The sequence below is a fragment of the Pseudomonas sp. R37(2017) genome (genome assembly GCF_002113375.1).
GTDB lineage: Bacteria > Pseudomonadota > Gammaproteobacteria > Pseudomonadales > Pseudomonadaceae > Aquipseudomonas.
Genome location: NZ_NEHO01000005.1, coordinates 57,672 through 170,149, shown reverse-complemented (window position 1 = coordinate 170,149; position 112,478 = coordinate 57,672). Strand labels below are relative to the sequence as shown.

The window sequence follows — 112,478 nt, the reverse complement described above, 5'->3', positions numbered from 1 at the left end:
TTCGCTGCGCGCAAGACCTTCGGATCGCTGTGGGGCATGACGATCACCTGGCCACCCGCGGCTTTCACTTGCTCGACCTGTTCCGGCGTCAACACAGTGCCGGCACCGATCAGGCAATCGGCAGGCAAGGTTTTGCGCAGGATGCGGATACTTTCGTACGGCTCAGGGGAATTGAGCGGCACTTCAATAACGCGAAATCCGGCGGCGTACAGGACTTCGCCAATGGCGGCGGCTTCCTGTGGACGCAGGCCGCGCAGGATCGCGATCAGGCCGTTTTGTGCCAGCGCTTGTTTGAGCATGTCAGGTCTCCGGGCAGGTTTAACGGGGTGCGGCGGCCGTGACCAGGCCGGCGGCGAGCGCCAGTTGCCACAATCCGCGTTCGGTGGCCTGTTCGGCCAGGGTTACCCGGGCAAAACCGCAGGCATCAAGCGCGCGGCTGTAGCGGGCACAGAGTTGGGTGTTACCAATGAGGATGATCGACGGCAGGTGCACACTGTTGCGTCGACGTCGCTGGACACTGGCCAGGGCCGCCAACTCGTGGCCGATCAACAGGCCGGACAGGTAGTCCGCCTGAGCGGTAGCGCTCAATTCGCCAGTCAACCCCAGGCTTCGGGCGCTGAACATGGTCGACAGCGGACCGGTTTCCCCGTCCGCCGACAACGCGACCTGTACACCGCGATCAAACGCGTTGCCATCGAAGGCTCCGCCACGCTGTTGAGTGCGCCCGAGAATGCTGCGCTCGCTGAGCACGGCGAACACTTCGCCGGTCATGAACGTATCGAAATGCACGATGCAGCCGTCGGCCACCTCCACCCATTTCGAATGGCTGCCCGGCAGGCCGATCAGCAGATCAGCGCCCGCGTCGCCCGTCAGGTTCTGCAGCACGCCGAGCACCTGGGTTTCTTCGCCGCGCATGACGTTCGGCAAACGCGAACGCTCGATAACGCCGGGAACAATGTGCACATCGACGCCGCGCAAGCTACGCACGGTTTGCAAGGACGTACCGAGTGTGGCGACGTTGGCCGGCGTGTCGCGGTAGGCGGCTTCGCTCCAACCCTGGGCGCTGCCGACCATGCCACAGGCAATCACCGGCAAATGCGGCTGGGCATCGAGCCAGTCACCGCAAGCCTCATCGAAGGCCAGTTCGAAACCATCGGCGCATTCCCGGCCGGCAATGATTCGCGGTGTTTTCGGCAACTGCATGATCCCCGACGACAGCGAACGCTGTTCGAGTACTTGCCCGCCTTCAGCCAGTTTGTACGCACGTAAAGAGGTTGTTCCCCAGTCGAGCGCGATCAATTGCGCCTGCATCGCTTCACCTGTTTTGGTTTTTGGCAGTGAGTGAGCGGGACTATAAACCTGAGGCGGGTTAAATCTCAATATATAAATATCAATCCCATATTATGAGACAAAGCAAAAAAAAGCAGCCCGAAGGCTGCGATCATTGAAGTGGCTCAGTTGCCCGCTGCGAAGTCCCGCAGCACCGCGCCATCCATCCGATAGCGAACCCACTCCTCCTGTGGCTGCGCCCCCAGGGATTTGTAGAAATCGATGGCTGGCGTATTCCACTCCAGCACGCTCCATTCGAAACGCCCGCAATCATTGGCACAGGCGATTTTCGCCAAATGCCGCAACAGGGTTTTGCCCGCACCACCGCCGCGCTGCTCCGGGGTGATGTACAGGTCTTCGAGGTACAGGCAATTGCTGCCCAGCCAGGTGGAATAGCTGAAGAAAAACACTGCGAAACCGATGGCCGCACCGTCACGCAGGCAGATCAGGCCATGGGCGGTGGCGCCTTCACTGAACAGGCTGCGCTCGATGTCGGCAACGCTGGCGATGACTTCATGGCGGGCACGTTCGTAGTCGGCCAGTTCAGTGATGAACGCGAGGATTTGCGGTGCGTCACTGGGGGTCGCCGGGCGGATTTCGATCGTCATGGACGTGCCTTGTCAAAAGTGGAAAACGCCATACTAAGTCGGCGCGGTAATTGTGGCGAGGGGGCTTGCCCCCGTTGGGTTGCGCAGCAACCCCAACAAAACGCCGCAGTATCTCAGGTGTAACGCAATCACTGAGAAGGGGCCTGCTTCGCAGGCCAACGGGGGCAAGCCCCCTCGCCACAAAAGAGTCCTCTGCCAGATCTTTACTCCGCCCCGCAGTAACCCTGGAATCGATAACCTCGGACCTAACATTCGCGCACTGCATGGTTAGATAGCGACGCTGCTCATTCACCCGGTCAAGGAACCGCGTCATGTCTACCGCAACACCCCCTGTTTCAAGCAAGTTGTTCGGCCTGTTTTGCCTCGCCAGTTACCTGTTGTCGTTGTCCTATGGCTCGACTTTTCTGCTGTCGCTGTTGATCAGCTCGCGCGGCGGCAACGAGCACGACGCCGGCAGCGTGATTTCGGCGGCGATGCTCAGCACCTTTGCGGCAGTGATTGTGTCCGGTCATTTGTCCGACTTGCTCGGTGCCGCCCGATCGGTGGCGCTGTTCGGTGTTTTGCTGGTAGCGGCCAGCCTGGGTTTCGCCCTGACGCCGGGCTTCGGTCATCTGCTGTTGTTTTTCGGTCTGCTGCTGGGCCTGGGCTGGGGTGTGTTCTACACCCTGGGACCGATCATCGTGGCGAGCCTGGTGACACCTGCGCAACGCGCCAAATACTTCGCCCTGCTGTCGGGCAGCATGATGACCGGGATCGGCAGCGGTCCGTTGCTCGGTCGCGCGGCGAGCGCCCTCGGTTATCCGGTGACCGCCGCGTTTTACCTGGCGGCGCTGGCCAGCCTGATCGGTGTGCTGCTGTTCTGGCGCCTGGATCGGCAGTTGAAACAGGCCAACACCCAATCGACCAGCGTTTCGCGGATTTCCTGGCGTACGGCAGGCCAGGTACTGTCGTCCCGGGCCGTTTTTCCGATCATCATGGTCGGTCTCGGCGGCTGCGTGTTCGGCGGTCTGTCGAGCTTTCAAACCAGTTACGCGGCGGCGCGCGCGCTCGACTATTCGTTGTTCTTCCTCGGTTTCATGAGCGCGGCCATCAGTGGGCGCATGTTGATCGCCGGTTTCGTGGTCAAACGCGACCCGTTTCGCGCTGCCTGCCTGCTCTCGGGCTTGATGCTGGCATCGATCGTGATGTTCGGCTTTGTCGTCGACAGCAGCCTCAGCTACGTGCTCGCGGCGGTGATGCTCGGGATCGGTTATGGCCTGACCTACTCGGTGATCAACGGCCTGGCCGCCAATGAAGCGCCACAAGGAACCACCGCGCAATCCTTGCTGCTGTTCAGCCTGTCGTATTTCATCGGCGTGTTCGGCTTCCCGCTGTTGGCAGGGAAAATCATCGTCGAGCAAGGCATGACCACGCTATTGCTCACCGTGCTGACGGTTGCCTCGCTCAATTGGCTGATCACCGTGGGCCGGTTGATCTGGCGTCGGGTAACCACGGCCAAGGCGCTACAGCAGGCCTGAGCCGTTCGTCGCCGACACTGCACCCATCCGGATCGAGGGCGGACTAATCAGGTAAGGACTCTACTCGCTGGAGACACCGCCATGATCCTGTCCAGGTTGACCGTCCTCGTCTTCACTGCCCTGCTGTGCTCTGCCTCGTTCGCCGGAGCGAAAAGCTCGAGCACCGGCCCGACCAACCCGGTGGAAAAACCCCGAGCCCCCGCCATTCAGAGTGCCCCGGGCATGAATACCGATGGCACAACGATCGACCATAACCTCCCGCCTGCCACCGGCACCGACCCGCGAACCCAGGGCAATGACAGCGGGCGTCAGGGCGGAACGAATTTGCCGGACAAAAAAACACCCGGCAGTGGTGGCCTCGGTTCAAGCACCACCGAGGACGAGGAAAGCAACATGAGCCAGTAATGACACCAGGAGAAATCCCATGCCTCGTGGAAGCAAAGCCAAATACACCGCCGAGCAAAAGCGCAAGGCGCAACACATCGAAGAGAGTTACGAAAACAGAGGGGTCTCAAAGGATGAAGCCGAAGCCCGCGCCTGGGCGACAGTGAACAAACAGTCCGGTGGCGGCGAGCGGGCCGGTGGGTCGGGACGCAAAAAAACCGCTAGCGCCAAATCCTCGGACCGCAAGGAATCGGCACGTCGGGCGGTAGCCACGCGCAAGGGACATTCACGTGGAAGCACAGCATCCAGAGCTGCCCAGACGGTTGACAGTTTGAGGAAGGAAGCTCGGGCCAAAGGCATTTCGGGAAGATCGAAGATGCGCAAGCAGGAGCTGATCGAGGCATTGCGCAAGGCGGGTTAGAACCATTTTTCGTGCTGAGGCTCCCACTGGCGAGCGCATTCCTCTGCACAACCCGGTCAACTGTGAGAGCAAACTCGCTCCCACAGGGTCATGGCATCAGGGCTCAAGGCCGATGGGGAAGAACTCGCCGCCGCTCCATACGCCCAGCCAGCGCTGGCCGTCGATCTCGCGACTCACCGCCAGTTCCACCAATTGATAGAAAACATTGCGGTGAATCAACGCTTCGAGGTTGCTGCGCACATGCACATAGGGGGACGGCTCCTGCGTGTCGGCATCGATCATTACGCGCATTGGATGCTCGGCACCGGCCTCGGTAATTTCATCGACGTTGGTGGTAAAGCGCAACACCTGCGCCTCGCCCTCGCCTTCCACGTCCACCGCAATCGCCACGAACGGTGCATCGTCGACCTTGATACCGACCTTTTCCACCGGTGTGATCAGGAAATAATCATCGCCATCGCGGCGGATGATGGTGGAGAACAGCTTGACCATCGGCTTGCGCCCGATCGGCGTACCCAGGTAATACCAGGTGCCATCGCGGGCGATGCGCATATCGATGTCGCCGCAGAAATCGGGATTCCACAGGTGCACCGGCGGCAAGCCTTTGGTCTTGGGGATTTGCCCCAGCAGGTCGTTGGCTTTTTGCGGGCCACTCATGGCGTTCTCCTTGGCTTTACTGGTCGCTGAGTCCCAGCAGGCTGCGCGCGTACTGCTCCAGCGGCGGGCCCATCAGGTCTTCGGGTTTTTTATCGTGGAACGTCAGTAAACCGCCACGACTCTTGATGGTCGCAGTATCGATCAAATACTGGGTACTGGTCTCGATCAACATGATCTGAATCATACCGCTATCGATGCCGAGACGATCCAGGGCTTCCTGATCCAGCCACTCGTCCGAGTTGCCGATACGGTCGTCAGACTTGGCGAATCGGGTGTAGAGCAGATAGTGCGCACCAGCGGCACGGGCTTCGCCCATGGCCTGGTCGAGGCCTTCCGGCGTACGGGCACGACGGACCATCGGGAAGTATTCGACGAAACCATCGAACGCGACTTCGGCAATCACATTGGGCCGCGGGTAAACGGTGCTGCCCGGCGGCATGAAAGCGCCTTGGGCGATGTAGACGAAGGAGTCCGGCTGAATGCGCAGGTTGTTTACGCGTTGGCTGTCGCTGTGGTCGAGCAGCCCCGCATCGCTCATATGGTAACGAGTCCCTTCGGCCATATCGCTGACGTTCATGCAGCCGCCAAGCGCCAAAACGGCCAGCAGCAAAACCAGGCTACGCATCCTATCCTCCAGAGGCCGGTGTCGGAAAACCGGCGAATGGCCGTAGGATGCAGCTTTTGCGCCAGCTCATGAACATTGCTGACTGATCTATCGCCATAGCGAGCAGGCTCGCTCCCACAAGGATTCATGCAATACCTGTGGGAGCGACGGTGCGGCGATCCGACCTGCTCGCGATGACGGACGATCAGCCGCCAATAATCTTCATGACAGTCGCACCGCCGGAGAACGCCACTTCCTGCTTGTCTCCCAAGGCTTTCACCAAGAGTCCCTGCAAGGCCGGCAAAGCCTGATGACGCGGCTTGTCCAACAGGTCGCCGATGTAATGGCGATTGCTCGATGACAGGCAGCCATGCAGCCACCCGGTGGAAGATAAACGCAAGCGTGAACAGGTCCGGCAGAACGGCACGCTCTCGTTGGCGATCACACCGAAATACCCCTGGCCTGGGATTTCATAGCGCACGGCTGTCGCATCGACCGGGGCATCGGCCTGCAGGTATTCGTAGCGCTCGCCGATCAGGCTCAGCAGCTGCTGGAGGCTGACGAACTGTTGCAGAAACGCATTGGAGTCATTAGCCAGGTGGCCCATGCGCATCAGTTCGATGAAGCGCAGTTCATAACCTCGCTCAAGACAGTAGTCGAGCAGCGGCATCACTTGATCGAGGTTCTGCCCGCGCAACGGCACCATATTGACCTTGATCTTCATGCCGGCCGCACTGGCCTCGTTCATGCCGTCGAGCACGGTGGCCAGGTCACCACCACGGGCAATGCCGCGGAACGCACTGGCGTCGAGGGTATCGAGGGAAACGTTGAGGCGCCGAATGCCCGCGTTCACCAGAAGTGGCAATTTCTTCGCCAACAACTGGCCATTGGTGGTCAGGCTGATGTCTTGCAGGCCCATCTGCCCGACCGCTGTCATGAAGGCTTCGAGTTTCGGACTGACCAGCGGCTCGCCGCCGGTAATGCGCAGGCGCTCGATCCCCGCCGCTTCAATCAGATAAGCCACACCGCGCGCCATGGCTTCAGCCGACAATTCATCCTGCGCAGCCACCAGCCGCTTGCCGTTGGGCACGCAGTAGGTACAAGCGTAATTGCAGGCGGAGGTCAGACTGATTCGCAAGTTGCGAAAACGCCTGCCTTGACGGTCAACGATCATGGTTACTCCGGCGGAAAAATATCGGGCCGCTAAAACTTGACTTAGAAATCAAGTTTTAGCAAGTCCTCTACCTGAGTATATTCCTGCGGCACTGCGCCAAATAGCGAAATCATGGCGCAATAAGGCAACTGAATGGCTCAGCTGCTGGGCGTGTCGGTGTCGCGCTTGCGCTTGTTACCCATGCGCACGCCGATGTCCATCAGGAACTGGAAGAAACCTTCCTGATCTTCCAGCACATTGCTCCAGAACGGCGAGTGATACAGCGCCACAGCACCGTGCACCAACGCCCAGGACGCGCAGTAATGGAAGTAAGGTGGCACGTCTTCAAGCTTGCCTTCGCTGATACGTCCCTTGATCAACAGGGTCAGGCGTTCGAAGTTCGAGGCGCGGATCTTGTGCAGCTCCTCGACCATCTCCGGCACCTGGTTGCCCTTGACCACTTTCTCTTCGAGGCGGTCGAACAGGCGATAGCGTTGAGGATCGCGCATGCGGAATTCGAAGTACGCCCGGGACAGGGCTTCCTTGTCCTTGTCGACATCGGCCGAATGCAGCAGTTCGTTCAAATCGCGCTCGTAATCGAGCATCAGGCGCAGATAGATTTCCGCCTTGGATTTGAAGTGTTTGTAGATCGTGCCTTTGCCGATACCCACGGCATCAGCAATCATCTCGACGGTGACACTGTCCTCACCTTGTTCGAGGAACAGCTTGAGCGCGGTATCGAGAATTTCCTGCTCGCGGCGACGAAACTCACGGACCTTACGAGGTTCTTTATGCATAAGAAAAGGTCTGTCGGGGTCAAAATTCGAAGCCGCGTATTATGCCTAACTTACGCAAAAATGCACGGATCATCCGACCATATCTGTGCTTTCTGGTCATTCCGCGTACGTTTACAGCTTGATGAGAACTCTTCCGAAGCGCAGGTATTCCAAATTTGTTTAAAAACCCGGCCCCTCAAACTGGACTAGGCGCAATCCTGATCAATACTTGAACTGTCGGCGGGGCATCTCCCCCAAGTGTCACGCCGATATTGGTACCAACGGACCGCGTGCCATTGTTTTACTCCTAATGGTCTTAACCCGGATTCACCCCCCAGAACCCGGGTTTTTTTTGCCTGCGATTTAACCTTTTACATGTGCCAGCGGGAACAGCCGCTGGAAATTCGCCGTGGTTTGCTCGGCAAACCGGTCGTAAGGCTCACCACGCAACATTGCCAGAAATTCCGCAACTTCACGCACGTACTGCGGCAGGTTTGGTTTGCCGCGATAGGGAATCGGCGCCAGGTACGGCGAGTCGGTTTCTACCAGCAAACGATCGGCAGGCACTTTGCTGGCCACGTCGCGCAACGCATCGGCATTGCGGAAAGTGACAATCCCGGACAGGGAAATGTAATAGCCCATGTCCAGCGCAGCCTTCGCCATTTCCCAGTCTTCGGTAAAGCAATGCAATACGCCCGCCTGGGGCAACGCCGCCTCACGCAACAAATCCAGAGTATCGGCGCGGGCGCCACGGGTGTGGATGATCACCGGTTTACCGGTCTGCTGCGCCGCTTGCAGGTGCAGACGGAAGGACTCCTGCTGCAACTGCGCCGCTTCCGGCTCGTAGTGGTAATCGAGGCCGGTTTCGCCGATGGCGACCACACGCGGATGATTGAGCTCCCGGAGCAGCCAGTCCAGTGCCGGAGCGGCACCCGGCTGCACATCCAGAGGATGCACGCCCACTGAACAGTCGACGTCGTCATAACGCTCGGCCAGGGCTTTTACGTCGGCTGCGTTGTCCGCGCTGACGCCAATACACAGAAAGTGCCCTACCCCGCGTTGCCGGGCTGCATCAAGGGCGGCATCCAGGGAGCCGCCGTGGGCGGCCAGGTCGAGGCGATCAAGGTGGCAATGGGAATCTACGAGCATAAAGGGCTGCAACTTACATCGAATGGGTGGGACGGTCGGGTGTTCCGATACTCAGAGTCTAGGTGCAGACCGTCATCTTTGAGCTGGCAATGACGCCCATTGCACCAGCAATGCTTCCAGCAACAAGGCCGGATTGAGGTTGGCCTTGCTCAAGACCTTCTGGCGCTGGGCGAGTATCCAGTCCTGAATATCGAGGACTTTGCCCTGGGCGCTTTTCTGCGCCAGATATTGCACGACCTTGCGCATGTCGGTCAGACCGAGGCCGGCTTCATCCTGGGTCAACTGATAGCGCAGGATCAGGCTCGACCAATCACAGAACCAATCGAACAGACGCAGCATCGGAATGTTTTTCCACTCTTCGGCCAGTTGCGTCGGCGACTGTTGTTGCTTGAGCAGTTTTTTCACGCCTTCCACCACTTGCATGCGCTGTTCACGCACGCCCTGGGCCTGAAGATTGACCGCCGCCAGTGGCGAACCGGCAGCCAGCGTCAGCAGTTCGACGCGCTCTTCTTCGGAGCACTCCGGCAACGCCCGGGCCAGCCACATCAAGCTCATGGCCTCGCCCGGCAGCGGACAGGCCTGCTGCACGCAGCGACTCTTGATGGTTGGCAACAAGCGGCTCGGCTGGTGGCTGACCAACAACAGAACGGTATCGCCGGACGGCTCTTCGAGACTTTTGAGCAACGCGTTGGCGGCATTGATGTTCATCGACTCGACCGGCTCGATCAGCACCACTTTGCGCCCGCCCAACTGCGCGGTCTGCACCACGAAACCGACCAGGTCGCGAACCTGATCGACCTTGATTGCCTTGTCGGCTTCTTCCGGTTCCAGGATGTAGTTATCCGGGTGGCTGCCAGCCTTGAGCAACAGGCAGGATTTACATTCGCCGCAGGCCTCCAGCGCGTTCGGGCGCTGGCACAGCAGGCTGGCCATCAGGCGCTCGGCCAGTGCGCGCTTGCCGATCCCGGCCGGGCCGTGCAGCAGATAGGCGTGTGCATGCTGGGCACGACCAGCCAGTTGCTGCCAGAGGCTTTCCTGCCACGGATAGGCCTCAGCCACGGCTCAACTCCAGCAGGCGCGGCAGCAAGGTATCCAGCGATTGCTGGACCTGTGCCAAAGGTTGCGCAGCATCGACCAGCACATAACGCGACGGATCCGCCTCGGCCCGCTTGAGGAAGGCATTGCGTACGGCTTCGAAAAATGTCCGGCCTTCGAGTTCGAAGCGGTCCAGACGACCGCGAGCGCTGGCGCGGGCCAGGCCCACCTCGACAGGCAGATCGAAAATCAGCGTCAGGTCCGGGCGCAGATCGCCCTGGACGAAGGTTTCCAGGGTCGCGATACGCTCCAGCGACAAACCGCGACCGCCACCCTGATAGGCGTATGTCGAATCGGTAAAACGATCGCACAAGACCACGGCACCACGAGCCAGCGCCGGGCGAATCACCTCGGCCAAGTGCTGGGCACGCGCCGCGAACACCAGCAGCAACTCGGTATCCGGGTTCATGACTTCGTCGACCGGGGCCAGCAGCACTTCACGGATGCGCTCGGCCAACGGCGTGCCACCCGGCTCGCGGGTCAGCACTACCTCGATGCCGGCGGCGCGCAAGCGCTCGGCCAGGTATTCGCGATTGGTGCTCTTGCCGGCGCCTTCCGGGCCTTCCAGAGTAATAAACAAGCCAGTCACAGGCAGTCCTTAATCAGAGTCATTGCGAGCTTTTCGCGGCGTTGGCATCGGGTTCCGGCGTTTCACCGGCTGGCGCAGGATCTTGCGTCGGCACCTGTGGCAACGCCTCGGGAGCCGTGTTCGGTGAAGCGGCCGGGATGGGTGCCAGCTCCTGCGCAGCCTTGGCCTCCTGCGTACCGTTTTGTTCAGTCGGGGTCGACGATGTCTCCGGCATGGCAGCGGGTGCCGGGCTGGAGCGGTAATCGGCGCGACGCTTGAGCTGGAACTCCTTCACGGCATTGTTGTGGGCATCCAGGTCGTCGGAGAACACGTGAGTGCCATCGCCCCGCGCCACGAAATAAAGGCTGCTGCCCTCCACCGGATTGAGTGCCGCATGAATGGCTTCGCGACCGACCATGGAAATCGGCGTCGGCGGCAGGCCCGCATTCATATAGGTGTTATAGGGCGTCGATTCCTTGAGGTGAGCCCGGGTCAGCTTGCCGCTGTAGCGGTCGCCAAGGCCGTAGATCACCGTCGGGTCGGTCTGCAGCAGCATGCCCATCGCCATGCGTCGTACGAACACACCGGCAATCTGCCCGCGCTCCTGCGGTACGCCGGTTTCCTTTTCCACCAGCGAAGCCATGATCAGCGCCTGGTAAGGCCCGGTGTACGGTACGTCGGAAGAACGCTGTTCCCACTCCTTGGCGAGGACTTCGTCGAGGCGGTCGTAAGCGGTTTTCAACAGCTCGATATCGGACATGCCGCGCACGTAACGATAGGTGTCAGGGAAGAAGCGCCCTTCCGGAAAAACCCCGGCGTGGCCGAGCTTGTCCATGACCTGGCTGTCGCTCAATCCGTCGAGGCTTTGGTCAAGCTTTTCTTCCCTGGCCAGCGCTGCGCGGACCTGACGGAAGTTCCAGCCTTCGACCAGGGTCAGGCTGTACTGGACCATTTCCCCGCGTTTCCACAGATCGATCAGGCCTTCGACCGTCATGCCCGGTTGCAGGCGATATTCGCCGCTGTGCAGGGGTTGTTTGGCGAGATTGAAGCGCCAATACACCCGCAGCCAGAATGCGTCCTTGATGACGCCATTGGCTTCGAGTCGATAGAAGGTGCGGGTCGGCGTGGTGCCCTTGGGCACATCCAGCAGTTGTTCCTGGGCGATGTTCAACGGCTGTACCAGCGCCGAATGAATTTTCCAGGCTGAAGCACCCAACAGCAGCCCCGCCAGAACCACTCCGGTTTCCAGCAGCAGCAAGAGTTTACGTCTCACGTTTCAAGCATCCAGTAGCACACGGGCAATGGTTTGGAGTTTACGGGTGAGCGGCCCAACCGGCCAGTGAAGAGCAGCATAGGCGCGCACCGGCCAGATACCATACACGCTGTTGCAGACAAAGACTTCGTCAGCCCATTGCAGCTGTTCGAGGGGGATATCGGCGATTTGCACGGGAATTCCCAGTGACTCGGCCTGAAACAATATTTCGGCGCGCATGACGCCTGCCACGCCGCAGCGCTTGAGATCGGCGGTGATGAGTACACCCTCACGCACCAGGAACAAATTGCTGAACACGCCTTCGATCACGCGCCCGGCCTGATCGAGCATCAACCCTTCGGCATGCTCGGTGTCCTGCCATTCGGCACGGGCGAGGACTTGTTCAAGACGATTCAGGTGCTTGAGGCCGGCAAGCAATGGCTGCCTGGACAATCGCGTGGTGCAGGGAAACAAACGAACGCCCTGCTCGCCATGCACGGCAGGGTAAGCCGCGGGTGGATTGCCTTGCAGAATGCGTCGGGCCTGGGCCGAAGGATCTGGAGCATAACCGCGCAGACCGTCGCCGCGAGTGAGAATGAGCTTGAGCACGCCCTCACCCAGTGCCGCGGCATAGGCCAGCAGTTCACTGCGGATCAATTCCTGATCAGCGGCTAGCGCCAGACGCGAACAGCCATCCGCCAGGCGCGACAGATGCCGATCCAGCAATACCGGCTGCCCGTTGCGTACGGCGATGGTCTCGAACAGACCATCGCCATAAGCCAGGCCGCGATCCTTCAGCGACAAAGCGTCAGCCGGTTGACCGTCGACCCAGCTGTCCATCAGCCTGCGAACCGGCGGAACACCAGCGAGCCGTTGGTGCCGCCAAAACCGAAGGAATTGGAAACGACTACATCGATATCCATGTTGCGCGCGGTGTGCGGCACGAAATCGAGATCGCAGCCTTCGTCCGGCTCGTCGAGGTTGATGGTCGGCGGCGCCACCTGGCTGTTGATGGCCAGCACGCTGAAGATCGCCTCCACCGCGCCCGCTGCACCCAACAGGTGACCGGTCATGGACTTGGTGGAACTGACGGCCAGCTTGTAGGCGTGATCGCCGAACACCGACTTGATCGCATTGACTTCAGCGAGATCGCCGGCGGGAGTCGAAGTGCCGTGGGCATTGATGTACTGCACTTGATTGCCATTGATCCTGGCGTCGCGTAGCGCATTGGTGATGCAGCGGGCAGCGCCGGCACCATCGGCTGGCGGCGACGTCATGTGGTAAGCGTCACCGCTGGTGCCGAAGCCGATCAGCTCGGCATAGATGGTCGCTCCACGAGCCTTGGCGTGCTCCAGTTCTTCGAGAACCAGCGCACCGGCACCGTTGGACAATACGAAGCCATCACGACCCTTGTCCCATGGACGGCTGGCGCGGGTTGGTTCGTCGTTGCGGGTCGACAGCGCGCGGGAGGCACCGAAGCCGCCCATGCCCAGGCCGCACGCAGCCATCTCGGCGCCACCGGCGATCATCACGTCGGCTTCGTCGTACATGATGTTGCGGGCCGCCATGCCAATGCAGTGAGTACCGGTGGTACAGGCCGTGGCAATGGCGTAGTTAGGCCCCTGTGCACCGAGGTGGATGGACAGGAATCCGGAAATCATATTGATGATCGAGCCTGGCACGAAGAACGGAGAGATCCGTCGTGGACCGGTCTCATGCAGCGTGCGGGCGGTGTCTTCGATATTGGTCAGACCGCCAATACCCGAGCCCATGGCCACGCCGATACGCTCACGGTTGGCGTCGGTGACTTCCAGACCGGAATTGCGTACCGCCTGAAAACCTGCGGCCAGACCATATTGAATGAACAGGTCGAGCTTGCGGGCTTCCTTGACCGACAGGTATTCCTCGACATTGAAGTCCTTTACCGAGCCGCCAAAACGGGTGGAATAGGCAGAAAGGTCGGTGTGTTCGATCAGACCAATGCCACTGCGGCCAGCCAGAATGCCCTGCCAGCTGCTCGGCACATCCGTGCCCAGTGGCGACAACATACCCATACCGGTGACTACGACGCGTCTACGCGACACAGCACTCTCCTTTTTTCAAATGACGACTTTGCATCAGGCCTAAAGAAAAAACCGCACGCCACGATGGCAGTGCGGTTTTTCCATGACAGCGAGCAACGATTACAAACTATTAGCCCTGGTGGCTGATAACGTAGTCGATTGCAGCTTGTACAGTAGTGATCTTCTCAGCTTCTTCGTCAGGGATTTCGGTCTCGAATTCCTCTTCCAGAGCCATCACCAGCTCAACGGTGTCAAGGGAGTCGGCACCCAGGTCTTCAACGAAGGAAGCGGTGTTGGTCACTTCTTCTTCTTTAACGCCCAGTTGCTCGGCAACGATTTTCTTGACGCGCTCTTCGATGGTGCTCATACCTTGTTTTCACTCCTAATGGACAAATTCAGGCAGCTGGCCAGTGGGTAAGTGTATAGAAAGGCTTTTCAGCTTTTCAACTGAAAGCTTCACTCCTCGAACCCGACGACCCTCTGCCTATAAATAGATTGCAGCTTTATAACGGATTTTAGACAGCTCGTATGACATTTTTTTGAAGCAATCCGTCACATTTGAATTACATGTACATCCCGCCGTTCACCGGGATTGTAGCTCCGGTAACGTAAGCCGCTCCGTCCGACGCAAGAAAAGCGACCACGGACGCGATCTCTTGAGCTTGCCCCAGACGACCCAGCGGAATCTGCGTCTGCAAGGCTTCACGCTGTGCCTCGGGCAGTTCACGGGTCATATCGGTGTCGATGAACCCTGGGGTCACCGAGTTTACCGTAATCGAACGCGAACCGACTTCACGCGCCAGCGCTCGACTGAAACCTTCCAGACCGGCCTTGGCGGCGGCATAGTTTACTTGGCCTGCGTTGCCCATGGCACCCACAACCGAGCCAATACTGATAATTCGCCCCCAACGGGCCTTGGTCATGCCACGCAGAACACCCTTCGACAGGCGATATAGACTGTTCAGGTTGGTATCGACAACGTCATACCACTCGTCGTCTTTCATGCGCATCATCAGGTTATCGCGGGTGATACCGGCGTTATTGACCAGAATCGCCGGCGCACCGAACTGCTCCTGAATGCTCGCCAGGACTGCCGTCACGGACTCGTCGCTGGTGACATTGAGTTCCAGGCCAGTGCCCTGGATACCGTTTTCCTTCAGGGTGGCGGCAATGCGCTCGGCACCCGAGGCGGAGGTCGCCGTACCAACAACGATGGCGCCCTGACGACCCAGCTCCAGGGCGATGGCTTGGCCGATGCCACGGCTCGCACCGGTGACCAGTGCAACTTTACCTTGCAGACTCATGCAAGCTTCTCCTGATTCAGGCCGACGCTGCGCGGGCGGCAGCGAAAGCGTCTGGGGTATTGAGGTTGGAAGTCGATACGCCTTCGGCGCAGCGTTTGTTCAGACCGGCCAGCACTTTGCCCGGGCCACACTCGACCAGGTTGGTCGCGCCCTTGGCGGCCAATGTCTGTACGGATTCGACCCAGCGTACTGGCTTGTACAGCTGCTCGAGCAGATCGCGCTTGAGGGTTTCCAGATCAGCCGGCACTTGGGCGCTGACGTTCTGTACTACTGGAATCTGCGGTGCCTGCCAGTCGATCGCGGCGACCGACTCGGCGAAACGCTCGGCAGCAGGACGCATCAGCTCGCAATGGGATGGCACGCTGACCGGCAGCGGCATGGCGCGCTTGGCGCCACGCGCCTTGCAGCCTTCGATGGCGCGTTCTACCGCAGCCTTGGCACCGGCGATAACCACCTGGCCCGGCGAGTTGAAGTTGACGGCGCTGACCACTTCGCCTTGCGCCGCTTCGGCACAGGCAGCCACCACGTCGGCGTCGTCCAGGCCCAGGATCGCGGCCATGGCGCCCTGCCCGGCCGGTACGGCCTCTTGCATCAACTTGCCGCGGGTTTCGACCAGCTTCACCGCGTCGCCCAGGCTCAGACTGCCTGCCGCGACCAGCGCGCTGTATTCACCCAGGCTGTGACCGGCAACATAAGCCGGGCGCTCGCCGCCTTGCGCCAACCACAGGCGCCACAGGGCGATCGAGGCGGTCAGAATGGCCGGCTGGGTTTTATCGGTTTGATTGAGTTGCTCTTCCGGCCCTTGCTGGGTCAGTGCCCACAGGTCGTAACCCAGTGCATCGGAAGCTTCTTTGAATGTTTCAAGGACAACCGGATGTTGCGCGCCCAGCTCGGCCAACATGCCGAGGGACTGCGAACCCTGTCCTGGAAAGACGAATGCGAGGGAAGCAGACATGTAACAAGCCCCTAATGATCTTGTCGTCGGAGAATTGGCGCCCTATCTGGAGGACGCAAGAAACTGACAGTTGGATGGCCCATCGAACCAAGCGGTCACATTTAAGCATTGTCCGACGAAAACACCTAAAGCAACAAATCCTCCAGACGGCCGTGTATGCGTTCGGGCAGGTTTTCCTGGATCTCGATCAAGGCACGGGAAATTGCACTCTGAAAGCCCTGGACCCCAGCAGAACCGTGACTTTTCACGACAATTCCCTGCAAACCGAGGAAGCTGGCACCGTTATGCCGCGCAGGCGCCAGATCCGCCTTCAAACGCTTCATCAACGGCAAGGCCAATGCCCCCACCATGCGTGACGACAGGCTTTGCTTGAACAACGTTTCGATGCGCCCGGCAATCATGGTCGCCAGCCCCTCGCTCGACTTGAGCAGGATGTTGCCGACAAAGCCGTCACAGACCACCACATCGGCTTCACCACGGTACAAACCGTCACCCTCGACAAAACCGATGTAGTTGATACCACGAGCGCCCTGCAGCAAGGTGGCAGCCAGCTTGACCTGTTGATTGCCCTTTATGTCTTCGGTGCCGATATTCAGCAACGCTACCCGCGGGCGCACTATGCCGAGGGTTTCTGCGGCAACCGACCCCATGACCGCAAACTGCAGCAGGTGCTCGGCACTGCAATCGACATTGGCCCCCAGGTCGAGCAATTGGCAGTAACCCTTTTGTGTCGGAATCGCCGCCACCATGGCCGGACGATCAATGCCCGGCAGAGTCTTGAGCACGAACCGCGACAACGCCATCAGCGCGCCGGTATTGCCGGCACTGACACAGGCCTGGACCTTGCCGTCACGCAACAACTCAAGCGCCACGCGCATCGACGAGTCAGGCTTGCCACGCAAGGCCTGGGCGGGCTTTTCGTCCATGGCGATGACTTCGCTCGCCGGAGCAATCGACAGGCGCGCGCGATCCACAGCCGAATGGCCAGCGATCAATTCTTCAAGTAGGGAGGGTTGACCAACGAGGGTCAGGTACAGCGAGGGCGTAGCAGACAGGCAAGCGAGGCTGGCCTGGACAATGCTGCGGGGACCGAAGTCCCCGCCCATTGCGTCAATCGCGATGACTTGAGCGGACAAGTGATTACTCGTCAGCGCCCTTGTCGATCACTTTACGACCACGGTATACGCCTTCTGGCGATACGTGGTGACGCAGGTGAACTTCACCAGTGGTTTTTTCTACAGACAGGGTGCTAGCCTCGAGAGCGTCGTGCGAACGGCGCATGTCACGGGCAGAGCGGGATTTTTTGTTCTGCTGAACAGCCATAATTGATTAACTCCTAAACGTTTGGGTCACGCTTTAACTGCGCCAATACACTGAACGGGTTGGACCGCGTTACCTCGTCCTCGCTCGGCTCGGGCTCATCTGCTCCCGCCGGCTGCTGGCATTCTTCCGGATGATGAGCAGGCACAATGGGCAAGGCGAGCAGAAGCTCCTCCTCGATCAGTGACTGCAGATCCAAAGGATCTTCGCCCAGTTCCAGCACGTCATAACCTTTCGGCAACGACTGGGTATTCGCACCCTCCTTCACCACAGCGTAACTGCATTCGCTATGGATCGGCAGGGTGACCAGCTCAAGACAACGCTGGCAAACCATTTTGACTTCAGTGTCGATAAAGCTGTGGATAACCACAGATTTACGTTCATCTCGTTCAAAAACGAATTTAGCCTGCACCGTACCGACATTGTCGGAAAGCGGGTCGCAGAGTCTCTCCAAATCGGCCAGCAGCATTTCACCTTGAAGGGTGGTGCCACGATCAGCCAATTTGCGCGGGTCAACGTGAGGTGGAATCGGGTCATTCAACATAGGCGCAGCATTATAGGGATGCACCCGCCCATGTCAAAGGAAATTCAGCCCTGTGCGTCACTTGGAAGCCTCGCTAGAATTCGCACCTGCCTTATGGAGACGCGCATGCTGCCTTTATTACTCGCTTCCGGCTCGGCCTATCGCCGGGAATTGCTCGCCCGCCTGCAGTTGCCTTTTACGTGCAGCTCGCCGGATATCGACGAAAGCCATCGTCCGGACGAGTCCGCCATCGAACTGGTCAAGCGCCTCGCCGAAGAGAAAGCCCGCGCCCTGGCCGACAACCATACCGCTCATCTGATAATCGGTTCCGATCAGGTCGCCGTGCTGGGAGAGCGGATTATCGGCAAACCCCACACCTTCGAAAAAGCCCGTGAACAACTGCTGGCCGCCAGTGGCGCCAGCGTGACATTCCTCACCGGCCTGGCCTTGCTCAACACCCGGAGCGGGCACTGCCAGGTCGACTGCGTGCCGTTCACCGTCCACATGCGCCCACTCGATGCCCCTCGCATCGAACGCTACCTGCATGCAGAGCAACCCTACGACTGCGCAGGCAGCTTCAAGGCCGAAGGCCTGGGGGTCAGCCTGTTTCGCAGCACCGAGGGGCCTGACGCCACCAGCCTGATCGGCTTGCCACTGATTCGCCTGATCGACATGTTGCTGGCCGAAGGCGTGCAAATACCCTGAACCGCAATACCAAAAAACCGGCCACTCGGGCCGGTTTTCCAGTATCACTTCAGAATCAGCGCAGTGACGGACCGTTAAAACCCATCCACATCGCCAAATGCTCGGCCACGCTGGCACCGAGCTTTTTCGAGAAGCGGTCGAATGGCGACTCCTGAACAGTAAAGTCCACGAGCTCTTTCTCACCAATCACATCACGAGCCACATAACTGGCACTGCCCAACCCATCGATCAACCCCAGCGACAGCGCCTGCTCGCCGGACCAGACCAGGCCGGAAAACAGCTCCGGATGCTCCTTGTCCTTCAGACGATCACCCCGCCCCTGCTTGACGCTATTGATGAACTGCTTGTGCGTGGTATCCAGCACACCCTGCCAGAAGGCGGTTTCCTCAGGCTTCTGCGGCTGGAACGGATCGAGGAACGACTTGTGCTCGCCAGACGTGTACGTACGGCGCTCGACCCCCAGCTTCTCCATGGTGCCGACAAACCCATAACCGGCCGCCGTCACACCAATGGAGCCGACCAGACTCGCCTTGTCGGCATAGATCTGATCCGCCGCACTGGCGATGTAGTAAGCACCGGAAGCCCCCAGATCGGAAATGACCGCATACAGCCTGGTATCCGGGTGCAGACCGCGCAGGCGACGGATCTCGTCATAGACGTAACCCGATTGCACCGGACTGCCTCCCGGGCTATTGATACGCAGGATGACACCCTTGACCTTTTCGTCCTCGAAAGCCGCGCGCAGACTGCCAACGATATTGTCCGCGCTGGCCGGTTCCTTGTCGGCAATCATGCCCGTCACATCGATCAGCGCCGTGTAATGGGCGCTGCGGGTAGCGGCTTTTTCCATATCCATCAGCGGCGAAAACAGGACAATGGCGCCGAACAGATAGACAAAAACCAGAAGCTTGAAGAATATTCCCCAGCGACGGGACCGCCGCTGTTCCTGCACGCTGGCCAGCAGCGTCTTTTCCAGCAGCTTCCAGCTTTTGTCGTCACCGCTCTCTGCGCTCGCCTTGGCGGGCGCCTTCCATTCGTCGGTCATGTCATCCACCCAAAAAACAACCGGTTAAGCCTGCTGACTCAGCCAGGCATGCAATTCTGAAAAGCGGTCGATAGCCAGTCGCGGCTCATACATTTTCAACGCATCGATCGATTGAGCACCATAGCTGACAGCCACCGAGCCCATGCCGGCGTTGCGCGCCATCTGCAAATCGAAGGACGAATCACCGACCATCAACGCCTGCTCCGGCCGGACCTCGCAATGAGCGAGAATCTGCTCGAGCATCAACGGATGAGGCTTGCTGGCGGTCTCGTCGGCAGCACGGGTGATATCGAAATAATCCTCCCAGCCATGGGATTTCAACACCCGATCCAGCCCGCGACGGGCCTTGCCGGTCGCCACAGCCAGATGATAGCCCTCGGCACGAAATGCCTCGAGCGACTCGACCACCCCCTCGAACAGCGGCGAGGGCACAGCCTCCGACGCAATGTAGTGTTCAGCATAGTGCTCGCGGAACGCAATCAACTCGGCGTCACCAATCTCCGGGTACAGAGTGCGGATCGCTTCCGGCAAGCCCAGACCGATGATGCCCTTGACGGCAAAATCGTCGCACTGCTCAAAACCGGACCGCCGCGAGGCAACATGCATCGCCTCGACAATCCGGCCTATGGAGTCGGCCAGCGTGCCGTCCCAATCGAAGATCAACAGCTTGTAATCAGATGGGCGCACTCAATCGCTCCACGGTTTTGGCCCACATTTCGTCCACCGGGGCCTGCAACTTCAACTCACTGCCATCGGGCAGCGGCACGGTCAGCATGTAGGCGTGCAGGAACAGGCGCTTGCCGCCCAGGTCGCGGATTTCCTTGCTGAAACCTTCGTCGCCATACTTGGTGTCGCCTGCGATGCAATGCCCTGCGTGCAAGGTATGGACGCGGATCTGGTGAGTCCGACCGGTAATCGGCTTGGCTTCTACCATGGTGGCAAAGTCGCCGAAGCGGCGCAGGACCTTGAACACGGTCACGGACTCCTTCCCCTCCTCCTCGTCGACCTCGACCATGCGCTCACCGGAGCGCAGATTGCTCTTGCCCAGAGACGCACGGACTTGCTTGATCGAGCTCGCCCAGTTACCGCGGACCAGCGCCATATAACGCTTGTCGACGCCATCACCGCGCAACGCGGTGTGCAAGTGGCGCAACATGCTGCGCTTCTTGGCAATCATCAACAGGCCGGACGTATCACGATCGAGGCGGTGAACCAGTTCGAGCTCTTTGCAATCGGGGCGCAACTGACGAAAGGCTTCGATCACGCCGAAGTTCAGGCCGCTACCGCCGTGAACGGCAATGCCGCAAGGCTTGTTGATCACGATCAGCGCCTTGTCTTCAAAGACAATCGAGGCTTCAAGCCGCTGCAGCAGGCCCTGTGCCAGCGGCACCGGTTCGTCGCGCTCAGGCACGCGTACCGGCGGCACGCGCACGATATCGCCCGCCTGCAACTTGTACTCAGGCTTGATCCGCCCCTTGTTCACGCGCACTTCGCCCTTGCGCAAAATGCGGTAAATCAAGGTCTTGGGCACGCCTTTGAGTCGGGCGAGAAGGAAATTATCAATACGTTGGCCGGCATATTCCGGCGAGACCTCAAGCATTTGCACGCCTGGAGTCGGGGGGGTAGTCGTCGTCATGCCGCGGATGATAACAATTTTTTATGGAATTGAAGCACTTAATCATTGCTGCTATAGTCGCGAACGCCGCCAAAAGCGGCCTGGACAGCGGACCAACGGTCAAAAACCGACCCTGACCAACGCAATTCACCAGGACGCGAGGCCGTCCTACGGGGCTTTCGCTACGTAACGGTGGAGTTTGCAGGTGTAACGAGCGCAGGTGACATGAGGCCTGAATCACGCCACAAAGCAGAGTGCTCCACTCGTTTTGCGAGCCATATTCACGGCCAGTTCACAAAGTGCAGTCAGCTGCGAATGACCCCGAGCGAAAGCATCGGAAACAACGCCTAAATTAGCCATGATGCGTGACCTCCCCTTTCGGAGCTCACGGTAAATGCCAACCCGCTGCGGATTCTGCGCGCGGCAGCACCCGAATTATCAGGGATACGTGTAGGGTGGAGATGCACAACCGCCGGACTGTGTAGCAACAGGCTTTCTCAAGACGCTTCATCTCGTCCACAGCCGCTGGTTGATTCCTCCTCCTGACTGAGTGCTTAAGTAGCCACAGCAAGCAGGACGCGTACGTCGCGATGAAGGCCCACATTGGCCGGACTTCGCTGGACACGGGAAATGGCCAGCCACTCCCGACGCACCTGACACCGACCGTGAGAAGTCGTGTGTGCCGAACGCCGTTTCCGGCAGCCCGGAAACCGACGGTACTACATGAAAAGAATGCTGATTAACGCAACTCAACCCGAAGAGTTGCGTGTTGCACTGGTAGATGGCCAGCGCCTCTACGACCTGGACATCGAGTCCGGTGCACGCGAGCAGAAGAAGGCCAACATTTATAAAGGCCGGATTACTCGCATCGAACCAAGCCTTGAGGCAGCCTTTGTCGATTTCGGCTCCGAGCGCCATGGCTTCCTGCCCCTGAAGGAAATCTCCCGCGAATACTTCAAGAAAGCCCCCGAAGGTCGCGTCAACATCAAGGAAGTCCTGAGCGAAGGCCAGGAAGTCATCGTTCAGGTGGAAAAAGAAGAACGTGGCAACAAGGGCGCCGCCCTGACCACCTTCATCAGCCTGGCCGGTCGTTATCTGGTACTGATGCCCAACAACCCGCGTGCCGGCGGTATCTCCCGTCGCATCGAAGGCGAAGAGCGCAACGAACTGCGTGAAGCCCTGAACGGCCTGGTTGCCCCGGCCGACATGGGTCTGATCGTGCGCACCGCCGGCCTTGGCCGCAGCAGCGAAGAAATGCAGTGGGACCTCGACTACCTGCTGCAACTGTGGACCGCCATCAAGGAAGCTTCGCTGGACCGCGCCGCGCCGTTCCTGATCTACCAGGAAAGCAACGTGATCATCCGCGCGATCCGCGACTACCTGCGCCAGGACATCGGTGAAGTGCTGATCGACAGCGTCGAAGCCCAGGACGAAGCCCTGACCTTCATCCGCCAGGTGATGCCGCAGTACGCCAGCAAGATCAAGCTGTACGAAGACAGCGTTCCGCTGTTCAACCGCTTCCAGATCGAAAGCCAGATCGAAACCGCGTTCCAGCGTGTGGTCGAACTGCCTTCCGGCGGTTCCATCGTGATCGATCCGACCGAAGCCCTGGTGTCCATCGACATCAACTCGGCACGCGCCACCAAAGGCAGCGACATCGAAGAAACCGCGCTGCAAACCAACCTTGAAGCCGCCGAAGAAATCGCCCGTCAGTTGCGCCTGCGCGACATCGGCGGCCTGATCGTCATCGACTTCATCGACATGACCCCGGCCAAGAACCAGCGCGCCGTGGAAGAGAAAGTCCGCGAATGCCTGGAAGCCGACCGCGCTCGCGTGCAAGTCGGTCGCATCTCGCGCTTCGGCCTGCTGGAAATGTCCCGTCAGCGCCTGCGTCCTTCCCTGGGCGAAAGCAGCGGCATCGTCTGCCCGCGTTGCAACGGCACCGGCATCATCCGTGACGTTGAATCGCTGTCCCTGGCGATCCTGCGCCTGATCGAAGAAGAAGCCCTGAAAGACCGCACCGCCGAAGTTCGCGCACAGGTGCCGATCCCGGTGGCTGCGTTCCTGCTCAACGAAAAGCGCAATTCGATCACCAAGATCGAACTGCGCACCCGCGCCCGCATCGTCATCCTGCCGAACGATCACCTCGAGACACCGCACTTCGAAGTGCAGCGCCTGCGTGACGACAGCCCGGAAGCGGCCACCAACCAGTCCAGCTACGAAATCGCCGCTGCCGCTGCCGAAGTGGAAGACCTCCAGCCAGCCGCTGCGACCCGCACCCTGGTTCGCCAGGAAGCGGCGGTCAAGACGGCGCCGGCCCGCGCCAACGCTCCGGTTCCGACCGAAGTTGCCGCGCCAGCCCCGGCTCCGGCTGCCGTACCGGAGCCAAGCCTGTTCAAAGGCCTGGTGAAGTCGCTGGTGAGCCTGTTCGCCACCAAGGAAGAGCCTGTTGCGCCGGTTGTGGTTGAAAAACCAGTCGCCGAGCGCCCGGCCCGCAACGAAGAGCGCCGCAACGGTCGTCAGCAAAGCCGCAACCGTAACGGTCGTCGCGATGAAGAGCGCAAGCCACGGGAAGAGCGTGCACCGCGTGAAGAACGCGCACCACGTGAACCGCGTGAAGAGCGTCAGCCTCGCGAAGTCCGGGAGCCACGCGAATCCCGTGAAGAAACTCCGGCAGTAGCCCGCGAAGAACGCGCACCACGCGCGCCTCGTGAAGAACGTGCACCGCGCGCTCCGCGTGAAGATCGCAAGCCACGTGGCGAGCGCGAAGAACGCGTTCGCGAACTGCGCGAGCCTCTGGATGCCGCTCCGGCCGCCGCGGCTACCGCTGAAGAGCGTCCAGCTCGTCCGCCACGTGAAGAACGCGCTCCACGCCCACCGCGTGAAGAACGTCAGCCACGCGCCGAGCAGGCTGCCGCAGCCGCGACTGAAGAAGAACCGACCTCCACCGAAGAGCAACTGCCGGAAGACGGTCAGGAAAGCGCCGAAGGCGATCGCCCGCGCCGCCGCTCCCGTGGCCAGCGTCGTCGCAGCAACCGTCGCGAGCGTCAGCGTGACGCCAACGGCAACGTGATCGAAGGTTCGGAAGAGTCCGAGTCCGGCGCAAACGCCGAAGCGCCAAGCGCTGCCGATCTGGCCGCCGGCCTGGCTGTCACCGCAGCCGTTGCCGGCAGCGTGATCAGCGCTCCGGCTGAAGCGCAAGCCAACGTGCAAGCCGAACGCGCCACTGCCGCGACCCTGGAAACCGCTCCAGTCGAAGCACCAGCCGTGGAAGCGACCACACCGATCGAAATCACTGCAGCGCCGGAAATCGAAGTAGCACCAGCGCCAGTCGCACAGCCCGCCGTTGAAGCGGCCGCGGAACCAGCTCCAGTGGTTGAGGCGCCTGCGGTGGTTGCAGAAGCGGTTGTTGAAGCCGTGACTGAAACCGTGCGTGAGGTCCGCGAGGAGCAAACCGCTTTCAACTGGGTGGCCGAGCCAGCTGTCGCTGAAGCAGCTGCACCTGCCGCTGAAGCCATGGTTTCCGAGCCGGTGGTCGCCGCTGCGGAACCGGCTCCAGCGCCGGTGGTTGAAGCGCCAGTCGTTGAAGCCCCGGTCGTTGCCGAAGCGCCTGCTCCAGTCGTCGAGGCCGCTCCTGTCAGCGCCCTGACGCCAAGTGGCCGTGCACCTAACGACCCACGCGAAGTGCGTCGTCGCAAGCGTGAAGCCGAGCGTCTGCAGAAGGAAGCCGAACTGGCTGCCGCTGCCACGCCTGCTGAAGCGGTTGTCGCTGCCGAACCTGCACAGGTTGCCGCTGAAGTGGTTGAGGCAGCTCCTGCCCCAGCCGCTGAAGTGGCTGCCGAGCCGGTTGAGTCGGTGATCCACGAAGCGCCGCGCTCCGTTCAGGAAGCGGTAGAGCAAGCCCAGGAAAAAGAACACGAGCCTAAACCTCTCGTCTGATTCCGACGGCTGACAAAAAGCCCCGCCTGGTGATCCAGGCGGGGCTTTTTCATGCCTCAAGGCTTCACGCCCTGTAGGAGCGAGCATGCTCGCGATGGTGGACGCTACACCGCGGGGCATCAGGTTCCCCGCGTTTTCGTTGACCTCCATCGCGAGCATGCTCGCTCCTACAGGGATTCCAGGCGGATCTGAGGAACTAGGCTGGTTTGAAGACCAACGCCTGCGGCACATCCACATCCCACAACACACCGGGATCATCCACGGGCACTTCCACCACCCGCCCCTGGGCAAACAGTGGCTTGGCGCCACGATCCCCCGATAGCGCCATCAACCCCGCCGCGAAGCCCCTTCCAAACCCGACCGGATGCCCGTACTCACCACCCTGCACGGGCACGCTGATCACGTCCTTTCCAATACCGGCCAACACTTGCTCGATACTGGACGGCAGGATGAACGGCATATCACCCAGCACCATCAGCCAGCCATCGAGCTGCTTGCAGGCAGCGACTCCAGCGGCAATGCTGTCGCCCATTCCCGTTGACTCGATCAGCACTGCCTCGCAACCATAGGCCTGAGCCATGCGAACAACCTGCGGGCGATCAGGGGTCGTCACCACTACGCGCTTGCCCGCTACGACCGGCAGATTCACCAGCGTGTGCTCAATGACGGACCGAACCGCACCATCACGTCCGATACAATCAGCGAGCAATTTATCCTTGTCTGTGCCCGCCACTTGACGAAACCGGCTGCCCTGCCCCGCCGCCAGGACAATGACGCCGATGGATCCGCTCATACCTTCTCCTGCAAGTTTCTTTTCTGTTTCAGTTCGACGCCGTTTTTGACCGCCACGATTTCCGCCATGAGCGACAAGGCAATTTCCGCAGGATTATGACTGCCGATGTGCAAACCGATGGGACCATGCAAGCGCTCAATCGCCGGTTGCGACAACCCCAGTTGAGCCAGGTTTTCCCGGCGCTTGCGGCTGTTGACCCGCGACCCCAGCGCCCCACGTAAAAAGCCCTGGAGTCGAGGGCGGTGAGCAGCGCCATGTCGTCCAGGCGCGGATCATGGGTCAGGGCGACAATGGCCGTGCGTTCATCCGTCTGGATATTCAACACAGCCTCGTCCGGCATGCCCGAAACGAATCGTCCGTGCTGCTCCTCCCAGCCGTAGACGAATTCGCTGCGCGGATCGCAAATCAGCACCTCGAAGTCCAGCAATCGGGCCATTTCCGCCACATAACGTGACAGCTGCCCCGCACCAATCAGCAGCAAGCGCCAGCGTGGGCCATAGATCGCACGCAAGGTCTGGCCGTCAAACGTCAACACATCAGCGTTGCCGGCCGGTTGCAAAAGCACTTCACCGGTGACCAGGTTCAGTTTACGGGCAACGATTTCATGGGACTCGCAACGGGCGAGCAATTGCTCGACCCAATCCCCATCGTCGATACGCTCCTCGGTCAAGCGCAAGGTGCCGCCGCAGGGCAAGCCGAAACGTGCGGCCTCCTCGCGAGTCACGCCGTAAGTGATCAATTGCACCGGTGGCCCATCAAGCGCAAGGCGACCGTCGCGAAGCCGGGCGATCAAGTCATCCTCGACACACCCGCCCGAGACCGAACCAATCACCATGCCGTCTTCACGCAACGCCAGCATGGCGCCGGGTGCCCGGGGCGCGGTGCCCCAGGTTTCGACTACGCTGTACAACACCACTCGCTGACCGGCGCGATGCCATTGCAGCACACTGCGCAGGACGTTCAGATCGGCGCTGTCCATCAGGCTCCGGCCTTCTGCCAGCCCGATAGCTGATAACGAACCGGCAGGTTGCGGATGCGCTTGCCGGTCGCGGCAAAGATCGCATTGCACAGGGCCGGCGCAATCGGTGGCACGCCCGGCTCCCCCACGCCACCCAATGGCACGTCGCCCGGCGGTGTCACCAGATGCACAGCCACCTCTCTTGGCGCCAGGGACATGCGCGCCACTTCGTACATGTGGAAGTTGTCCTGCTGGACCTTGCCGTCCTTGAAGCTGATTTCCCCCAGCACCGCATTACCCAGGCCCATGACGCAGGCACCTTCGAACTGTGCACGAATCCGCTCGGGATTGATCTGCGGTCCGCAATCGACGGCGATGTCGGCCTTGTGCACCACCAGCGTGCCATCGTCTTTGACTTCCACCTCGATCACCGCCGCCACATAGGTCACGAAGCTGTAATGCACCGCCAGGCCCAGGCCGCGCCCCTTGGGCAACTCACGCCCCCAACCCGCGGCTTTGGCGGCGGTCTCCAGTACCGTGCGCAAGCGCGCAGTGTCGATCGGATAACGCTCGGGGGATTCGCCGTAGTTCCACTCGTCACTCAAGGTACGCGGATCGATCTGGCGATCCGGGCCGAGCAATCGGATCTGGTACTTCAGCGGATCCTCCCCGGCCTTGTGCGCCAGTTCATCGATAAAGCTCTGGATCGCGAAGCCGTGGGGAATGTTCGACACCGAGCGATACCACCCGACCCGGGTATGCACCGTTGCCTCGGGGTTTTCCAGGCGAATGTTGGGGATCGCATAGGCCATGTTGGTGAACCCCATGCCCAGTTCGAACGCTGCCTCATGGTTCATGCCCGGCGCAAACAACGCGGTAATGCTCGGCGCCACCGTACGGTGCAACCAGCCGGATGGCAGGCCATCCTTGCTCAGGCTGGCCTTGAGGTATTCGGCCGACACGGTATGGAAGTAGGAACAGTGGATGTCGTCCTCGCGGGTCCATTGCACCCGCACCGCCTTGCCGGGGAACTCCTTGGCGAGGATCGCCGCTTCGATGATGAAGTCAGGCTTGGACTTGCGCCCGAACCCACCGCCCAGCAGGGTCACGTTGAAGGTGACCTTGTCGATCGGCAGGCCCAGGCGTTCACCGATCCGTTCCCGGGTGACTTGCGGCGCCTGGCTTGGCCCCCAGGCTTCGCACGCACCGTCCTTGAATCGCGCAATGGCGACCATCGGTTCCATCGGTGACTGTGACAAATGTGGCAAGTAGTAGGAGGCTTCCAGTGTGCTGGCGGCGCTGGCCATCGCTTCGTCGATATTGCCGGTATTGCGCACCACTTTGCCGGGCTTGAGCGAGGCCGCTTCCAGCTCCTTGCGATAGGCGATCGAGTCGTAGCTGGCGTTGGGGCCGTCGTCCCACTCGATTTTCAGCGCCTCGCGGCCCTTGATCGCCGCCCAGGTATTGCTCGCCACCACGGCGATACCGCCGAGCGGTTGAAACTCCGAAGGCAAGGGCCGGCTTTCGATCTGCACCACCTTGACCACGCCAGGGACTTTCATCGCCGCGCTGCCATCGAAGCTTTTGACCTTGCCGCCATACACCACGGGCCGAGCAATGGTCGCGTACAGCATGCCGTCGAAATGCACGTCGGCGCCGTACACCGCACGACCGTTGACGATGTCTTCACCATCGATGGCCCTGCTGCCCTCCTTGCCGATGTAGCGAAACTCCGAAGGCTGCTTGAGCCGCAGGCTGTCGCGCGCCGGTACGGCCAAAGCGCTGGCAGCGGCGGCGAGCGCAGCATAATCCAGTTCGCGGCCGGACGGTTTATGAATGACTTTATGCAGTTGCGCATGGCATTCGCCGACCGACACTTTCCATTGGTCAGCGGCGGCTTGCTCCAGCATGGCTCGCGCAGCGGCCCCGCACCGGCGCATCGGTTCGTACCAATGGCGCATGCTGCGCGAGCCGTCGGTGTCCTGGTTGCCGAAGCGTGCTTCGTCGCCCGGGGCCTGTTGTACCTTGACCCGCGCCCAGTCGGCTTCCAGCTCATCGGCCACCACCATGGTCAGGCTGGTGCGCACGCCCTGGCCCATCTCCGAGCGGTTACAGATCACGGTCACCGTGCCGTCGGCGGCGATGCTCACATAGACCTTCGGATCGTCGACCCAGCCGTGGGGCATGCCGTCAGCGCCAAACTTTTTCTCTTTGTCCTCGGCAAAGGCGTCTTGCCAGCCCCAGCTCGCCGCCAGCACCAACGCACTGGTAGCACCAACCCCTTTGAGGAAGCCTCGACGACTGAGATGACTCAGGTTGCTCAGGGCGAAATCATTCGGTAACCGGCTCATGCCTTGGCCTCCTTCAGGTGAGTGGAGGCCTGGCGGATCGCAGTCTTGATGCGGTTGTAGGTGCCGCAGCGGCAAATGTTACCGACCATCGCCTCTTCGATCTGCTCATCGCTCGGGTTCGGATGGGACTTGAGCAGCGCCGTCGCCGACATGATTTGCCCGCCCTGACAGAAACCGCATTGAGCGACCGCCGTGTCGAGCCAGGCTTGCTGCACGACTTTGCCGATCGGATCGGCATGCAGGTTGTCGATGGTGCTGACATTCTGCCCGACGACTGAACCGATGGGCGTGATGCAACTGCGTGCCGGAGCCCCTTCGATATGAATGGTGCAGGCCCCGCACAGGCCCATGCCGCAGCCGAATTTGGTGCCGTTGTAACCGGCCACGTCGCGGATCGCCCACAGCAGCGGCATGTCCTCGGTGACGTCGAGTTGATGGTCTTGACCATTGAGCTTCAGGGTAATCATGGGCACGCCCGAATATTTCTTGAGTTATGGGGTCGAGCAATCTGCCGCTGGATCTCGGTGGGTCCCACGCAGATCGACTCAGGCTAATGGGCTCTCTTATGCAGACGCAAGCGTCTGCACCGGGCCTTTGGTGGAGCAAGAGTGTGCATCGTTAGCTGACTGAGTTAACCGAGCATTAACAAAAAAGCCCTGCTGAGACAGGGCTTTTTAGCTGCAAGCCATAAGCTGCAAGCTTCAAGTAGAAGCAAAACAGCTGAAAGCCTGAATTCAAGGATTGTAGCTTGCCGCTTGCCGCTTGCCGCTTGCCGCTTGCCGCTTGAAGCTTGAAGCTTGAAGCTTGAAGCTTGAAGCTTGAAGCTTGAAGCTTGAAGCTTGAAGCTTGAAGCTTGAAGCTTGAAGCTTGAAGCTTGAAGCTTGAAGCTTGAAGCTTGAAGCTTGAAGCTGCTCCTCTAATACCTGTTCGGCTCCATTTCCAGCTCGACGTGGAAACGTTCGAAAATGTCTTTCTGGATGCGCTGCGCCAGATCGAGCAATTGCAATCCGCTTGCGCTCCCGTAATTGACCAGCACCAGCGCCTGCAATTTATGCACGCCAGCGTCGGCCTCACGGAAACCCTTCCACCCTGCCCGCTCGATCAACCAGCCGGCAGCCAGCTTCATCTGCCCGTCGGGTTGCGCATAGGCCACCAGGTCCGGGTATTCGCCCTTGAGCCGTTCAGCCAGTGCCGCTGACACCAGGGGGTTCTTGAAAAAACTGCCGGCATTTCCCAGCACCGCGGGGTCTGGCAGTTTTTCGTTGCGGATGCTGCAAATGGCCTGGCTGACATCGCTGGCGGTCGGATGCTCGATGCCTTGTTCGGTCAGGCGCTGGCGCACCGGACCGTATTCCAGATGCAAATGCGCGGAGCGATCGAGGACGAAGCGCACACGCAGGATCAACCAGCGTCCCGGTTCCTGCTTGAACAGACTGTCGCGGTAAGCGAAGTTGCACGCTTGCAGGGTGAAGTCGCGCAGTTCGCCACTCTGGCGATCGAGGGCGGTGAGGCCGGCGAATACATCCTTGATCTCAACCCCATAGGCACCGATGTTCTGCATCGGTGCCGCACCGACGGTGCCGGGAATCAGGCTGAGGTTTTCCAGACCGGACAATCCCAGCGCCAGCGTGTGTTGCACGAACGGGTGCCAGGGCTCGCCCGCCTCCGCTTCGATCACCACTTTGTTGCCGTCATCGCTCAACACGCGAATCCCGCGCGTGGCCATGCGCAGCACCAGCGCATCGATATCTGCCGTCAGCAGCAGGTTGCTGCCTCCGCCGATCACCAGCACAGGGACCTTGTGCTGCAGCCCATAGGCCAGCGCTTCTCGCACATCGGCGTCGCTATGGGCCTCGGCAAACAGCCGGGCCTGGACATCCACGCCAAAGCTGTTGAACGGCTTGAGCGAAACCTGCGATCGAACCTGCAAACTCATAACCGCCCCTTCAATTCGATCACCAGCAAATCACTGGCGTGCTCGATCAGGTCCAGCACCTGCTCGAAGCCTTGTTCGCCGTCGTAGTACGGATCCGGCACTTCATCGACCGGCGAATGGTAGCGATGCAGGAACAGGTCGAGTTCGGCCTTGCCCTTGGCCGGCTGCAAGGCCTTGAGGTTGCGCAGGTTGCTGTTGTCCATCGCCAGGATCAGGTCATAGGTGGCGAAATCGGCACGGCTGACTTGTTGCGCGCGCTGGGCGGACAAGTCATAACCGCGCAGCTTCGCCGCGGCCTGACTGCGCTTGTCCGGCGCCTTGCCGACATGCCAGTCACCGGTGCCGGCGGAGGCGACTTCGACCTGGTCGGCCAGCCCCGCCTCACGCAACTTGTGTCGCAGTACGCCTTCGGCCGTGGGAGAGCGGCAGATGTTGCCCAGGCAGACAAACAGAACCCGCATCACGCCTCCAGCAGGCGACGAACGCGCTCAAGGTCTTCAGCGGTATCGACACCGGCTGGCGGCGCGATCAGTGCGTCGGCGACGTGAATCCGCACGCCGTGCCACAGGGCACGCAGCTGTTCCAGGCACTCGGTGTTTTCCAGCCAGCAGGGACCCCAGCTGACGAAATCCTGCAGGAAACCGGCGCGGTAGGCATAGATGCCGATATGACGGCGATACGGCACGCCTTCGGGCAACTGCTCGGGGTTCACGGCGAATGCATCCCGCGCCCAGGGCAAGGTGGCGCGACTGAACGTCAGCGCCAGGCCATTGAGGTCACTGACGACCTTGACCACGTTGGGATTGAACAGGGTGTCCGCGTCTTCGATCGGCTCGGCCAGGGTGGCCATGCGTGCTTCGGTATGGGCGGCCAGGTTGGCGGCGACCTGATCGATCACGCTCGGCGGGATCAGCGGCTCGTCGCCCTGGACATTGACCACTATGGCATCGGGCGCCAGGCCCAGCTGCATCGCGACTTCGGCCAGGCGATCGGTGCCGGAGTTGTGATCTTCACGGGTCAGCACCACTTCGGCACCAAAGCCTTTGCAAGCCTCGACGATGCGCGCATCGTCGGTGGCCACGACCACCCGCTCGGCGCTGCTTTTGCTTGCCTGTTCCCAGACGTGCTGGATCATCGGCTTGCCGGCGATCAGCAGCAGTGGCTTGCCCGGCAGACGGGTGGAGGCATAGCGCGATGGAATGACAACGGTAAAGGCTGTGGTCATTTATCCAGGCGCTCGTCGGTGGTCAGGGTGCGCGCTTCGGATTCGAGCATCACCGGGATGCCGTCGCGAATCGGGTAGGCCAGGCCTGCACCCTTGCTGATCAGCTCGGTCTTGTCTGCGCTGAGCTTGAGCGGGCCTTTGCAGACCGGGCAAGCGAGGATATCGAGCAATTTGGTGTCCATGAGCATTCCCTGGAAAAAACGGAGTTAAGGCAACAAACGAGCCGGCAGCAGGCGCATCAGCTGTGTGTCGAACCAGGCCACGAAGGCCGTCGACGGCACGGCATCGACCGCCAGGTACCACCAGTCGGCGGCGGCAAAGGCACGGCATTTCACCGCGTCCTTTTCCGTCATTACCAACGGCAATGACGGTGTGAAATTCAAAGCCTCCACGCTGTATTCGGCGTGGTCGGCAAACGCATGAGGAACCGGTTGCCAGTGTAGCGTTTCGAGGGTCTTGAAGAAACGTTGCGGGTTGCCGATGCCGGCCACCGCGTGCACAGACTGGCCTGCGTCAAAGTAGTCGAGGGGACGTCGTTCGCCGCTGCGCAGGTTGACCAGCGCGGTGGGTTGCAATTGAAAGGCAAATCCATCATCGCGGTCGTCTACGGCACCGTTGTAGAGCACCGCATCGACGCTTTGCAGGCGCTCGACCGGTTCACGCAATGGCCCGGCCGGCAGGCAACGGCGGTTGCCCAGGCCTCGGGCGGCGTCAATCAGCACCAGCTCCAGGTCACGGGCCAGGCGGTAGTGCTGCATGCCGTCGTCGGACAGGATCAGGTCCAGCGGCTCACTGGCCAGCAGGGCTTTGACGGCGTTGCTGCGATTGGGGTCGATCATCAACGGCACGCCCGTGCGCTGGACGAGCAGCAACGGCTCATCGCCGGCAACGTCGGCGCTTTGCTCGGCCTCGACCCGCCACGGCAAATGCGGCGGTTTGGCGCCGTAGCCGCGACTGACCACGCCGACCCGCAGACCGCTGCGCTTGCAGTGCTCGATCATCCATAGAATCAGCGGCGTCTTGCCGGTGCCGCCCACGGTGATGTTGCCGACCACGATCAGCGGCACCGGCGGCTGATAGATCTCGCCCTCACCCGCCAGAAAGCGCTTGCGCTTGTTCATGACCACTCGCCGGTACAACCATTCCAGTGGCTGTAACAGCTTCAGGGCTGGATGACCGTCATACCACGCGGCGAGCAATCGATCGGACATGGTCATCAGGGCGCGGGAGGCGCCGCCTCGACAGTGGTCATGCGCAAGTGACTGAAACCTAGTTTGCCGGCCGCATCCATGGCAGTCACCACGGACTGATGCTGGGTCTTGCCGTCCGCGCTGATGGACAACGGCCGGTTGGTGTCGCCGTTGGCTTCTTTTTGCAGCGCATCCATCAACGAGGCCAGGTCACTCTTCGCCAGGATCTGGTTGTTCACCGAGAACACGCCGTCGGCGCTGATGGTGATGTCCAGAGGCTTGCCTTGATCGTCGGCGGGCGTGCCGCTGACCGCTTCCGGCAGATCGACGCGCAGCTGGGTTTCACGGGTGAAGGTGGTGGTCACGACGAAAAACAGCAGCAGGATGAACACCACATCGATCAACGACGCGAGGTTGATGTCCACTGTTTCCCGTGGCTTGCGACGGAATTTCACGCTTTGCTCCCGGACAGGTCCACATCGCGGTCGCCCTGCACCACCTCGACCAGTTTGATCGCTTCCTGCTCCATGCCCACCACCAGTTCATCGATCCGGCGTAGCAGGAAGCGATGGAAGAACACCGCGGGGATACCCACCATCAGGCCTGCAGCCGTGGTGATCAGAGCCTTGGAAATACCACCGGCCAGTACCGAGGCGTTGGTGGTCATGCCCGAGCCTGTGAATGCGCTGAAAATGTCGATCATGCCCAGCACCGTACCCAGCAGGCCCAGCAATGGCGCCATGGCGGCGATGGTGCCCAGGGTGCTGATGTAGCGCTCGAGCTCATGGATGACCCGCTGGGCGGCCTCTTCGATGCACTCCTTCATGATCTCGCGACCATGCTTGGAGTTGGCCAGGCCGGCCGCCAGGATCTCGCCCAAAGGCGAGTCGGCGCGCAGTTCCTTGAGTTTGTCCTTATTGAGCTGTTTGTCCTTGATCCAGACCCAGACCTGCCCGAGCAAGTGCTCCGGGGTCACGCGGCTGGCGCGCAGCGTCCAGATACGCTCGGCGACGATGGCCATGGCCACGATGGAACTCAGAATGATCGGCAGCATCATCCAGCCGCCGGATTTGACCAATTCCCACACAGTGACAGTCCCCTCGAAAAAGTGCGCCACTCTAACATAGGGGGTGCAAGCACCGAAGACCGTGATGTCGCATCCGGTCGGCGTTCAACAACGCCCGCTTATTGCTCCAGTGGCGGCGGATCGCGCCAGAAACGCCGCTCCTGGCGCATTGACCACGGCGACTCGAAGCGCCCCAGTTGCAGACGAATGGCACCCTGTTCGACGCTGTCGTAGATCGCCATTCCACGTTTTTGATAACGCGCGATGACCGTTGGATGCGGGTGGCCAAACGAATTGCCCTGGCCGCGGGAGATCAGCGCGCCTTTGGGTTGCAGGACATCCAGCAGGGCGTTGGACGAAGAAGTGCGACTGCCGTGGTGCGGCGCCTGCAGCCAATCGGTGGGCAAGGCCAACGGACTGTCCAGCAAGGCTTTCTCGGCGGCGGCATCGATGTCGCCGCTCAACAGCAACCGTTCGCCATTGGCCTCGATCAGCAAGACACAGGAGTTCTGGTTGCTGTCTTCGGCCAACGGCCAGTGCCAAAGCTGGAAATCGACGTCATCCCAGGTCCATTGTCGACCGCTTTCACACCGCTCGGCCCTTAACGCCACAGGCAAGTCCGACGGCTCACCACTGACCACCCGGTTCACCGGCAAACCCTTGGCAACCGCCCTGGCACCACCGGCGTGATCGGCATGGGCATGGCTGATCAGCATCAGGTCGAGGCCCTTCACCCCCAGTTTGCGCAACGCCGGCAGCACCACCCGCTCCCCTTGGTCGAGTTCACCGAAACGTGGTCCGGCGTCATACAGCATCGCGTGATGACGGGTACGCACGACGATCGCCAGGCCCTGACCGACATCCAGCTGCCAGACTTCAGCCATGCCTTCCTGCACCATCGGCCGTGGCGCGAAAACCAGCATCAACAGCATGGGCCACCCCAGCGGGCGCATCGGTACGCCTCGCGGCAGCAATAGCAGAACAGCGCCAATGGCACCGATTACCCAGGCCCATAGCGGAACGGCCGTGGGCACCCACGCGGGAACCTCAGCGGAGACGAGTCCCAGTCCCCTGAACCACCCATCAATCAAGCCCCCCGCCAGCCACAGCAATTTCTCCCCCACATAGGGCACCGGCAGCAACAGCGTCCCGAGCAATGCCGGTGGCAGCACCACCAGACTGATCCAGGGCACTGCGAACAGATTGGCCAGCGGCCCGCTGAGACTGATTGGCAACCCCAGTGCCAGTAACAACGGGCACAACCCGATTGCAATCAGCCACTGGGCACGGGTCCAGGTTTGCCACCAACGCCACGGCCCCAAGCGACCGCCAAAGGTCAATATCAAGACGGCCACGGCAGCGAACGACAGCCAGAAACCAGGCTGAAGACTCGCCAGGGGCTCCAGCAGCAAAATGCCATTGAGTGCCAACAACAGTGGCCACCACATGCCGAGATGACGAAACCGTAGACGCCACAACAACACCAGACCAATCATCAGGCAGGCCCGTCGCACCGGCACCCCGAACCCGGCCAGCATCCCGTAACCGAGCGCAGCGGCGAATGCCAGGCCACATGCCCAATGCAACCATGGCAAACGCTTCGGCCATAACCCGATACGGGCCAGGCCGGCGATCAGCAGATAGACAACGCCCGCCAGCAATCCGATGTGCTGCCCGGAAATCACCAACAGATGCACCGTGCCGGTGTCCTGCAATACCTGCCAATCTTCACGACTCAACCCGGCGCCGTCCCCGAGTACCAATGCCGTCAATGCGCCGTTTCGCCCTTGGGCATCCACCGTAAACAAACGCTGGCGGATTCCATCGCGCCAGGCCCACTGGGCAGGCGCAAGGCGTTCGCCCTGCTTGACCGTCCCGGTTGCCCCGATGCGTTGTGCCAGCAACCAGGCCTGGTAATCGAACGCCTGCGGATTGAGCAGCCCGACCGGGCGCTTCAGCTTGACTGCCAGGTGCCAGCGTTCGCCACTGTTCACAGGCGGCCCGCCGTACCAGGCCAGGCGCATTTGCCGCGGCAGCCGGGTACGCCGGGACTGGATGTCGGTCAATTCGAAACGCACCGCACCGTCGTCATGCCGGGGCAAGCCAGTGACCCGCCCCTCGATCCAGCGGGTTTCCCCATCCAGCGTCGGCGGCAAGCGGTCATCCAGCGCCCACTGCGCATTCGCGCAAGCCCAACTCAATCCGAACAAGTAAAACGCCACCGGAAAAGTCCTGAACGGCAGCAACATCAGACCCACCACCGGCATCGCCAGCCACAACCAGACCGGCGGTAATGCCGGTAAAAAACGCAAGGTCAGCAGACCCAGCGCCAACGCCATCATCCCTGTGCGCATAAGTCCGTCCTAGAGGGTTCCCTCCAAGGCTTAGTCCGCTCGTCCCGTGGGCGCTGTTATCAATTGTCACAAAGTCTGAATGGGCAGTTCATGGAATCCAGACATACTTGCCGCCCTGACCGACCGAGAAGCCTTATGCCCCGGCGCTTATTCAAACGTTACATGCCAGACCCGATGAGCATCAGGGAACACAAGTCCTTACGCTTTCTCGGCACGCTGCTGCATGACCCGAACCTGTGGCACCTCAACCGCCACTCCGTTGCCCGTGCCATGGCGGTAGGTCTGTTTGCCGCGTTCCTGCCTATTCCAATGCAGATGCTGTTGGCGGCAGTCCTGGCCATTATCGTGCGCGGCAATATGCCGATCGCCGTGAGCCTGGTCTGGCTGACCAATCCGATCACCATGCCTGCGGTGTTCTTTTGCACCTACCAGACCGGCGCCTGGCTGATGGACGTCCCCGCCCGGACGCTGCCGGACTCGCTGACCTGGGAATGGGTCATGGGTGAAATCTCGACCTTGTGGCAACCGTTTCTGTTGGGCTCGGTCGTGACGGGACTGGCGCTCGGTGCCCTGGCCTATTTCCTGGTGATGACCTATTGGCGCTGGTGGGTGGCCAGGCAATGGAAGCGGCGCAAGCAGAGTCGGATGTGAGAATGCAAAACGGCCTCCACCTGGGAGGCCGTTTTTTTGTGGTGTCTGAACCAAAGCTATCGCGAGCGTGCTCGCTCCTACAGGGATCTGCTTTGCGACTAGATCATCGCGATACAAACGACTCGGTCGTCTTCAAGTACGCATCCCGCGCCCACTCACCAACAACCGCGCACAGCCAAAGTAGAGCACCACAGTCGCCACCAGCATGAACGTAATCGCAATACTGATGCGGATATCCGACACCCCGAGGATGCCGTAGCGGAATGCGTTGACCATGTGCAGCACCGGGTTGGCCAGGGACACGGTCTGCCAGAACGGCGGCAGCAGCGAGATCGAATAGAACACCCCGCCCAGGTAGGTCAGTGGCGTCAGCACGAAAGTCGGGATGATCGAAATGTCATCGAAGTTGCGTGCAAACACGGCGTTGATGAAACCCAGCAGCGAAAAGATCGTCGCGGTCAGTACCACTACCAGTAGGGTCACGCCCAGGTGATGCACCTGCAAATGGGTGAAGAACAGCGACAGCAAGGTCACGATGATCCCCACCATCAGCCCGCGCAGCACGCCGCCCAGGGCGTAGCCGATCAGGATGGTGTGCGGCGACAACGGCGAGACCATCAATTCCTCAATGGAGCGCTGGAACTTGCTGCCGAAGAAACTCGACACCACGTTGCCGTAGGAGTTGGTGATCACCGACATCATGATCAGCCCCGGCACGATGTACTCCATGTAAGTGAAGCCACCCATGTCGCCGATTTGCCGACCGATCAGGTTACCGAAGATCACGAAGTACAGGACCATGGTGATGGCCGGCGGCAGCAAGGTCTGCGGCCAGATCCGGGTGAAACGCCGGACTTCACGGTAAACGATGGTGTTGAGGGCAACGAGGTTGGGGCGCAGCTCGGAACTCATACCGCCACCTTCGACAGATTTTTCTCCACCAGGGACACGAACAACTCCTCGAGGCGATTGGTTTTGTTACGCAGGCTCAGCACTTCGATGTTCTGCTGCGCCAACTGGGTGAACAGCGCGGTGATCCCCATGGACTTGTCCACCTGGACCTCCAGGGTGTGGCTGTCGATCAATCTGGACGGGTAGCCGAGCAATTGCGGCGCGGCTGGCAGGTCGCCCTTGAGGTCCAGCAAAAAGGTTTCGACATGCAGCTGGCTGAGCAACTGCCGCATGCTGGTGTTCTCGACGATGGTGCCGTGATCGATGATGCCGATGTTGCGGCACAACTGCTCAGCCTCTTCCAGGTAGTGGGTGGTGAGGATGATGGTGATGCCTTTCTGGTTCAGCTCGGTGAGGAAACTCCACATCGAGCGACGCAGTTCGATGTCCACCCCGGCCGTCGGTTCGTCGAGGATCAGCAGGCGCGGTTGATGGACCAGCGCGCGGGCGATCATCAGGCGCCGCTTCATGCCGCCGGACAGCGAACGCGACGGCACGTCCTTCTTGTCCCACAGGCCGAGCTGGGTCAGGTACTGCTCGGCGCGCTCCTTGGCGATTTTCGCCGGGATGCCGTAGTAGCCGGCCTGGGTCACGACGATGTCGAAGGTCTTTTCGAACTGGTTGAAGTTGAATTCCTGAGGCACCACGCCGATGGAGCGTTTGAGCTGCGCAGGATTGCTGTCCAGGTCGTGACCGAAGATATTCACCGTGCCGCTGGTCTTGTTCACCAGGGTCGAGAGAATGCCGATGGTCGTGGATTTGCCGGCGCCGTTGGGGCCGAGCAAGGCGAAAAAGTCACCTTCGGCGACATCCAGATCGATACCGCTCAGGGCCTGGAAACCGTTGCCGTAGGTTTTGGTTAGCTGCCGGATGGACAGAGCGGAACTCATATCTGATTTACGCACCAAGAAGGGAAGAAAGGGGTAAGTATGGGCGACGGCGAACAAAACAACCGCAGCGAACTGGCACAATGGTGCTTGTCGCCGCCGCACAAGTACAGTCAAGCGTGTCGATAGTGAGTATTAAGTCAACGCGGTCATGACCGCCTTTTGATACGCCGGACGCTGTTTCAACCGTGCATACCAGGCCTGCAGGTTCGGTAGTGGCTCACGCTCGATCGGCATCTCGAACCAGGCATAAATGAAACTGCCCAGGGGAATATCGCCCATGCCGATCTCGTCTCCGGACAGGTAGGGCTTGTTCGCCAACGCCTGATCGGCCATCGCCAGCAGCGTGTGGCATTCCTTGATCGCCGCGTTGATGGCGGCCCAGTCCTGCTGGTCTGCCGGGGTGCGCAGCACGCCCCAGAACACGGTGCGAAACGGTCCGGCAAAACTCGAGGTGGCCCAGTCCATCCACTTGTCGGCGGTGGCACGGGCTTGCAGATCCGCCGGATACCAGGCCGTATCGGCGGCATGACGGGCCATCAGGTAACGCACGATGGCGTTGGATTCCCACAATACGAAGCCATCGTCTTCGATCACCGGGACCCGACCGTTGGGGTTCATCGCGCGGTATTCGGGCGTATCGACGACACCAAAGGCGCCACCGGCATCGATGGCCTCATAGGCCAGCCCCAATTCTTCGGCGGCCCACAAAGGTTTTCTGACATTCGACGAGTTTTTCCGACCCCAGATCTTCAGCATGACCGCCTCTTTTTCGATAAGTGGGCAGGCAGCATACGCCGGATCAGGCGCGACTCAAATCGCTCTGCATGTCACCCAGCAGCGGTTGCTGTTGCTCACCGAAAAGATGTGGGTAGCATTTTTCCAGGTGTTCAAAAAAGAACGCCTCAGGTACGTCGGCGAACTGGCCGTGATCGACGAGGTACTCCATCAGCTTCGCGCCATCGCGGTTGAAGGGATGAAAAACACTGTCGTTTTTCCCGTCGAACTCCAGCGGCGCCACATTGAACAGGTCGCAGAGTTTGCGGTTGAACGCAGGTGTCGCCTTGACCCAGCGATCCTGCAAATAGAGCTCGGTGTAGCCATGCATGGCGAACATGTCGCTCTTGAGCAATTCAAGCAGCCGTGGCGTCGACAAATGATTGCGCACATCCGCCAGGCCGATTCGCGCGGGAATCCCGCAATGCCGCGCTGCGCCTGCCAGCAACGTGGCCTTGGGCACGCAGTAACTCTCCCCGCTCGCCAGCGCATGACTGCCGCGCAGGGTCTGCGGATCGCGGCTGAATGTGTACGGGTTGTAGCGTACCGCTTCACGCACGGCGTAATAGAGACTGATCGCCTGCTCGAGCGGATCGCGACTGGCGCCACGGTGTTTTTCGGCGAACTCCACCACGGACGGATGGTCACTATCGATGAAGCGGCCCGGACTCAGATACTCGTGCATGAGAACAATCTCCTGGGAAAGCCCCGAGTCTAGCGAGAGCTTCAGCACAGGAATAACGACGTTTCGGCCAAACATGGCCGCTTTGCCGCTCGCTCAATCAATGCTTTACCCAAGACTCCAATCACATCGCTCCAACCAGCCTGTTTTACGGATGCCGTCTAAGCTCTGAGGGCTGGTTTCGCCCTGGTTTCACGGAGGAATGAATATGCTGCTGTTGTGGATACTGGTTCTGCTGGTCGGGATTGCCTGTTTGGCCCACCGTCGCATCGACCCGCTGCCCGCCTTGGTCATCGTGGCCGTCTATGTCGTGGCAATGGGCGCTTTCAGCCGAGCGCCGGGCTGGTTGCTGCTGGTTTGCTGGGTGTTGATCGCCGCCGTCGCCGCGCCCTTGCTGCTGCCCGACCTGCGCCGCAAATTGTTCAGCGCCCCCCTGTTCAACTGGTTCCAGAAAACCCTGCCGCCCATGTCGCAAACCGAACGCGACGCCATTGACGCCGGCACCGTGTGGTGGGACGGCGAACTGTTCAGCGGTCGTCCGGACTGGAACAAACTGCTGTCCTATCCCAAGGCGCAACTGAACGAAGAGGAACAGGCGTTCATCGACGGGCCGACCGAAACGCTCTGCGCCATGGTCAATGAATGGCAGCTCGGTCAAACCATGGACCTGCCGCCCGAAGTCTGGACGTTCATCAAGGACAACGGCTTTTTCGCCCTGATCATTCCCAAGGAGTTTGGCGGCAAGGGCTTTTCCGCCTATGCCCACTCCCAGGTAGCGATGAAACTGGCGAGCCACAGCGGCGACCTCGCCTCCACCGTGATGGTCCCCAACTCCCTCGGCCCGGCCGAACTGTTGCTGCATTACGGCACAGACGAACAACGCCATCATTACCTGCCACGCCTGGCCCGCGGCGACGACATCCCGTGCTTTGCCCTGACCGGCCCGTTGGCCGGTTCCGACGCCGGCGGCATGCCGGACTCCGGGGTGATCTGCAAAGGTCAATGGGAAGGCCAGGAAGTCCTCGGTCTGCGCCTGAACTGGGAAAAGCGCTACATCACCCTCGGCCCGGTGGCCACCCTCCTCGGCCTGGCCTTCAAGGCCTACGACCCGGATCACCTGCTGGGCGACAAGGAAGACCTGGGTATCAGCCTGGCGCTGATTCCGACCGACGCCGCCGGTGTCGAGATCGGCCGCCGCCACCTGCCGTTGGGTGCCGCCTTCATGAATGGCCCGAACTCGGGCAAGGATGTGTTCGTCCCGCTGGAGTTCCTCATCGGTGGCCAGGAAATGCTCGGCAAAGGCTGGATGATGCTGATGAACTGCCTGTCGGTCGGGCGGTCGATTTCCCTGCCGGCGGTGGGCACCGGCATGGCCAAGTTCACCAGCCTGGTGACAGGCCAATACGCTCAGGTTCGCGAACAGTTCAACGTGCCGATTGGCGCTTTCGAGGGTATTCAGGAAGCCATGGCCCGCATTGGCGGCAACACCTGGATGATGGACGCCGCCCGCATGCTGACCGCCAATGCAGTCGATCTGGGCGAAAAGCCGTCGGTGCTGTCGGCGATTCTCAAGTACCACCTGACCGAGCGCGGCCGCGACTGCATCAGCGATGCCATGGATGTGCACGGCGGCAAGGCAATCATCATGGGGCCGAACAATTACCTCGGCCGCAAATGGAACGGCGCGCCGATTTTCATCACGGTGGAAGGCGCGAACATACTCTCGCGCAACCTGATGATCTTCGGCCAGGGCGCGATCCGCTGCCATCCCTTCGTGCTCAAGGAAATGGCCCTGGCCGGCCGTGAAGACAAGGATCAGGCGCTCAGGGAGTTCGACGGCCTGCTGCTCAAGCACATCGGTTTTGCCGTGGGCAACGCCGCCAGTACGCTGGTACTCAACCTCGGATTCGGGCACCTGGAACACACCCCGGGGGATAAACTCAGCCAGGGCTACTTCCGCGCCCTCAATCGCCAGGCCGCTGCTTTCGCCCTGCTCGCCGACTTCAGCATGATGTTGCTGGGCGGCGCACTGAAACGCCGCGAACGCCTGTCCGCACGACTGGGCGACGTACTGAGCAACCTTTACCTGGCCTCGGCCGCACTCAAGCGCTACAACGATCTCGACTCACCGCAGTACATGACACCACTGCTGGCCTGGGCCATGGAGGAAAGCCTGGGCCAGGCGGAACGGGCCATGGATGAGTTGCTCGACAACTTCCCGAACAAGGTCGTGGGCTGCCTGTTGCGGGTGATCGTGTTCCCGTTCGGTCGCCGACACAAAGGGCCGTCGGACAGACTCGGTGCCGAAGTCGCTGCGTTGATTGGCCGGGCCAAGGGCGACCCGGCCCTGGAGGAGTTGCTCCAGGGCTGCTATCGCCCACAAGCGAGCGACGATCCGGTCGGTGCGCTGCAACACGCCTGCAATCTGTTGGGTGCCGCACAGCCGCTGCAGAAAAAGCTGCAGGTGGCACTCAAGAGTGGCCAGGTCAAACCAGTGGCCGGCGAGTCGCTGATCGATACCGCACTCGAGGCCGGCGTATTGCAGCCGATGGAAGCCCAGACCCTGCGTGAAGCCGAAGCGGCCCGGCGCAAGGTGATCGATGTCGATGACTTTGACCAAGCGGCTTTGGCACTGGCCGAGGGAAAAGTCCGCTGATCCCTTCAAACATGTAAAAACGGGCGCGGGCGCTTTATACTCCCGCGCCCGTTTTGCTCTTGAGGACTTATCTGGTGTCCAACATCGTTGCCGATCATCTCGTTTTACTCGACCACCTGCGCAGCATCCTGGTCGCCGTAGGTGAGGCCGAGCAGGTTCCCGACGAAAGTCATGCCTTGTTCCTTGAGCGCTTCGACGAACTGCTTGCGTTACTGCCTGTCGATCCGATCGAAAGCCAGTACCTGGGCCAGGACATCCTGTGCCAGGTCATCACTCGCTATCCGCAGATCGCTCACCTGGTTCCGCGCGACCTGCTGTGGTATTTCGCCGGTGACTGCCTGCATTACATGCCCGATGATGAAATCGACCTGTACCAGGCCCTGGAAGAACGCCGCTACGAAGCCGAACAGAACGACGAACCTTTCGACTGGAACCAGGAAAAGCAATTGCTGTCGCTGTCGAACCAGGACAGCAAGCACTGATCAGCGACCGGCATGCCCTCGCATGCTTTCCCCTGTAGGAGCGGGTGCCCGCTTGCGGCATGCTCGCGATGGACGACAACGTTAACGCGTATTGTCTGAATGAACGCGTTGTCTGGTCGTTTTTCGCGAGCATGCTCGCTCCTACAGGGCTCCAGGAACATTCCCAAGACTTTTTTTGCGTTCAGAACAAGCCGTCACTCTCCGGCAGTTCATACTCCGATGGCGACCAGCCCGGACCATTCGACTTGCCTGGCTTGCCCAGCGTCGGCTCCTTTTCCAGACACTCCACCAGGTAATCGATCAGCACCCTCAGTTTGGGAGGCAGGTACCGGGTTGGCGAATGCAGCAACCAGGCGCCTCCGTGATAGGACGCGAGAAAGGTCCAGTCCGGCAGCACCTGCACCATCAGCCCTTTCTCCAGGGCATGGCGCGCCGTGAAATACGGCAGGCTGCCAATTCCGATGTGCTGCAGCACCGCGCCATAACGTACGCCGGTGTGATTGGCGGCATATCGACCGCGCACACCGACGGTGACCGATTGGCTGCCTTTCTTGAATTTCCAGCGCGCATCGCTCGGGTTTTCGCCCAGGTAAATGCAACTGTGGTTGAGCAGGTCGTGGGGGTGCGTTGGCGTACCGTGCTCGGCCAGGTACTGCGGTGTCGCGCAGAGCATATGATCGATGGTCAGCAACCGCCGCCCCACCAGTCCCGCCGGTGGCCGATCAGTGATGCGAATCGCCAGGTCGACGTGGTCGTCAATCAAGTCGACCTGACGGTCCTCAAGCATCAGCTCCACATCCACCTTGGGATAACGGCGCAAAAACTCCGGCATATGCGGGTGAATCACGATCCGGCCCACCGCTTTCGGCACGCTGATGCGCACCAGCCCCTCGGCTTCATCCGTGAACTGACCACTGATTTCCATCACTGAGCGGGCGGCATTGACCATTTCCTGACAGCGCTTGAACACCTCTTCGCCACCGTCACTCAGGCGCAGCTTGCGCGTGGTTCGTTGCAGCAATCGGGTCGCGAGTGCCTTCTCCAGACGCGAAATGCTTCGACTGACCGCTGAGGGCGAAGAACCCAACTGACGAGCCGCCTCGGAGAAACTGCCGGTCTCGACAACCTTGACGAAAATCGCCATTTCACCGAGCAGCGGCAATGGAAGATTTATGCTCACAGCGCAACAGTCCTTTGATGTTTGCCCGGATTATCACGCATTTACCGGCTTTCTATAATAAAAACAGATAATCAATACGAGCCTGGTATATGACGCTGCGCCTTTTTTTCCATAGTGATGAGCTCAAGGCCAACGTGGAAGTCCTGGAATGCACCCCGCACGAAAACGAATTTGCCGTGGTCCTGCGCGCGACCCTGTTCCACCCTCAGGGTGGCGGACAGCCTTCTGACACAGGCTGGATCGGCGAAAGCCAGGTGCTGCGCGTGATACAGGATCACGAGCGGATCATTCATTTTGTCGACCGACCGGTAAAAACCGGGATGACGCCAATCCGCATCGACGAGCAGCGCCGGTTGTACAACACACGTATGCACACGGCCGGGCATTTGATCGGGCACTTTGTACAAAACATGGGCTGGATGCCGATCAAGGCGCATCACTGGCCTGGTGAAGGCCGCGTGCAATTCAAGCCGGGCAGTTGTGCGCAAGATGTTCAGGCCGGGACAATCGAGCATGGCATCGGACAGTGGATCGACCACGACCTGCCGCGCCTGACTTCATTGCGCGAAGGTGTCCGGGAAATCGGCTTCGGAGAACTACCCGCCTACGGTTGTGGCGGCACCCATGTACGCAGCTTGAAGGATCTGGGCGCGGTCAGCATCGCCTCCCTGTCGCAGAAAAAAGGCACGCTGTCCGTCCACTATCACGTGGACTGAGCACAGGGCGTTCTCGGGAATGCCTGAATTCATCGATGCAAGAAGGCCCGCCCAGTCAGACTGGCGGGCCTTTTTTGCTTCAGCAACACACTCCGTCAACATCAGGGGGACCACACGGCGCGGCGACCCAGCCCCCCTGCCACCAGTCTTTGCTGCAATAGTTTCCTCTGTCTCATGGCACTTTGGCTTGATTGAACTAACGTCTAACAATAAGAAGTCATAACGGCTCGAATTTCCACGTTAGCTTCAGTGATCAGAGAGCGGATTGGCAAAAGGAGTTACCTCACGATGATCCTGGCAGGCGTTTTGCGGCGCTGTACCTTCATTGCCGAACATTTCCCGGGGGCGCCAGGTCGGCGAACAGGGCAGTTCATGGCCGCGAGTATCGCTCTGGCAGGCAGTCCGGATATCCAGATCACTAAAAACCGTTTTTTGCGAAGGTCGCTCGCGGTCCAACCGGATCGGCGAACTGTGCCCGCTCGTGTGTAGCAAGCAAGGAATAACGCCAAGACCATGGACAAGTGGTCTGGCGCATTGGGGGGGGATAGCCCAATCCCCGTGAAGTGATCCGAGAAAACTCAGTCTGCCGAAGATTGGCCTATTCAGTGAGGATGTACTTAATGAGCCTTCGTCCCGTGCCCGCTTTCAAGCGAATTTTCCATGGCCTGCTCTGGATGGGCCTCAGCGTGGATGCGGCGCAGGCCGCACCGGCCAATTGCTCGCAACTGGATAATTGGCCGACAACGTACGAGGTCGGTCAGGGGCTGCAGAATGAATTGCGCAGCCCCGTTCCGGTCACACAGCTGGCGGTGGGTGACCCGAAAGTTGCCGACGTGCAACCCAGCGGCAGCAGCGCTTTCATACTCACGGGCATTGCGCCGGGGACCACCAGCCTGATGGTCTGGACCGCCTGTTCGAAAACCCCGCGCCAAAGCATGGTGTTCGTCAAGGGTAAAGCCACGTCGGCGCTGACCAGCGCGCCGGCTGTGCCTTCCGACGACCTGATGCTGCCGAGCCAGGTACAGACCGATGTCCGCTTCGTTGAAGTCAGCCGGACCAAGCTCAAGGAAGCCTCCGCCTCGATTTTTGGCGTCCGGGGCAACTGGATATTCGGCTCGCCGAGAACCTTTCCCACCATCAACGGCATAGTCACCCCGTCGATTCCGGTGCGAAACGACCAGTTCAACCTCTCGTTCGCTACCGGCAGCACCCTGGTGGCGATCAACGCGCTGGAAGGCAGCGGTTTCGCCTACACCCTGGCGCGACCAAGCCTGGTAGCGCTCAGCGGGCAGAGTGCGAGCTTCCTGGCCGGCGGTGAAGTACCGATTCCTGTGCCCAGTTCAGGCAGCGATAACGTGTCCATCGAGTACAAGGAGTTCGGTATCCGCCTGACGCTGACGCCGACCATCGTCGGGAAAAACCGTATCGCACTGAAGGTGGCGCCGGAAGTCAGTGAACTGGATTTCACCAACGCAGTGAGCATCGCCGGCACAGTGGTCCCGGCCCTGACCGTGCGCCGTACCGATACCAGCATTTCCCTGGCCGACGGCGAAAGCTTCGTCATCAGCGGCCTGATCAGTACCCACAACGACTCCCAGGTGAACAAGTTTCCGGGGCTGGGCGATATCCCGATTCTGGGCGCGTTTTTCCGTGACAACACCATCAATCGCGAAGAACGCGAACTGCTGATGATCGTCACCCCGCATCTGGTCCAGCCGCTGGCGGCCAATGCACAACTACCGTCAATGCCTGGTGAACAGCTGCGCAATTACGACCCGAACTTCTACCGCATGTTCTTCCTGGAAAATGGCGACTTCGACAGTCGCAGCGGGCTCTCGCAATGAACCGAAGACTGAACAGGATTGACCTCGCCCTCACTTGTAACGCTGACTCCGGACGCTTGCCGGGTCAGCCTCTTTGCCGTTGGCCAGGTGCTCAACCTGTTGTAGCCAGGGGACATTCAATGAAAGCAGTCATTGCAATTGCGGCGACATTGATGCTCGCAGGTTGTGCCAGCAATGGCATGCCTTCGAAACCGGGCAGCTGCGCCAAACCCGGTTCGGACCAAGAACTGACCCTTAACCTGGCCGACACCATGGCCAACGAAGGCCGCTTGTATGCCAGCCTGGCGAATCTGGAAGGGTTGCCCGATGACCTGGTCCAGGTTCGCCTGCGCAAGGCTCGGGTGCTGCGCTTGATGGGGCGTAACACAGAGGCGGAGCCGTTGTATCAAAGCTTGCTCGGCACCTGCCTGGCGGCTGAAGGGGAACATGGCCTGGGCCAATTGGCCGCTGCCAGAAATGATAATGCCACCGCCATCACTCACCTTGAGCGTGCGGTGCGGATGGCCCCCACCGACGAAAAGATGCGTAATGACCTTGGGGTCGTCTACCTCAATCAACGACGGATCCCCGAAGCACGCATTGAGTTCATGACCGCCATGGAACTCAAGCAGGGAAACTCTCTGGCGGCACTGAATATGGTGACGCTGCTGATCTATCAGGATAACTGGAAGGCGGCTGCCGAACTCGTGACCCGTGCCGACTTGAGCCCCCAGCAAGTCGTAGAGGCGCAAACCCGCGCGGAAAAACTCAAGGCCTCCGCCAGAAAAGTCGCGGCCTCCGAGGGGAATCGCAAGACTGAGGTAGCCGATGCCTCTGCCAGTGCGAACAAGTAGAACGTACGAGGAGTCGAGATGAAAACCAAACGGCTGTTGATCCTGTGCATGGCTAGCCTGTCCACCACTGCCTGGGCCATTGGGCCAGGGCCCTCCTCGCCGTATCAGCAAGGCACCGAACAGTGGTTGCAGTTGCAGATTCGCGGCGTGGTTGCCTCCCCTCACCTGCAAACCGCTTCGGCCACCGAACGTGACCTGGCCATGCAGCGCTGGCTGAACAGCTTCAACTACCCGATTCCGGAGTTTTATGACCAGGATCAAGCGGGAGATCTGAGCGTCAGCGGCGACAACTGAGGCATATCGATGGATGATCAGCCTCTGGCCTGGACCAGAGTAGCCTGGCTGCAAAGCCGGGCTTTTTGTCGTGTGCAGCAAAAGCGATGGCATCTACGCACTATCCATCCGTGGACGGATTACCTCGAAGCAGATGTGTAGCTAATTGGCAGGACAGTGCTGGTCAGGCTCGGATGGCAAGGCTGTCGCACTCGACAGCCTCAAGCCGTTTGACCTCATCCGAAGGCTCTCAACACCCCGATCAGGGCTGGACCGATGGCAACCAGAAAGAAGCTCGGCCACAGGCAAAAGATCAGCGGAAATATGAGTTTGGTACCGATTTTCGCCCCTGCCTCTTCGGCGGCCTGGGTGCGCCGGTCGCGGAACTCATCGGCATAGATACGCAGGGTGTCGGCCACGCTGGTACCGAAGCGGATGCTCTGCGCCAACAGGCTGACCAACCCTTGCACGTCATCCAGACCGGTGCGCACAGCCAGTTGCTTGAGTGCCTCGGTACTGGTGATGCCCGCGCGGATTTGCGCATTGACCTGGGCCAGTTCCTCAGCCAGTTCAACGTGGCTGACCGACATCTCCTCGGCCACGCGTTCGATGGTCGTGGGCAGGGCCAGACCCGATTCCACGCAGACGACCATCAGATCCAGCGCATCCGGAAACGCGACACGCAGCCGGTTTTGCCGCGCCTCCTTACGCTTGCTGACATACAGTGCCGGCAGCAGCCAGCCGATACCGAATGCCATGACCACCACCAACAGGCCGATCATCAATGTGACCTTGGGGATCAACGGCAACAGCAACAACGCAAGGCCGGCCAATGACAGCGGCAACATCAGGCGCACCGCCCAGTACATCTGCACCGCCGAGGAGGAACGGTAACCGGCATGCATCAACAAGGTGCGGGTTGCGGACGTATTGGTCGTCTCGGTAGAAGCAAAGCGCTGGCCGACCCGCTCCAGCAGCAATTGCAGGTTACCCGGAGCCTCCTGCTCGACCGAATTGCCTGAATGACCACGCTTGATCAACGCCAGGCGACGTTGCACCGGGTCCTGGAGGCCAAACATCAGCAACATCACAGCGACGACCGCAAACACCGTACTCAAACCGATCACGCTGATGAACAATATGCGCGCCAGTTCTTCGCTCCCCGTAACCCGACTGAACAACCCCAGTAGAAAGTCCATGAACCTGTACCTCCCGGTAGCGAATACCGCTTAAACCTGAATCCGGATGATTTTTCTGATCCAGAAAATCCCGATCAGCATGGCGACAAAAGCTCCGATGATCAGCTTGTGGCCCGTGGGATCATTGACCAGCACAGGAAGGTAACTGGGGCTTGTAACGATGATCGCGATCGCCAGTACGAAAGGAATCGCCACCAGCACCCAGGCCGACATACGCCCCTCCGCCGACAAGGTCTTGACCTTGCGCTGGAAGCGGAAGCGTCCACGGATCAGCCGACTCAGGCGCTCCAGCACTTCCGTCAGGTTGCCGCCGGTCTCGCGATGGATGAGGATCGAGGTCACCAGCATCATCACCGTCATGCTCGGCATGCGCTCCAGCAGGCCGAGCATGGCCCGGCGTACATCGTTGCCATAGTTGATATCGGCGAAGGTCAGGCCGAACTCATGAGCGACCGCCCCCTGGTGCTCCTCGGCGACCAGGCGCAGGGTCTCGTTGAACGGGTGCCCCGCACGCAGGGCCCGGCACATGGCATCCAGCGCATCTGGCAAACCTTCCTCGAACTGGGCAAAACGCTTGTTGCGATCACGCAGGATTTTCAGGACCGGGATCCAGGCCACCACAAAAGCCACCGCCAGCGCCATCCACCAGATCGCCGAAACCATCAGGACCAGGGTGCCAGCCGCAACGCCCAGAGCCAGCCCGAGCAATATCACCCGATAAGCACGGTACTCATGGCCGGACTGCTCGATCAGCTGTGTCAGGTTCCCCATGAAAGGCAACTGCTCGAGCATCGCCTCCAGTGGCGACAAGCGCGTCAGGTACTTCTGCCTCAGTACCGTTTGCATGTTGGGTAGATGGTTGGCTTTCTCCAGTACATGCAGGCGGCTGCGGATGAGCTTGCGCATCTTCCCGGCCTCGCCGAATACCGGCACCGCCACGCCCTGGGACAGAAGAAAGACGGCAATGAACACCATGCCGAGGAACATCAGAATGAATTCACCAGGAATATTTTTCATGGCTGCCGTGCCTCCATCCACTCAGGCCTGAACATCGTCAGCGGCAACTCGATGCCGCGCTTGGCCAGCACATCACGGAATGCGGGGATCATGCCGCTGGGCCGATAATCACCCAGCACTTCGCCGTTTTCGCCCACGCCGTGGCGCGCGAAGGAGAAGATTTCGGTCATGGTGATGATCTCGCCTTCCATACCGTTGATTTCCTGCACGCTGACCAGGCGGCGCTTGCCGTCCTCCTGGCGTTCCAACTGGATCACCACATCGATGGCCGAAGCGATCTGCTGACGCATGGCCTTGATCGGGAAGGTCGCCCCGGTCATCGATACCATGTTCTCGACCCGCCCCAACGCATCGCGCGGGGTGTTGGCGTGGATAGTGGTCAGCGAGCCGTCGTGGCCGGTGTTCATCGCCGTCAGCATGTCCAGCGCCTCGACGCCGCGCACCTCGCCGATCACGATGCGGTCCGGACGCATCCGCAGGCTGTTGCGCACCAGTTCCCGCTGACTCACCTCGCCACGCCCCTCGATGTTCGAAGGCCGGGTTTCCAGACGCACCACGTGGGGCTGCTGCAGTTGCAGTTCGGCCGAGTCCTCGATGGTGACAATGCGCTCGTTTTGCGGAATGAAACTGGACAGGACATTGAGCATGGTGGTCTTGCCGCTGCCGGTACCGCCGGAAATCAGCACGTTCATGCGCCCGCGGACAATGGCCTTGAGCAGCAGGGCAATGGCCGGGGTCAACGTCCCCACCTGGATCAGGCTCTCGGTATTGAGCAGGTCCACGGCAAAGCGCCGGATCGACATGCTCGGGCCGTCGATGGCCAGCGGCGGGATAATCGCGTTGACCCGCGAACCGTCCTTGAGCCGGGCATCCACCAGCGGCGAGGACTCATCGATACGCCGCCCCAGGCTGGAGACGATGCGGTCGATGATGTTGAGCAAATGCTGATCATCGCGAAAGCGCACATCGGTGCGTTGCAGTTTGCCAAAGCGTTCGACATAGACCGAGGCAGAGCCGTTGACCAGAATGTCGGACACGCTGTGATCCGCCAGCAACGGCTCCAGCGGGCCAAGGCCGAGCACCTCGTCGGTGATCTGCTTGATGATCAACTGGCGGCTGGAAGTACTCACCGGTGCCGAATGCTCATCGAGCAGGCGCTGGCAGATTTCACGGATCTGCCGTGTGGCCTCCGCCTGCTCAAGGGCGTCCAGCAAGGACAGGTCCATGACCTTGAGCAACTGCTGGTAGATCCTTTCTCGCCACTCGGCCTCCACCGGGGTGACCTGGCTTCTGGTTTCGTAAACAACATCCGGGGTTGCACGCTCCCACGCCATTATTTCCTCCGCCGGATCCGGCAGGTCGTCACCCGACTGGCCAGCCTGCGATGAAGCGGCTTTACCGGACTGTTTGCGCAAGCGGTTACGAAAGTCGCTGATCATGGGTCACCCCCCGAAAAAACGGTTGAAGGCACGTTTGAACACGCCTTTTTTTCCAGCCATCTGGTTGCCGAGCAGGTCATCGGCCACGTTGCGCAGGGCAATGGTGATCGCCGCCTTCGGCGCATGCAGGCCCAACGGCACGCCGGTGTTCTGGCTCTGGCTGACCAGGTTGAAGTCGTTGGGCAATTTCGCCAGGTTCGTGCAGCGCAGCGCCTCACCGATATCCTTGAGGTTGACCGCTGCCGCCTTGTCATAGCGGTTGACCACTATCTGCAATTGATCCCCGCGCACGCCCAGGTCTTCGCGAAGAACCCGCACCAGGGAGCTGGCATCGCGCAGATGGCTGACGCTCTGCTGCACCACCACGTACACCCGATCCGCCTGTTCCAGCACAGAGCCGGTGAGGTGGTCGATTTGCCGTGGCAGATCGATCACTACCCAGTCATAGCTGGCGCGAGCCAACTGCAACAAGGTGTCAAGTTGCTCGGCTTGGGCATCCTGCGGCAGACACAGCTCACCGGCCCGGCCACCCAGTACATGCAAGGTCGGGCTGAAGTGGCTGCAAAAACCCCGCAGCGCAACACTGTCCATGCCGTCGATCTGATGCAACACCTCAAGATGGCTGTGGGTTTGCGCCACATCCAGGTAGTGCGTCACGCTGCCGAATTGCAGGTCCATGTCCAGCAACAGGGTACTGCCCCCTCTCGTGCTGAGCTGCTGAGCCAGGTTGCAGGCCAGCATGGTGCCGCCGGAACCGCCCTTGGAGCTGGTCACGGCGATCAATTTTCCTTCTGTACCACTGCCGGTCCGAACCTCCATGACCAGCCGATTCAAGGCGGTCACCAGTTCTGTCTCGGCGACGGGCTCCGGCAGCACGTCACGGGCGCCGGCCTGCATCGCCAGGCGCATGCCTTCCTGTTCGCTCAGCAGCCCGCAGACCAGCATCGGCGGACGCTCATGGGCCGGGCGCTGCAACAGTGCCGCCAGCTCCTCGCGCCACAGGTGGCTGACACGCAACAGCAACAGATCGGGCATCCGGTCCAGGCCATAGAGCGGGTCGACATGCCCATTGCTCACCAGGCGGGTGCTCACCTCCAGGCTGGGCATGCGTTGGCAGACGCTCTGCAGGTCGCGCAACGACGTGGCATCACGGCTGCTGATCAGTAACCTGAGCCCCGCTTTTCCGGTCGAAGCAGAGAGTGGAGTGTCCTTGGTATTCAGCATGGCGTGATCTCCCCGGAATCGGAATGACGCCCGAGGCTTTCACGTGGCAACGTTGCCCTGAATGCAGGCAAGGTAATGGGCACACCGAACCCGGGAATGAACAGATTGAAAACGAAATTTTGCAGACTCAGCTGGACATAGCGAATGGCACGGAAGCCATTGGCCCCACTCGTATCGGCAGGGTTTGCCACCACAGCACCGTTTGCGTCCAGATAGCTCAGCGTCAGGTTGGTGGTGGCCAGATTGCCGATCAGCTGGCTCGTACCCGCATCGCTCGCGGCATTGAAGATCGCCCGCCGCAGCACCACCGGATCGCTGATATTGCACACCGCCGCCAGGCGCGTACCACGGCGTACGGCTTCATCCAGTGCATTGACCGTAAAATACAGGCGGCCCATTTCCACAACGCCGAATAACAGTGTGAACACCAGCAGGCCTATGATGGCGAACTCCACCGTATAGGTGCCGCGCATGTGTTTTCTGTTCATCACAGTGCCCTCATCACGGTAGTGGCAACCAGCGGAATGCTCAGTGCAATCGAGTTGCCTACAAAACCGGGAAGCGATCCGGTGCAATTGCCGCCGCCAATCACAGGGCAAAACGTGTAGGTGATGGTGACCCGAACATGGTCGGAGCCCACGGCGGCAACGACCACATTGCCAGTCGTCAACCCTGACACCACCGCAGTCCCGGTGTTGGCAGGCACGCCATACACCGCAACGTTTTTCGTCTGGGTCAGTAACGTACTGCTCAGGGAAACCGTGCCAAGCGTCGAGTTCCATGCCTGACCGGCGACAAAACGGTCGGCATCGCGACTGGCCTGTAGCAGGATGTTGTACTGATAGAGCATGCGGCCGAACTCACCGAAGGCCAACATCAGCAACAGCAACACCGGCAGGACCAGGGTGAACTCCACCATGGCCAGGCCTTGCTGGCGCTGCCGACTTTTAAATCCATGAAGTCTCATGACGCCCCCCTACGAGTCAGTGCTCGGAGTACCGCTGCCGTTGAGATAGGTTTTGTACAGTTGGATGATCTGTGGACCGGAATCGGTTGACGGCGAGGGACCGGCCACGTTGTCGCCTTCGCACTCGCGCACAAACTGGCCAAAAATCTGCGCTTGCGTACCGCCGCCATTCATGGGCTGCACCACGAAATAGCAGCCAAAGCCCAGGACAGGGATCGTGGTTGAACCGCCCTGTTTGCCGGTGCAGTTGCCAACGACGATTTTCAGCATCCGACGCTCGAAGACCCCCCCGCTCTGACAACCACTGCCGGACCCCGCCACACAGGCGGCAACGCTTGCCTTCCAGTCGTTGTAGTCGAGTATCGCGTTACTGCCCGCTGTGAGATTGCCATTGCTCGAGGTGACGGGTTGTCCGTTGTAGAGCGTCTGCGCCGGGGTGACCGAGTCGTTGTAAGTGATCGCGGGACTGCTCGACGACGTCACCATGTCTGGCGGATAGGCCGAGGCACTGACCGGACCGTTGTAGATGCCGAAGCGCGTATTCAGGCCTTGGGACGCAGGGCCGACCGTGTTGCCGGGTGAGGTCTGGACAGTCTCCCCCACATTGCGGCAGACCGTGCCACCACCGGCCAGGTCCTCTCTGACCGAACTGCCGCCCGAGCCGAAATCGAGCAATTGAAAGTTGCCAGGGCCGATGGCGGACGAATTGTTGGCCGCTGACTTCAACACCTGCAAATCACCAAACTGGAAGCCCCAGAACATGCCTGCGGCCGGGTTGTATTGTGTCGAGTCGCCACAGACCATCAACGGCGCGACATCACATGGGTTGGTGGGGCTGGGACCCGCGGTGGCGATCGCTGCCACGGCCTTGGTTCCCAGGCCGCCAGTGCCGAAGACCTGGGCGAAATTCCAGAAAAATCCGGTCAGGCCAAAGCTCGGTACCGACACCCGAACGTACTTGGCATTCGCCGGCCCGGGATAGGAGAACGGGCCATAGACGCTGCTTGACAGCTCCACCGCTGCAAATGCAGCGGCGTTGCCCCCCATAGCCGTGGCCAGTTCGTTGTTGCCCGTGGCATTGGCATTCTGTACCAGCGTATTCAGCGCGGCGGTCTTCGTAGTGCTGGCACTGTTGCTGGCACCCGCCACCTGACTCAGGGTCTTGGCGCCACTCAGGGCGGCGGCATCCACCGCATTCTGCAGGCGCGTTTTGTTCAGCATCAGATGCCCGCCGTCCAGAGCCAGCGCGGCCATCATGCCCATCACCGCCAACGCGATCACCATCAAAACACTTACCGATCCTTCCTGGCGCGTTGGCGTCGCAGTGAACGGCCGCTGAATACGAAGATTCATCATCAAGCCCTCGATTGGCGATACTGATCCAGACCGGCTCTGCCAATACCCTTGTGCCTTGTCAGCGAATGTTGACTACTTTGGCTTCGATCCCGCGGATAACGGTGATACCCCCGCCCCCGCCATTGCTGCGCTGTACCACGGGTTTTGGCGTCTCGGTGGTGGCCATGGCCATGGCCGGAGCCGGGGCAGCAGGCGCAACGGCCGGGCTTTTCTTCTCGAGGTTCAGTGGATTACGCAGCGCCAGTTGCAACTTGCCTTCCGTCTGCGCCGTGACCAGGGCTTCCGCTTCAGCGGCCGACATCTCCAGGGTCACTGCGCGCACCACGACCGGTTGGGTCTTGTCGGTACCTGCGGTCTGATCCACTGCCAACACCCGCAAGTTCTCGAGGATGGTCCTGGACGTGGCGTTGTTACTGCCGGCATTCGTGGTTTTGGTCGCCAATACATCGACCCGGTTTCCTGGCAACAGGAAGCCGCCCACGCCCACCACATCGTCCACCCGTACAGATATGGCGCGTTTGTCCGGATCGATCAGAGAGGCCAGGGTACTGCCCCCCAGGTGGTCGCTCAGACGCGCACCACGCACGATGTCGCCCCGCAGAATGTCGAACGTTGCGATCTTGCCCACGGCTTTATCGCTGGAATCGAAGGCATCGTCCGGGATCGTATCCATGGGCATGCGCACGGTCGTGACCTGCTGGGCCTCGACCATTTGCCCGAATGGAATCTCGACCGTGGCGACCACCACGTTGCGCAGGTGGTCATCCGGGCTGGCATTGAGCCGCGCGCTCAGCCAGGAATCAGCCATCCATGCCGCCCCCAGGCCCATGGCCAGGGAAACGCCTATCAGGGTAAGCGTGCGAGAGCTCATGTCTGTATCTCCGTATCAAAGAAAGTTGAGCTGGACGAAGTAGTTGTGCCAGGCCCATTCCAACTCTTTCGGTGACAGTGGTCCGGAACCGCCTATGTAACGCTGGCGATCGAGTGCCATGTTCAGGAGATCACGGGGATGGCAAGGCACCAGAGGCATGCCTTCACTTGCATAAAGCCTTTGCAGCACATAACGCACCAGCAGCGGGTCGTAATGAATACCCAGACGCTCGCATTCCTGACGCCAGATCTTTTGGTACTCCTCGGGCTTCAGGTAACCGAATTGCAACTTGTAGCCAATCCGGCGAAGGAAGGCCTCATCGGCCAGTTCCAGGGGATTGAGGTTGGTGGAAAACACCAGAATCAGATCGAACGGCAGCTCACAATGCCGACCGCCACCCAGGTTGAGAAAATCGCGTTTCTCTTCCATCGGGACGATCCAGCGATTGAACAGCTCGGCGGGAGCCATGCGCTGGCGCCCCATGTCGTCGATGATGAACAGGCCATTGCTGGCCTTGAGTTGCAAGGCGGCCTGGTATTGACGGGTGAAGGGGTCATAGCGAACGTCCAACTGCTCCATGGTCAACTCGCCGCCCGTGATGACGATCGGGCGTTTGCAGCGCAGCAGTCGACGGTCGATGCCTTCGTTGAGCATCAGAGTGTTCTGTTGAACGTTATCATCGAGCCGCTGATGCACCTGCGGGTCATAGATCTCGATCACCGACTCGTTGATGACGATGGCATGCGGGACCCAGATGGCCTCGGCGAACAGGCGGATCAGCCGAGTGCTGACATAAGTCTTGCCAGTACCCGCGGGGCCATAAATCATGATGGCGCGCCCGGAGTTCATCGCCACGCCCAACTGATCGAGCATCTCCTCCGTGAGCACTACGCCAGAAAGGGCATTGTGCATATCGTTGGCGTTGATGCGGCCGTGGTGAATGGTCTGAAGCTTGATCAGGGAGCGGTAGGTGCTCACCGGGAAGGGTGCCGGACCGATATAGCCACTGCGCGACAGGGCATCGCGGGCGGCACTGCGACCACGTTCGGTCAGGCCGTAACGCAGCATCTGCCCGCCCGTTTGACTCACCTGGCCCAGCACTTCGACACGGCCATCCTTGCGCAGAAACGCCAGGACTTCTTCAAGTACCGCGCCGGTCAGCGCCAGGCGCTCCACCAGCCGCGTCATGTCCAGCACACCGGCGTCGTGCAAATGCTTGCACACCAACTCGCCGAGAAAACTGTCGGTCAGACCGGTTTCACGGATTGTGCACGGCTGAGGCGCCAGTCGTTGCACCGCATCCCGTTCATTGGGGTAGGCATCAGTATCAACCATGAGGTGCATGACTAATCTCCCAACCCACTGGCAACGAGTTGCCAATAGATGCTGCCCAGCGTGCCGAGCAAGATTGCAATCGAATAAGGAAAAGGCTTGCCGGCTACTTCATCCGAAGTTGGCGCCAAATAAGCCTGCGCCCTAAGAATCAGCCAATAACGCCCCAGGGTCTGAAACAATTGACCGCGATACAGCACGATCAAAAAACCGCATATTCCGCCGGCCATCAAACTGAACATTGCAGCCCACAAGGCGAAATGGAAGGGTAGAAAACTGCCGACCATGGCCATCAACTTGACGTCGCCGGCGGCCATGCCACCGAAGGCGTACATGGGCAGGAACAGCGCAAAACAGATCAGAATGCCCAACAGGCTGTCACCCAAGCCACTGATGCCACCCGAATACATTTGAGCACCCAGTCCCAGGGCAAGGCCCAACAGGACCAGCATGTTGGGAATTCGGTGGCGACGCAGATCGCTCACCACCGCGACGCCCAGAAGTCCTAGCAGTACAACTGTCGATACCAGCAATTCCATGGACATGGCGCGTCTCCCCGACCGGGATTATCGTTAGCAGGCAGAACCTTTGACCGCCGTGCACAGCGCTGTGATCTTGGTGTTCACCTCGGTGCCCAGAGTTACAAACATGGCGGCAACAGCTACCGTTATTAGCCCACCGGCAACGGCGTACTCCACAATGGTCAGGCCATCTTCATCTTTGATGAACTTGCTTATCGAAGCTTTGATAGTTTGCAGAGTCATTTTGGTGTACCTCACATCAGCGGCCATTCGGCTCAGTAAGTACATTGGCGGGGACAGCGCGAAGTCCATTGAGTTACCCGGTCTATCAGCGAAACAGTAGAAACCGGTTGTTCCATGGGTATCGCCGCGCCCCGCCTCCGTGAGTTGCCATCATCAGCAGGCAGAACCTTTGACCGCAGTGCACAGCGCTGTGATCTTGGTGTTCACGTTGGTACCCAAAGTTACAAACATTGCGGCAACAGCCACCGTAATCAGCCCACCGGCCACCGCGTACTCCACAATGGTCAGGCCGTCTTCGTCTTTGACGAATTTCACTACCGAAGCCTTGATTGTTTGCATGATCATTTTGCCCACCTCACTCGAATGTTGTTTTTTCTGAGGCAGTACTTTCTGCGCTGCCTGAGTGCAACACTAGTCAGGGACAAGGCATGGGCGTTAGGAGGATTTTGCACATCGCTAGGATTTTTTTGCTGGGGGGCCAAATACGGCGCCATGGCCTTTGCAAAAGTGCGCAAGGGGGCGAAACAAGGCATTGAAACGCAAAGGCAATTGTCACTGATTCACAAGCGACAGGCGGCTCTACCCAGTTTTTTCGAAGAGACACTGGCAAACAATCGGCCAGGCTGCGTTCCAGAAAACCAATAGAGCAAATGGAACTAAAAAGCGTCTTTTTTATTATGATTAAATCAGCAAGTTGATGGCATATTGGCAATACTGGCGAAGAGAGTCACAAAGACCCCCCGAGTAATGACATGACGTTAATGACATGACGTTCAATTTAACCAAAAGGCCATCACTCCTGTGGTTCGATCTGACTCATGATCGGTCCACGAAAGAACTCATCGCGCAGTTCGACGACGCCTGCGACTGCAGCCTGGCGAAAAACTCCGTGCTGCCCATCCGTGAGCATGCAGACATGATCTGCATCCACTTTGATCGCCCCGACACTCAGGGCTTGCGGCTATTGCTGGAGATCAAACGCACCACCCCTGCCATCCCGATCACCATGTTCACCGTGCAGCATTCGGAGGAGCTGGCTGTATGGGCCATGCGTTCCAGCGTCTGGGAATACATGGTGCTCCCACTCTCGCCCGCCGAGAAGAAGCGTTACCTGGGAGTGGTGGTTCAGCTCTGCGAGGTGCGCCGAAATGCCAACGGCCAGGGCAAGTCTTCGCAGATCGACCACTCCCCGAGCCTGCCGGACAGCATCCGGTTGACCTCGGGCCACCAAAAACACCAGGCGCTGAACAGCATCATGCTGTACATCGAGCAGAACTTTCGATACAGCATCGATCAGAGTGATCTGGCCAAGCGCTGCGGCATGACGACATTTCGCTTCAGCCGCCTGTTCAAGGAAGCCAATGGACTCGGCTTCACGGATTACATCTTGAACAAGCGCATGAACTACGCCAAAGACCTGCTCGACAACAGCCAGATGCCTATTACCAGCATCGGCTATGAAGTCGGCTTCAAGGATCCTTCCTACTTCGCTCGTGCCTTCAGGCAGTTCGCCAACTGCACGCCCAGCGAGTACCGCCTGGCACGCCAACTCAGAGCGGCTGCAGCCATGCAATTCGAGCAGGATGAAGAAACCTCTGAAGCGCTCGAAAGCCTGGTACAAAGCCTCAGCGGTTGATCCGGTTTTTTCGCGCAAACGAAAACGCCGCTCAATGAGCGGCGTTTTCGTTAAACATGGAGCGGGAAACGAGACTCGAACTCGCGACCCCGACCTTGGCAAGGTCGTGCTCTACCAACTGAGCTATTCCCGCAAATGGCGTCCCCTAGGGGACTCGAACCCCTGTTACCGCCGTGAAAGGGCGGTGTCCTAGGCCACTAGACGAAGGGGACAAAAAAACGCCGCTCAACAAGCGGCGTTTTCTTTGAAAATGGAGCGGGAAACGAGACTCGAACTCGCGACCCCGACCTTGGCAAGGTCGTGCTCTACCAACTGAGCTATTCCCGCAATGGCGTCCCCTAGGGGACTCGAACCCCTGTTACCGCCGTGAAAGGGCGGTGTCCTAGGCCACTAGACGAAGGGGACACGCTACCCGGAACACATGGTGTGTGTTTCGGTGCCCAGATCCGCATCCGTAGACTTGGTTCTGGTTTCACTCAGCCCTGCCCGAAAGCAACGCTGTTTAAAATTGGAGCGGGAAACGAGACTCGAACTCGCGACCCCGACCTTGGCAAGGTCGTGCTCTACCAACTGAGCTATTCCCGCATTGGCGTCCCCTAGGGGACTCGAACCCCTGTTACCGCCGTGAAAGGGCGGTGTCCTAGGCCACTAGACGAAGGGGACACGCTACAACATTCACTCCCTGCTTCGTTTCGCTGTGTGCTTTACGCTGCAAGTGGCGCGCATTCTATGGATGGATTGAGAGGTCGTCAACCCCCAGATATAAATTTATTTAAATCAATGACTTCGCCCTGCTTTTGGGCACCATTGCGGCTTTTCCGCTGCCCGGCGTTTGACGCCTATATTCTGGCACCCGCCAAGACGTTATAGTCCACCCAATGATGGCAATCTGTATATCGCGTGCCACCATTTATAGAAGCGGGGCTGCGGCCGATATAAGCGCAGGCATGTCCGATCCAACCCGTCATGCGGGCCCAGGCGCTCAAACACCGAGCAACCAAACTCGCATGCGTACCCTAAAAAGAGGTCTTAACGGTGACGCCACTCATGATCACCCTGCTCGTCGTAGCCGGGATCGCGCTGTTGATCGCCATTGGCTACATGAACCATGTGGTGGAAAACAACAAGCTGGAAAAGGCCCGTACCAAGATTGAGCTCAACGATCGCCTGCGACGCTGCGGCGAAATCACCGAGACTTTCCCTGGCCAACTGATGACCCCGGCACTCAAGCTGCTGTTGGCCCGCCTTGAACTGAACGTCTGCCAGCGCCTGCTCAATCTGGAAAAATCCAGCGCCAACCTGAAGGCGCGGATCGCAGAGCTGGAAGCGCTTGTCGGCCAGGGTGAATCCATCCCGGTCAACAATCCGCCTGCACCGATCCAGACCGAAGCCAAGGCCAAGGATGTGCGCTTCCTGCTCGAAGCCCTGCATGGCCAAATCACCCGTGCGGCACAGGACGGCTTCCTGCCCCCCAGCGAGGCCAAACGCTGGATCCGCGAAGTGCGCCACATCCTGGTGCTGCTGCACATCGAGTTCTTCAACAACCTCGGCCAGCATTCCCTGCAACAGAACCAGCCCGGGCAGGCTCGCCTGGCGTTCGAGCGCGGCGTGCAATATCTGCGCAAACAACAGGAGCCACAGGTCTACGCCGAGCAATTGGAATACCTGGAAAAACTCCTGGCCCGCGCCAATGACCAGGTCATGGATCGCATTGCGCCAGTCGAAGGCGAGGTCAACCAGTTGACCGAAGGCCTCAAAGACGTCGAGGCCGACGCGGACTGGAAAAAGAAAGTGATCTACGACTGATCAGCAATAAGACCTGTAGGAGCGAGCATGCTCGCGATGGTCGTCAACGATGACACCGGCAACCTGACACTCCACGGTGTCAGGTCTTCCATCGCGAGCTTGCTCGCTCCTACAGGTACATTCATAGCCTGAAATGACCGACCATGCCCTTCAGTTCAACCCCCAGTTGCGCCAACTGGATACTGGACGCGGCGTTGCCCTGCATCGCCAGCGATGACTGATCGGCACTGGCGCGAATACTGGTGACACTGCGGTTGATTTCTTCGGCCACCGAGCTCTGTTCCTCGGCCGCCGCGGCGATCTGCTGGTTCATCTGCTGGATCAACGATACCGCCGCCGCAATGCTGCCCAGCGCACTCTCGGTCTGCAAGGCATCGCTGACCGCCAGCTTCACCAACTTGCCACTGCTCTGGATCTGCTGCACTGACGACTGCGCAGCCGTGCGCAATGCACTGACCAGACGCTCGATCTCCTCGGTCGATTGCTGGGTTCGCTTGGCCAGCGCGCGCACTTCATCGGCCACCACGGCAAAGCCCCTGCCCTGTTCGCCGGCCCGCGCGGCCTCGATCGCCGCGTTCAATGCCAGCAGGTTGGTCTGCTCCGCCACGCTTTTGATCACACTCAAAACCGTGCCGATGTTCTGGATCTCCGCACTCAGGCTTTCAATGCTCGAACTGGCGGAAGTGGCCGAATCCGCCAACTGTTCGATCCGCGCCATGCTCTGGCGTACCACCTGCTGACCGCTTTCAACCTTGCCGTCAGCCGTTTGCGCAGCCAGGGCGGCTTCTTCTGCATTACGCGCGACGTCATGCACCGTGGCCGTCATCTGGTTCATTGCAGTGGCGACTTGTTCGGTTTCCTCCTTCTGCGTGCTGACCTCGAGATTGGTCTGTTCAGTCACCGCCGACAGCGACTGCGCGGAAGTGGCCAACTGTTCGATTCCCGACTGCAAGCCGCTGACGATATGGCAGAGCCCCGCACCCATTTGCTGCATTGCCTGCATCAACTGGCCGATTTCGTCGCGGCGAGTCACTTCAACGGTCGCACTCAAATCCCCTGAGGCAATCTGCTGCGCCACCCCAATCACACTGCGCAGTGGCGCCACGATCAAGCGGGTGATGAACCACGCGGCCACCAGCCCGACCAGCAAAGCCAGAGCGGAAGAGCCGATGATCAGCAGCGAGTTCTTTTTCAGTTCAGCCTGCATGGCCTGGTCTTGCGCGACATAAGCCTGATCCACCCGCTCTACCACTTGGGCGGCGCGTTGGTGCAACTGTTGATAGACGGTTTTTTCCTGTTCCAGCAGGCCGGTGTACTCGGCGAGTTTGTCGCTGAAGCTGGCGATATGACCCGCCACCTCATTGAGGACGGTCTGGTAACCCTCATCCTTGACCGTGGTCTTGAGTTGCTCGGCCTGGGCCAACGCCTGGCTGGCCTGTTCGATCTTGCCTTGCCCGGCGCTGTCGTCGCCTTTGCGGCTTTGATCCAGGCGCATGCGTGCTTCATTCATGGCTTGCAGCATCAAGCGTGAAACCTGGCTGACCTGACTGGCCTGCTCGATGAATTGCGCACCGTCCTTGCCTTCGGAGTCCTTCAGCGTATAGGCACCGTCGTCGGCGAGCCCCGACTGCAGTACATCAAGATTATTGGCCACGCTGGACACCGACCAACTGGCCATTTCCAGCGCCAGGTCCTTGGCCTGGGTGAGCGAGACAAACTCGTCGAAGGCCTTGCGATAGGCGCCCAGAGACTGTTCGACATCATTCATCACCGGCACGTTGGCGGCAGACTCGACCTTGAGCTGGCCAGCAAGCGTAATCAAACCATCGACGCCTTCGTGCAGGGCGTCGACGGTTTTGGGATTGCCGTGCAGGGCGTACTCCTGCTCCAGCAGCCGCACCTTGAGCAAACCGCTATTGAGCGAAGACATTTGCTTGAGGCCGTCGAAGCGCTGACTGATGGTTTGCAGGGACCACACGCCAATGCCCGCTACCAGCGCTGTCAACAACAGCACCAGGACAAACCCGATACCCAGTTTTTTCGCCATACCGAGGTTGGCAAAACGTCCTTGCACGGCCGAAATCATTGCACTTAGTCCCCTGCCAAAGTCTGTAGGCGCAGATTCGCAACGGGCCAGTGGCAACACAAGGCTCTGGCGCCGGAATAATGGCAAAAAGCTACGCAAGCGTCGCTTTCAGAACGCTTGAGGTCGATCCCGGGCAGTGGCTTGAAAGAACGCACGGGCACGCGGGTCACAGGCATAGGCCACGTTGATACGCTGCCAGTCACTGGCCTCGCCCGAAGCGTTGAAGGCGATCTTCGAAGACAGCAGCACCCCCAGACGCCGTGCCTGGGTCCGCACCTGATCGAAGTCGGACATTCGTGATCGCGCCCAGATGAACAGGCCTCCCGAAGGCTTGCCGAAAACTTCCCATTCGGCATCCTCGAGCATTTGCAACACCACCAGCCGGTCGGTGCTCAAGCGTTGGCGCTGACGTTGCACCAGCTTGCCATAGGCACCATTAGCCAACAGGCACACCAGCACTGACTCGCCAAATCGACAGGCGCCCATGCCAGTGATCATCTTGGTCTCGGCCAGACGCGTGATAATTGCAGAATCGGCCACCACGAAACCGACCCGCAAGGAACTGCTGAGGGTCTTGGAATAGCTGCCCACGTAGATCACCTTGCCGTCCAGCGCAGCCAGTCGCGTACCGGAACCGCTGCGCAGATCCGCATAAACGTCGTCTTCGATCACCTGCACGCCAAAGGTTGTGGCCAGTTGCAACACGCGGCGCGCCACCACCGGCGCAAGGCTGCTGCCGGTCGGGTTGTGACAGTAGCTATTGATGAACAGCCCTTGAGGCCGGTGTTTGACCAGCACCGATTCGAGCACTTCAACGTCCGGCCCGCGCGGTGTTCGCGGCACCTCGACCATGTGGATGCCGTGTAGCCTGAGCAGATCGAACAGCACCGGATAGCCGGGACTCTCCACGACCACACAGTCACCGGCCTTGAACAGTGTCCGCACAATCAAGTCCAGCCCCTGACTGGCACCTGCCGTGGTCATGATCCGGTTATCCTGCGCCTGGATATCCAGCTGCCTGAGACGCTTGAGTATCTGTTGGCGCAAGGCTGGCAAACCCAGCGGCGTACTGTAGTTGAACAGGCTGGCCGTATCGGTACGACTGACTTGCCCAATCGCGTAAATCAGATCGTCGGTCTCGCGCCAGCTTTCAGGCAACCCGCCACAGCCCAGCCTCAACTCGCCCGACCAGGGCCCGTGCTCGGACTCGGCCCCCTCGAACCAGGCAGGCTCGTGCCTTGCGCTCGCAACCAATACCGGAGCGGCAACCGTATAGCCGGCTCCATGACCTGATACCAGCACCCCCTGCGTCACCAGGCGTTCGCAGGCCTGAACGACGCTTGACTGACTGAGCAAATTGATCCGCGCAATCTGTCGCACCGAAGGCAGGCGCGTACCGGGCAGTACCCCGTTGGAACGGAGCCAGCAGGACAGCGCGTCAACAATTTGCTGCACGACGGGCACAAGCGCCTGTCGATCGATTCTCAACTCCATGAGCAAGCAAACTCCTGTTGATTTTGCGAGAAGCAGTTAATCACAGGAGCATTCGCAGGCATGTGCGACAACGCCGCCAAAACCCTTTGTTCCAATCATTTGAAACACATTGCCCGATCCGCTGACGGAACCAGAAAACAATGGGAGCGAGCCTGCTCCGGGCGGTGTTCCGACGAAAGCGGTGTGTCAGCCGATATCAACGTCGACTGATACGTCCTCTTCGCGAGCAGGCTCGCACACAGGTTGTAACTATTGCTTCAGTAACGATGCGCAGCTTCAGAACGCTGTTACACCACCGTCCACGGCCAATGAGTGCCCCGTGGTGAACGCCGCGCCATCGCTGCACAGATACAGCACCGCGCTGGCGATCTCTTCGACCTTGCCGATGCGACCGACCGGATGCATGGCGTTGGCGAACTCGCCTTTTTTCGGATCGGCCTCATAAGCGCGACGGAACATATCGGTGTCGATCACCGCCGGACATACGGCGTTGACCCTGATTTTTTTCTTCGCGTACTCGATGGCCGCCGATTTGGTCAGGCCGATCACCGCATGTTTGGAGGCTGCATAGATGCTCATTTTCGGCGCCGCCCCAAGGCCGGCCACCGATGCCGTATTGACGATCGCACCGCCCCCTTGCGCCAGCAGCAACGGCAACTGGTATTTCATGCACAGCCAGACGCCTTTGACGTTGACGCCCATGATCGCGTCGAATTCGTCGACGGTTCCTTCGGCCAGCTTGCCTTTCTCGATTTCGATGCCGGCGTTGTTGAAGGCATAGTCAAGACGACCGTAGGCGTTGATCACCTCATCCATCAGGTTTTTCACATCGTTTTCCAGGGTAACGTTGCAACGCACGAAGGTCGCTTCGCCACCGGCCGTACGAATCAGCGCCACCGTGCCCTCGCCGCCCGCCGTGTCCATATCGGCCACTACGACCTTAAGGCCTTCGGCGGCGAATGCCTGGGCGGTCGCACGGCCAATGCCAGCCGCCCCGCCTGTCACCACAACCACCTGGCCGGAAAACGTCATGCTCATTGTTATGTCCTCGAAGAGAAGAAAGCGGGGAATCGCGTAGGGCCAGTCTAGCCATGGAGGTCTTGAACACGGCAGCACTATCAGGACTCCGGTTGAGCCCCCATGAGTTGCAGTGATGGAACCGCCGTACCAACTATCACTGCACTGGATCAACGTGCATTCGCCGCATCAGCCGAACTTGCGGCATCGTCGCTGACGGGCTATCAACAAAGCTTCATTCATCTTGAGTGCCTGCCATGACCTCCCAGACCAATCGCCAATTCCTGCTCGCCAAACGCCCGGTGGGCGCGGCGACCCGTGAGACATTCACCTATCAGGAAGTACCGGTCGGCGAGCCCGCGGCGGGTCAGATCCTGGTCGAAAACCAATACCTGTCCCTGGACCCGGCCATGCGTGGCTGGATGAACGAGGGCAAGTCCTACATCCCACCGGTCGGACTCGGCGAAGTCATGCGCGCCTTGGGTGTGGGCAAAGTCATTGCCTCGAACAATCCGGGGTTCGCCGTGGGCGATTACGTCAACGGCGCCCTGGGCGTGCAGGACTTTTTCCTCGGTGAGCCGCGAGGTTTCTACAAGGTTGATCCGAAACTGGCCCCCCTTCCGCGTTATTTGTCGGCACTGGGCATGACCGGAATGACGGCGTACTTCGCCCTGCTCGACGTCGGCGCTCCGAAGGCCGGTGACACCGTGGTGCTGTCGGGCGCGGCAGGGGCCGTGGGCAGCATCGCCGGGCAAATTGCCAGGATCAAGGGATGCCGTGTCGTCGGCATCGCCGGCGGTGCGGACAAGTGCAAGTTCCTGATCGACGAACTGGGTTTCGATGGTGCGATCGACTACAAGAGCGAAGACGTCCTCGCCGGTCTCAAGCGCGAGTGCCCGAAAGGCGTCGACGTATACTTCGATAACGTCGGCGGCGACATTCTCGACGCGGTGTTGAGCCGCCTGAACATGAAGGCGCGGGTGGTGATTTGCGGCGCCATCAGCCAGTACAACAACAAGGAAGCAGTCAAGGGACCGGCCAACTACCTGTCGCTACTGGTCAACCGCGCGCGCATGGAAGGTTTTGTGGTGATGGACTACGCCGCCCAATACGCCAGCGCCGCCCAGGAAATGGCCGGCTGGATGGCCAAGGGGCAGCTCAAGAGCAAGGAAGACATCGTCGAAGGACTGGAGACTTTCCCGGAGACGCTGATGAAATTGTTCAGCGGCGAGAATTTCGGGAAGTTGGTGTTGAAGGTTTAAGCCGGTATTTGAAGTCACCCCAAAACCAATGTGGGAGCGAGCCTGCTCGCGAAGAGGGAGAGTCAGCCGACATCAATGTTGACTGACATTCCGTATTCGCGAGCAGGCTCGCTCCCACAATGGGTTCTGCGGTGTCAGATCAGGCGAGTTCGGCCACTACCGAGGCCAGTGCCTTGGCCGGATCCGCGGCCTGGCTGATCGGACGGCCGATCACCAGGTAGTCTGAGCCGGCCTCCAGCGCCTGGCGTGGAGTGAGGATGCGGCGCTGATCGTCCTGTGCGCTGCCCGCCGGACGAATCCCCGGAGTCACCAGTTGCAGCGACGGATGCGCCGATTTCAGCGCCTGGGCTTCCAGGGCCGAGCACACCAGGCCGTCCATCCTGGCTTTTTCCGCCAGGGCGGCCAAGCGCAGCACCTGCTCTTGCGGCTCGATGTCCAGCCCGATACCTGCCAGATCTTCACGCTCCATGCTGGTCAACACGGTCACGCCGATCAGCAGCGGTTTCGGGCCAGTACGCTGATCCAGCACTTCACGGCACGCTGCCATCATGCGCAGGCCACCGGAGCAATGCACGTTGACCATCCACACGCCCATTTCCGCAGCGGCCTTCACGGCCATCGCGGTGGTGTTCGGAATGTCGTGGAACTTGAGGTCCAGGAACACTTCGAAACCCTTGTCGCGCAGGGTGCCGACGATTTCCGAGGCGCAACTGGTGAACAGCTCCTTGCCGACTTTGACCCGGCACAGCTTCGGGTCCAACTGATCGGCCAGCTTCAGTGCGGCGTCACGGGTAGGGAAATCCAGGGCGACGATGATAGGAGTCTGGCAGGCGGACATGAGTGAGCTCTCAGGCAAGTCGAAATCGGCGCGCATTGTAGCGGAACCAGCGCCGCTGCGGGACCCGATGATCGGTAAATCGTCGCGACGGCTCCGGCAAGACTAGCCCTCGGGGCGATTGTGTCGAGTTCGAACCACACACGACAGGCTCGCGATGAAGCCCCGCGCCGCAACAAAAAGCCCACTGTCCTTCAGCGGGCCAGGGCGCCTGGCGCATCAGGGCCGGCGATCTTCGCCCCGCGCCTGAGTCCTGCTCCAGTCGATCAACAGGCTGTAGGCCACGGCCAGCAATGTCGGACCAATGAACAGGCCGATAAAGCCAAAGGCGATCAGGCCGCCAAACACCCCAAGCAGCACAATGACCAACGGCAGGTTACCGCCACGACTGATCAGGTACGGCTTGAGCACGTTGTCGACTCCGCTGATGACGAATGTGCCCCAGATCCCGAGGAATATGGCCATCCCGTACTCGCCTTTCCAGGCCAGCCACGCAGTCGCAGGAACCCATGCCAGCGGCGGGCCCATCGGGATCAGGCTGAGCATGAACGTCACGATGCCAAGCACCAATGCACCCGGCACGCCGGCAATCAGGAACCCGATCAGCGCAAGGAGCGCCTGGGCCGCCGCGGTGCCGATCACACCGTTCACTACCCGCTGTACCGTGCCCGCCACCAGCTCAATGTAATAGCCGGCCCGTTGACCGATCAGCCGTTCCAGCAACGTGTGGACAAACGCCGCCAGGCGCGGTCCGTCACGATAGAAAAAGAACACGAAGACGATGCTCAGGGTCAGCTCGAGGATACCGCCGCCGATCTGTGCGCTGCGCGCCAGCAACCAGTTACCCACCTGCCCCAGATAAGGCTTGAGCGACACCATCATCGCCGCGCCCTGCTCATCGATGCTGTTCCAGATCCCGACCAGCCGCTCGCCCACAAAGGGAATCGAACCCAGCCACACCGGTGCTTCGGGAAGCCCCTCGACCTGCGCATCCTTGATGAATGCCGTGGCATCGCGAACATGGTCGGCGAGATTGAAACCCAGCCACACCAGCGGCGCCGCTACCAGCACCATCCAGCCCAGCGTCAGCAATGCCGCCGCCAGAGATTCGCGGCCATTGAGGGAACGGGTCAGCAGGCGCATCAGTGGCCAACTGGCAAATGCCAGGACCGCGCCCCAGAACATCGCCGACCAGAACGGCGCCATCACCCAGAAGCTCGCACCAAACAGCACCACGAGCAGGATCTGCACCAACAGGCGATCGTTATTGATCATCAAAAGTCTCGAAAAAGTCAGTCAGCAAAAGAGTAGGCGAACACCGCAAACACGCTCGCCCGCTACAGCTATCGTAAAAGCTCGATGTGCAGGCCAGAGCCCTCGACACTGCCGGTTTCCATCCGCGCGGCGCGTACGCCCTGGCCAATCAGGGCCTGACGCCAGGCTTCGGCGTTGGCTCCGGAAATACTGACCCGCAAAGTGGTGTCCAGATTCAGTCCGCGAGAAACAAGGCGTAGCCAGGTCTCGTCAGGCGCACTGTCGAGCGTGGAAAAATCGAGCTCGCCGGTGCTCTTGAGTTCACGCAGCAAGGTCGCGGAGGTGGGCAACAACTCGCCCAGCGGTGCCGAGGCCTCGAACTGCTCGACATGCAGGTAGGCTTTGCGATTGCCGCGGGTGATGCTGTACAGCGCGACGAGTGTGTTATCCCGTGGCGCCGCAAGTCGCAGCAGCAAGTAGGCTTGTTGATCGTCGGCACCATACAGCTTGGCGTTGCCGAAGACTTGATTGGCCCAGAGGCTGCTCTCGCCGCAATCGCGCGCCTGGCACCAGAAGAGCAGCCCGGCGTCCTGCTTTTGCAGAGCTTCGCGGGCAGCGGTAAACGCCTCGATGGAGGAATGCTCAGGTGGCAACTCGTAGGTCACCGATGTGACGTTGCCGCGGGCATTGACCTGACCGTCGAAACGCAACTGACCACTGATCTTGCGAATCGAGCCCAAGGGGTAGATCCGCTCCAGCTCGGCGGCAGGGCGATAGTCGACAATCTGGGCATCGACCATGCGCGGCACTATCGGGAGGTCCTGACTGCCCGGAACATCGGCGGCGAACAACAAGGGACTGAAACTGCACAGCACCAGCAAACTGAGTGATCGCATGGACAGGCTCATCGGATCAGCATGGCCTGGGCGCCCTTGATGACACTGGCTTCATCGGCACGTTGCGGTACCTGCAGGCCACGCTGCACTGCCGGCCGGGCTTCCAGGGTGGCCATCCAGCGTTGCAACGCCGTCAAGCCCTCCACCGAGACGCCCGACCACTCGTAACCACGCACCCACGGAAAGGTGGCGATATCGGCAATGCTGTACTCGTCGGCGAGAAATTCCACGCTTTGCAAACGCGTGTCGAGCACTTCGTAGAGGCGACGGGTTTCATGCTGATAGCGGTCGATGGCGCCCTGGAGCTTTTCCGGAAAGTAGCGGAAGAACACGTTGGCCTGCCCCTGCATCGGGCCGATGCCTCCCATCTGGAACATCAGCCACTGCAATACCACCGAACGCCCCTTCGGGTCACGAGGCATCAGTTTACCGGTCTGTTCAGCGAGGTAAATCAGGATGGCGCCGGATTCGAACACGGCGAAATCGCCGTTGGCGCGGTCGACAATCGCCGGAATCCGGCCATTGGGGTTGATCTTGAGGAAGTCCGCGGACTTCTGCTCCTTTTTGTCGAAACTCAAGGCATGCACCCTGTAGGGCAGGCCGAGCTCCTCGAGCACGATAGAGACCTTGTGGCCATTCGGGGTCGCAGCGGTGTAGAGATCTATCATGGTTGTCTCCCTTTTCAACCCGCCAAGCCTCGACAGTTGCCCGGCGCAAGTCAAGGAATGGCGAAGAACCGATTGAAACAGTCTGCGACAAGATCGGCACCGGCCTCGTTGTTCAGGTGCAAATGGTGACCGCCTGGCAGTTGTTCCCGGCTAAAGGGTAGACGCTCCAGCAACTCCGGGTGTTTGGCGAGCATGCCGTCGGCGGCAACCACCAGCGTTGCAGGACATTTGACCCGCTGGACGAAGGCCATGGCCTGTTCAGTGGTAAGACGCAGCGGCGATGGCAGCGTGAGGCGATTGTCGGTGCGCCAGGTGTAACCGCCCGGTACCGGCATCAGACCACGCTGCGCCAGCAGTTCAGCGGCCTCGCGGCTGACCGCCACCAGGCCCTTCATGCGCGCTTCGATGGCACGGTCGAGGGTGTCATAGACCGGTTTGCGCTTTTCCCGCAGATCCAGTTGCGCCTGCAGGGCCATGCCCATGCGCTCGGCAGCGTTTTCACCTTTGTCCGTAGGAGGAATGATGCCGTCGATCAACGCCAGGTGGGTGACCCGCTCGGGCAGCGACCCGGCGATGATCAGCGAAGCGATGGCACCCATTGAATGCCCCATCAGCGCAAATCTGCGCAATCCAAGCTGTTCGGCAACCTGCAGCACATCGTGGGCGTAGTCCCACATGGCGTAACCGGCTCCCGGCGGGCGATGCCCGGAATGACCATGACCGGCCATGTCCAGCGCGATGATGCGCAGACCTTTGAGTTTGGGTGCCAGACGGGCAAAGCTGTTGGCGTTGTCCAACCAGCCATGCAGGGCAATGACCGGCAAGCCCTCTTCGGGACCGAACAGGTGCGCCGCCAGCTCGATGTGCGGCAGGCTCAGGCGGACCTCTTCGACGACGTGGCTCATGCGCAATCCTGTTGTCGACGACCGTCCCAGCGATGGAACAGGCCCTTGAGCATTTCAGCGGTATCCAGGGGACGCTCGAGCGGAAACATGTGGCCGCCGGGCATGGTCAACGACTCCCCCAATGGCAGGCGATCGACCGAACTGGCGTGATGGCGCATCACCACACGGCTGCTGTGCCCGCGAACCACTGCCAGCGGCACCTGCAACTGCCGGGTGCTGCCCGGACTGGTATGCGGCACGCCGCGATAGATGCTGATTTCCGTGGCCGGGTCGAATCGCAGGCGAAGCTTGTCGTCGACCTGATGCAAGCCATGTTGCAGGTAGGCATCGAAGCACTCCGGGTCGAAGCCGCGGAACAGGGTTTTGCCGGCGAAATATTTCCGCGCGCTGTCCAGGTCGGCGAACTCTTCACGGCGGCCCAGGGTACGCCCGGCCGGGGTCAAGCGGTCGATGAAACCGAAACGCTTGGCCGCGCGGATGACCCAGCGATCGGTTCGGGTCAGCACTGGCGAGTCGAGCATCACCACCCCGCGATACAACTCGGGGCAACGCAAGGCCGCATGCAGGTGCAACACGCCACCGAAGGAGTGACCGACGCCCCACACGGGCTCGGCCTGTTGTTGCAGGTGATGGATCAGTTCATCCACCAGGTTGTACCAGTTGTCGTCCGCCGGGAAACGCGGGTCGTGGGCGTGCTGCTCCAGATGCGTCACCTGAAACTCGGGTGCCAGCGCCGCAAATAACTTGCCGTAGGTCCCCGAAGGAAAACCATTGGCGTGGGCGAAAAAGATCTGTTGCGACATACCTGCAAATCCATGAGCGAGAACAGGTGTTGATTGTCCGCAAGACCACGTCCTCCAGCAATGACCGTAACTGACAGGAACAGTGACAGTCCGGTCAAAGCAATGGCCTGATTTCAGCGCGTGGGCGGGTTCTCCCCCAACGGTACCACCGCCATGGTCAGCCGCGACACGCAACTGGCCTTGCCCTCATCACTGGTCAGGCGAATGTCCCAGACATGGGTCGTACGGCCGATGTGGATCGGCTTGGCCACCGCCGTCACCCGCCCGCTTCGCAGGCCACGCAAATGGTTGGCGTTGATTTCCAGGCCCACGCAATAGAATTTGCTGGAATCGATGCACAGGAAGCTGGCCATGGAGCCGACCGACTCGGCCAGCACCACCGAGGCGCCGCCATGCAGCAAGCCGTAAGGCTGATGGGTGCGATGGTCGATGACCATGCTGGCAGTCAGGGATTCGTCGTCGACAGCTTCGAATCGGATGTCCAGCAGTTCGCCGATGGTGTTTTTCTGGAATGCGTTCAACTGTTCGATGTTTGGGGTGGTGCGCCACAGGCTCATCGCAGAGTTTCCTTGTTGGTATTGTTCGTGGATCAATCCTGCCACAGCACCGCTTCGCTGCGCTCGCTCCATTCTTCAAAGCGCTCACCGTAAGCGGCTTCGATCACGTTGCGCTTGATCTTCAGGGTCGGGGTGAGAAAGCCGTTTTCCACGGCCCAACTGTCCTTGACCACCACCAGCCCCCTCAGTCGTTCATGCTTGTCGAGGGCGCCATTGACCTCCTCCAGCAGTTTTTCCAGGCTCGAATGCAAACCGGCGCGCGCGGCCCCACCGGCATCCTGCTGGCCGACCGCCGACAACACGCACAACCCCAGTGGTGCACTCAAGCCATCGCCCACCACGCAGACCTGCTCGATGCGCGAATGCACGGCCAGACGATTTTCGATCGGTGCCGGCGCCACGTACTTGCCTTTGCTGGTCTTGAAGATTTCCTTCAGGCGACCGGTCAGGCGCAGATTGCCCTCGGCGTCCTCCTCGCCCTTGTCGCCAGTGCGCAGGAAGCCGTCCTCGGTAATGGTGTCGGCGGTTTTTTCCGGCTCCTTGAAATAGCCGAGCATGGTCGCGCCACTGCGCACCATGACCTCCCCTGTCTCGGCGATCCGCACTTCGACTTCCGGGCACGGCTTGCCGATCCAGCCCGGTTTGTTCTGGCCCGGCATACCGATGTGGGAATAGCCGCAGCTCTCTGTCATGCCGTAGACCTCCAGCACGTCCAGGCCCAGTTTGCGGTACCACAGCAACAGGCTCTGCGGCACCGGTGCAGCGCCGGACAGCGCAATGCGCAACGCATCCAGCCCCAAGCCGACAAGGACCTTATGCCCGACCCGTTTGCCGATGATCGGCAAGCCCAGCAGGAAGTCGAGACGTTTTGCCGGGATCTTGCTGTACACGCCCATCTGGAACCTGGTCCAGATGCGCGGCACGCCAAACAGAGCGGTCGGGCGCGCACGCTGCAAATCAGTCAGGAACGTATCGAGGCTCTCGGCGAAAAACACCGTTTGGCCGGTATAGATCGACGCCAGTTCGACGAACATCCGCTCGGCAACGTGGCAAAGCGGCAAATAGGACAGCAGTCGGTCCGACTCGTTGAGTCCGAACAACGCAGTGCCACGCGTGGTGGCGAACCCCAGGTTGCCGAAGCTGTGCATCACGCCTTTGGGCATGCCGGTGGTGCCGGAAGTGTAAATGATGGTTGCCAGTTGATCGGCGGCGGGTTTGGGATCGTCCTGGATCGGCGAGCTGTGTTGCAGGTCGGCCCAACTGAAATCGAACGTCCCCGGCGGATGCAGGGGCAGACTGATGGTCGGCAGTTCGGGGCTGACGCCGCGGGACATGCCAGGCCAGTCGTCGAGCTTGCCGATGAACGCCAGCGCCGCTTCCGAGTGTTCAAGCACCTGAGAAACCGACTCGGCGGTGAGGTTGGGGTACAACGGCACCGACACATGCCCGGCCATCCAGATCGCCAGGTCGGCAATGATCCAGTGGGCACAGTTCTTCGAGATCAGGGCGATATGGCTGCCCTGTGGCAGCTCCCGCGCTCGCAACCAATTGGCCGCACAACGGGCCTGATGACCAACGTCCGCCCAGGTCAAGGTCTCGACCTGACCGCCTCCGACAGGCTGGACCAGAAAGCGCTGGCGGGGATGGCGGGCCTCACGCTCGTAGAAAACGTCCAGTGGCAAACGAAAAGCAGCAGACATGACTCGCTCCTGTTTTTTTTGGTCTGGAGCAAGCGTAGTCAACCAAGCAAGTGCTTGGTTGACTATTTCATACAAAACTTCTCATACCTGTGGGAGCGAGCCTGCTCGCGATGGCGGACGAACATTCAACATGGGTGTCGGCTGACTTGGCGCTATCGCGAGCAGGCTCCCACAGTGTTCGGTGCCACCTTCAGATCAAGCAGTGTCTTTTGAAAAGGCTGGCTAAGGGTGCTTGATGCTGTCGAGCGTCATCGAACCGACCAGCAGTTCCTCGCCCTTGAGTTCGGCCAGGCCGGCGGTGCTGAGTCTCTCCGGGGGATATCCTGCGCCATGTTGCAGGTAGCTCAGCAAGTTACCCACCAGCGGGTTGTGACTGACCAGCAACACGTTGCTTACCGCGACCATCTGTTCGGCCACCTTGTCCGGCTCGGTGTCCGGTGTCAGCCACTCGACGGTGCGGATTTCCGGTTCGAAACCCAATGCCTCTCGTACCAGTTGCGCTGTTTGCTGCGCTCGCAGGTAGGGACTGGCGTAAATGCCGATCAGCTGCTGCCCCACCAGCTCTGCGGCGATTTTCAACACTTCCATGCGACCGTTTTCCGTCAGTTCCCGCTCCGAATCGTGGGGACGAGAGCCGTGTGGTACAGCTTCACCATGGCGCAACACCCAGAGTTTCATAGCTTGGGTTCCTCATCTCGGGCCGGGTGCGGTGCCGGCGCCACGACATGCGGCGCTTCACCGTCCGGCGTACGCGGCGTCGGCCAGTCGGCGAACGGCCAGGGCTTCTGGTCGCTGTGAAAGCTGCCGAAACGACCGATCTGCGCCAGAAACTGGCTCAGGCTGTCGCCGAAATTCATCAGGCTGGCGCTCGGGGCGCCATAGAACAAACGATAGATCAACTGCACCAGCACGACGGCGCCTAGGATGAACTGCGCCACTTGCCACACCAGCACGAAGACGACCATCCACAACGCGCGCAGCAGGATGGACTCGTATTTGTCTTCTACTTTTGGATCGTTCATGTACAACTCCCTGCTTTTCTGGCAAGCGTGATTAGTTGAAACCGCTGGTGGAAATAAAGTCGACGTCGGTTTTCGGCTCGCCACGCATCAGCAGACCAATGACCTGCTCCAGCGTGCGGCCTTCGAAGAGGATCGCATGCAACCCGGCGACCAGCGGCATGTAAACGCCAACCTCCTGGGCCTTGGCCTTGAGCACTTTAAGGGTGTTGACCCCCTCGGCGACTTCGCCCAGGCGCGTGACGGCCTCGTCCAGGCTCAGGCCCTGCCCGAGAGCGAATCCGACCTGATAGTTGCGGCTCTTGGGTGACGAACAGGTCACGATCAGATCGCCCACGCCCGCCAGCCCCAGGAAGGTCATCGGGTTGGCGCCCTGATTCACCGCAAAGCGGGTCATTTCCGCCAATGCCCGGGTGATCAGCATGCTCTTGGTATTTTCCCCCATGCCCATTGCCACCGCCATGCCGGCGATGATCGCGTAGACGTTTTTCAACGCCCCGCCCAACTCCACGCCGAAACGATCGGCGCTGGCGTACACACGAAAGGTACGGCCATGCAGCGCGGCCTGAACCTGCTGGCACAATTCTTCGTCTTCACTGGCGACCACCGTGGCGGTCAGTGCGTGTTCGGCGATCTCACGGGCCAGGTTGGGGCCGGACAGGACGCCGATGCGCGCTTGCGGCGCGATCTCTTCGAGAATCTCGCTCATCAGCTTGAACGTGTGGGCTTCGATGCCTTTGGTCAGGCTCACCAGCATTTTGCCGGTCAAGCGTTCGGCGTGCGGCACCAGCACCGAACGCAGCGCGCTGGAAGGCAATGCGACAAAACACAGGTCACAGGCATCCAGTGTGGCTTGCAGGTCGGTGACCGCCGTGACGCCAGGCAGAATCTTGATGCCTTTGAGGTAGCGCGGGTTTTCGCGATTGACCCGAATGGCCTCGGCCTGTTCGGGGTCACGCATCCACTGCAGGACCTGATGCCCATTCTCGGCCAGCAGATTAGCCACGGCGGTTCCAAAACTTCCGCCTCCCAGGACCGCAATCGGGTGCTGTTCAGTCATATGCAATCCGTTAATCCATACCAGTGGCGATTTCAGCATTATACGGGGCAGTCCATCGGCGGACAGCCCCGACATCAAATACAGCTACCTGTAGGAACAAGACCAATAAAGCCGAGGAAAATGCAGGCATCGTGAATGGAAAAGTCACTCGGCTCGGTTAACATGCGCGCCATCAATCACTGACTGGGATGTGTTGTGTCTCCGGGTGTTCCTTCACCGCATTCTCCGCTGGTACTGGCGCTGGTTTTCAGCTCGCCATTGCTGGCCGACGACCTGTTCCTGGACAGCGAACCGCTGCCGCAAGTGCTCACGGCCACACGCCTGAAGCAGTCACCGGCGGCAGTGCCGGGAAGCATGACCGTGATCGACAGCGCCCTGATCCACGCCAGCGGTGCCCGCGACATCAGCGAACTGCTGCGCCTGGTACCGGGGATGATGGTCGGCAACATCAGCGGCAACCAGGCGGCGGTGAACTATCACGGCACCAACGCGACTGAAGCGCGACGCATGCAAGTGCTGATCGACGGGCGTTCGGTGTATCGCGCCGGCCTGGCCACCGTCGACTGGAGCGATATTCCGGTGGCCATGGAAGACATCGAGCGCATCGAGGTCTTTCGCGGGCCGAATACCGTCAGCTATGGCGCCAACGCCCTGATGGCCGTGGTCAACGTCATCACCCGGCGGCCAGCCGACAGTCACGGCACGCGCATCAAGGTCACCCGGGGCCAACGTGGCATCGACGACTTTTATGCCAGCCAGGGTGTGGGCTGGGAGGATGGAGACATGCGCCTGTCCCTGTCCGGCCAGCAAGACGACGGCTTCGACAGCAACCGCACCGGTGCCGATTACCACGACAGCCGCCGTCTCGATCGATTCAACCTGGCCGTCAGCCAGAGCCTCGACGAACGGCAAAGCCTCGATTGGCAATTGAACGCCAAGGACGGCACCAACCAGCGGCCCTATACCTACCGACCGGTGTTCCCGGGCATTACCCGCGCGGGCGACGACTCCGACGTCACCGCCAAGGACTACGCCGGCTCGTTGCGCTGGAACCTTGACATCAATCCCGAGCACAGCCTCTATATCCAGGGTTCGGCACAACACTGGGATCGCCAGCAAACCTGGCGCGCCTGCGACGCGGAAGTGTCGTTCAGCCCGCAACTGACCGAACTCTGGCAATTGAATCCCAACTACACCGAACGCCTGGCCCGCAACATCACACGCTTCGTCGACCGTGGCGCACCGGCCGGCACACCCGTCGAGCAGGCGCTGGCCAACCAGGTACTCGATCAATGGCGCAATGGCGCGAGCCAGACCGTTTGCGGTGACATCGACCAGAGCACCCGGGAGTCGCGCTACGACCTCGAACTGCAGGACACTCTGAGCCTTGCCGACAACCTGAGACTGGTCAGCGGGATGAACCTTCGTTACGACCGGGCGGATTCCGAGACTTACTTCAACGGCACCCTCGATGACACCATCTGGCGGGTGTTCGGCCAGTTCGAGTGGCGCGCCAGCGAACACTGGCTGCTGCAGGGCGGTGCCATGTTCGAGGACACCCGGTTGATTGGCAGTTCGCTGACACCGCGCATGGCAGTGAACTACCTGATCAACCCGCGCCACGGCTTGCGCGCGGTGTACTCCGAGGCCATCCGTTCCCCGGACATGTTCGAGAACAACGTCAACTGGAGTTATCAGGTCACCAACCTCAAGCCCGGTGCCTTTGGCCAGTCCAGCGCCCGTTATTTCGTCAAGACCCGTGGCCCAGGCGACCTCGATCAAGAGCGCATGCGCTCCCGGGAGCTGGGCTACAACGGCTACTTCCCCGACCCGGGACTGGCGCTCGACGTGAAGCTGTTCCACGACGAAATCACCGGCATGATCAGCGAACCGCTGCGCAACAATCAGTACATCGCAAGCAACGCCAACAAAGCGCGCTTTTCGGGCGCCGAAACCCAGCTCGACTGGCATCTCGGCAGCCTCGATCGCCTGCGCTTGACCTATGCCTACGTCGATGTCGACGCCAGCAACCCGCTGGATGCCAGGCAGACTGCACGCAACAGCGGCTCCGCCGGATGGCTGCGGGATTGGGGACAAGGCTGGAACAGTGCGCTTTTCTACTATGGCGATGACGCGCTCAACGGCTACCGCTTCGAACGGGTCGATGCGCGCATCGCCAAACGTATTATCTTGGGCAAGGCCAGCCTGGAATTGGCCGGGGTGCTCCAGCAGCGCCTGGACAATCAGCCGGACACCTTCATCGACAACAATTATGACCAGAGCCACGTGATGTATTTCAGCGCGGAGCTGGAACTTTAAGATGCCGTCTCGTCCGGCCTGCAGAATGCCGCCCCTGGGCCGGCTGCTGGCCGTGCTTTGTCTGTTGTTTACCAGCATGCTTGGCAGCCGGACCGGCAACGCGGCCGAGATATTGCTCACGGGAGCCGAAGACAGCCCTGGCGTGAGAGCATTTACCCAAGCCCTGGGCAAGTTGCGACCAAATGACAACGTGCGATTCCAGGCACTGGCCAGTTTGCCGATACCGGACAAGCTGCCGGAAAATATCCGTTTGATTCTCCTCGACCTGCCCAGCCTTGACTGGCGCCTGCAGGACGCCCAGGGCCCGGCGACACTGGTGCTGCGCATCAGCCGCCTGCAAGCCCGGCAACGCTTGAACAACTCATTGCCGGCGCGCCTTTGCCTGCTATGGAGCGATCCACCGCCGGACCGCCAGCTGCGCTTGACCCGCACGCTTTTGCCACAAGCCAAACGCATCGGCGTGCTCTACGACACCCACAGCGAATTCCTGCTGAATGAGCTGCGTCAGGCCGCCCTCCCCCTGGGGCTTGAGGTGGTCACCCAGCGCTGGGAAAACATTCACGACAGTCGCCCGTTACAGGCCCTGCTGAAAAGCAGCGACGTGTTGCTGGGCCTGGACGACACCGACCTGTACAACCCGCAAACCGTCAAGAACCTGCTGCTGAGCAGCTACTCACGTCAAATGGCACTGATCGGCCCCAACGCGAGCTTCGTCAAGGCCGGGAGCCTGGCCAGCACCTACAGCGACCAGAGCGACTGGCTGGCAGTCCTCGATGCATTGCTCGACCGGCCACCGGCCACCTGGCCGCGCTCGCAGTATCCCCATCGATTCAAGGTTGCGAGCAATCCGCAAGTGGCGCGTTCCCTGGGCATCGAACAGATCAACGAAGCGTCTGTCGCCACATTGCTGGCTGAAGGAGAACGCCGCCCATGAACCTGCGCCGTCGCTGGGACATCAACACCCGCACCCAACTCATCAGCCTCGGCCCTGCCCTGCTGCTGACCTTGTTGCTGATCAGCTTCTTCACGTTCGTGCGCATCCAGGATCTGCGTCAGGAAATCACTCACACCGGCCAATTGATCGCCAATCAACTGGCCCCCGCCACCGAATACGGGGTGATATCGGGCAACAGCGAAGTACTCGAAACCTTGCTCAAGGCGACGCTGGCCACGCCCAACGTGAGTTTTCTGGAAATCCAGGACAGCGCCAACCGGGTACTGGTGTACGTCGAACAACCCAACGAACACCAAAATCGCGCACAACAACTCGAAGTGTTCCAGGCTCCCATACGGCTCCAGCGAATCGCGTTGCACAATGACTTTTTCCAAAGCAGCAAAACCGCCACGGCGCCGCCCACCGAGGACTACCTCGGCCGGGTGATCGTCGGGCTGTCCGACGACTCCTTCAGCCGGCGTCAACAGGAGATCGTGCTCAAGGCCGCCATTCTGGCGTTGTTTGCCCTGCTGTTTACCTTCATCGTGGCCCGGCGTCTGGCGGGCAGCCTGTCGCAACCGATCCGCGATATCGGCAATGCCGTCAAGGCGCTCCAGGCCGGCGACTACAAAACACCGCTGCCCATTGTCGATGACACCGAGCTGGGGGCGCTGTCGCAACACATCAACAACCTCGCCAGCGGCCTCGAGCAGGCCAGCCGCGAACAGCATCAGGCCATGGCACAGTTGATCCAGACCCGCGAAGAGGCGGAAAAGGCCAACAACGCCAAATCCGAGTTCCTCGCCATGATGAGCCATGAACTGCGCACTCCGATGAATGGCGTACTGGGCATGCTGCAGTTGCTGGAAACCACCGACATGACCGAGGAGCAGGTGGAGTACGCAGCGCTGGCCTCGGAATCCACCGAGCACCTGCTCAAGGTCATCAACGATATTCTCGACTTCTCGCGGATCGAACGTTCGGAGCTGGAACTGGAACACATTGCGTTCAATCTCGCCGACCTGATCGGCAGTTGCGCCCAGTCGTTCCAGCACAGTGCCGCGCAACGCGGCCTCGACCTGCAACAAATGATCCCCGACGACATGCGCGGCTTGCAGGTCAAGGGCGACCCGACGCGGATCCGGCAGATACTGGTCAACCTGGTTGGCAACGCGCTGAAGTTCACCGAGCAGGGCCGCGTCACCATAGAGGCGCAGTGGCAGTCGCTGGACCACGAGTTGCTCTGGTTCACCTGCAGCGTGCGCGACAGCGGCATTGGCATCCCGGCGCACAGCCTGGAATTGATGTTCAACGCTTTCCAGCAGGCCGACAGCTCCATTTCAAGGCGCTACGGCGGCACCGGGCTGGGCCTGCCCATTGCCCGCACCCTCGCCGAACGCATGGGGGGCACCTTGCGCGCGCAGAGCGAGGAAGGCCGCGGTTCGGTGTTCACCCTGGAAATTCCCCTGGCGCTGCACCAGCAGGCGCAGCCGCTGCTGCCCCCACGTGCGAAAACCGGCAACAGCGACGGCGAAGGACGCAATGTGCTGTTGGTCGAAGACAATCCGGTCAACCAGACGGTGATCGAAGCCATGTTGCGCAGCCTGGGCTTCCAGGTCAGTGTCGCCGCCGACGGCGCGCAGGCGGTACGCAGCGCCGAGAGCCTGATTTTCGAAGCGATCCTGATGGATTGCCGCTTGCCGGTCATCGATGGCTATGAGGCCACCCGACAAATCCGCAACCTGCCCGGATGCAGCGACCTGCCAATCATCGCCCTGACCGCCAACGCCTTGCAGGGCGACCGCGAGGCCTGTCTGTCGGCGGGGATGAACGATTACCTGGCCAAGCCGTTCAAACGCAATGATCTGCAGCAAATTCTGCAACGATGGGTGCAGTAGTACAGGCCTTTCGACCATCTGTGACTGGCGTGAAAGGCGAAAGTGCGGCAGTCTTAGGCACCTCGACAGGCCCGAAAAGGGGCTTGAATAATAATTTCAGTGCACAAGTGTACATTCATGTCCTTGGTGCTGTGACTTTCACTACAACGCAATAGTCTATGAGTAGGCTGCCGATTCGAGGCATGAACGCTTCGATCGGCCGGGAAGATTTGCCCCACCTGCCGCATGGGACTATTGAGGAGCTCGCATGACCAAACAAAACGCCTTTACCCGGGAAGACCTGCTGCGCTGCAGTCGCGGTGAGCTGTTCGGCCCAGGTAACGCGCAACTGCCCGCCCCGAACATGCTGATGGTTGATCGCATCACCCTGATCAGCGAAGAAGGTGGCAAGTACGGCAAAGGTGAATTGGTCGCCGAGCTGGATATCAATCCGGACCTGTGGTTCTTCGCCTGCCACTTCGAAGGCGATCCGGTGATGCCAGGCTGCCTGGGCCTCGACGCCATGTGGCAACTGGTCGGCTTCTTCCTGGGCTGGCAAGGCCTGCCGGGCCGTGGCCGTGCGCTGGGTTCGGGCGAAGTGAAATTCTTCGGCCAGGTCCTGCCGACCGCCAGCAAAGTCACCTATAACATTCATATCAAGCGCGTCCTCAAGGGCAAGCTGAACCTGGCCATCGCCGACGGTTCGGTCACTGTCGACGGTCGCGAAATCTACACCGCCGAAGGCCTCCGGGTCGGCGTGTTCACCTCCACTGACAACTTCTAAGGGTTATCCGCATGCGCCGCGTCGTTATCACTGGTCTGGGCATCGTTTCTTGCCTGGGCAATGACAAAGAGACCGTCTCCGCTAACCTGCGTGCAAGCCGCCCTGGCATCCGGTTCAACCCGGAATATGCCGAAATGGGTCTGCGTAGCCAGGTTTCCGGCTCCATCGACCTCAACCTTGAAGAACTGATCGATCGCAAGATTTATCGCTTCGTCGGCCACGCGGCGGCTTACGCCTACCTGGCCATGAAGGACGCCATCACCGACTCCGGCCTGACCGAAGAGCAAGTGTCCAACCCGCGTACCGGCCTGATCGCCGGTTCCGGTGGTGCCTCCACCCTGAACCAGATGGAAGCGCTGGACATCCTGCGCGAGAAAGGCGTCAAGCGTGTCGGCCCATACCGTGTGACGCGGACCATGAGCAGCACCGTTTCCGCTTGCCTGGCCACCCCGTTCAAGATCAAGGGCCTGAACTACTCCATCGCTTCTGCCTGCGCCACCAGTGCCCACTGCATCGGTACAGCCATGGAACAGATCCAGATGGGCAAGCAGGACATCGTGTTCGCCGGCGGCGGTGAAGAAGAACACTGGAGCCAGTCGTTCCTGTTCGACGCCATGGGCGCCCTGTCCAGCAAGCGCAACGACACCCCGGAACAAGCTTCCCGTGCCTACGACGCTGACCGCGACGGCTTCGTCATCGCTGGCGGTGGCGGTATGGTCGTGGTTGAAGAGCTGGAACACGCTCTGGCCCGTGGCGCGAAGATCTACGCAGAAATCGTTGGCTACGGCGCCACTTCCGACGGCTACGACATGGTTGCCCCGAGCGGCGAAGGCGCGATCCGCTGCATGCAGCAGGCGTTGTCCACCGTCGACACTCCGATCGACTACCTGAACACCCACGGCACTTCGACTCCGGTCGGCGACGTCGCGGAAATGAAAGGCGTGCGCGAAGTGTTTGGCGACAAGGCCCCGGCCATCAGCTCCACCAAGAGCCTGTCGGGTCACTCCCTGGGCGCCGCCGGCGTTCACGAAGCGATCTACTGCATGCTGATGATGGAAGGCAACTTCATTGCCGGCTCCGCCAACATCGACGAACTGGACCCTGAAGTGGCCGATCTGCCGGTGCTGACCAAGACTCAGGAAAACGCCAAGATCGATACCGTGATGAGCAACAGCTTCGGTTTCGGTGGCACCAACGCCACGCTGGTGCTGAAGCGCTGGGCAGGCAAGTAACTCTTCCTCGCTGAGCCGCACATGAAAACGCCCCGACTGGTTCGGGGCGTTTTTTTGCCTGTGCCCCCCCCTGCTCGCGATGGTCGTCAACGATGACATGGGCAGCCTGACTCCCCACGGTGTTCTTGAGTCCATCGCGAGCGTGCTCGCTCCTACAGGGGGAACAAACGAACATGAAGCTTTTGTCATGCAACCCATCGCTCTGCGACCGAATGTCGCGGATTCAGCGGGCTGCAGCACTGTTGCGAATTTCGCAATGAATCTTTACCGGTTTCGCGCGTTTACTTAGCCGGCTAACAAATCCTATAACTGAGTCCTGCACACGCCTTGCTGCAGATAACAGAAATTGGAGCCAGCAGATGACTGTAAAAGTAACTGAACGCGACGATTCACATAAATCCCACGAGGGTGTAGCCGCCGGTATCCGGATCTGGGACGTGCATCAACAAGACCTGCTGGTCGGGATGTTCCACTCCGAGACCGAAGCCCACAAATACAAGGCCGAACTGGAAACACTGGAGCAGCAACGGGAATCGCGCTCTGTATAACCGCCGCATTGAAAACGACAAACCCCGCCATGAGCGGGGTTTGTCGTTATCGCAGATGCTGACGGCTTACCACATCAGATCATCTGGAATCTGGTAGGCCGCGTACGGATCGTCCTCGGCGCTGACCTCTTCGGTCTTCACGTTCATCTGCACGATACGCTGTGGATCGCGCTCCTGAATCTTCAGCGCCGCTTCGCGCGGAATGACTTCGTAGCCGCCAGCGTGATGGACAATGGCCAGAGAACCGTTGCTGAGCTTGTTGCGCATCAAGGTGTTGACCGAGAGACGCTTGACCTTCTTGTCGTCGACGAAGTTGTAGTAGTCCTCGGTCGTCAACTTCGGCAGGCGCGTGGCTTCGATCAACTGCTTGATCTGTGCGACACGAGCCTTCGCCTCGGCTTTCTCCTGCTGTTGGCGGTTCAGCTCCTGATCGCGCTTGACCTTCTCGGCCTTGGCTTCCTGAGCCGCGCGCTGCTGGGAGTCATCCAGCTCGATCTGGCCTTTGTGGGCCAGGCGTTGTTGTTTCTGCTTGTCTTTGCTGACCTGCTTGGCCTGCTTCTGGTTGACCAACCCTGCTTTGAGCAACTGGTCGCGAAGGGAAATGCTCATGGTGCTTATTACTCACTTGGGCCACTGCTCAACCGCAGCTGGGCAAATTCTTTTCCTGACGTTTGGCTTCGCCCCACAAGGCGTCCAACTCTTCGAGGGTGCAATCTTCCATGGGACGATGGGTGTCGCGCAATGCCTGTTCGATAAAACGGAAACGTCGTTCGAACTTGCCGTTGGCGCCACGCAGTGCGGTTTCCGGATCAACCTTGAGATGCCGCGCCAGATTGACCACGGAAAACAGCAAGTCGCCGATCTCATCGGCCACAGCTTCGGGATCGTTTTCCGACATGGCCTCGAGCACTTCATCCAGCTCTTCACGGACTTTATCCAGTACCGGCAAGGCGTCCGGCCAGTCGAAACCAACCTGCCCTGCGCGCTTCTGCAATTTTGCCGAGCGGGACAGCGACGGCAGTGCCGTCGGAACATCATCGAGCAATGACAGCTGTTCGGGGGCAGCGGATTTCTCCGCGCGCTCCTCGGCCTTGATCTCTTCCCAACGCTGCTTGACCTGCTCTTCACTCAGGCGCGGTACATCCAGCGGTGCGTACAGATCTCCGGTGGGGAACACATGGGGATGGCGGCGGATCAACTTGCGGGTGATGCTGTCGACCACGCCGGCGAACTCGAAGCGCCCCTCTTCCCGGGCCAATTGGCTGTAATAAACCACCTGGAACAGCAGGTCGCCCAGTTCACCCTGCACGTGATCGAAGTCACCGCGCTCGATGGCATCGGCGACTTCATAGGCTTCCTCAAGGGTATGCGGGACAATGGTGGCCCAGGTTTGCTTGATGTCCCACGGGCAACCGTACTGCGGGTCGCGCAGACGGTTCATCAGGTGCAACAGGTCTTCAAGGCTGTATGTCATTACTTATGTCTCACCACAAAACCCTGTGGGAGCGGGCTTGCTCGCGAATGCGGTAGACCAGGCAACATCGATGTCGACTGACACGCCCTCTTCGCGAGCATGCTCGCTCCTACAGTAAAAGCTCGCTCCCGTCACGGCGTACGGTTACGCCGTGTTTCGATGATGTTCGGCAACTGGGAAATCCGCCCCAGCAAACGTCCCAATGCATCCAGCCCCGGAATCTCGATGGTCAGGGACATCAACGCGGTGTTGTCCTCCTTGTTCGAGCGGGTGTTGACCGCCAGCACGTTGATCCGCTCGTTGAGCAGCACTTGCGAGACGTCACGCAGCAAACCGGAACGGTCGTAGGCGCGGATGACGATGTCCACCGGATAGGTGAGCACCGGCACCGGCCCCCAACTGACCTGGATGATTCGTTCAGGCTCGCGTCCGGCCAGTTGCAGCACCGAAGCGCAGTCCTGGCGGTGAATGCTCACGCCACGGCCCTGGGTGATGTAACCGACGATGGCATCGCCCGGCAATGGCTGGCAGCAGCCGGCCATCTGGGTCATCAGGTTGCCAACGCCCTGGATCTGGATATCGCCGCGCTTGCCCGGTTTGTAGCCGGTGGCTTTGCGCGGAATCAGTTCCAGCTGTTCGTTGCCGCGCTCCGGCTCGACCAGTTGCTGCGCCAGGTTGACCAGTTGCGCCAGGCGCAAATCGCCGGCACCGAGGGCGGCGAACAGGTCTTCGGCGGTTTTCATATTGGCCTTGTCGGCCAGTTTGTCGAAGTCCACCGCCGGCAGGCCGAGGCGATTGAGTTCGCGCTCCAGCAGCGTTTTACCGGCCGCGACGTTCTGGTCACGAGCCTGCAACTTGAACCAGTGGACGATCTTCGCCCGGGCCCGCGACGTGGTGACGTAACCCAGGTTCGGGTTCAGCCAGTCGCGACTCGGGGTGCCATGCTTGCTGGTGATGATCTCGACCTGCTCACCGGTTTGCAGGCTGTAGTTGAGCGGCACGATGCGCCCGTTGATCTTGGCGCCACGGCAGTTGTGACCGATTTCGGTATGTACGCGGTAGGCGAAGTCCAGCGGCGTCGCGCCCTTCGGCAAGTCGATGGCGTGACCGTCCGGGGTGAAGATGTACACCCGGTCCGGCTCGATATCGACCCGCAACTGTTCCGCCAGGCCACCGATGTCGCCCAGTTCCTCGTGCCACTCGAGGACCTGACGCAGCCAGGAGATTTTCTCTTCGTAGTGATTGGAACCGGACTTGACGTCGGTGCCCTTGTAGCGCCAGTGCGCGCACACGCCGAGTTCGGCTTCTTCGTGCATCGCGTGGGTACGGATCTGCACTTCCAGCACCTTGCCCTCGGGCCCGATCACGGCGGTGTGCAGCGAGCGGTAGCCGTTTTCCTTGGGGTTGGCGATGTAGTCGTCGAACTCTTTCGGGATGTGCCGCCACAGGGTGTGGACAATGCCGAGCGCGGTGTAGCAGTCGCGCATTTCCGGCACCAGCACGCGAACGGCGCGCACGTCATAGATCTGGCTGAATGCCAGGCCCTTGCGCTGCATTTTGCGCCAGATCGAATAGATGTGCTTGGCCCGGCCGCTGATGTCGGCATCGACACCAGTGGCCTGCAATTCGTTTTTCAGCTGGCTCATCACGTCGCTGATGAACCGCTCGCGATCCAGTCGCCGCTCGTGGAGCAACTTGGCGATCTGCTTGTACTGGTCGGGTTCGAGGTAACGGAAGGACAGGTCTTCCAGTTCCCACTTGATGTGACCGATACCCAGGCGATGGGCCAGTGGCGCGTAGATGTCGAAGACTTCACGGGCGACGCGGTTGCGTTTTTCGTCGTCGGCGGTCTTCACCGCACGGATCGCACACGTGCGTTCGGCCAACTTGATCAAGGCGACACGCACGTCGTCGACCATGGCCACCAGCATCTTGCGCAGGTTTTCCACCTGGCCCTGGGTGCCCATCACCATGGATTTACGCGGGCTCAGGCTGTCGCTGATCGCGGCCATGCGTTGCACGCCGTCGATTAGCTTGGCCACCACCGGACCGAAGCGCTGGCTGATCGCCGGCAACTTGATCTGGCCTTCGCGCACGCCTCGATACAGGATCGCTGCGACCAGTGAATCCTGATCGAGCTTGAGGTCGGCGAGAATCTCGGCGATCTCAAGGCCGGTACGGAACGTGGAGTTTCCTTCCGACCATAGGTTCTGTGCCGCATTGGCTTGTTGCTCAGCCTCGCGAGCGTACTCGCAGGCCTCTTTCAAGGCTTCGCGATCCAGTGCCGGATCGACACTCACCGCGTGATCGAGCCAAGCCTCGAGATTGATACTGCCGTCGGTATTGATCGGCTGGTGTGCTCTCACCTGTACCATCTTGCTTACCTTCCCTACGACGCAGACTCAATGCGTCAAATCACTGACCTTCGTTGCCCGTGCGCCCACGTCGGGCTGGTTGCGTGAATGCACGGGCGGGCCAGTCGGACCAGACGAGCATCCTAGCTCGCTTCAAATAACGCCATGGCCTCGACATGTGCCGTTTGAGGAAACATATCGAGAATCCCGGCACGTTTTAACCGGTAGCCCTGCTTGATCAATTCGACTGTGTCGCGCGCCAGGGTTGCCGGATTGCATGACACATACACCAACCGTTCGGCGCCCAGGGTCCTGAGCTTGCGCACAACCTCGAAAGCACCGTCTCGCGGTGGGTCCAAGAGTACCGCACAAAAGCCTTCAGCGGCCCATTCAGCGGCCGTCAAAGGCTGGGATAAATCGGCCTGAAAAAACTTCGCGTTATGCAGATTGTTGCTGACAGCATTCGCCGCTGCCCGATCGACCATCACCTGCACGCCTTCGACCGCCACCACTTCGCGAGCCGCCTTGGCCAATGGCAAGGCAAAGTTGCCCAGGCCACAGAACAGATCGAGTACGCGCTCATCCGCCGCCGGCTTCAACCAGTCCAGCGCCTGGGCGACCATCGCTTCATTGACGCCAGCGTTGACCTGGATGAAATCCCCAGGTCGGTAAGCCAGTTCCAGATCCCACTGCTCAAGACGATAACCCAGCGACTGGTCAGCCTCGACCGGTTGCGGCTCGCCGTCGCCATGCAGCCACAATTGGGCTTCGTGGAACGCGCAGAAATCCTTGAGGATCGTCAGATCAGCGTCGGACAACGGCGCCATGTGTCGCAGCAACACCGCCAGCGTCGAGCCGCTGAACAACTCCACATGCCCCAGTGCCTGGGGTTTGCTCAAGCGTCGCAGCATCTGCGGCAAGCCGGCCATGATCGGCTGCAAGGGCTGTACCAGGACCGGGCAATCATCAATGCCAACGATGTCCTGGCTGCCGGCGGCACGGAAACCGACTTCAAGTTTTTTCGCCTTCATGTCCCAGCGCACCGCCACACGGGCACGACGCCGGTATGCGAACTCGGGGCCGCTCAAAGGCGCCGCCCACTCTTCGGGCTCGACACCCGCTACCTTCGACAACTGCTCGGCGAGCATGCGCTGTTTCAGTGCGAGTTGTTCGTCATGAGGCAGATGCTGCACGCTGCAACCGCCGCAACGGCCGGCATGGGCGCACGGTGCGGGGCGGCGCAATTCACTGGCCTTGAACACCCGCTCGGTGCGTGCCTCGACCACTTTGCCGTGGGCACCGAGTACGCGTGCTTCAATCTCTTCACCGGCCAATGCACCGATGACGAACCAGGTCCGACCTTCGAAAAACGCGATGCCGCGACCGTCATTGGCCAGGCGCTCGATGGTCAGGCGCTGCTTTTTGCCGGTCGGAATTTGCGGGGCCTTGCTGCCGCCGGTGGGCTGGAAGCGCAGGCCTCTTTCATGTTTGGCCATCAGTTGGGCGCGTCGAAAATGCCGGTCGACAAGTAACGGTCGCCACGGTCGCAGATGATCGCGACGATCACCGCGTTTTCAACTTCTTTGGACAGACGCAGCATTGCCGCCACGGCACCGCCCGAGGACACGCCACAGAAAATGCCCTCTTCACGGGCCAGACGACGGGTCACGTCCTCGGCTTCGCTTTGGGCCATGTCGACGATCCGGTCCACGCGATCAGCCTGGTAGATCTTCGGCAGGTATTCCTGAGGCCAGCGGCGGATACCCGGGATAGCCGAACCTTCCATCGGTTGCAGGCCGATGATCTGCACGTTGTCGTTCTGCTCTTTCAAATAGCGCGACACGCCCATGATGGTGCCGGTGGTGCCCATGGAGCTGACGAAATGGGTGATGGTGCCCTGGGTCTGGCGCCAGATTTCCGGGCCAGTGGTCGTGTAATGCGCCTCAGGGTTGTCGCCATTGGCGAACTGATCCAGCACCTTGCCGCGGCCTTCGGCTTCCATCCTCTGCGCGAGATCACGGGCGCCTTCCATGCCTTGTTCCTGGCTGACCAGGATCAGCTCGGCTCCATAGGCGGTCATGGCGGCCTTACGCTCGGCGCTGGAATTGTCCGGCATGATCAGGATCATCTTGTAACCCTTGATCGCGGCAGCCATGGCCAGGGCGATCCCGGTGTTGCCCGAGGTCGCTTCGATCAGCGTATCGCCGGCATGAATCTGCCCGCGCAGTTCGGCGCGGGTGATCATCGACAGCGCCGGACGGTCCTTGACCGAACCCGCCGGGTTGTTCCCTTCGAGCTTGAGCAAAAGGGTGTTGCTGGTGGCGCCGGGCAGGCGCTGCAAACGGACCAGCGGAGTGTTGCCGACGCAATCGGCGATGGTTGGGTACTGCAAGGTCATGGCGTATTCGCAATCCAGACTGCGGGGTCGCCTATCATACCGGCAAACCGAGTCAGACCATATCACGCAAAGTGTGGTGCTTATGGTTTATGGGAATAAGCGGCAAACTTCGAGCTGCAAGCGGCAAGAGGAGGTGCCTTTCGGAACATGAAAAACAGGGGAGTGTTGTGGGGGCAGTGAGGGCCTCTTCGCGGGCAAGCCCGCTCCACAGGGTATCGGGTGATCATGTGTTTTGCGGCTGGAACACGGTCGGTGTGGGAGCGGGCTTGCCCGCGAAGGCGTCGGCACTGGCGCCATTATCATCGGCTAGCAGACGCATGTTCAGGCTCAATCCACTTTCGCTATTCTGGGCCCAAAGCTGCCCTCCCTGACGTTGCACCGCATTCCTGGCAATACTCAATCCCAACCCAAAACCTCCATCCCCCGGTCGCGAACCGTCGAGGCGGGTAAATGGCAGGAAGATCCGCTCCAGATCGGCTTCAGCCACGCCGCCGCCCTGATCCTCCAGCCACAGACGCCAATAGTCACCGTCACGTTGCCCGGCAAGCCGGACAATGCCACCGCTGGGGGAATGACGAATCGCATTACGCAGCATATTTTCCAGCGCTTGAGCCAGGGTATTGAGATGACCGCGAACCCAGCAGGTTGCATCCACCGTGCATTGCAACTGAGTATCGGGCCAGCCACTTTCATAGCAGGCATTCTCCGTGAGCATCTCCCACAGGGCCTGGATCTGGATCGCTTCGTCCGGCAATCGGGTGCGCTCGGTGTCCAGCCATGCCAGTTGCAGCGTGTCCTCTACCAGACGCTGCATGCCATCGACTTCGCGGCCGATGCGTTCGCGCAAGTGCTCCAGGCATTGCTCGCTTTCGCTGGCTACCCTCAAGCGACTCAAGGGCGTACGCAGCTCGTGGGACAAGTCGCGCAGCAGTTGCTGCTGCAGGGCCACGGTGCTTTGCAGGCGCTCGGACATGTGGTCGAACGCACGGCCCAATTCCCCCAACTCATCCGATCGATTGGTGGTTCGGGTCGACAGCCGTACGTTCAGTTGATCGGCACGCCAGGCATTGGCCTGCGCGCGCAAGTGGTTGAGCGGCACCACCAACAGGCGATACAGCCCGACACACAACAGCAAGGTGAACAAGCCCGGAATCACGCCGTTGGTGATCACCCGCCAGAACAATCGGTAATGTCCCGGCACAAAGCGCTTGGGCAGTTCGATCACCAGGCTGCCGGCAGAAGGGTCGCCCGGAAAGGGAATGCGCATCCAGGGCCGCCCCTTCCTGTGGACCGGCCAATCGAGACCGCGCAAAAAAGTCAGGCGTTCGATTTCCTTGTCCGTCAGCGATTGGTTGCCCAAGGACTGCAAATCACTGCCGATGACCCCGACCCAGCCGTTTTCCCGCTGATACATGCCTTGCAGCCAGTCATCGATGCCCGCGCTCTGGCGCTGCTGCCACGCCTGTTCGGCTTCGGCGGCGTAGCGCGTCAGGGTGCCGCGGGCCTCATCGGAGAGAAACTGGTTGCGCTGTTCCATGTAGCGGCCCCAGGACCAGCTCAACCAGATCATCAGCAGACAGAAAGCGATCAAAAGACACGCCAGTTTCCAGAACAGCGAATGCCTGCCCGGCAATTTACATTTCATCCGCGGCGCTCAGGATGTAACCCTTGCCCCATACCGTGCGCACTTCGCGCTCGGTGTAGCCAATGGCCTTGAGCTTGCGGCGGATCTGGCTGATGTGCATGTCCAGGCTGCGGTCATGGGCCGCGTATCCGCGCTGCAGCACCTGTTGATAAAGGAAGGCTTTGCTCAAGACTTCGTCGGCGCTACGGTGCAGCGTTTCCAGTAACCGATACTCGCTGCGGGTCAGGCCGCCGGCCCGTTCGCCATAAAAGACCTCGAAGCTTTCATCGTCGAAGCGCAGGCTGTCCATCGACGCGGCAGGCACTGTCGGTACCGGCCGGCGGTCGAGTGCCACCCGCCGCAGAATGGCTTCGATGCGCACCCGCAACTCCACCATGCTGAAGGGCTTTGGCAAGTAATCGTCGGCCCCCAGGCGAAAGCCGCTGATGCGGTCGGCCTCGGCGCCGAGGGCCGACATCAGCAACACCGGGGTGGAATGGCTCTGGCGCAATTGGGTCAGTACCGCCAGACCGTCCAGGCCCGGCAGCAGGATATCCATCAGCACAACGTCGAAAGATTGCCGCCGCGCAATCTCCAGACCTTCCTGACCGTTCTGGCACCAGGTCACATGGAAGCCGCTGCGGTCCAGGTGTTCATGGACGTAGGCGCCAAGCACAAGGTCGTCTTCGATGGACAGGATTCGGGGGAGACCAGCAGTGATGGGAGTCATGGCTATCTGCAAACAATTCTCAGTTGAGCGATTATTCAAGATTGCCCCGCCTGGGGCAACCCGCAGCTTGGCTGTATCGCCAATGAGCCGCCCGGGCCGACGAATGACAGCACCATATTTACAAAGATTGCCCGCGAGCAAATCGCTACACTGCGCAAGGGGTGCAAGGCGGATGCATGTGCCGGTCTATGAATAGCGGGATGCAGGAGAGATGCGTGCTCAAGAAACTGGGAATCAAAGGCCGCGTGCTGTTGCTGACCCTGTTGCCGACCAGCCTGATGGCGTTGGTGCTGGGGGGTTATTTTACCTGGATGCAACAGGCTGACCTGCAAACCCAACTCATGCAGCGCGGCGAAATGATTGCCGAGCAGTTGGCTCCACTGGCGGCACCGGCCATGGGCCATCAGGACAACGAGCTGCTCGAACGCATCGCCACCCAGGCCCTGGAACAAACCGACGTGCGGGCCGTGACCTTCCTGGCACCCGATCGCACGCCGCTGGCCCACGCCGGCCCGACCATGCTCAACCAGACACCCTCCGGCAGTGGCACGCAAATGCTGCGCCGCAGCGGCAGCGATGCGACCCGCTATCTGTTGCCGGTATTCGGCAAGCACCGCAACCTCGCCGGCGACGTGATTCCCGAAGAAGCCGACCGCCTGCTGGGCTGGGTCGAGCTTGAACTGTCCCATAACAGCATGCTGTTGCGCGGTTATCGCAGCCTGTTCGCCAGCCTGATGTTGATCGTTGGGGGACTGATCGGTGCGGCACTGCTGGCCCTGCGCATGGGGCGCACGATCAATCGGCCGCTCAGTCAGATCAAGCAGGCCGTGGCTCAACTCAAGGACGGTCATCTGGAAACCCGCTTGCCGCCCCTCGGCAGCCAGGAGCTGGACGAACTGGCCTCCGGCATCAACCGCATGGCTGGCACCCTGCAAAATGCGCAGGAAGAATTGCAGCACAGCATCGACCAGGCCACCGAAGACGTACGCCAGAACCTGGAAACCATCGAGATCCAGAACATCGAACTGGACCTGGCACGCAAGGAGGCCCTGGAAGCAAGCCGGATCAAGTCCGAATTCCTGGCCAACATGAGCCATGAAATCCGCACGCCGCTCAACGGCATTCTCGGCTTCACGCACTTGTTGCAAAAAAGCGAGCTCACCCCGCGCCAGCTCGACTACCTGGGCACCATCGAAAAATCCGCCGACAGCCTGCTGGGCATCATCAACGAGATTCTCGACTTCTCGAAAATCGAGGCCGGCAAACTGGTGCTCGACCATATTCCGTTCAACCTGCGCGACCTGCTGCAGGACACCCTGACCATCCTCGCCCCCGCCGCCCACGCCAAACACCTGGAGCTGGTGAGCCTGGTGTACCGGGATACACCACTGTCACTGGTGGGCGACCCGCTGCGGCTCAAGCAGATCCTGACGAACCTGGTGAGCAACGCGATCAAGTTCACCCGCGAAGGCACCATCGTCGCCCGCGCCATGCTCGAAGAAGAACACGAAGACACCGTGCAGTTGCGCATCAGCATCCAGGACACCGGTATCGGTCTTTCCAACCAGGACGTGCGCGCCCTGTTCCAGGCCTTCAGCCAGGCTGACAACTCGCTGTCGCGGCAACCCGGCGGCACTGGCCTGGGCCTGGTGATTTCCAAACGCCTGATCGAACAGATGGGCGGCGAAATCGGCGTCGACAGTACGCCGGGAGAAGGGTCGGAATTCTGGATCAGCCTGAGCCTGCCGAAAACCCGCGACGATGCCGAAGACCTGCCCGCCGCGCCTTTGCTCGGGCGTCGGGTGGCGGTACTGGAAAACCACGAGCTGGCGCGTCAGGCGTTGCAGCATCAACTGGAAGACTGCGGCCTCAGCACTACGCCGTTCAATACCCTTGAAAGCCTGACCAATGGCGTCACCGCCGCCCACCAGACCGATCAGGCGATCGACCTCGCCGTGCTTGGTATCACCAGCAACGACATGCCACCGGAACGCCTCAACCAGCACATCTGGGACCTTGAGCATCTTGGTTGCAAAGTGCTGGTGCTGTGCCCGACCACGGAGCAGACGCTGTTCCATCTTTCCGTACCCAACCCCCACAGTCAGCTCCAGGCGAAACCGGCCTGCACGCGCAAGCTGCGACGCTCACTGTCTGACCTGGTCAACCCGCGACCGATGCGCAACGAGCCGGGCGAGCCGGTGTCCAGCCGTGCCCCGAAGGTGCTGTGCGTCGATGACAACCCGGCCAACCTGATGCTGGTGCAAACCCTGCTCGAAGACATGGGCGCCAAGGTGCTCGCGGTGGAAAGCGGTTATGCCGCCATCAAGGCGGTGCAGAACGAGGCATTCGATCTGGTATTGATGGACGTGCAGATGCCCGGCATGGACGGCCGCCAGAGCACCGAGGCGATCCGCCAGTGGGAAAGCGAACGGCATGGCACGCCCTTGCCGATCGTGGCCCTCACCGCCCACGCCATGGCCAACGAAAAACGCGCGCTGCTGCAAAGCGGCATGGACGACTACCTGACCAAACCGATCAGCGAACGGCAATTGGCCCAGGTAGTGCTGAAGTGGAGCGGCCTGGCACTGCGCAACCACAGCCCGGAGCGCTCCGGCGACGGGCATGCGGGTGCCCATGACCTGTTGGTACTCGACCACGAGGAAGGATTGCGTCTGGCCGCCGGCAAGGCTGACCTGGCGGCGGACATGCTGGCGATGCTGCTCGCATCCCTGGAAGCAGATCGCGAAGCCATTCGCCTCGCTCAGCAGAGCAACGACCACAACGCCCTGATCGAACGCGTCCATCGCCTGCATGGCGCGACACGCTACTGCGGCGTACCGCAATTGCGTGCGGCCTGCCAACGCAGCGAAACCCTGCTCAAGCAACAGGATCCGAAAGCCGACATGGCATTGGACGAGCTCGACCGGGCGATCAATCGCCTGGCAGCCCACGCGCGCATGAATGCTTGATGCAGCGCAATCGTCTGAATCTTACGGCGAGCTAACCTGACGACTGTCGAATGCCGGCTTGCGCAACGGCGCTGGCCACCTTCAAGGAGCACCGCATGCGTACGATTCTTTTCAGCAGCCAGAACTACGACCGCGACAGCTTTCTCGCAGTCGGGCAACCGGCCGGGATCGAGTTGCACTTTCAGCCTGCGCGCCTGAGTCTCGACACGGTCGCGCTCGCCCAAGGGTATGAAGCGGTCTGCGCGTTCATCAATGATGACCTCGGCGCGGCGGTGCTCGAACGCCTGGCCGCTGGCGGCACACGCCTGATCGCCCTGCGCTCGGCCGGTTACAACCACGTCGACTTGCCGACGGCAAAGCGCCTGGGGCTGGCCATCGTGCGCGTCCCGGCCTATTCGCCCCACGCCGTGGCCGAACATGCAGTCGCGCTGATCCTCGCACTCAATCGCCGCTTGCATAGAGCCTATAACCGCACCCGCGAAGGGGACTTCAGACTGCAGGGGCTGACCGGTTTCGACCTGGTCGGCAAGACCGTCGGCGTGGTCGGCACCGGGCAGATCGGTGCCACCTTCGCCAAGATCATGAACGGTTTTGGCTGCCGGTTGCTGGCCTGCGACCCCTACCCCAACCCGGAAGTCGAAGCCCTCGGCGCGCGCTACCTGAGCCTGCCGCAACTGCTGGCCGAATCGCAGATCATCAGCCTGCACTGCCCACTCAACGAACAGAGCAAACACTTGATCAACCGCCAATCACTGGCGCACATGCAACCGGGCGCGATGTTGATCAATACCGGGCGTGGCGGCCTGGTGGACACCCCGGCGCTGATCGACGCGTTGAAGGACGGTCGCCTGGGTTACCTGGGGCTGGATGTGTATGAGGAAGAGGCGCAGTTGTTCTTCGAGGACCGCTCCGACCTGCCGCTGCAAGACGATGTATTGGCACGACTGTTGACCTTCCCCAACGTGATCGTCACCGCGCACCAGGCCTTTCTGACCCGCGAAGCGCTGGACGCGATTGCCGTCACCACGCTGCGCAACATCTCTGTTTGGGCGGCGGGCACGCCGGAAAATCTGGTAACGGCAGACTGAAACGGATCGAAGGTCATCCGCCTGTGCGATGCGGCGTGCAAGCCCGTGCTAGCATATCGCGCATTTTTGGAGGACCCATGGTCGAACACGATTTCCGCTACAGCCTGATGAACCCGCAACACACCCTCACCGAATGCCGCGCCCTGGTGCCGGGGCGTTATCAGGTCACCGGCAACGGTGGCTCGATTCGCAACAACGACGTGCTGGTCGTGACCCTCAAGGGTGCCAGGGACTTGTCCATGCGCCTGACCGTCGAAACGGTTCGCCACCTGATCAACCCGCCCGGCCAATGGGTCGCGGTGGCCAGTGGCCCGGTGTTCGGCGAACTGGCGATCCACACCTGGCAAGTGAACTGCGACAGTTGCGCCAAAGAGCTGAGTTTCGAGTTCGCCGTCGACGCCAAGCTGGGCAACAAGGCCGAAAAGCCGGCCGCCACCGCGCGAATCGCCGAGCTGGGCTGGACTACCCTTGGCGAGAAACACCTGTGCCCGAAATGCCAGGAGCCTGCGTGATGAAACGCCTCGCGCTGAGCGCAATGGCCGGTGCCAGCCTGGTGGGCTGCGCCGCCGAGCCGGTGCAACTCGAACATGATCGCAGCTACATACTGGAGTGGATTGGCGAGCGACCGCTGATGGACTACAGCCACCTGACCATCACCCTCGGCGAAGACGGCCGGGCCTATGGCAATGGCGGCTGCAACCACTGGTTCGCGCCGTACACCCTTGATGGCGACAAACTGACCTTCGGTAAAATCGGCAGCACCCGCAAACTGTGCGCGCCGGCGCTGATGGAACAGGAAAAACGTTTCCTTCAGGCCCTGGAAAACGTCCAGCGCTGGGACGTCTCCCCGATCGAGCAGATCCGCTTCTGGCCAGCCGAAGGCAAGCCGCTGCGCTGGTGGCTTGAGGAAGGTTGATCCCTCTCTGTTTCATGTGAATGACTGTGGCGAGGGAGCTTGCTCCCCCCCTCGCCATGGTGAAACCGGTCAACTGATCAGTTTTTCGCCTGCAACGCCTCAAGCTTCGCCATCACCCCCGCCGCCGTCTGTTCCCCCATCAACTGTTCACGCACCTTGCCCTTGTTATCGATGATGTACGTCACCGGCAGTGCCTCGCTGCGCGGCAGATCGAACAACTCGGAAGGGTCCTGGGCCAGCACCGTGAACCTGATCCCCAGTTTCTCGCTCGCGCCCTTCAGTTCTTGCCCCTGGACGTTGTCGAAGTTGACCCCGAACACACCGATTTTCTTGTCCTTGAGCTGCTCGGCCAGGGCATTCAGCTGCGGAATTTCGGTGCGGCAAGGCCCGCACCATTCCGCCCAATAGTTGAGCACCAGCCATTTGCCGTCCAGGCGGTCAGCGGCGATTTTATGACCGTCCTGGTCGATGCCATAGTCATTCCCGCAGCCCCCCAGCATCAACGCTCCGATGATCGCCAATGCTGCTGCCAGTCGCCTTGTCATGTCGTGTTCCTTGTCAAAAATTGAATGCGTCTGCGACCCATCGCCTCCCACGGTTCTGGATTGCGCGCTGCACAGTTAGAATAGCCGCCACCTAACACAACATGCGACCCGCTCATGACCGATCTGACGCTTTATCACAACCCGCGCTGCTCGAAATCCCGCGGTGCGCTCGAACTGCTTGAAGCCCGTGGCCTGACCCCGACCGTGGTCCGTTACCTGGAAACCCCACTGGACGCCGCGCAAATCCAGAGCCTGCTGGGCAAACTCGGGATCAGCGCCCGACAATTGCTGCGCACCGGCGAGGACGAGTACAAGACCCTCGACCTGGCGGACAACAGCCTGAGCGAAGCGCAATTGATCGCTGCCATCGCCGCCCACCCGAAACTGATGGAACGCCCGATTCTCGAAGTCGGCGACAAAGCCATCATCGGCCGTCCACCGGAGCAGATCCTGGAACTGTTGCCATGAGTGCACCGTACATTCTGGTTCTGTACTACAGCCGCAGCGGCTCGACCAACGAAATGGCCCGGCAGATTGCCCGTGGCGTCGAACAGGCCGGGCTTGAAGCGCGCTTGCGCACGGTGCCGGCGATTTCCACCGAATGCGAAGCCGTTTCGCCGGAAATTCCCGATGAAGGCGCACTGTATGCCAGCCTCGACGACCTGAAAAACTGCGCCGGCCTGGCACTCGGCAGCCCGACCCGCTTCGGCAACATGGCGGCTCCCCTGAAGTATTTCCTCGATGGCACCAGCAACCTGTGGCTGACCGGCGCCCTGGTAGGCAAGCCGGCGGGTGTGTTCACCTCTACGGCGAGTCTGCACGGCGGCCAGGAGACCACCCTGCTGTCGATGATGCTGCCGTTGTTGCACCACGGCATGCTGATCACCGGCCTGCCCTACAGCGAATCGGCACTGCTGGAAACCCAGGGCGGCGGCACGCCATACGGCGCCAGTCACCATGCCGGCGCCGACGGCAAAAGCGGCCTGGATAGCCATGAAGTAGCCTTGTGCCGCGCCCTGGGCATGCGCCTGGCGAAGACTGCACAGAAACTGGAGAGCTGAGGTGGCCAGGAAACCGAAGATTCTGCCCGCCCTCGAATGGCTCGAACCACGGGTACGGGTCATGCGCGTCATCAGCCTGCTGTGCTTTTTGGGGTTGGTGGGCCTGCTGTGTATCTACTACCTGCTGGTTGCCGACCTGCACGGCGCCCGGCCATGGGTGATTCTGCTGATCGAGCTGGTGCCGCTGCTGATACTGGCGCCGGGAATGATCGTCGGCAGCCCGCGCGGGCATTCGTGGATGTGCTTTGTGGTGAACCTGTATTTCATCAAGGGCGCATTGGCGGCCTATGACCCGAACCGGCAAATCTTCGGCTTGCTGGAGATGGGCGCGAGCCTGGCGGTGTTCTGCTCGGCACTGTTGTATGTGCGCTGGCGGTATCAGCTGAATCGCAAGCTGGCGGGTGAAGGCGAGATCACCGTAGCCTGACACACCGCCTTCGTCGGAACGCCACCCGGAGCAGGCTCGCTCCCACAGGGACAGCGTAATCCTGTGGGAGCGAGCCTGCTCGCGAAGGGGGCGACCTGGTCTCAATGATTGACGGTGTAGGCCAGCATCATCGAAATCTGGCTCATCGGCCGCCCGCCACTTTCTTCATGCCACTGATTGAACACGTCCTGCACCAACGCCAGATCGCGCAGACTGCTCGGCACCTTGTCGATGATGTCCTGGGCATTCAACGCCGCCACCACGTCATAGCTCGGCACAAAGGTGTCCTTGCCGATCATCCGCAAGAAACGCGGTGCGGACAACCCGCCCAACTGATGGCCGCGCTTTTTCAGGAAGGTCCAGAGCCCGACGATATCGGTCACCGGCCAGTCGGCGATCAGTGCGCCGAAGCTGCCTTTTTCATTGGCCACATCGAGTATGAACTGCGCATTGCGCGGCACGCTCTTGAGCTTGCCCAGGTGGCGAATGATCCGGGTGTCCTGCATCAGCCGCTCAAGGTGTTCGGCGCTCATCAGCACGACTTTTTCCGGGTCGAACTTGAAGAAGACTTCTTCGAAGGCCGGCCACTTGGCATCCACCAGGCTGTGCTTGAGCCCGGCGCGGAATACCCGTAGAGCCATCATCGAGAGGTAGCGATCGTCGCTGATCTTGCGCAGTTGTGCGGGAGTCTTGGGAACAGGCAGATGGGCTTCCAGTTCAGCCGCCGAACCGAAACGGTTCAAGCAGTACTCGTTCAGCCACTTGTAGTCGCGCATGCCCTCTCCTGAGGTTTGAAACGAAAAACCATTGTAGGAGCGAGCCTGTGGCGAGGGGGCTTGCCCCCGTTTGAGTGCGTAGCACTCACAAGATCTTTGGTAAAACGTAGACCTTGGGGCCGCTTCGCAGCCCAACGGGGGCAAGCCCCCTCGCCACAGCCCGCTCCCACAGTATTTGTGGTCAGAGGTTGACCACGTTGACGAAGCGCGAAGCCGCGGACTCGTCAATCTTGAGGCTGGTGAAGTCGAACAGATTGCGATCCGCCAGTTGCGACGGGATCACGTTCTGCAGGCTGCGGAAAATGCTTTCGGTGCGGCCCGGGGTCTTGCGCTCCCAGTCCTGCAGCATTTCCTTGACCACCTGACGCTGCAGGTTTTCCTGGGAACCACAGAGGTTGCACGGAATGATCGGGAACTGCTTGAAGTCAGAGTAGGCCTGAATGTCTTTTTCGTTGCAGTAGGCCAGCGGGCGGATCACCACGTTACGGCCGTCGTCGGCGCGCAGTTTCGGCGGCATGGCCTTGAGCGAACCGTTGAAGAACATGTTCAGGAAGAACGTCTCGACGATGTCGTCGCGGTGATGACCGAGGGCCATCTTGGTCGCGCCGATTTCGTCGGCGAAGGTGTAGAGCGTGCCGCGACGCAGGCGCGAGCACAACGAGCAAGTGGTCTTGCCTTCCGGGACCAGTTCCTTGACCACCGAGTAAGTGTCTTTCTCGACGATGTGGTACTCGATACCCAGTTCCTTGAGGTAGGCCGGCAGAACGTGCTCCGGGAAGCCCGGCTGTTTCTGGTCCATGTTCACGGCCACGATCTCGAACTTGATCGGCGCGACCTTCTGCAAGTGCATCAGCACATCGAGCATGGTGTAGCTGTCCTTGCCACCGGACAGGCAGACCATGACCTTGTCGCCGTCTTCAATCATGTTGAAATCGGCAACCGCCTCACCGGCCTGTCGGCGAAGACGCTTTTGCAGTTTGTTCTGGTTGACCGTGAGAGTGCCCATGACGCGAAATCCGTGAGGTGTGACGAAAGGCGGGCATTTTACGCAAAAACACCCCGAGGGCGAAGTGCCGCGCCAAAAGGGCTGTTCTACACAGAGCCGACGGCGATTAACAAGTGCGTTTACAGCGCGATTTGCTCTAAAGCCCTTACTCCCTCTGGGGAAACTCCTCCCTATACTGCGACATAAGGTCGCGTAAAAATTTCAGACCTGTGACTTGCTTGGCCGCATTGGCCCGTAGGCGCTCCACTGGGGGGCGACGGTAAAGACAAGAGGAGTGACTGGCATGATCCATCACGTAGTGGGGCTCTTCACCCACCCTGACCAAGAATGGAAGGAAATCCGTGGCGACCAGGAGGAAAGCATCAGCCACATGTACCTGACCCACACACTGATCCTGGCGGCGATCCCCGCCATATCTGCCTTTATTGGCACCACAAAGGTCGGCTGGGTCATCGGCAATCGGCCTCCCGTGATGTTGACCGTAGAAAGCGCGATATGGATGACGGTCATGTCGTACCTGGCGATGCTCGGGGGTGTTGCGGTAATGGGCGCATTCATTCACTGGATGGCCCGCACCTATGACGCCAATCCAAGCCTCGCGCGCTGCATTGCATTTGCAACCTACACCGCTACACCGCTGTTCATCGGCGGCCTCGCCGCCTTGTACCCGCACCTGTGGCTGGGGATGATCATCGGCACCGCAGCCATCTGCTACACGGTGTACTTGCTGTATGTGGGCTTACCGACATTCATGAACATTCCATCTGACGAGGGCTTCCTGTTTTCAAGTTCGGTGCTCGCCGTAGGCCTGGTGGTGCTGGTCGCCATCATGGCGTTCACTGTGATTGTCTGGGGACTCGGCGTGGGGCCGGTCTACACCAACTAGCCGCTCATCACTGATAATTGGAAATTACCGAAAACAGGCCGCCGCAAGGCGGCCTTTTCATTCTTCAGCCACGATAATGCACACGACCATTCGGCAACCTGGCGATTCGCAAGGCTGGAAGGTTGCGGCATACTCGACCGCTCTGGAGATCCATCAAGCATGCCCGAGCAACTCAACACCCGCGTCGAAGACTGCTTCCAACTAGCCGAATCCTTTTTCAAACGACCTTTCAAGCGCCCCGTGGTAAGCCTCAAGCTGCGCGGGCAAAAAGCCGGTGTCGCGCATTTGCACGAGAACCTGCTGCGCTTCAACCCGCAGCTGTACCGGGAAAACACCGAGGATTTCCTCAAGCAGACCGTAGCCCACGAAGTCGCGCACCTGATCGCCCATCAACTGTTTGGCGACCGCATCCAGCCCCATGGCGAAGAATGGCAATTGATCATGCGCGGCGTGTACGAACTGCCGCCCAACCGCTGCCACACCTATGACGTCAAACGCCGCAGCGTGACCCGCTACATCTACAAGTGCCCATGCGCCGACAGCGACTTCCCGTTTTCCGCCCAGCGCCATAGCCTGGTTCGGCAAGGCCGGCGGTATTTGTGCCAGCGCTGTCGTCACACCCTGGTGTTCAGCGGGGAGATGCGGGTCGAGTAGTGGATTTTGTAGTGGTTGCACTGGCCTCTTCGCGAGCAGGCTCGCTCCCACAGGGGACCTGTGGCGTGACACAAAACCAGTGTGGGAGCGAGCCTGCTCGCGAAGAGGCCAGTGCAGACGCTAGAGAATTATCTTGGCGAATCGCATCTGAGCAATCCGCTCGGCACTAAACCCCAACTCCCCCAACACCTGATCCGTATGCTGTCCCAGCGCCGCGCCAAGATGCCGGGGCTCAGGCAAACCATCGGAAAACTTCAACGGACACGCCATCTGCGCCTGGCTCGAACCATCGCCACGAGGCACATCGGTCACCAACGCCCGCGCCTGCAACTGCGGATGACGCAACGCTTCCTCCAGGCTCAACACCGGCTCGACACAAGCATCCAGCTCCGCGAACAGCGCGCGCAACTCGGCAAAATCATGCTTTTCGAATTCGACCTTCAGCGCGTCTTTAAGCTGTTTCTGATGCGCTGGTTGTGGTGACAGACCCAGGTTGGCCAGCTCCTCCAGCCCCAGGGCCGTGCACAACTGCCTCATGAATACCGGTTCCAGACTGCCAACCGACAGCCAGCGCCCATCCCGGGAGCGGTAGTAATCATAGAAGCTGCCGCCATTGAGCACCTGGTTTTCCGGCCCCGGTTCGACGCCACAGGCCAGATACCCGGCCCCTGCCATCGCGTTCAGGCTGAACGCGCAGTCAGTCATGCTGACATCCAGGTGCTGGCCCCGGCCAGTTTGTTGCCGGGCAATGACCGCCGCCAACAAGCCAATCACTCCATGCAGCGAGCCACCGGCGACATCCGCTACCTGCATGCCCAACGGCAGCGGTCCGCTGTCACCTCGGCCGGTGTAACTCGCCAGCCCGGACAAGGCCAGGTAGTTGATATCATGGCCGGCGCGGTCCTTGTAGGGGCCGGTCTGGCCGTAGCCGGTGATCGACACATAAATCAATTTGGGATTGATCGCCTTCAGGGCTTCGTAGCCCAGGCCCAGACGTTCCATGACACCCGGACGGAACTGTTCGAGCACGATGTCATAGTCCTCCAGCAACGATCTGATCACCTCCAGCGCCTCAGGCTGTTTGAGGTCCAGGGCGAGGCTGCGCTTGTTGCGGTTGAGGTAGGCATGGCTGGCTGACACGCCTTGATCGTGGGGCGGCAACACCCGCAGCAGATCCATGCGCGTCGGTGATTCGATGCGCAGCACTTCGGCGCCCATGTCCGCCAGCAACAACGAGGCGAACGGCCCCGGCAGCAATGTCGAGAAATCCAGAACCTTGAGTGATGCCAGTGGACCGAGCATGAATCTTCTCCCTTGACGATGCACCCAGCCTAGGCAGCCATTGGCATTGCAGCAATCACCTTATGCGCCATGCTCAGTGACCGTTGTGCTCAAACACCAGGCATGAAAAAACCCGCCGAAGCGGGTTTTTCATTACAACAAGGCTTACTTGGCGTTCGTCGGGGTTGCCCCTTCGACATGGCCCAGAACATCGTCTTTAGGCTCATCGGCGATGCCGCGACCGCCCGAGGCCAGCTCAGCCTGCAGCACATCGGTGTCCAGTTCCTTGACCCACTTGGCCACAACGATGGTGGCCACGGCGTTACCGACCAGATTGGTCAGGGCACGGGCTTCGGACATGAAACGGTCGATACCGAGGATCAGCGCCAGGCCGGCAACCGGCAGGTGACCCACGGCGGACAGGGTCGCAGCCAGCACGATGAAACCGCTACCGGTCACGCCCGCAGCGCCCTTGGACGACAGCAGCAATACAATCAACAGGGTGATCTGGTGCGTGATGTCCATGTGCGTATCGGTTGCCTGGGCAATGAACACCGCGGCCATGGTCAGGTAGATAGCAGTACCGTCGAGGTTGAACGAGTAGCCGGTCGGGATCACCAGACCCACGACAGATTTCTGCGCGCCCAGACGCTCCATCTTGATCAGCATGCGCGGCAGCACCGATTCCGAAGAAGAAGTACCCAGTACGATCAGCAGCTCTTCACGGATGTAGCGGATCATTTTCAGCACGCTGAAACCGTGCATGCGGGCGATGGCGCCCAGCACGACCAGGATGAACAGCAGGCAAGTGATGTAGAAGCACGCCATCAGTTGACCCAGTTGCACCAGCGAGCCGACACCGTAGGCGCCGATGGTGAACGCCATGGCACCGAAGGCACCGATTGGCGCGAGCTTCATGATCATATTGATGATGTTGAACATCACGTGGGCGAAGCGATCGATGAAGTCCAGCAGCGGCTTGCCGTAGGCACCCAGGCGATGCAGGGCGAAACCGAAGATCACCGAGAACATCAGCACCTGCAGGATGTCGCCAGTGGCGAAGGCGCCGACGATGGTTGTCGGGATCACGTTCAGCAGGAAGCCGACGACGCTCTGGTCAGCACCGGCCGCAACATAGGTCGCAACCTTGGAGGCATCGAGGGTGGCGACATCGATGTGCATGCCATTGCCTGGCTGCACGATGTTGACCACGACCAGACCGACCAGCAATGCGATGGTCGAAACGATCTCGAAGTACAGCAGCGCATAGCCACCGGTCTTGCCAACCGACTTCATGTCCTGCATACCGGCGATACCGCTGACGACGGTACAGAAGATGATCGGGGCAATGATCATTTTGATCAGCTTGATGAACCCGTCACCCAGTGGCTTGACGGCCACACCGAGCTGTGGATAGAAGTGACCGAGCGCGATACCGATGACAATTGCAACGATCACCTGGAAATACAGGGATTTGTACAGTGGCTGACGAGTCGTCATTGCAAAGTTCCTCAAAGGTGCCCGGTGACAACATCCATCTGCTGCCCGCAACACCACATTTGCGAACCCTCCTGCACTGGAGGGATTTGTTTTTTCGAGCTGCGCAACGGCAGGCATCTGCTCGTTGTATCGCAAGGCCCGTGCCACCTTCGGTAAAATCCCTGCAAGCCTTTTGATACCAGGGGTCGCGGTAAATTCCCTGTCACCGGCCAGTTACAAACATGTGGCGGATTTCCGCCCCTCCACTGGAAGTCGTCCTGCAATTTGGCGGATATCCGCCCTGTTCATGCCCGCAATGCACCGCTACCATCCGTCGTTCAACGGTCAGATCTGCTGCCATGCGCGAACGCACCATTGCCAGTCATTTCGCCCGCGCCGTTCTTGGAGGGGCGCGTCGACACGGCTACGACTATTCGGGCCTGCTACAACAACTGGGGATCAGCCCCGAGTTGCTGGACGAGCCGCGGGCGCGCATCGCTCCGGAGCAATTCACCCAACTGATTCAGGCCTTGTGGCTGGCACTGGACGACGAGTACCTGGGGTTCGGGCAAGCCCCGAGCAAGCCGGGCAGCTTTGCGATGATGTGCCATGCCGTGATTCACTGCCGCAGCCTGGAAAAGGCACTCAACCGCGGCTTATTGTTTTATAGCCTATTCCCCGGGGCTCCGCGCTTGACCCTGAGCCGCGAAGATGAATGGGTTCGCCTGAGCCTTGACGACTCGCAGCTTTGGGACCCGGATCATTTCCTCAGCGAAAGCCTGCTGGTGATCTGGCACCGTTTCGGCAGTTGGCTGATCGGCCAGCGCATTCGCCTGGAACAGGCCACGTTCAGCTACCCGCGCCCGGAACACGGCGCCGAGTACGACCTGCTGTTTTCCTGTCCACTGGAGTTTTCCAGGGGCCAGAGCAGCCTGTTGTTTCACAGCCGCTACCTAGCAATGCCATTGTTGCAGGATGAACGCACCCTCAAGCATTTCCTCGAACGCTCCCCCGCCGACCTGCTCTCACGCCCCGATGACGGCGACAGTTTGAGCAGCCGCTTGCGCCGCTTGCTCAGTCGCGACAGTTCACGCTGGCCCGACCTGGAGGCCGTGGCCGCCCATTTGCACATCAGCCCGCAGACCTTGCGCCGACACTTGCGGGAAGAGGGTTCGAGTTTTCAGGAATTGAAGGACCAATTGCGCCGGGACATCGCGATTTATCACCTGGGCCGCGCCGACCTGTCGTTGCAACAGATCGCCGAGCAGCTGGGGTTTTCCGAGCCGTCGGCGTTTCACCGGGCGTTCAAGAAGTGGACGGGACTGACGCCAGGAGCTTATCGGGCGCAGGAACACTGAAATTCAGTGCGGATTTCATGGTGTCTTCACTGGCCTCTTCGCGAGCAAATGCACCATCGAATTCCCGGTCAAACCACCGGAAAATGAATCCGGAACGCCGCACCGCCCATCGGTGAATCGCCCAGGGTCAGTTGGGCGCTGTAACTTTCGATGATGTCCTTGACCACCGCCAGGCCGATGCCCTGCCCTGGGTGCTGACGATCCAGACGCTCGCCGCGCTCGAGAATCCGTGCGCGCTGACCCGGAGGTACGCCAGGTCCGTCGTCTTCGACACACAACTCGGTGCCACCGAGGGTTTCACGCACGCTGATGCGTATTTCGCCCAGGCACAAGCGATAGGCGTTTTCCAGCAGGTTGCCCATCATCTCCAACAGAGCGCCCTGCTCGATCGGCACATAGCACGGGTCGGGCAGGTCGAACGCGACATGCACACGCTTGTCGCGATAGACCTTGTCCAGTGTGTCGCACAGACTTTTCAGCACCGGGTGCAAGCGCACCTGATGACGTACCAGACCGCTTTTGCGCAGGCTGGCACGCTGCAACTGGTAGCCGATCTGCTGGCTCATGCGTTCGATCTGGGCTTGCAGTACCCAGGCTTGATCGCGATCTTCGGGACGCTGGGCCATGTCTTCACTGACGCCTTGCAACACCGCCAGCGGTGTTTTCAGGCTATGGGCAAGGTCATCGAGGGAATCACGATAGCGACTGCGTTGCTCACGCTCACTGTGCAGCAAACGGTTGAGGGAACCGGTCAGGCGCAGCAATTCCCGTGGATGTTCTTCACTGAGGCTTTCGCGAGTACCACCTTCGATCTGGTCCAGTTCCTGACTCAAACGTCGCAATGCCTGCAACCCCCAGGTCAGACCGATCCACAGTAACGCCAACAGCACCAGCAGTGCCGCGCCAAAACCCAGATAGAGATTTTCCCGCAGGCCTTCGAGGGTCAGTTCGTACTCGCGAACCGGCTGCAGGGCAACGATGCTGAAGGCTGCACTCTTGCCACCGAGCAATTTGACCTCGACGTCGTAGACGAAGAACTCCTGGCCATTGGCTTCGCGGATCCGCGCAAACTCGTTGCCATGTCCGTCGTAGCGTGGCTTGTAATTGATGCGTTCTTCCTGGGTCGCCTTCGAACGCCAGACCAGACGCCCTTCACGGTCATAGATGTAGCCGAGCAATCGACTGTCGGTGAGGTTGAAGCGCTCGTCGGGCAATTGCGCCGGCATCTGCAGGCTGTTGTTCTCCACCCGGGCGGCAGAGATCAACGTGGTCACGTCCGATGCCAGACGCTGCTCAATGGAGTCCTGTAGCGCCAGGCTGAAGGCACCCTGCATTGCCGGCAGCAACGCCAGCATGAACAACACCGCCAACAGCGTGGCGGCGAGCATCAAGCGAACGCGCAGTGAACGGATCAAGTGCAACGCTCATTGAACAGGTAGCCCAGGCCGCGCACGGTGTCGATCGGCTTGAACCCGCCCGGCCCCTCCAGTTTGCGGCGCAGACGGCCGACCAGTACCTCGATCACATTCGGATCGCGCTCGTCGTCATCGGGGTAGAGCTGTTCCATCAAGCGGTCCTTGGGCACCACTTGCTGATGGTGGCGCATCAGGTATTCGAGAATGCGGTATTCGTACGCGGTCAGCGCCAATGGCTGGTCATCGAGGGACGCCTGCTTGCGATTCAGATCCAGCAGCAGGGGACCGGCGACGATGGTCGACTGGGTAAAACCACTGGAGCGACGCAACAACGCATTCAGGCGCGCCTCCAGTTCTTCGAACTGAAACGGCTTGACTACGTAATCGTCGGCACCGGCTGCCAGGCCTTCGACCTTGTCCTGCCAGTTACCCCGCGCGGTGAGGATCAGGATCGGGAAGGTTTTGCCACTTGAACGCAACTGGCGGATCAGGTCGAGCCCGCTCATGCCCGGCAGACCGAGATCGATCACCGCCAGGTCAAAGTTGAACTGGGTGGCCTGGTACAACGCCTCCTCGGCGTTGGCCACGGACTCGACCACGTGGCCGCTCTCCGTCAGGCGGGTTTTCAGGTGATGACGCAGCAACGCTTCATCTTCGACGACCAGCAGTTTCATAACGCTCTCCCGGGCAAATCAACATCTCCAGAGGCACAACGTCGCACCTCAATAGCTAACATGACAACGCCGGATCAGTCACTCGGACTGATCCGGCGCAGGCCGCTCACAAACGCTTGTCAGAAAGCGTAGTTGGCGGACAGGTAGGTCTGGGCGCTGCTGGTCAGGTCCAGTGAACCCTGCTTGCTGCCACCGCGCTCGCTCATCTCGGTGCTGGCGTTACTGCGCAGATAACGGTAACCCAGTTCAACCGAAGTGTTCTGCGAGACCTGTTGCAGCACACCCATCTGGCCACCGATGGCGTAGCCGATATCACTGTCGCGGCTGAAGCCTGAGGACTCCTGGGTCATTTTGGTCAGGCCAGCCGTGGCACCACCGAACAGCCTGGTGCTGCCACCTACCGGATAGAACAGATCGTAGCTGCCCAGGAGGTTTTCCTGACGCAGTTTAATGCCGTTGTGCGAGCCCGACACGTTGTCGTAAGTGGCGTAGTAGCGGCCCTTCGCGTTTTGCTGGCCCAGCCGAACACCCCAGGTGGTGTCCTTGCCAATCACGCCATCGGCGTTCGGGTGATTGAGGTTGTCGTTCAGAGCGTGGGATTTTTTGATCTTATCGCTGGTCTGTCCAAGCGTAAGGCTGGCGAAGTTGTCGTCGGACGCGAAAGCTGCGGTGCTCGCGCCCAGAACCGTGAATGCCAGTAGCAGTTTTTTGAATCCAGTCATTGGTGCGTTCCTCGTGTGCCGTTTGTTTTTGGGTACGAGGCAAGGTTACGTACCGCGCCCTGAACTCCCCCTGAACGCACTCTGAACCTGGGCTGAACCGCCCCCTTCCGGATGTTTCGACAAGCTTCAAAACGGCATACAACCCTGCGCCTGTTCTTCGCAGCCATTGCCAACGACCTGAAGCTTTACACTACCCAGCGTCAAGCCAACCCGGCAAAATGCCCGACATGAATCCAGCCCCAGCCCTGCCCGTCTGCTGCACGCCCCTCGACGACCATTGGCCGCTGCCGATTGCGCTGCCCGATACGGTCCTGTCGAGCACTCACTTCGATAGCGCCCGACTGGCCAGCGATGACTTTCTGCGCAGCGCAGTCGACATGCCGGCGAGCATTCAGCGCTCGGTGGCCAAACGGCAGGCGGAGTATCTCGCCGGGCGGGTGTGCGCCCGGGCCGCATTGCAGCGGCTCGAAGGTTTGAGCTTCATTCCGGCCATCGGTGAAGACCGGGCACCGGTCTGGCCTGCTCATATCACTGGCTCGATCACCCACAGCACCGGCCGGGCGGCAGCGATCGTGGCGAACAAAAGCCATTGGCGCGGCCTGGGCATGGACCTGGAAAACCTGCTCAATGCCGATCGGGCCGAGCGCCTGGCCGGTGAGATCCTCAACCCGCCGGAGCTACAGCGCATGGCGGCCGGTCCTCGCGATCAACTGGCATTGCTGGTCACCCTGACGTTCTCGGTCAAGGAAAGCCTGTTCAAGGCGCTCTATCCGATCGTTCAGCAACGTTTTTATTTCGAACACGCCGAAGTGCTGGAGTGGCGTGAGTCGGGCGAAGTGCGGTTGCGGCTGCTCACTGATTTGTCCAGCGAATGGTGCAACGGCACCGAGCTGGATGCGCAGTTCGGGGTCAAGGATGGGCAGTTGTTGAGTCTGGTCAGTATCAAGGCCTGAGGTTGATTGGCGCCTGTTTGGCCGCCATCGCGAGCAGGCT

111 protein-coding genes, 6 tRNA genes and 2 pseudogenes (1 of these 119 only partly in view) are annotated in these 112,478 nt (G+C 60.4%); 32 read left to right on the top strand and 87 right to left on the bottom strand.

Features of this window, described 5'->3' with window-relative positions:
• The 3 genes from CAG47_RS10950 to CAG47_RS10940 all read right to left on the bottom strand — a co-directional run.
• A protein-coding gene (locus CAG47_RS10950) for a 2-dehydro-3-deoxy-6-phosphogalactonate aldolase (protein ID WP_085724877.1) crosses the window boundary here: on the bottom strand, positions 1-299 show its 5' end (the start). 322 nt of this gene lie to the left of the window's left edge; only the first 299 of its 621 coding nucleotides appear in the window; its start codon is at positions 297-299; its stop codon lies off the left edge, out of view.
• 19 nt (positions 300-318) lie between these two features.
• Positions 319-1,311, bottom strand: a complete 993-nt coding sequence (locus CAG47_RS10945) for a 2-dehydro-3-deoxygalactonokinase (RefSeq protein WP_085724876.1) — start codon at positions 1,309-1,311, stop codon at positions 319-321.
• Between the two features lie 143 nt (positions 1,312-1,454).
• Complete coding sequence (locus CAG47_RS10940; protein WP_085724875.1) at positions 1,455-1,937, bottom strand: GNAT family N-acetyltransferase; 483 nt, start codon at positions 1,935-1,937, stop codon at positions 1,455-1,457.
• A 311-nt stretch (positions 1,938-2,248) separates the two neighbouring features.
• Here CAG47_RS10940 and CAG47_RS10935 point away from each other — a divergent pair, with 311 nt between their 5' ends.
• The 3 genes from CAG47_RS10935 (at position 2,249) to CAG47_RS10925 (ending at position 4,259) form a co-directional block, all read left to right on the top strand.
• On the top strand, positions 2,249-3,454 hold the full coding sequence (locus CAG47_RS10935) for an MFS transporter (RefSeq protein ID WP_085724874.1): 1,206 nt from the start codon (positions 2,249-2,251) through the stop codon (positions 3,452-3,454).
• Positions 3,455-3,535: 81 nt separating this feature from the next.
• Entirely contained in the window at positions 3,536-3,859 is a 324-nt protein-coding gene (locus CAG47_RS10930; RefSeq protein ID WP_085724873.1) for a hypothetical protein, read from the top strand.
• Positions 3,860-3,878: 19 nt separating this feature from the next.
• Positions 3,879-4,259: a Rho termination factor N-terminal domain-containing protein gene (locus CAG47_RS10925; protein ID WP_085724872.1), complete on the top strand. Its 381-nt coding sequence runs from the start codon at positions 3,879-3,881 to the stop codon at positions 4,257-4,259.
• Positions 4,260-4,355: 96 nt separating this feature from the next.
• Here CAG47_RS10925 and CAG47_RS10920 read toward each other — a convergent pair whose 3' ends face one another.
• The 16 genes from CAG47_RS10920 to CAG47_RS10845 all read right to left on the bottom strand — a co-directional run bounded on the left by CAG47_RS10920 (position 4,356) and on the right by CAG47_RS10845 (position 17,699).
• Entirely contained in the window at positions 4,356-4,916 is a 561-nt protein-coding gene (locus CAG47_RS10920) for a DUF1285 domain-containing protein (RefSeq protein WP_085724871.1), read from the bottom strand.
• A 16-nt stretch (positions 4,917-4,932) separates the two neighbouring features.
• Positions 4,933-5,541: a DUF4823 domain-containing protein gene (locus tag CAG47_RS10915; RefSeq protein ID WP_085724870.1), complete on the bottom strand. Its 609-nt coding sequence runs from the start codon at positions 5,539-5,541 to the stop codon at positions 4,933-4,935.
• A 184-nt stretch (positions 5,542-5,725) separates the two neighbouring features.
• A complete protein-coding gene (locus tag CAG47_RS10910; RefSeq protein ID WP_085724869.1) occupies positions 5,726-6,694 on the bottom strand; it encodes a GTP 3',8-cyclase MoaA in 969 nt (322 codons plus the stop codon).
• A 137-nt stretch (positions 6,695-6,831) separates the two neighbouring features.
• The gene (locus tag CAG47_RS10905) at positions 6,832-7,470 is read right to left on the bottom strand and encodes a TetR/AcrR family transcriptional regulator (RefSeq protein WP_019689364.1); all 639 of its coding nucleotides are present in this window, start codon (positions 7,468-7,470) and stop codon (positions 6,832-6,834) included.
• A gap of 342 nt (positions 7,471-7,812) precedes the next feature.
• Entirely contained in the window at positions 7,813-8,598 is a 786-nt protein-coding gene (locus tag CAG47_RS10900; protein WP_085724868.1) for a TatD family hydrolase, read from the bottom strand.
• Positions 8,599-8,670: 72 nt separating this feature from the next.
• Positions 8,671-9,657: a DNA polymerase III subunit delta' gene (locus tag CAG47_RS10895; protein WP_085724867.1), complete on the bottom strand. Its 987-nt coding sequence runs from the start codon at positions 9,655-9,657 to the stop codon at positions 8,671-8,673.
• Positions 9,650-10,282, bottom strand: a complete 633-nt coding sequence (gene tmk, locus CAG47_RS10890) for a dTMP kinase (RefSeq protein WP_085724866.1) — start codon at positions 10,280-10,282, stop codon at positions 9,650-9,652. The genes CAG47_RS10895 and tmk overlap by 8 nt, the downstream gene beginning before the upstream one ends.
• A 19-nt stretch (positions 10,283-10,301) precedes the next feature.
• The gene (gene mltG / locus CAG47_RS10885; RefSeq protein ID WP_085724865.1) at positions 10,302-11,534 is read right to left on the bottom strand and encodes an endolytic transglycosylase MltG; all 1,233 of its coding nucleotides are present in this window, start codon (positions 11,532-11,534) and stop codon (positions 10,302-10,304) included.
• A gap of 3 nt (positions 11,535-11,537) precedes the next feature.
• Positions 11,538-12,353, bottom strand: a complete 816-nt coding sequence (pabC, locus tag CAG47_RS10880; RefSeq protein ID WP_085724864.1) for an aminodeoxychorismate lyase — start codon at positions 12,351-12,353, stop codon at positions 11,538-11,540.
• On the bottom strand, positions 12,353-13,597 hold the full coding sequence (gene fabF / locus CAG47_RS10875) for a beta-ketoacyl-ACP synthase II (RefSeq protein WP_085724863.1): 1,245 nt from the start codon (positions 13,595-13,597) through the stop codon (positions 12,353-12,355). Before fabF ends, pabC begins: the two co-directional genes overlap by 1 nt.
• A gap of 109 nt (positions 13,598-13,706) precedes the next feature.
• Complete coding sequence (acpP, locus tag CAG47_RS10870; RefSeq protein ID WP_085724862.1) at positions 13,707-13,943, bottom strand: acyl carrier protein; 237 nt, start codon at positions 13,941-13,943, stop codon at positions 13,707-13,709.
• A 196-nt stretch (positions 13,944-14,139) separates the two neighbouring features.
• The gene (fabG, locus tag CAG47_RS10865; protein ID WP_085724861.1) at positions 14,140-14,880 is read right to left on the bottom strand and encodes a 3-oxoacyl-ACP reductase FabG; all 741 of its coding nucleotides are present in this window, start codon (positions 14,878-14,880) and stop codon (positions 14,140-14,142) included.
• A 16-nt stretch (positions 14,881-14,896) separates the two neighbouring features.
• Positions 14,897-15,835, bottom strand: coding sequence for an ACP S-malonyltransferase (gene fabD, locus CAG47_RS10860; RefSeq protein ID WP_085724860.1), 939 nt, complete (start codon positions 15,833-15,835; stop codon positions 14,897-14,899).
• A 125-nt stretch (positions 15,836-15,960) separates the two neighbouring features.
• Positions 15,961-16,971, bottom strand: a complete 1,011-nt coding sequence (plsX, locus tag CAG47_RS10855) for a phosphate acyltransferase PlsX (RefSeq protein WP_085724859.1) — start codon at positions 16,969-16,971, stop codon at positions 15,961-15,963.
• Positions 16,972-16,975: 4 nt separating this feature from the next.
• Positions 16,976-17,158: a 50S ribosomal protein L32 gene (gene rpmF / locus CAG47_RS10850; RefSeq protein WP_003179396.1), complete on the bottom strand. Its 183-nt coding sequence runs from the start codon at positions 17,156-17,158 to the stop codon at positions 16,976-16,978.
• Between the two features lie 13 nt (positions 17,159-17,171).
• The gene (locus CAG47_RS10845) at positions 17,172-17,699 is read right to left on the bottom strand and encodes a YceD family protein (RefSeq protein ID WP_007942001.1); all 528 of its coding nucleotides are present in this window, start codon (positions 17,697-17,699) and stop codon (positions 17,172-17,174) included.
• Between the two features lie 105 nt (positions 17,700-17,804).
• On the opposite strand from CAG47_RS10845, the gene CAG47_RS10840 reads away from it, so the two are divergent.
• Positions 17,805-18,383 carry a nucleoside triphosphate pyrophosphatase gene (locus CAG47_RS10840; RefSeq protein WP_085724858.1) on the top strand — a complete coding sequence of 193 codons (579 nt, stop codon included), beginning with the start codon at positions 17,805-17,807 and terminating at the stop codon, positions 18,381-18,383.
• A gap of 55 nt (positions 18,384-18,438) precedes the next feature.
• Here the strand turns inward: CAG47_RS10840 and CAG47_RS10835 are convergent, their stop codons facing one another.
• Genes CAG47_RS10835 through rluC form a run of 3 tightly spaced genes read right to left on the bottom strand, consistent with a single transcriptional unit; the run spans position 18,439 to position 21,064 of the window.
• Entirely contained in the window at positions 18,439-19,428 is a 990-nt protein-coding gene (locus CAG47_RS10835; protein ID WP_085724857.1) for a S49 family peptidase, read from the bottom strand.
• A gap of 24 nt (positions 19,429-19,452) precedes the next feature.
• Positions 19,453-20,115: an HAD-IA family hydrolase gene (locus tag CAG47_RS10830; RefSeq protein WP_085724856.1), complete on the bottom strand. Its 663-nt coding sequence runs from the start codon at positions 20,113-20,115 to the stop codon at positions 19,453-19,455.
• The gene (rluC, locus tag CAG47_RS10825; protein ID WP_085724855.1) at positions 20,102-21,064 is read right to left on the bottom strand and encodes a 23S rRNA pseudouridine(955/2504/2580) synthase RluC; all 963 of its coding nucleotides are present in this window, start codon (positions 21,062-21,064) and stop codon (positions 20,102-20,104) included. The genes CAG47_RS10830 and rluC overlap by 14 nt, the downstream gene beginning before the upstream one ends.
• A gap of 702 nt (positions 21,065-21,766) precedes the next feature.
• Here rluC and rne point away from each other — a divergent pair.
• Positions 21,767-24,982 (top strand): ribonuclease E, encoded by a 3,216-nt coding sequence (gene rne / locus CAG47_RS10815; protein ID WP_085724854.1) that lies wholly within the window; start codon positions 21,767-21,769, stop codon positions 24,980-24,982.
• A gap of 196 nt (positions 24,983-25,178) precedes the next feature.
• On the opposite strand, the gene CAG47_RS10810 is transcribed toward rne, so the two are convergent.
• From CAG47_RS10810 to CAG47_RS10755, 12 genes and pseudogenes are all read right to left on the bottom strand, one after another.
• Positions 25,179-25,775 carry an NTP transferase domain-containing protein gene (locus CAG47_RS10810; RefSeq protein ID WP_085724853.1) on the bottom strand — a complete coding sequence of 199 codons (597 nt, stop codon included), beginning with the start codon at positions 25,773-25,775 and terminating at the stop codon, positions 25,179-25,181.
• Positions 25,772-26,754: pseudogene (locus tag CAG47_RS10805) on the bottom strand (XdhC family protein). The gene CAG47_RS10810 and the pseudogene CAG47_RS10805 overlap by 4 nt, the downstream one beginning before the upstream one ends.
• Complete coding sequence (locus CAG47_RS10800) at positions 26,754-29,084, bottom strand: xanthine dehydrogenase family protein molybdopterin-binding subunit (protein ID WP_085724852.1); 2,331 nt, start codon at positions 29,082-29,084, stop codon at positions 26,754-26,756. The pseudogene CAG47_RS10805 and the gene CAG47_RS10800 overlap by 1 nt, the downstream one beginning before the upstream one ends.
• Positions 29,081-29,551 (bottom strand): (2Fe-2S)-binding protein, encoded by a 471-nt coding sequence (locus tag CAG47_RS10795; RefSeq protein WP_085724851.1) that lies wholly within the window; start codon positions 29,549-29,551, stop codon positions 29,081-29,083. Before CAG47_RS10795 ends, CAG47_RS10800 begins: the two co-directional genes overlap by 4 nt.
• Before the next feature lie 449 nt (positions 29,552-30,000).
• Complete coding sequence (gene murB / locus CAG47_RS10790) at positions 30,001-31,020, bottom strand: UDP-N-acetylmuramate dehydrogenase (protein ID WP_085724850.1); 1,020 nt, start codon at positions 31,018-31,020, stop codon at positions 30,001-30,003.
• Positions 31,017-31,481: a low molecular weight protein-tyrosine-phosphatase gene (locus tag CAG47_RS10785; RefSeq protein ID WP_085724849.1), complete on the bottom strand. Its 465-nt coding sequence runs from the start codon at positions 31,479-31,481 to the stop codon at positions 31,017-31,019. Before CAG47_RS10785 ends, murB begins: the two co-directional genes overlap by 4 nt.
• Positions 31,481-32,245, bottom strand: coding sequence for a 3-deoxy-manno-octulosonate cytidylyltransferase (gene kdsB / locus CAG47_RS10780; protein WP_085724848.1), 765 nt, complete (start codon positions 32,243-32,245; stop codon positions 31,481-31,483). Before kdsB ends, CAG47_RS10785 begins: the two co-directional genes overlap by 1 nt.
• Positions 32,242-32,427, bottom strand: coding sequence for a Trm112 family protein (locus CAG47_RS10775; RefSeq protein ID WP_003179363.1), 186 nt, complete (start codon positions 32,425-32,427; stop codon positions 32,242-32,244). The genes kdsB and CAG47_RS10775 overlap by 4 nt, the downstream gene beginning before the upstream one ends.
• 24 nt (positions 32,428-32,451) lie before the next feature.
• Positions 32,452-33,462, bottom strand: coding sequence for a tetraacyldisaccharide 4'-kinase (gene lpxK / locus CAG47_RS10770; RefSeq protein ID WP_085724847.1), 1,011 nt, complete (start codon positions 33,460-33,462; stop codon positions 32,452-32,454).
• Positions 33,462-33,890 carry a biopolymer transporter ExbD gene (locus tag CAG47_RS10765; protein ID WP_085724846.1) on the bottom strand — a complete coding sequence of 143 codons (429 nt, stop codon included), beginning with the start codon at positions 33,888-33,890 and terminating at the stop codon, positions 33,462-33,464. The genes lpxK and CAG47_RS10765 overlap by 1 nt, the downstream gene beginning before the upstream one ends.
• Positions 33,887-34,522, bottom strand: a complete 636-nt coding sequence (locus CAG47_RS10760; protein WP_085724845.1) for a MotA/TolQ/ExbB proton channel family protein — start codon at positions 34,520-34,522, stop codon at positions 33,887-33,889. Before CAG47_RS10760 ends, CAG47_RS10765 begins: the two co-directional genes overlap by 4 nt.
• A gap of 98 nt (positions 34,523-34,620) precedes the next feature.
• Positions 34,621-36,855: a DNA internalization-related competence protein ComEC/Rec2 gene (locus CAG47_RS10755; protein WP_085724844.1), complete on the bottom strand. Its 2,235-nt coding sequence runs from the start codon at positions 36,853-36,855 to the stop codon at positions 34,621-34,623.
• 135 nt (positions 36,856-36,990) lie between these two features.
• Between CAG47_RS10755 and CAG47_RS10750 the strand changes: the two genes are divergently transcribed.
• Positions 36,991-37,506 carry a DUF2062 domain-containing protein gene (locus tag CAG47_RS10750; protein WP_085724843.1) on the top strand — a complete coding sequence of 172 codons (516 nt, stop codon included), beginning with the start codon at positions 36,991-36,993 and terminating at the stop codon, positions 37,504-37,506.
• A gap of 132 nt (positions 37,507-37,638) precedes the next feature.
• Here the strand turns inward: CAG47_RS10750 and CAG47_RS10745 are convergent, their stop codons facing one another.
• From CAG47_RS10745 to CAG47_RS10730, 4 genes are all read right to left on the bottom strand, one after another.
• Positions 37,639-38,418 (bottom strand): ABC transporter permease, encoded by a 780-nt coding sequence (locus tag CAG47_RS10745; protein ID WP_085724842.1) that lies wholly within the window; start codon positions 38,416-38,418, stop codon positions 37,639-37,641.
• A complete protein-coding gene (locus tag CAG47_RS10740) occupies positions 38,415-39,347 on the bottom strand; it encodes an ABC transporter ATP-binding protein (RefSeq protein ID WP_085724841.1) in 933 nt (310 codons plus the stop codon). Before CAG47_RS10740 ends, CAG47_RS10745 begins: the two co-directional genes overlap by 4 nt.
• Before the next feature lie 132 nt (positions 39,348-39,479).
• Complete coding sequence (locus CAG47_RS10735; RefSeq protein WP_085724840.1) at positions 39,480-40,103, bottom strand: glutathione S-transferase family protein; 624 nt, start codon at positions 40,101-40,103, stop codon at positions 39,480-39,482.
• Between the two features lie 43 nt (positions 40,104-40,146).
• Positions 40,147-40,806, bottom strand: a complete 660-nt coding sequence (locus CAG47_RS10730) for a transglutaminase family protein (RefSeq protein WP_085724839.1) — start codon at positions 40,804-40,806, stop codon at positions 40,147-40,149.
• Between the two features lie 205 nt (positions 40,807-41,011).
• On the opposite strand from CAG47_RS10730, the gene CAG47_RS10725 reads away from it, so the two are divergent.
• Together CAG47_RS10725 and CAG47_RS10720 are read left to right on the top strand one after the other, a co-directional pair.
• Positions 41,012-43,459 carry an acyl-CoA dehydrogenase gene (locus tag CAG47_RS10725; RefSeq protein ID WP_085724838.1) on the top strand — a complete coding sequence of 816 codons (2,448 nt, stop codon included), beginning with the start codon at positions 41,012-41,014 and terminating at the stop codon, positions 43,457-43,459.
• 74 nt (positions 43,460-43,533) lie between these two features.
• Entirely contained in the window at positions 43,534-43,941 is a 408-nt protein-coding gene (locus CAG47_RS10720; RefSeq protein ID WP_085724837.1) for a PA2817 family protein, read from the top strand.
• Positions 43,942-44,122: 181 nt separating this feature from the next.
• On the opposite strand, the gene CAG47_RS10715 is transcribed toward CAG47_RS10720, so the two are convergent.
• Positions 44,123-45,121 (bottom strand): LysR family transcriptional regulator, encoded by a 999-nt coding sequence (locus CAG47_RS10715; protein WP_085724836.1) that lies wholly within the window; start codon positions 45,119-45,121, stop codon positions 44,123-44,125.
• Positions 45,122-45,210: 89 nt separating this feature from the next.
• Between CAG47_RS10715 and CAG47_RS10710 the strand changes: the two genes are divergently transcribed.
• The 4 genes from CAG47_RS10710 (at position 45,211) to CAG47_RS10690 (ending at position 48,808) form a co-directional block, all read left to right on the top strand.
• Positions 45,211-45,837 (top strand): hypothetical protein, encoded by a 627-nt coding sequence (locus tag CAG47_RS10710; protein ID WP_085724835.1) that lies wholly within the window; start codon positions 45,211-45,213, stop codon positions 45,835-45,837.
• A gap of 620 nt (positions 45,838-46,457) precedes the next feature.
• Positions 46,458-47,681 (top strand): type II and III secretion system protein family protein, encoded by a 1,224-nt coding sequence (locus CAG47_RS10700; protein WP_085724834.1) that lies wholly within the window; start codon positions 46,458-46,460, stop codon positions 47,679-47,681.
• 119 nt (positions 47,682-47,800) lie between these two features.
• Complete coding sequence (locus CAG47_RS10695) at positions 47,801-48,514, top strand: tetratricopeptide repeat protein (RefSeq protein WP_085724833.1); 714 nt, start codon at positions 47,801-47,803, stop codon at positions 48,512-48,514.
• A gap of 18 nt (positions 48,515-48,532) precedes the next feature.
• Positions 48,533-48,808 (top strand): DUF3613 domain-containing protein, encoded by a 276-nt coding sequence (locus CAG47_RS10690; RefSeq protein ID WP_085724832.1) that lies wholly within the window; start codon positions 48,533-48,535, stop codon positions 48,806-48,808.
• A gap of 215 nt (positions 48,809-49,023) precedes the next feature.
• Here CAG47_RS10690 and CAG47_RS10685 read toward each other — a convergent pair whose 3' ends face one another.
• The 12 genes from CAG47_RS10685 to CAG47_RS10630 all read right to left on the bottom strand — a co-directional run bounded on the left by CAG47_RS10685 (position 49,024) and on the right by CAG47_RS10630 (position 59,301).
• Complete coding sequence (locus CAG47_RS10685; RefSeq protein WP_085724831.1) at positions 49,024-49,986, bottom strand: type II secretion system F family protein; 963 nt, start codon at positions 49,984-49,986, stop codon at positions 49,024-49,026.
• 30 nt (positions 49,987-50,016) lie between these two features.
• Positions 50,017-51,003 (bottom strand): type II secretion system F family protein, encoded by a 987-nt coding sequence (locus CAG47_RS10680; RefSeq protein WP_085724830.1) that lies wholly within the window; start codon positions 51,001-51,003, stop codon positions 50,017-50,019.
• Complete coding sequence (locus tag CAG47_RS10675) at positions 51,000-52,442, bottom strand: CpaF family protein (protein ID WP_085724829.1); 1,443 nt, start codon at positions 52,440-52,442, stop codon at positions 51,000-51,002. Before CAG47_RS10675 ends, CAG47_RS10680 begins: the two co-directional genes overlap by 4 nt.
• A 3-nt stretch (positions 52,443-52,445) precedes the next feature.
• The gene (locus tag CAG47_RS10670; protein WP_085724828.1) at positions 52,446-53,666 is read right to left on the bottom strand and encodes an AAA family ATPase; all 1,221 of its coding nucleotides are present in this window, start codon (positions 53,664-53,666) and stop codon (positions 52,446-52,448) included.
• Positions 53,660-54,154, bottom strand: a complete 495-nt coding sequence (locus tag CAG47_RS10665) for a TadE/TadG family type IV pilus assembly protein (RefSeq protein ID WP_085724827.1) — start codon at positions 54,152-54,154, stop codon at positions 53,660-53,662. The genes CAG47_RS10670 and CAG47_RS10665 overlap by 7 nt, the downstream gene beginning before the upstream one ends.
• Positions 54,154-54,633, bottom strand: coding sequence for a TadE/TadG family type IV pilus assembly protein (locus CAG47_RS10660; protein ID WP_085724826.1), 480 nt, complete (start codon positions 54,631-54,633; stop codon positions 54,154-54,156). Before CAG47_RS10660 ends, CAG47_RS10665 begins: the two co-directional genes overlap by 1 nt.
• A 9-nt stretch (positions 54,634-54,642) precedes the next feature.
• The gene (locus CAG47_RS10655; protein WP_085724825.1) at positions 54,643-55,989 is read right to left on the bottom strand and encodes a TadE/TadG family type IV pilus assembly protein; all 1,347 of its coding nucleotides are present in this window, start codon (positions 55,987-55,989) and stop codon (positions 54,643-54,645) included.
• A 58-nt stretch (positions 55,990-56,047) separates the two neighbouring features.
• Positions 56,048-56,860: a Flp pilus assembly protein CpaB gene (gene cpaB / locus CAG47_RS10650; protein ID WP_085724824.1), complete on the bottom strand. Its 813-nt coding sequence runs from the start codon at positions 56,858-56,860 to the stop codon at positions 56,048-56,050.
• Between the two features lie 15 nt (positions 56,861-56,875).
• Complete coding sequence (locus CAG47_RS10645; protein WP_085724823.1) at positions 56,876-58,204, bottom strand: AAA family ATPase; 1,329 nt, start codon at positions 58,202-58,204, stop codon at positions 56,876-56,878.
• 2 nt (positions 58,205-58,206) lie between these two features.
• Complete coding sequence (locus tag CAG47_RS10640; protein ID WP_085724822.1) at positions 58,207-58,737, bottom strand: prepilin peptidase; 531 nt, start codon at positions 58,735-58,737, stop codon at positions 58,207-58,209.
• Positions 58,738-58,764: 27 nt separating this feature from the next.
• Positions 58,765-58,956, bottom strand: coding sequence for a Flp family type IVb pilin (locus CAG47_RS10635; protein ID WP_085725066.1), 192 nt, complete (start codon positions 58,954-58,956; stop codon positions 58,765-58,767).
• A gap of 153 nt (positions 58,957-59,109) precedes the next feature.
• Entirely contained in the window at positions 59,110-59,301 is a 192-nt protein-coding gene (locus tag CAG47_RS10630; protein WP_085724821.1) for a Flp family type IVb pilin, read from the bottom strand.
• Between the two features lie 421 nt (positions 59,302-59,722).
• On the opposite strand from CAG47_RS10630, the gene CAG47_RS10625 reads away from it, so the two are divergent.
• Positions 59,723-60,592 (top strand): DNA-binding response regulator, encoded by an 870-nt coding sequence (locus CAG47_RS10625; protein ID WP_085724820.1) that lies wholly within the window; start codon positions 59,723-59,725, stop codon positions 60,590-60,592.
• Positions 60,593-60,649: 57 nt separating this feature from the next.
• On the opposite strand, the gene CAG47_RS10620 is transcribed toward CAG47_RS10625, so the two are convergent.
• The 6 genes from CAG47_RS10620 to CAG47_RS10595 form a co-directional block, all read right to left on the bottom strand.
• A tRNA-Gly gene (locus CAG47_RS10620) sits at positions 60,650-60,725 on the bottom strand.
• A gap of 3 nt (positions 60,726-60,728) precedes the next feature.
• Positions 60,729-60,804, bottom strand: a tRNA-Glu gene (locus tag CAG47_RS10615).
• 39 nt (positions 60,805-60,843) lie between these two features.
• Positions 60,844-60,919 (bottom strand) — tRNA-Gly (locus CAG47_RS10610).
• Positions 60,920-60,921: 2 nt separating this feature from the next.
• Positions 60,922-60,997, bottom strand: a tRNA-Glu gene (locus CAG47_RS10605).
• A 104-nt stretch (positions 60,998-61,101) separates the two neighbouring features.
• Positions 61,102-61,177 (bottom strand) — tRNA-Gly (locus tag CAG47_RS10600).
• 2 nt (positions 61,178-61,179) lie between these two features.
• Positions 61,180-61,255 (bottom strand) — tRNA-Glu (locus CAG47_RS10595).
• A 384-nt stretch (positions 61,256-61,639) separates the two neighbouring features.
• Between CAG47_RS10595 and CAG47_RS10590 the strand changes: the two genes are divergently transcribed.
• Entirely contained in the window at positions 61,640-62,398 is a 759-nt protein-coding gene (locus tag CAG47_RS10590) for a hypothetical protein (RefSeq protein ID WP_177408961.1), read from the top strand.
• A 121-nt stretch (positions 62,399-62,519) separates the two neighbouring features.
• Here CAG47_RS10590 and CAG47_RS29325 read toward each other — a convergent pair whose 3' ends face one another.
• From CAG47_RS29325 to CAG47_RS10575, 4 genes and pseudogenes are all read right to left on the bottom strand, one after another.
• Positions 62,520-63,383, bottom strand: coding sequence for a methyl-accepting chemotaxis protein (locus tag CAG47_RS29325; protein WP_371917199.1), 864 nt, complete (start codon positions 63,381-63,383; stop codon positions 62,520-62,522).
• Positions 63,381-63,605, bottom strand: a pseudogene (locus CAG47_RS29320) (HAMP domain-containing protein); the annotation flags it as partial. The pseudogene CAG47_RS29320 and the gene CAG47_RS29325, both read right to left, overlap by 3 nt.
• 987 nt (positions 63,606-64,592) lie before the next feature.
• Complete coding sequence (locus CAG47_RS10580; protein WP_085724817.1) at positions 64,593-65,978, bottom strand: PLP-dependent aminotransferase family protein; 1,386 nt, start codon at positions 65,976-65,978, stop codon at positions 64,593-64,595.
• Positions 65,979-66,254: 276 nt separating this feature from the next.
• Positions 66,255-67,016 (bottom strand): SDR family oxidoreductase, encoded by a 762-nt coding sequence (locus tag CAG47_RS10575; RefSeq protein WP_085724816.1) that lies wholly within the window; start codon positions 67,014-67,016, stop codon positions 66,255-66,257.
• 236 nt (positions 67,017-67,252) lie between these two features.
• Between CAG47_RS10575 and CAG47_RS10570 the strand changes: the two genes are divergently transcribed.
• A complete protein-coding gene (locus CAG47_RS10570; protein ID WP_085724815.1) occupies positions 67,253-68,257 on the top strand; it encodes an NADP-dependent oxidoreductase in 1,005 nt (334 codons plus the stop codon).
• 139 nt (positions 68,258-68,396) lie between these two features.
• On the opposite strand, the gene pyrF is transcribed toward CAG47_RS10570, so the two are convergent.
• The 11 genes from pyrF to CAG47_RS10515 all read right to left on the bottom strand — a co-directional run bounded on the left by pyrF (position 68,397) and on the right by CAG47_RS10515 (position 77,954).
• Positions 68,397-69,095 (bottom strand): orotidine-5'-phosphate decarboxylase, encoded by a 699-nt coding sequence (pyrF, locus tag CAG47_RS10565; protein WP_177408959.1) that lies wholly within the window; start codon positions 69,093-69,095, stop codon positions 68,397-68,399.
• A 216-nt stretch (positions 69,096-69,311) separates the two neighbouring features.
• Positions 69,312-70,367: an AI-2E family transporter gene (locus CAG47_RS10560; RefSeq protein WP_085724813.1), complete on the bottom strand. Its 1,056-nt coding sequence runs from the start codon at positions 70,365-70,367 to the stop codon at positions 69,312-69,314.
• A gap of 68 nt (positions 70,368-70,435) precedes the next feature.
• Positions 70,436-71,242, bottom strand: coding sequence for a DUF4892 domain-containing protein (locus CAG47_RS10555; protein WP_085725065.1), 807 nt, complete (start codon positions 71,240-71,242; stop codon positions 70,436-70,438).
• Positions 71,243-71,250: 8 nt separating this feature from the next.
• Positions 71,251-71,910 carry a glutathione S-transferase family protein gene (locus tag CAG47_RS10550; protein ID WP_085724812.1) on the bottom strand — a complete coding sequence of 220 codons (660 nt, stop codon included), beginning with the start codon at positions 71,908-71,910 and terminating at the stop codon, positions 71,251-71,253.
• 50 nt (positions 71,911-71,960) lie between these two features.
• A complete protein-coding gene (locus tag CAG47_RS10545) occupies positions 71,961-72,815 on the bottom strand; it encodes an alpha/beta hydrolase (protein WP_085724811.1) in 855 nt (284 codons plus the stop codon).
• Positions 72,812-73,618: an alpha/beta fold hydrolase gene (locus tag CAG47_RS10540; RefSeq protein WP_085724810.1), complete on the bottom strand. Its 807-nt coding sequence runs from the start codon at positions 73,616-73,618 to the stop codon at positions 72,812-72,814. Before CAG47_RS10540 ends, CAG47_RS10545 begins: the two co-directional genes overlap by 4 nt.
• A gap of 113 nt (positions 73,619-73,731) precedes the next feature.
• Positions 73,732-74,175: a hotdog fold thioesterase gene (locus CAG47_RS10535; RefSeq protein WP_085724809.1), complete on the bottom strand. Its 444-nt coding sequence runs from the start codon at positions 74,173-74,175 to the stop codon at positions 73,732-73,734.
• Positions 74,176-74,207: 32 nt separating this feature from the next.
• Positions 74,208-75,875, bottom strand: coding sequence for an AMP-binding protein (locus CAG47_RS10530; RefSeq protein WP_085724808.1), 1,668 nt, complete (start codon positions 75,873-75,875; stop codon positions 74,208-74,210).
• Between the two features lie 222 nt (positions 75,876-76,097).
• Positions 76,098-76,553, bottom strand: a complete 456-nt coding sequence (sixA, locus tag CAG47_RS10525) for a phosphohistidine phosphatase SixA (RefSeq protein WP_085724807.1) — start codon at positions 76,551-76,553, stop codon at positions 76,098-76,100.
• The gene (locus tag CAG47_RS10520) at positions 76,550-76,897 is read right to left on the bottom strand and encodes a DUF4389 domain-containing protein (RefSeq protein WP_085724806.1); all 348 of its coding nucleotides are present in this window, start codon (positions 76,895-76,897) and stop codon (positions 76,550-76,552) included. Before CAG47_RS10520 ends, sixA begins: the two co-directional genes overlap by 4 nt.
• 31 nt (positions 76,898-76,928) lie before the next feature.
• Entirely contained in the window at positions 76,929-77,954 is a 1,026-nt protein-coding gene (locus CAG47_RS10515) for an NAD(P)H-dependent glycerol-3-phosphate dehydrogenase (RefSeq protein WP_085724805.1), read from the bottom strand.
• A gap of 195 nt (positions 77,955-78,149) precedes the next feature.
• On the opposite strand from CAG47_RS10515, the gene CAG47_RS10510 reads away from it, so the two are divergent.
• The 6 genes from CAG47_RS10510 to CAG47_RS10485 all read left to right on the top strand — a co-directional run bounded on the left by CAG47_RS10510 (position 78,150) and on the right by CAG47_RS10485 (position 85,648).
• Entirely contained in the window at positions 78,150-80,273 is a 2,124-nt protein-coding gene (locus tag CAG47_RS10510) for a TonB-dependent siderophore receptor (RefSeq protein WP_085724804.1), read from the top strand.
• A 1-nt stretch (position 80,274) separates the two neighbouring features.
• Positions 80,275-81,207: an ABC transporter substrate-binding protein gene (locus CAG47_RS10505; RefSeq protein ID WP_085724803.1), complete on the top strand. Its 933-nt coding sequence runs from the start codon at positions 80,275-80,277 to the stop codon at positions 81,205-81,207.
• Positions 81,204-83,105, top strand: a complete 1,902-nt coding sequence (locus CAG47_RS10500; protein ID WP_085724802.1) for an ATP-binding protein — start codon at positions 81,204-81,206, stop codon at positions 83,103-83,105. The genes CAG47_RS10505 and CAG47_RS10500 overlap by 4 nt, the downstream gene beginning before the upstream one ends.
• Positions 83,106-83,352: 247 nt before the next feature.
• Positions 83,353-83,868 (top strand): 3-hydroxyacyl-[acyl-carrier-protein] dehydratase FabA, encoded by a 516-nt coding sequence (fabA, locus tag CAG47_RS10495; protein ID WP_085724801.1) that lies wholly within the window; start codon positions 83,353-83,355, stop codon positions 83,866-83,868.
• A gap of 11 nt (positions 83,869-83,879) precedes the next feature.
• The gene (fabB, locus tag CAG47_RS10490) at positions 83,880-85,100 is read left to right on the top strand and encodes a beta-ketoacyl-ACP synthase I (RefSeq protein WP_085724800.1); all 1,221 of its coding nucleotides are present in this window, start codon (positions 83,880-83,882) and stop codon (positions 85,098-85,100) included.
• A 359-nt stretch (positions 85,101-85,459) separates the two neighbouring features.
• On the top strand, positions 85,460-85,648 hold the full coding sequence (locus tag CAG47_RS10485) for a hypothetical protein (RefSeq protein WP_085724799.1): 189 nt from the start codon (positions 85,460-85,462) through the stop codon (positions 85,646-85,648).
• Between the two features lie 66 nt (positions 85,649-85,714).
• Here CAG47_RS10485 and CAG47_RS10480 read toward each other — a convergent pair whose 3' ends face one another.
• From CAG47_RS10480 to CAG47_RS10450, 7 genes are all read right to left on the bottom strand, one after another.
• Positions 85,715-86,257 carry a DUF2058 domain-containing protein gene (locus CAG47_RS10480; protein ID WP_085724798.1) on the bottom strand — a complete coding sequence of 181 codons (543 nt, stop codon included), beginning with the start codon at positions 86,255-86,257 and terminating at the stop codon, positions 85,715-85,717.
• Between the two features lie 28 nt (positions 86,258-86,285).
• Positions 86,286-87,122: a nucleoside triphosphate pyrophosphohydrolase gene (gene mazG / locus CAG47_RS10475; protein ID WP_085724797.1), complete on the bottom strand. Its 837-nt coding sequence runs from the start codon at positions 87,120-87,122 to the stop codon at positions 86,286-86,288.
• Between the two features lie 131 nt (positions 87,123-87,253).
• A complete protein-coding gene (gene relA, locus CAG47_RS10470) occupies positions 87,254-89,497 on the bottom strand; it encodes a GTP diphosphokinase (RefSeq protein WP_085724796.1) in 2,244 nt (747 codons plus the stop codon).
• A 122-nt stretch (positions 89,498-89,619) separates the two neighbouring features.
• The gene (gene rlmD, locus CAG47_RS10465; protein WP_085724795.1) at positions 89,620-90,972 is read right to left on the bottom strand and encodes a 23S rRNA (uracil(1939)-C(5))-methyltransferase RlmD; all 1,353 of its coding nucleotides are present in this window, start codon (positions 90,970-90,972) and stop codon (positions 89,620-89,622) included.
• Positions 90,972-91,874 carry a cysteine synthase CysM gene (gene cysM / locus CAG47_RS10460; RefSeq protein WP_085724794.1) on the bottom strand — a complete coding sequence of 301 codons (903 nt, stop codon included), beginning with the start codon at positions 91,872-91,874 and terminating at the stop codon, positions 90,972-90,974. Before cysM ends, rlmD begins: the two co-directional genes overlap by 1 nt.
• Positions 91,875-92,097: 223 nt before the next feature.
• Positions 92,098-93,519: a sensor histidine kinase gene (locus CAG47_RS10455; protein WP_085724793.1), complete on the bottom strand. Its 1,422-nt coding sequence runs from the start codon at positions 93,517-93,519 to the stop codon at positions 92,098-92,100.
• Positions 93,509-94,228 carry a response regulator transcription factor gene (locus tag CAG47_RS10450; RefSeq protein ID WP_085724792.1) on the bottom strand — a complete coding sequence of 240 codons (720 nt, stop codon included), beginning with the start codon at positions 94,226-94,228 and terminating at the stop codon, positions 93,509-93,511. The genes CAG47_RS10455 and CAG47_RS10450 overlap by 11 nt, the downstream gene beginning before the upstream one ends.
• 215 nt (positions 94,229-94,443) lie before the next feature.
• Here CAG47_RS10450 and CAG47_RS10445 point away from each other — a divergent pair, with 215 nt between their 5' ends.
• The 4 genes from CAG47_RS10445 to CAG47_RS10430 all read left to right on the top strand — a co-directional run bounded on the left by CAG47_RS10445 (position 94,444) and on the right by CAG47_RS10430 (position 99,201).
• Positions 94,444-97,197, top strand: a complete 2,754-nt coding sequence (locus tag CAG47_RS10445) for a response regulator (RefSeq protein WP_085724791.1) — start codon at positions 94,444-94,446, stop codon at positions 97,195-97,197.
• A gap of 95 nt (positions 97,198-97,292) precedes the next feature.
• Complete coding sequence (locus CAG47_RS10440) at positions 97,293-98,285, top strand: 2-hydroxyacid dehydrogenase (RefSeq protein WP_085724790.1); 993 nt, start codon at positions 97,293-97,295, stop codon at positions 98,283-98,285.
• A gap of 77 nt (positions 98,286-98,362) precedes the next feature.
• Complete coding sequence (locus CAG47_RS10435; protein WP_085724789.1) at positions 98,363-98,797, top strand: hypothetical protein; 435 nt, start codon at positions 98,363-98,365, stop codon at positions 98,795-98,797.
• On the top strand, positions 98,797-99,201 hold the full coding sequence (locus CAG47_RS10430; protein WP_085724788.1) for an META domain-containing protein: 405 nt from the start codon (positions 98,797-98,799) through the stop codon (positions 99,199-99,201). The genes CAG47_RS10435 and CAG47_RS10430 overlap by 1 nt, the downstream gene beginning before the upstream one ends.
• A 77-nt stretch (positions 99,202-99,278) precedes the next feature.
• On the opposite strand, the gene CAG47_RS10425 is transcribed toward CAG47_RS10430, so the two are convergent.
• A complete protein-coding gene (locus tag CAG47_RS10425) occupies positions 99,279-99,746 on the bottom strand; it encodes a TlpA disulfide reductase family protein (RefSeq protein ID WP_085724787.1) in 468 nt (155 codons plus the stop codon).
• A 114-nt stretch (positions 99,747-99,860) separates the two neighbouring features.
• Between CAG47_RS10425 and arsC the strand changes: the two genes are divergently transcribed.
• The 3 genes from arsC to CAG47_RS10410 are packed head-to-tail and all read left to right on the top strand — an operon-like array spanning position 99,861 to position 101,234.
• Positions 99,861-100,214: an arsenate reductase (glutaredoxin) gene (arsC, locus tag CAG47_RS10420; protein WP_085724786.1), complete on the top strand. Its 354-nt coding sequence runs from the start codon at positions 99,861-99,863 to the stop codon at positions 100,212-100,214.
• Complete coding sequence (wrbA, locus tag CAG47_RS10415; RefSeq protein WP_085724785.1) at positions 100,211-100,807, top strand: NAD(P)H:quinone oxidoreductase; 597 nt, start codon at positions 100,211-100,213, stop codon at positions 100,805-100,807. The genes arsC and wrbA overlap by 4 nt, the downstream gene beginning before the upstream one ends.
• 1 nt (position 100,808) lies before the next feature.
• Positions 100,809-101,234, top strand: a complete 426-nt coding sequence (locus CAG47_RS10410) for a DUF2069 domain-containing protein (RefSeq protein ID WP_085724784.1) — start codon at positions 100,809-100,811, stop codon at positions 101,232-101,234.
• 101 nt (positions 101,235-101,335) lie between these two features.
• Here the strand turns inward: CAG47_RS10410 and CAG47_RS10405 are convergent, their stop codons facing one another.
• Together CAG47_RS10405 and ttcA are read right to left on the bottom strand one after the other, a co-directional pair.
• A complete protein-coding gene (locus CAG47_RS10405) occupies positions 101,336-102,010 on the bottom strand; it encodes a DNA-3-methyladenine glycosylase I (RefSeq protein WP_085724783.1) in 675 nt (224 codons plus the stop codon).
• A 181-nt stretch (positions 102,011-102,191) separates the two neighbouring features.
• On the bottom strand, positions 102,192-103,016 hold the full coding sequence (gene ttcA, locus CAG47_RS10400) for a tRNA 2-thiocytidine(32) synthetase TtcA (RefSeq protein WP_085724782.1): 825 nt from the start codon (positions 103,014-103,016) through the stop codon (positions 102,192-102,194).
• Positions 103,017-103,299: 283 nt separating this feature from the next.
• On the opposite strand from ttcA, the gene CAG47_RS10395 reads away from it, so the two are divergent.
• Positions 103,300-103,902, top strand: coding sequence for a Yip1 family protein (locus CAG47_RS10395; RefSeq protein ID WP_085724781.1), 603 nt, complete (start codon positions 103,300-103,302; stop codon positions 103,900-103,902).
• A 159-nt stretch (positions 103,903-104,061) separates the two neighbouring features.
• Positions 104,062-104,556: a SprT family zinc-dependent metalloprotease gene (locus CAG47_RS10390; protein ID WP_085724780.1), complete on the top strand. Its 495-nt coding sequence runs from the start codon at positions 104,062-104,064 to the stop codon at positions 104,554-104,556.
• A 120-nt stretch (positions 104,557-104,676) separates the two neighbouring features.
• Here CAG47_RS10390 and CAG47_RS10385 read toward each other — a convergent pair whose 3' ends face one another.
• Both CAG47_RS10385 and CAG47_RS10380 read right to left on the bottom strand, forming a co-directional pair.
• A complete protein-coding gene (locus tag CAG47_RS10385) occupies positions 104,677-105,858 on the bottom strand; it encodes a CaiB/BaiF CoA-transferase family protein (protein ID WP_085724779.1) in 1,182 nt (393 codons plus the stop codon).
• A 144-nt stretch (positions 105,859-106,002) separates the two neighbouring features.
• On the bottom strand, positions 106,003-107,337 hold the full coding sequence (locus tag CAG47_RS10380; protein WP_085724778.1) for a dicarboxylate/amino acid:cation symporter: 1,335 nt from the start codon (positions 107,335-107,337) through the stop codon (positions 106,003-106,005).
• A gap of 338 nt (positions 107,338-107,675) precedes the next feature.
• Here CAG47_RS10380 and CAG47_RS10375 point away from each other — a divergent pair, with 338 nt between their 5' ends.
• Positions 107,676-108,674 (top strand): AraC family transcriptional regulator, encoded by a 999-nt coding sequence (locus tag CAG47_RS10375; protein WP_085724777.1) that lies wholly within the window; start codon positions 107,676-107,678, stop codon positions 108,672-108,674.
• Positions 108,675-108,742: 68 nt separating this feature from the next.
• Here the strand turns inward: CAG47_RS10375 and CAG47_RS10370 are convergent, their stop codons facing one another.
• The 3 genes from CAG47_RS10370 to CAG47_RS10360 form a co-directional block, all read right to left on the bottom strand.
• Positions 108,743-110,089 carry an ATP-binding protein gene (locus CAG47_RS10370; protein ID WP_085724776.1) on the bottom strand — a complete coding sequence of 449 codons (1,347 nt, stop codon included), beginning with the start codon at positions 110,087-110,089 and terminating at the stop codon, positions 108,743-108,745.
• On the bottom strand, positions 110,086-110,763 hold the full coding sequence (locus tag CAG47_RS10365) for a response regulator transcription factor (protein WP_085724775.1): 678 nt from the start codon (positions 110,761-110,763) through the stop codon (positions 110,086-110,088). The genes CAG47_RS10370 and CAG47_RS10365 overlap by 4 nt, the downstream gene beginning before the upstream one ends.
• Before the next feature lie 119 nt (positions 110,764-110,882).
• Positions 110,883-111,485 (bottom strand): hypothetical protein, encoded by a 603-nt coding sequence (locus tag CAG47_RS10360; RefSeq protein WP_085724774.1) that lies wholly within the window; start codon positions 111,483-111,485, stop codon positions 110,883-110,885.
• 227 nt (positions 111,486-111,712) lie between these two features.
• Here CAG47_RS10360 and CAG47_RS10355 point away from each other — a divergent pair, with 227 nt between their 5' ends.
• Positions 111,713-112,438, top strand: a complete 726-nt coding sequence (locus tag CAG47_RS10355) for a 4'-phosphopantetheinyl transferase (RefSeq protein WP_218190675.1) — start codon at positions 111,713-111,715, stop codon at positions 112,436-112,438.
• The last annotated feature ends 40 nt before the right edge of the window (positions 112,439-112,478 follow it).

What these genes read in the sequence shown, in the direction of transcription:
- CAG47_RS10945 (WP_085724876.1), bottom strand. Translation starts at nt 1,311, where the DNA reads ATGCAGGCGCAATTGATCGCGCTCGACTGGGGAACAACCTCTTTACGT.
- CAG47_RS10940 (WP_085724875.1), bottom strand. Translation starts at nt 1,937, where the DNA reads ATGACGATCGAAATCCGCCCGGCGACCCCCAGTGACGCACCGCAAATC.
- CAG47_RS10935 (WP_085724874.1), top strand. Translation starts at nt 2,249, where the DNA reads ATGTCTACCGCAACACCCCCTGTTTCAAGCAAGTTGTTCGGCCTGTTT.
- CAG47_RS10930 (WP_085724873.1), top strand. Translation starts at nt 3,536, where the DNA reads ATGATCCTGTCCAGGTTGACCGTCCTCGTCTTCACTGCCCTGCTGTGC.
- CAG47_RS10925 (WP_085724872.1), top strand. Translation starts at nt 3,879, where the DNA reads ATGCCTCGTGGAAGCAAAGCCAAATACACCGCCGAGCAAAAGCGCAAG.
- CAG47_RS10920 (WP_085724871.1), bottom strand. Translation starts at nt 4,916, where the DNA reads ATGAGTGGCCCGCAAAAAGCCAACGACCTGCTGGGGCAAATCCCCAAG.
- CAG47_RS10915 (WP_085724870.1), bottom strand. Translation starts at nt 5,541, where the DNA reads ATGCGTAGCCTGGTTTTGCTGCTGGCCGTTTTGGCGCTTGGCGGCTGC.
- CAG47_RS10910 (WP_085724869.1), bottom strand. Translation starts at nt 6,694, where the DNA reads ATGATCGTTGACCGTCAAGGCAGGCGTTTTCGCAACTTGCGAATCAGT.
- CAG47_RS10905 (WP_019689364.1), bottom strand. Translation starts at nt 7,470, where the DNA reads ATGCATAAAGAACCTCGTAAGGTCCGTGAGTTTCGTCGCCGCGAGCAG.
- CAG47_RS10900 (WP_085724868.1), bottom strand. Translation starts at nt 8,598, where the DNA reads ATGCTCGTAGATTCCCATTGCCACCTTGATCGCCTCGACCTGGCCGCC.
- pabC (WP_085724864.1), bottom strand. Translation starts at nt 12,353, where the DNA reads ATGGACAGCTGGGTCGACGGTCAACCGGCTGACGCTTTGTCGCTGAAG.
- acpP (WP_085724862.1), bottom strand. Translation starts at nt 13,943, where the DNA reads ATGAGCACCATCGAAGAGCGCGTCAAGAAAATCGTTGCCGAGCAACTG.
- fabG (WP_085724861.1), bottom strand. Translation starts at nt 14,880, where the DNA reads ATGAGTCTGCAAGGTAAAGTTGCACTGGTCACCGGTGCGAGCCGTGGC.
- fabD (WP_085724860.1), bottom strand. Translation starts at nt 15,835, where the DNA reads ATGTCTGCTTCCCTCGCATTCGTCTTTCCAGGACAGGGTTCGCAGTCC.
- rpmF (WP_003179396.1), bottom strand. Translation starts at nt 17,158, where the DNA reads ATGGCTGTTCAGCAGAACAAAAAATCCCGCTCTGCCCGTGACATGCGC.
- CAG47_RS10845 (WP_007942001.1), bottom strand. Translation starts at nt 17,699, where the DNA reads ATGTTGAATGACCCGATTCCACCTCACGTTGACCCGCGCAAATTGGCT.
- CAG47_RS10840 (WP_085724858.1), top strand. Translation starts at nt 17,805, where the DNA reads ATGCTGCCTTTATTACTCGCTTCCGGCTCGGCCTATCGCCGGGAATTG.
- CAG47_RS10835 (WP_085724857.1), bottom strand. Translation starts at nt 19,428, where the DNA reads ATGACCGACGAATGGAAGGCGCCCGCCAAGGCGAGCGCAGAGAGCGGT.
- rluC (WP_085724855.1), bottom strand. Translation starts at nt 21,064, where the DNA reads ATGACGACGACTACCCCCCCGACTCCAGGCGTGCAAATGCTTGAGGTC.
- rne (WP_085724854.1), top strand. Translation starts at nt 21,767, where the DNA reads ATGAAAAGAATGCTGATTAACGCAACTCAACCCGAAGAGTTGCGTGTT.
- CAG47_RS10810 (WP_085724853.1), bottom strand. Translation starts at nt 25,775, where the DNA reads ATGAGCGGATCCATCGGCGTCATTGTCCTGGCGGCGGGGCAGGGCAGC.
- CAG47_RS10800 (WP_085724852.1), bottom strand. Translation starts at nt 29,084, where the DNA reads ATGAGCCGGTTACCGAATGATTTCGCCCTGAGCAACCTGAGTCATCTC.
- CAG47_RS10795 (WP_085724851.1), bottom strand. Translation starts at nt 29,551, where the DNA reads ATGATTACCCTGAAGCTCAATGGTCAAGACCATCAACTCGACGTCACC.
- murB (WP_085724850.1), bottom strand. Translation starts at nt 31,020, where the DNA reads ATGAGTTTGCAGGTTCGATCGCAGGTTTCGCTCAAGCCGTTCAACAGC.
- CAG47_RS10785 (WP_085724849.1), bottom strand. Translation starts at nt 31,481, where the DNA reads ATGCGGGTTCTGTTTGTCTGCCTGGGCAACATCTGCCGCTCTCCCACG.
- kdsB (WP_085724848.1), bottom strand. Translation starts at nt 32,245, where the DNA reads ATGACCACAGCCTTTACCGTTGTCATTCCATCGCGCTATGCCTCCACC.
- CAG47_RS10775 (WP_003179363.1), bottom strand. Translation starts at nt 32,427, where the DNA reads ATGGACACCAAATTGCTCGATATCCTCGCTTGCCCGGTCTGCAAAGGC.
- lpxK (WP_085724847.1), bottom strand. Translation starts at nt 33,462, where the DNA reads ATGACCATGTCCGATCGATTGCTCGCCGCGTGGTATGACGGTCATCCA.
- CAG47_RS10755 (WP_085724844.1), bottom strand. Translation starts at nt 36,855, where the DNA reads ATGCGCACAGGGATGATGGCGTTGGCGCTGGGTCTGCTGACCTTGCGT.
- CAG47_RS10750 (WP_085724843.1), top strand. Translation starts at nt 36,991, where the DNA reads ATGCCCCGGCGCTTATTCAAACGTTACATGCCAGACCCGATGAGCATC.
- CAG47_RS10745 (WP_085724842.1), bottom strand. Translation starts at nt 38,418, where the DNA reads ATGAGTTCCGAGCTGCGCCCCAACCTCGTTGCCCTCAACACCATCGTT.
- CAG47_RS10740 (WP_085724841.1), bottom strand. Translation starts at nt 39,347, where the DNA reads ATGAGTTCCGCTCTGTCCATCCGGCAGCTAACCAAAACCTACGGCAAC.
- CAG47_RS10735 (WP_085724840.1), bottom strand. Translation starts at nt 40,103, where the DNA reads ATGCTGAAGATCTGGGGTCGGAAAAACTCGTCGAATGTCAGAAAACCT.
- CAG47_RS10730 (WP_085724839.1), bottom strand. Translation starts at nt 40,806, where the DNA reads ATGCACGAGTATCTGAGTCCGGGCCGCTTCATCGATAGTGACCATCCG.
- CAG47_RS10725 (WP_085724838.1), top strand. Translation starts at nt 41,012, where the DNA reads ATGCTGCTGTTGTGGATACTGGTTCTGCTGGTCGGGATTGCCTGTTTG.
- CAG47_RS10710 (WP_085724835.1), top strand. Translation starts at nt 45,211, where the DNA reads ATGACGCTGCGCCTTTTTTTCCATAGTGATGAGCTCAAGGCCAACGTG.
- CAG47_RS10700 (WP_085724834.1), top strand. Translation starts at nt 46,458, where the DNA reads ATGAGCCTTCGTCCCGTGCCCGCTTTCAAGCGAATTTTCCATGGCCTG.
- CAG47_RS10695 (WP_085724833.1), top strand. Translation starts at nt 47,801, where the DNA reads ATGAAAGCAGTCATTGCAATTGCGGCGACATTGATGCTCGCAGGTTGT.
- CAG47_RS10690 (WP_085724832.1), top strand. Translation starts at nt 48,533, where the DNA reads ATGAAAACCAAACGGCTGTTGATCCTGTGCATGGCTAGCCTGTCCACC.
- CAG47_RS10685 (WP_085724831.1), bottom strand. Translation starts at nt 49,986, where the DNA reads ATGGACTTTCTACTGGGGTTGTTCAGTCGGGTTACGGGGAGCGAAGAA.
- CAG47_RS10680 (WP_085724830.1), bottom strand. Translation starts at nt 51,003, where the DNA reads ATGAAAAATATTCCTGGTGAATTCATTCTGATGTTCCTCGGCATGGTG.
- CAG47_RS10675 (WP_085724829.1), bottom strand. Translation starts at nt 52,442, where the DNA reads ATGATCAGCGACTTTCGTAACCGCTTGCGCAAACAGTCCGGTAAAGCC.
- CAG47_RS10670 (WP_085724828.1), bottom strand. Translation starts at nt 53,666, where the DNA reads ATGCTGAATACCAAGGACACTCCACTCTCTGCTTCGACCGGAAAAGCG.
- CAG47_RS10665 (WP_085724827.1), bottom strand. Translation starts at nt 54,154, where the DNA reads ATGAACAGAAAACACATGCGCGGCACCTATACGGTGGAGTTCGCCATC.
- CAG47_RS10660 (WP_085724826.1), bottom strand. Translation starts at nt 54,633, where the DNA reads ATGAGACTTCATGGATTTAAAAGTCGGCAGCGCCAGCAAGGCCTGGCC.
- CAG47_RS10655 (WP_085724825.1), bottom strand. Translation starts at nt 55,989, where the DNA reads ATGATGAATCTTCGTATTCAGCGGCCGTTCACTGCGACGCCAACGCGC.
- cpaB (WP_085724824.1), bottom strand. Translation starts at nt 56,860, where the DNA reads ATGAGCTCTCGCACGCTTACCCTGATAGGCGTTTCCCTGGCCATGGGC.
- CAG47_RS10645 (WP_085724823.1), bottom strand. Translation starts at nt 58,204, where the DNA reads ATGCACCTCATGGTTGATACTGATGCCTACCCCAATGAACGGGATGCG.
- CAG47_RS10640 (WP_085724822.1), bottom strand. Translation starts at nt 58,737, where the DNA reads ATGTCCATGGAATTGCTGGTATCGACAGTTGTACTGCTAGGACTTCTG.
- CAG47_RS10635 (WP_085725066.1), bottom strand. Translation starts at nt 58,956, where the DNA reads ATGACTCTGCAAACTATCAAAGCTTCGATAAGCAAGTTCATCAAAGAT.
- CAG47_RS10630 (WP_085724821.1), bottom strand. Translation starts at nt 59,301, where the DNA reads ATGATCATGCAAACAATCAAGGCTTCGGTAGTGAAATTCGTCAAAGAC.
- CAG47_RS10625 (WP_085724820.1), top strand. Translation starts at nt 59,723, where the DNA reads ATGACGTTCAATTTAACCAAAAGGCCATCACTCCTGTGGTTCGATCTG.
- CAG47_RS10590 (WP_177408961.1), top strand. Translation starts at nt 61,640, where the DNA reads ATGATCACCCTGCTCGTCGTAGCCGGGATCGCGCTGTTGATCGCCATT.
- CAG47_RS29325 (WP_371917199.1), bottom strand. Translation starts at nt 63,383, where the DNA reads ATGGGTGCGGGGCTCTGCCATATCGTCAGCGGCTTGCAGTCGGGAATC.
- CAG47_RS10580 (WP_085724817.1), bottom strand. Translation starts at nt 65,978, where the DNA reads ATGGAGTTGAGAATCGATCGACAGGCGCTTGTGCCCGTCGTGCAGCAA.
- CAG47_RS10575 (WP_085724816.1), bottom strand. Translation starts at nt 67,016, where the DNA reads ATGAGCATGACGTTTTCCGGCCAGGTGGTTGTGGTGACAGGCGGGGCG.
- CAG47_RS10570 (WP_085724815.1), top strand. Translation starts at nt 67,253, where the DNA reads ATGACCTCCCAGACCAATCGCCAATTCCTGCTCGCCAAACGCCCGGTG.
- pyrF (WP_177408959.1), bottom strand. Translation starts at nt 69,095, where the DNA reads ATGTCCGCCTGCCAGACTCCTATCATCGTCGCCCTGGATTTCCCTACC.
- CAG47_RS10560 (WP_085724813.1), bottom strand. Translation starts at nt 70,367, where the DNA reads ATGATCAATAACGATCGCCTGTTGGTGCAGATCCTGCTCGTGGTGCTG.
- CAG47_RS10555 (WP_085725065.1), bottom strand. Translation starts at nt 71,242, where the DNA reads ATGCGATCACTCAGTTTGCTGGTGCTGTGCAGTTTCAGTCCCTTGTTG.
- CAG47_RS10550 (WP_085724812.1), bottom strand. Translation starts at nt 71,910, where the DNA reads ATGATAGATCTCTACACCGCTGCGACCCCGAATGGCCACAAGGTCTCT.
- CAG47_RS10545 (WP_085724811.1), bottom strand. Translation starts at nt 72,815, where the DNA reads ATGAGCCACGTCGTCGAAGAGGTCCGCCTGAGCCTGCCGCACATCGAG.
- CAG47_RS10540 (WP_085724810.1), bottom strand. Translation starts at nt 73,618, where the DNA reads ATGTCGCAACAGATCTTTTTCGCCCACGCCAATGGTTTTCCTTCGGGG.
- CAG47_RS10535 (WP_085724809.1), bottom strand. Translation starts at nt 74,175, where the DNA reads ATGAGCCTGTGGCGCACCACCCCAAACATCGAACAGTTGAACGCATTC.
- CAG47_RS10530 (WP_085724808.1), bottom strand. Translation starts at nt 75,875, where the DNA reads ATGTCTGCTGCTTTTCGTTTGCCACTGGACGTTTTCTACGAGCGTGAG.
- sixA (WP_085724807.1), bottom strand. Translation starts at nt 76,553, where the DNA reads ATGAAACTCTGGGTGTTGCGCCATGGTGAAGCTGTACCACACGGCTCT.
- CAG47_RS10520 (WP_085724806.1), bottom strand. Translation starts at nt 76,897, where the DNA reads ATGAACGATCCAAAAGTAGAAGACAAATACGAGTCCATCCTGCTGCGC.
- CAG47_RS10515 (WP_085724805.1), bottom strand. Translation starts at nt 77,954, where the DNA reads ATGACTGAACAGCACCCGATTGCGGTCCTGGGAGGCGGAAGTTTTGGA.
- CAG47_RS10505 (WP_085724803.1), top strand. Translation starts at nt 80,275, where the DNA reads ATGCCGTCTCGTCCGGCCTGCAGAATGCCGCCCCTGGGCCGGCTGCTG.
- CAG47_RS10500 (WP_085724802.1), top strand. Translation starts at nt 81,204, where the DNA reads ATGAACCTGCGCCGTCGCTGGGACATCAACACCCGCACCCAACTCATC.
- fabA (WP_085724801.1), top strand. Translation starts at nt 83,353, where the DNA reads ATGACCAAACAAAACGCCTTTACCCGGGAAGACCTGCTGCGCTGCAGT.
- fabB (WP_085724800.1), top strand. Translation starts at nt 83,880, where the DNA reads ATGCGCCGCGTCGTTATCACTGGTCTGGGCATCGTTTCTTGCCTGGGC.
- CAG47_RS10485 (WP_085724799.1), top strand. Translation starts at nt 85,460, where the DNA reads ATGACTGTAAAAGTAACTGAACGCGACGATTCACATAAATCCCACGAG.
- CAG47_RS10480 (WP_085724798.1), bottom strand. Translation starts at nt 86,257, where the DNA reads ATGAGCATTTCCCTTCGCGACCAGTTGCTCAAAGCAGGGTTGGTCAAC.
- mazG (WP_085724797.1), bottom strand. Translation starts at nt 87,122, where the DNA reads ATGACATACAGCCTTGAAGACCTGTTGCACCTGATGAACCGTCTGCGC.
- relA (WP_085724796.1), bottom strand. Translation starts at nt 89,497, where the DNA reads ATGGTACAGGTGAGAGCACACCAGCCGATCAATACCGACGGCAGTATC.
- rlmD (WP_085724795.1), bottom strand. Translation starts at nt 90,972, where the DNA reads ATGGCCAAACATGAAAGAGGCCTGCGCTTCCAGCCCACCGGCGGCAGC.
- cysM (WP_085724794.1), bottom strand. Translation starts at nt 91,874, where the DNA reads ATGACCTTGCAGTACCCAACCATCGCCGATTGCGTCGGCAACACTCCG.
- CAG47_RS10455 (WP_085724793.1), bottom strand. Translation starts at nt 93,519, where the DNA reads ATGAAATGTAAATTGCCGGGCAGGCATTCGCTGTTCTGGAAACTGGCG.
- CAG47_RS10450 (WP_085724792.1), bottom strand. Translation starts at nt 94,228, where the DNA reads ATGACTCCCATCACTGCTGGTCTCCCCCGAATCCTGTCCATCGAAGAC.
- CAG47_RS10440 (WP_085724790.1), top strand. Translation starts at nt 97,293, where the DNA reads ATGCGTACGATTCTTTTCAGCAGCCAGAACTACGACCGCGACAGCTTT.
- CAG47_RS10435 (WP_085724789.1), top strand. Translation starts at nt 98,363, where the DNA reads ATGGTCGAACACGATTTCCGCTACAGCCTGATGAACCCGCAACACACC.
- CAG47_RS10430 (WP_085724788.1), top strand. Translation starts at nt 98,797, where the DNA reads ATGAAACGCCTCGCGCTGAGCGCAATGGCCGGTGCCAGCCTGGTGGGC.
- CAG47_RS10425 (WP_085724787.1), bottom strand. Translation starts at nt 99,746, where the DNA reads ATGACAAGGCGACTGGCAGCAGCATTGGCGATCATCGGAGCGTTGATG.
- arsC (WP_085724786.1), top strand. Translation starts at nt 99,861, where the DNA reads ATGACCGATCTGACGCTTTATCACAACCCGCGCTGCTCGAAATCCCGC.
- wrbA (WP_085724785.1), top strand. Translation starts at nt 100,211, where the DNA reads ATGAGTGCACCGTACATTCTGGTTCTGTACTACAGCCGCAGCGGCTCG.
- CAG47_RS10405 (WP_085724783.1), bottom strand. Translation starts at nt 102,010, where the DNA reads ATGCGCGACTACAAGTGGCTGAACGAGTACTGCTTGAACCGTTTCGGT.
- ttcA (WP_085724782.1), bottom strand. Translation starts at nt 103,016, where the DNA reads ATGGGCACTCTCACGGTCAACCAGAACAAACTGCAAAAGCGTCTTCGC.
- CAG47_RS10395 (WP_085724781.1), top strand. Translation starts at nt 103,300, where the DNA reads ATGATCCATCACGTAGTGGGGCTCTTCACCCACCCTGACCAAGAATGG.
- CAG47_RS10390 (WP_085724780.1), top strand. Translation starts at nt 104,062, where the DNA reads ATGCCCGAGCAACTCAACACCCGCGTCGAAGACTGCTTCCAACTAGCC.
- CAG47_RS10385 (WP_085724779.1), bottom strand. Translation starts at nt 105,858, where the DNA reads ATGCTCGGTCCACTGGCATCACTCAAGGTTCTGGATTTCTCGACATTG.
- CAG47_RS10380 (WP_085724778.1), bottom strand. Translation starts at nt 107,337, where the DNA reads ATGACGACTCGTCAGCCACTGTACAAATCCCTGTATTTCCAGGTGATC.
- CAG47_RS10375 (WP_085724777.1), top strand. Translation starts at nt 107,676, where the DNA reads ATGCGCGAACGCACCATTGCCAGTCATTTCGCCCGCGCCGTTCTTGGA.
- CAG47_RS10365 (WP_085724775.1), bottom strand. Translation starts at nt 110,763, where the DNA reads ATGAAACTGCTGGTCGTCGAAGATGAAGCGTTGCTGCGTCATCACCTG.
- CAG47_RS10360 (WP_085724774.1), bottom strand. Translation starts at nt 111,485, where the DNA reads ATGACTGGATTCAAAAAACTGCTACTGGCATTCACGGTTCTGGGCGCG.
- CAG47_RS10355 (WP_218190675.1), top strand. Translation starts at nt 111,713, where the DNA reads ATGAATCCAGCCCCAGCCCTGCCCGTCTGCTGCACGCCCCTCGACGAC.